The organism is Streptomyces sp. NPDC047014 (assembly GCF_040644195.1).
Classification (GTDB): Bacteria; Actinomycetota; Actinomycetes; order Streptomycetales; family Streptomycetaceae; genus Streptomyces.
This window is the reverse complement of sequence record NZ_JBEYVX010000016.1, coordinates 1-109885: the sequence shown is the minus strand read 5'-3', so window position 1 is coordinate 109885 and position 109885 is coordinate 1. Positions and strand designations below refer to the sequence as shown.

Annotated in this window: 96 protein-coding genes, 4 tRNA genes and 1 pseudogene; 49 read left to right on the top strand and 52 right to left on the bottom strand. The window is 72.7% G+C overall.

Annotation, left to right across the window (positions count from 1 at the left end; translation table 11 throughout):
- Window positions 1-104: 104 nt before the first annotated feature.
- Entirely contained in the window at window positions 105-1265 is a 1161-nt protein-coding gene (locus ABZ873_RS13090; protein ID WP_360869615.1) for an alkaline phosphatase PhoX, read from the bottom strand.
- Window positions 1266-1842: 577 nt separating this feature from the next.
- Between ABZ873_RS13090 and ABZ873_RS13085 the strand changes: the two genes are divergently transcribed.
- On the top strand, window positions 1843-2256 hold the full coding sequence (locus tag ABZ873_RS13085; RefSeq protein ID WP_360869612.1) for a VOC family protein: 414 nt from the start codon (window positions 1843-1845) through the stop codon (window positions 2254-2256).
- Between the two features lie 13 nt (window positions 2257-2269).
- Here the strand turns inward: ABZ873_RS13085 and nirD are convergent, their stop codons facing one another.
- From nirD to ABZ873_RS13070, 3 genes are read right to left on the bottom strand one after another with little or no spacing between them, the layout of a single operon-like run.
- Window positions 2270-2632, bottom strand: coding sequence for a nitrite reductase small subunit NirD (gene nirD / locus ABZ873_RS13080; RefSeq protein WP_360869609.1), 363 nt, complete (start codon window positions 2630-2632; stop codon window positions 2270-2272).
- Window positions 2629-5154, bottom strand: coding sequence for a nitrite reductase large subunit NirB (gene nirB / locus ABZ873_RS13075; protein WP_360869606.1), 2526 nt, complete (start codon window positions 5152-5154; stop codon window positions 2629-2631). Before nirB ends, nirD begins: the two co-directional genes overlap by 4 nt.
- A gap of 1 nt (window position 5155) precedes the next feature.
- Entirely contained in the window at window positions 5156-5287 is a 132-nt protein-coding gene (locus ABZ873_RS13070) for a hypothetical protein (protein WP_360869603.1), read from the bottom strand.
- A 200-nt stretch (window positions 5288-5487) separates the two neighbouring features.
- On the opposite strand from ABZ873_RS13070, the gene ABZ873_RS13065 reads away from it, so the two are divergent.
- From ABZ873_RS13065 to ABZ873_RS13055, 3 genes are all read left to right on the top strand, one after another.
- On the top strand, window positions 5488-6810 hold the full coding sequence (locus ABZ873_RS13065) for a ferredoxin reductase family protein (RefSeq protein ID WP_360869601.1): 1323 nt from the start codon (window positions 5488-5490) through the stop codon (window positions 6808-6810).
- Between the two features lie 91 nt (window positions 6811-6901).
- The gene (locus tag ABZ873_RS13060) at window positions 6902-7198 is read left to right on the top strand and encodes a hypothetical protein (RefSeq protein WP_360869598.1); all 297 of its coding nucleotides are present in this window, start codon (window positions 6902-6904) and stop codon (window positions 7196-7198) included.
- A gap of 36 nt (window positions 7199-7234) precedes the next feature.
- Window positions 7235-8011 carry a TSUP family transporter gene (locus tag ABZ873_RS13055; protein WP_360869595.1) on the top strand — a complete coding sequence of 259 codons (777 nt, stop codon included), beginning with the start codon at window positions 7235-7237 and terminating at the stop codon, window positions 8009-8011.
- A gap of 22 nt (window positions 8012-8033) precedes the next feature.
- On the opposite strand, the gene ABZ873_RS13050 is transcribed toward ABZ873_RS13055, so the two are convergent.
- Both ABZ873_RS13050 and ABZ873_RS13045 read right to left on the bottom strand, forming a co-directional pair.
- Window positions 8034-8663, bottom strand: coding sequence for a class F sortase (locus ABZ873_RS13050; RefSeq protein WP_360869591.1), 630 nt, complete (start codon window positions 8661-8663; stop codon window positions 8034-8036).
- Window positions 8664-8792: 129 nt separating this feature from the next.
- Window positions 8793-9335: a hypothetical protein gene (locus ABZ873_RS13045; RefSeq protein ID WP_360869588.1), complete on the bottom strand. Its 543-nt coding sequence runs from the start codon at window positions 9333-9335 to the stop codon at window positions 8793-8795.
- 294 nt (window positions 9336-9629) lie between these two features.
- On the opposite strand from ABZ873_RS13045, the gene ABZ873_RS13040 reads away from it, so the two are divergent.
- The gene (locus ABZ873_RS13040) at window positions 9630-10112 is read left to right on the top strand and encodes a gamma-glutamylcyclotransferase family protein (RefSeq protein WP_360869585.1); all 483 of its coding nucleotides are present in this window, start codon (window positions 9630-9632) and stop codon (window positions 10110-10112) included.
- 10 nt (window positions 10113-10122) lie between these two features.
- Here ABZ873_RS13040 and dnaG read toward each other — a convergent pair whose 3' ends face one another.
- The 4 genes and pseudogenes from dnaG to ABZ873_RS13020 form a co-directional block, all read right to left on the bottom strand.
- Window positions 10123-12021: a DNA primase gene (gene dnaG, locus ABZ873_RS13035; RefSeq protein ID WP_360869582.1), complete on the bottom strand. Its 1899-nt coding sequence runs from the start codon at window positions 12019-12021 to the stop codon at window positions 10123-10125.
- A gap of 34 nt (window positions 12022-12055) precedes the next feature.
- Window positions 12056-13330: an FAD-dependent oxidoreductase gene (locus tag ABZ873_RS13030; protein WP_360869579.1), complete on the bottom strand. Its 1275-nt coding sequence runs from the start codon at window positions 13328-13330 to the stop codon at window positions 12056-12058.
- Between the two features lie 93 nt (window positions 13331-13423).
- Window positions 13424-14752 (bottom strand): deoxyguanosinetriphosphate triphosphohydrolase, encoded by a 1329-nt coding sequence (locus ABZ873_RS13025; RefSeq protein WP_360869576.1) that lies wholly within the window; start codon window positions 14750-14752, stop codon window positions 13424-13426.
- A gap of 36 nt (window positions 14753-14788) precedes the next feature.
- Window positions 14789-15681 (bottom strand): annotated as a pseudogene (locus ABZ873_RS13020) (sirohydrochlorin chelatase).
- A gap of 309 nt (window positions 15682-15990) precedes the next feature.
- On the opposite strand from ABZ873_RS13020, the gene ABZ873_RS13015 reads away from it, so the two are divergent.
- Entirely contained in the window at window positions 15991-16602 is a 612-nt protein-coding gene (locus ABZ873_RS13015) for an ElyC/SanA/YdcF family protein (RefSeq protein WP_360869643.1), read from the top strand.
- Window positions 16603-16816: 214 nt separating this feature from the next.
- On the opposite strand, the gene ABZ873_RS13010 is transcribed toward ABZ873_RS13015, so the two are convergent.
- Complete coding sequence (locus ABZ873_RS13010; RefSeq protein WP_360869573.1) at window positions 16817-17119, bottom strand: hypothetical protein; 303 nt, start codon at window positions 17117-17119, stop codon at window positions 16817-16819.
- A gap of 172 nt (window positions 17120-17291) precedes the next feature.
- Here ABZ873_RS13010 and ABZ873_RS13005 point away from each other — a divergent pair, with 172 nt between their 5' ends.
- The gene (locus ABZ873_RS13005) at window positions 17292-18350 is read left to right on the top strand and encodes an RNA polymerase sigma factor (RefSeq protein ID WP_360869570.1); all 1059 of its coding nucleotides are present in this window, start codon (window positions 17292-17294) and stop codon (window positions 18348-18350) included.
- 70 nt (window positions 18351-18420) lie between these two features.
- Here ABZ873_RS13005 and ABZ873_RS13000 read toward each other — a convergent pair whose 3' ends face one another.
- The 4 genes from ABZ873_RS13000 to ABZ873_RS12985 form a co-directional block, all read right to left on the bottom strand.
- Window positions 18421-20343 (bottom strand): ABC transporter ATP-binding protein, encoded by a 1923-nt coding sequence (locus ABZ873_RS13000; protein ID WP_360869567.1) that lies wholly within the window; start codon window positions 20341-20343, stop codon window positions 18421-18423.
- Complete coding sequence (locus tag ABZ873_RS12995; protein WP_360869564.1) at window positions 20340-22073, bottom strand: ABC transporter ATP-binding protein; 1734 nt, start codon at window positions 22071-22073, stop codon at window positions 20340-20342. The genes ABZ873_RS13000 and ABZ873_RS12995 overlap by 4 nt, the downstream gene beginning before the upstream one ends.
- Before the next feature lie 151 nt (window positions 22074-22224).
- Entirely contained in the window at window positions 22225-23673 is a 1449-nt protein-coding gene (locus tag ABZ873_RS12990; RefSeq protein ID WP_360869561.1) for an FGGY family carbohydrate kinase, read from the bottom strand.
- A gap of 120 nt (window positions 23674-23793) precedes the next feature.
- Window positions 23794-24096 (bottom strand): YtxH domain-containing protein, encoded by a 303-nt coding sequence (locus tag ABZ873_RS12985; RefSeq protein ID WP_360869559.1) that lies wholly within the window; start codon window positions 24094-24096, stop codon window positions 23794-23796.
- Between the two features lie 145 nt (window positions 24097-24241).
- On the opposite strand from ABZ873_RS12985, the gene ABZ873_RS12980 reads away from it, so the two are divergent.
- The 3 genes from ABZ873_RS12980 to ABZ873_RS12970 all read left to right on the top strand — a co-directional run bounded on the left by ABZ873_RS12980 (window position 24242) and on the right by ABZ873_RS12970 (window position 24667).
- Window positions 24242-24314, top strand: a tRNA-Asn gene (locus tag ABZ873_RS12980).
- A gap of 5 nt (window positions 24315-24319) precedes the next feature.
- Window positions 24320-24392, top strand: a tRNA-Asn gene (locus ABZ873_RS12975).
- Window positions 24393-24593: 201 nt separating this feature from the next.
- Window positions 24594-24667: transfer RNA gene (locus tag ABZ873_RS12970), tRNA-Ile, on the top strand.
- Window positions 24668-24731: 64 nt separating this feature from the next.
- Here ABZ873_RS12970 and ABZ873_RS12965 read toward each other — a convergent pair.
- Window positions 24732-25997 (bottom strand): glutamate--cysteine ligase, encoded by a 1266-nt coding sequence (locus ABZ873_RS12965; protein WP_360869556.1) that lies wholly within the window; start codon window positions 25995-25997, stop codon window positions 24732-24734.
- A gap of 215 nt (window positions 25998-26212) precedes the next feature.
- Between ABZ873_RS12965 and ABZ873_RS12960 the strand changes: the two genes are divergently transcribed.
- Window positions 26213-27493 (top strand): MFS transporter, encoded by a 1281-nt coding sequence (locus ABZ873_RS12960; RefSeq protein ID WP_360869553.1) that lies wholly within the window; start codon window positions 26213-26215, stop codon window positions 27491-27493.
- A 1488-nt stretch (window positions 27494-28981) separates the two neighbouring features.
- Here the strand turns inward: ABZ873_RS12960 and ABZ873_RS12955 are convergent.
- Window positions 28982-30337 carry a carboxyl transferase domain-containing protein gene (locus tag ABZ873_RS12955; RefSeq protein ID WP_360869550.1) on the bottom strand — a complete coding sequence of 452 codons (1356 nt, stop codon included), beginning with the start codon at window positions 30335-30337 and terminating at the stop codon, window positions 28982-28984.
- Window positions 30338-30549: 212 nt separating this feature from the next.
- Window positions 30550-31185, bottom strand: coding sequence for a LysE family transporter (locus ABZ873_RS12950; protein WP_360869547.1), 636 nt, complete (start codon window positions 31183-31185; stop codon window positions 30550-30552).
- A gap of 70 nt (window positions 31186-31255) precedes the next feature.
- Here ABZ873_RS12950 and ABZ873_RS12945 point away from each other — a divergent pair, with 70 nt between their 5' ends.
- On the top strand, window positions 31256-31690 hold the full coding sequence (locus ABZ873_RS12945; protein WP_360869544.1) for an Lrp/AsnC family transcriptional regulator: 435 nt from the start codon (window positions 31256-31258) through the stop codon (window positions 31688-31690).
- Window positions 31691-32278: 588 nt separating this feature from the next.
- Here ABZ873_RS12945 and ABZ873_RS12940 read toward each other — a convergent pair.
- Together ABZ873_RS12940 and ABZ873_RS12935 are read right to left on the bottom strand one after the other, a co-directional pair.
- Window positions 32279-33796: a GAF domain-containing protein gene (locus tag ABZ873_RS12940; RefSeq protein ID WP_360869541.1), complete on the bottom strand. Its 1518-nt coding sequence runs from the start codon at window positions 33794-33796 to the stop codon at window positions 32279-32281.
- Between the two features lie 74 nt (window positions 33797-33870).
- Window positions 33871-34908, bottom strand: coding sequence for a rod shape-determining protein (locus ABZ873_RS12935; RefSeq protein ID WP_360869538.1), 1038 nt, complete (start codon window positions 34906-34908; stop codon window positions 33871-33873).
- Between the two features lie 211 nt (window positions 34909-35119).
- Here ABZ873_RS12935 and ABZ873_RS12930 point away from each other — a divergent pair, with 211 nt between their 5' ends.
- Both ABZ873_RS12930 and ABZ873_RS12925 read left to right on the top strand, forming a co-directional pair.
- The gene (locus ABZ873_RS12930; RefSeq protein WP_360869535.1) at window positions 35120-35827 is read left to right on the top strand and encodes a triacylglycerol lipase; all 708 of its coding nucleotides are present in this window, start codon (window positions 35120-35122) and stop codon (window positions 35825-35827) included.
- Window positions 35828-35979: 152 nt separating this feature from the next.
- A complete protein-coding gene (locus tag ABZ873_RS12925) occupies window positions 35980-37470 on the top strand; it encodes a hypothetical protein (RefSeq protein WP_360869532.1) in 1491 nt (496 codons plus the stop codon).
- Here the strand turns inward: ABZ873_RS12925 and ABZ873_RS12920 are convergent, their stop codons facing one another.
- Complete coding sequence (locus ABZ873_RS12920) at window positions 37471-38052, bottom strand: hypothetical protein (protein WP_360869529.1); 582 nt, start codon at window positions 38050-38052, stop codon at window positions 37471-37473.
- A 78-nt stretch (window positions 38053-38130) separates the two neighbouring features.
- Between ABZ873_RS12920 and ABZ873_RS12915 the strand changes: the two genes are divergently transcribed.
- The gene (locus ABZ873_RS12915) at window positions 38131-38895 is read left to right on the top strand and encodes a hypothetical protein (protein WP_360869526.1); all 765 of its coding nucleotides are present in this window, start codon (window positions 38131-38133) and stop codon (window positions 38893-38895) included.
- A gap of 58 nt (window positions 38896-38953) precedes the next feature.
- On the opposite strand, the gene ABZ873_RS12910 is transcribed toward ABZ873_RS12915, so the two are convergent.
- Window positions 38954-39376, bottom strand: coding sequence for a MarR family transcriptional regulator (locus ABZ873_RS12910; RefSeq protein WP_360869523.1), 423 nt, complete (start codon window positions 39374-39376; stop codon window positions 38954-38956).
- A 116-nt stretch (window positions 39377-39492) separates the two neighbouring features.
- Here ABZ873_RS12910 and ABZ873_RS12905 point away from each other — a divergent pair, with 116 nt between their 5' ends.
- The 3 genes from ABZ873_RS12905 (at window position 39493) to ABZ873_RS12895 (ending at window position 41899) form a co-directional block, all read left to right on the top strand.
- Window positions 39493-40515: an NADP-dependent oxidoreductase gene (locus tag ABZ873_RS12905; protein WP_360869520.1), complete on the top strand. Its 1023-nt coding sequence runs from the start codon at window positions 39493-39495 to the stop codon at window positions 40513-40515.
- 65 nt (window positions 40516-40580) lie between these two features.
- Window positions 40581-41003: an organic hydroperoxide resistance protein gene (locus ABZ873_RS12900; protein WP_360869517.1), complete on the top strand. Its 423-nt coding sequence runs from the start codon at window positions 40581-40583 to the stop codon at window positions 41001-41003.
- 95 nt (window positions 41004-41098) lie between these two features.
- Window positions 41099-41899, top strand: coding sequence for an EI24 domain-containing protein (locus ABZ873_RS12895; protein WP_360869514.1), 801 nt, complete (start codon window positions 41099-41101; stop codon window positions 41897-41899).
- Between the two features lie 43 nt (window positions 41900-41942).
- Here ABZ873_RS12895 and ABZ873_RS12890 read toward each other — a convergent pair whose 3' ends face one another.
- Window positions 41943-42830: an NAD(P)-binding domain-containing protein gene (locus ABZ873_RS12890; RefSeq protein ID WP_360869511.1), complete on the bottom strand. Its 888-nt coding sequence runs from the start codon at window positions 42828-42830 to the stop codon at window positions 41943-41945.
- A gap of 97 nt (window positions 42831-42927) precedes the next feature.
- Here ABZ873_RS12890 and ABZ873_RS12885 point away from each other — a divergent pair, with 97 nt between their 5' ends.
- The 3 genes from ABZ873_RS12885 (at window position 42928) to ABZ873_RS12875 (ending at window position 46734) form a co-directional block, all read left to right on the top strand.
- Window positions 42928-43263 carry a helix-turn-helix domain-containing protein gene (locus ABZ873_RS12885; protein WP_360869509.1) on the top strand — a complete coding sequence of 112 codons (336 nt, stop codon included), beginning with the start codon at window positions 42928-42930 and terminating at the stop codon, window positions 43261-43263.
- A 206-nt stretch (window positions 43264-43469) separates the two neighbouring features.
- Window positions 43470-45125: a hypothetical protein gene (locus ABZ873_RS12880; protein WP_360869506.1), complete on the top strand. Its 1656-nt coding sequence runs from the start codon at window positions 43470-43472 to the stop codon at window positions 45123-45125.
- Window positions 45126-45138: 13 nt separating this feature from the next.
- Window positions 45139-46734 (top strand): DUF2142 domain-containing protein, encoded by a 1596-nt coding sequence (locus ABZ873_RS12875; RefSeq protein ID WP_360869503.1) that lies wholly within the window; start codon window positions 45139-45141, stop codon window positions 46732-46734.
- A gap of 20 nt (window positions 46735-46754) precedes the next feature.
- Here ABZ873_RS12875 and ABZ873_RS12870 read toward each other — a convergent pair whose 3' ends face one another.
- Together ABZ873_RS12870 and ABZ873_RS12865 are read right to left on the bottom strand one after the other, a co-directional pair.
- Complete coding sequence (locus ABZ873_RS12870; protein WP_360869500.1) at window positions 46755-47471, bottom strand: carbon-nitrogen hydrolase family protein; 717 nt, start codon at window positions 47469-47471, stop codon at window positions 46755-46757.
- 29 nt (window positions 47472-47500) lie between these two features.
- Window positions 47501-48076, bottom strand: a complete 576-nt coding sequence (locus ABZ873_RS12865) for a TetR/AcrR family transcriptional regulator (RefSeq protein ID WP_360869640.1) — start codon at window positions 48074-48076, stop codon at window positions 47501-47503.
- Between the two features lie 164 nt (window positions 48077-48240).
- On the opposite strand from ABZ873_RS12865, the gene ABZ873_RS12860 reads away from it, so the two are divergent.
- Window positions 48241-50733 carry a glycoside hydrolase family 3 C-terminal domain-containing protein gene (locus ABZ873_RS12860; protein WP_360869497.1) on the top strand — a complete coding sequence of 831 codons (2493 nt, stop codon included), beginning with the start codon at window positions 48241-48243 and terminating at the stop codon, window positions 50731-50733.
- A gap of 87 nt (window positions 50734-50820) precedes the next feature.
- Here the strand turns inward: ABZ873_RS12860 and ABZ873_RS12855 are convergent, their stop codons facing one another.
- Entirely contained in the window at window positions 50821-51717 is an 897-nt protein-coding gene (locus ABZ873_RS12855) for an SGNH/GDSL hydrolase family protein (RefSeq protein ID WP_360869493.1), read from the bottom strand.
- A 247-nt stretch (window positions 51718-51964) separates the two neighbouring features.
- On the opposite strand from ABZ873_RS12855, the gene ABZ873_RS12850 reads away from it, so the two are divergent.
- Entirely contained in the window at window positions 51965-52459 is a 495-nt protein-coding gene (locus ABZ873_RS12850) for a DUF3145 domain-containing protein (protein ID WP_360869490.1), read from the top strand.
- Window positions 52460-52541: 82 nt separating this feature from the next.
- Here ABZ873_RS12850 and fabF read toward each other — a convergent pair whose 3' ends face one another.
- The 5 genes from fabF to ABZ873_RS12825 all read right to left on the bottom strand — a co-directional run bounded on the left by fabF (window position 52542) and on the right by ABZ873_RS12825 (window position 57442).
- Window positions 52542-53807, bottom strand: a complete 1266-nt coding sequence (fabF, locus tag ABZ873_RS12845; protein ID WP_360869488.1) for a beta-ketoacyl-ACP synthase II — start codon at window positions 53805-53807, stop codon at window positions 52542-52544.
- A gap of 79 nt (window positions 53808-53886) precedes the next feature.
- A complete protein-coding gene (locus tag ABZ873_RS12840; RefSeq protein WP_360869485.1) occupies window positions 53887-54135 on the bottom strand; it encodes an acyl carrier protein in 249 nt (82 codons plus the stop codon).
- 58 nt (window positions 54136-54193) lie between these two features.
- A complete protein-coding gene (locus tag ABZ873_RS12835) occupies window positions 54194-55198 on the bottom strand; it encodes a ketoacyl-ACP synthase III (RefSeq protein WP_360869482.1) in 1005 nt (334 codons plus the stop codon).
- A gap of 19 nt (window positions 55199-55217) precedes the next feature.
- The gene (locus tag ABZ873_RS12830; protein ID WP_360869479.1) at window positions 55218-56135 is read right to left on the bottom strand and encodes an ACP S-malonyltransferase; all 918 of its coding nucleotides are present in this window, start codon (window positions 56133-56135) and stop codon (window positions 55218-55220) included.
- A gap of 89 nt (window positions 56136-56224) precedes the next feature.
- Window positions 56225-57442 carry a helix-turn-helix domain-containing protein gene (locus ABZ873_RS12825; protein WP_360869476.1) on the bottom strand — a complete coding sequence of 406 codons (1218 nt, stop codon included), beginning with the start codon at window positions 57440-57442 and terminating at the stop codon, window positions 56225-56227.
- 80 nt (window positions 57443-57522) lie between these two features.
- Between ABZ873_RS12825 and ABZ873_RS12820 the strand changes: the two genes are divergently transcribed.
- On the top strand, window positions 57523-58179 hold the full coding sequence (locus ABZ873_RS12820; RefSeq protein ID WP_360869473.1) for a pirin family protein: 657 nt from the start codon (window positions 57523-57525) through the stop codon (window positions 58177-58179).
- Between the two features lie 22 nt (window positions 58180-58201).
- Here the strand turns inward: ABZ873_RS12820 and ABZ873_RS12815 are convergent, their stop codons facing one another.
- A complete protein-coding gene (locus ABZ873_RS12815) occupies window positions 58202-59020 on the bottom strand; it encodes a serine hydrolase domain-containing protein (RefSeq protein ID WP_360869637.1) in 819 nt (272 codons plus the stop codon).
- A 78-nt stretch (window positions 59021-59098) separates the two neighbouring features.
- On the opposite strand from ABZ873_RS12815, the gene ABZ873_RS12810 reads away from it, so the two are divergent.
- Both ABZ873_RS12810 and ABZ873_RS12805 read left to right on the top strand, forming a co-directional pair.
- Window positions 59099-59503: a MerR family transcriptional regulator gene (locus ABZ873_RS12810; RefSeq protein WP_360869470.1), complete on the top strand. Its 405-nt coding sequence runs from the start codon at window positions 59099-59101 to the stop codon at window positions 59501-59503.
- Window positions 59500-60522, top strand: a complete 1023-nt coding sequence (locus ABZ873_RS12805) for an aldo/keto reductase (RefSeq protein ID WP_360869467.1) — start codon at window positions 59500-59502, stop codon at window positions 60520-60522. Before ABZ873_RS12810 ends, ABZ873_RS12805 begins: the two co-directional genes overlap by 4 nt.
- A gap of 28 nt (window positions 60523-60550) precedes the next feature.
- Here ABZ873_RS12805 and ABZ873_RS12800 read toward each other — a convergent pair whose 3' ends face one another.
- The 3 genes from ABZ873_RS12800 to ABZ873_RS12790 form a co-directional block, all read right to left on the bottom strand.
- Entirely contained in the window at window positions 60551-61408 is an 858-nt protein-coding gene (locus ABZ873_RS12800; RefSeq protein WP_360869634.1) for a DUF4429 domain-containing protein, read from the bottom strand.
- A gap of 66 nt (window positions 61409-61474) precedes the next feature.
- The gene (locus ABZ873_RS12795) at window positions 61475-62614 is read right to left on the bottom strand and encodes an alpha/beta hydrolase (protein WP_360869632.1); all 1140 of its coding nucleotides are present in this window, start codon (window positions 62612-62614) and stop codon (window positions 61475-61477) included.
- A gap of 209 nt (window positions 62615-62823) precedes the next feature.
- On the bottom strand, window positions 62824-63495 hold the full coding sequence (locus tag ABZ873_RS12790) for a TetR family transcriptional regulator (protein ID WP_360869465.1): 672 nt from the start codon (window positions 63493-63495) through the stop codon (window positions 62824-62826).
- A gap of 416 nt (window positions 63496-63911) precedes the next feature.
- Here ABZ873_RS12790 and ABZ873_RS12785 point away from each other — a divergent pair, with 416 nt between their 5' ends.
- Complete coding sequence (locus tag ABZ873_RS12785) at window positions 63912-64274, top strand: peptidase inhibitor family I36 protein (RefSeq protein WP_360869629.1); 363 nt, start codon at window positions 63912-63914, stop codon at window positions 64272-64274.
- Here the strand turns inward: ABZ873_RS12785 and ABZ873_RS12780 are convergent.
- Together ABZ873_RS12780 and aceE are read right to left on the bottom strand one after the other, a co-directional pair.
- On the bottom strand, window positions 64255-65046 hold the full coding sequence (locus tag ABZ873_RS12780; RefSeq protein WP_360869462.1) for a potassium channel family protein: 792 nt from the start codon (window positions 65044-65046) through the stop codon (window positions 64255-64257). The two genes, ABZ873_RS12785 and ABZ873_RS12780, sit on opposite strands and share 20 nt — an antisense overlap.
- Before the next feature lie 75 nt (window positions 65047-65121).
- Window positions 65122-67854 (bottom strand): pyruvate dehydrogenase (acetyl-transferring), homodimeric type, encoded by a 2733-nt coding sequence (gene aceE, locus ABZ873_RS12775; RefSeq protein WP_360869459.1) that lies wholly within the window; start codon window positions 67852-67854, stop codon window positions 65122-65124.
- A 504-nt stretch (window positions 67855-68358) separates the two neighbouring features.
- On the opposite strand from aceE, the gene ABZ873_RS12770 reads away from it, so the two are divergent.
- The 6 genes from ABZ873_RS12770 to ABZ873_RS12745 all read left to right on the top strand — a co-directional run bounded on the left by ABZ873_RS12770 (window position 68359) and on the right by ABZ873_RS12745 (window position 72901).
- Entirely contained in the window at window positions 68359-68784 is a 426-nt protein-coding gene (locus ABZ873_RS12770; RefSeq protein ID WP_360869456.1) for a DUF3052 domain-containing protein, read from the top strand.
- Window positions 68785-68949: 165 nt separating this feature from the next.
- Complete coding sequence (locus ABZ873_RS12765; protein WP_360869454.1) at window positions 68950-69408, top strand: peroxiredoxin; 459 nt, start codon at window positions 68950-68952, stop codon at window positions 69406-69408.
- 138 nt (window positions 69409-69546) lie between these two features.
- Window positions 69547-70122 (top strand): TerD family protein, encoded by a 576-nt coding sequence (locus ABZ873_RS12760; RefSeq protein ID WP_030657021.1) that lies wholly within the window; start codon window positions 69547-69549, stop codon window positions 70120-70122.
- A 182-nt stretch (window positions 70123-70304) separates the two neighbouring features.
- The gene (locus ABZ873_RS12755) at window positions 70305-70880 is read left to right on the top strand and encodes a TerD family protein (protein WP_360869451.1); all 576 of its coding nucleotides are present in this window, start codon (window positions 70305-70307) and stop codon (window positions 70878-70880) included.
- Window positions 70881-70913: 33 nt separating this feature from the next.
- Window positions 70914-72041, top strand: coding sequence for a DUF475 domain-containing protein (locus tag ABZ873_RS12750; protein ID WP_360869626.1), 1128 nt, complete (start codon window positions 70914-70916; stop codon window positions 72039-72041).
- A gap of 119 nt (window positions 72042-72160) precedes the next feature.
- Window positions 72161-72901, top strand: coding sequence for a Tellurium resistance (locus ABZ873_RS12745; RefSeq protein WP_360869448.1), 741 nt, complete (start codon window positions 72161-72163; stop codon window positions 72899-72901).
- Window positions 72902-73001: 100 nt separating this feature from the next.
- Here the strand turns inward: ABZ873_RS12745 and ABZ873_RS12740 are convergent, their stop codons facing one another.
- Window positions 73002-73772, bottom strand: coding sequence for a TerD family protein (locus tag ABZ873_RS12740; protein WP_360869445.1), 771 nt, complete (start codon window positions 73770-73772; stop codon window positions 73002-73004).
- A gap of 194 nt (window positions 73773-73966) precedes the next feature.
- On the opposite strand from ABZ873_RS12740, the gene ABZ873_RS12735 reads away from it, so the two are divergent.
- Genes ABZ873_RS12735 through ABZ873_RS12720 form a run of 4 tightly spaced genes read left to right on the top strand, consistent with a single transcriptional unit; the run spans window position 73967 to window position 79105 of the window.
- Window positions 73967-75133 carry an HpcH/HpaI aldolase/citrate lyase family protein gene (locus ABZ873_RS12735; protein WP_360869442.1) on the top strand — a complete coding sequence of 389 codons (1167 nt, stop codon included), beginning with the start codon at window positions 73967-73969 and terminating at the stop codon, window positions 75131-75133.
- Window positions 75134-75147: 14 nt separating this feature from the next.
- Entirely contained in the window at window positions 75148-77622 is a 2475-nt protein-coding gene (locus tag ABZ873_RS12730) for a phosphoribosyltransferase (protein WP_360869439.1), read from the top strand.
- Window positions 77619-78449: an HAD family hydrolase gene (locus ABZ873_RS12725; protein ID WP_360869436.1), complete on the top strand. Its 831-nt coding sequence runs from the start codon at window positions 77619-77621 to the stop codon at window positions 78447-78449. Before ABZ873_RS12730 ends, ABZ873_RS12725 begins: the two co-directional genes overlap by 4 nt.
- The gene (locus tag ABZ873_RS12720) at window positions 78446-79105 is read left to right on the top strand and encodes an O-methyltransferase (protein ID WP_360869433.1); all 660 of its coding nucleotides are present in this window, start codon (window positions 78446-78448) and stop codon (window positions 79103-79105) included. Before ABZ873_RS12725 ends, ABZ873_RS12720 begins: the two co-directional genes overlap by 4 nt.
- 64 nt (window positions 79106-79169) lie before the next feature.
- Here ABZ873_RS12720 and ABZ873_RS12715 read toward each other — a convergent pair whose 3' ends face one another.
- The 3 genes from ABZ873_RS12715 to ABZ873_RS12705 all read right to left on the bottom strand — a co-directional run bounded on the left by ABZ873_RS12715 (window position 79170) and on the right by ABZ873_RS12705 (window position 82399).
- Window positions 79170-79385: a zinc ribbon domain-containing protein gene (locus ABZ873_RS12715; protein WP_360869431.1), complete on the bottom strand. Its 216-nt coding sequence runs from the start codon at window positions 79383-79385 to the stop codon at window positions 79170-79172.
- A gap of 56 nt (window positions 79386-79441) precedes the next feature.
- Entirely contained in the window at window positions 79442-79972 is a 531-nt protein-coding gene (locus tag ABZ873_RS12710; protein ID WP_360869624.1) for a DUF4383 domain-containing protein, read from the bottom strand.
- Between the two features lie 1182 nt (window positions 79973-81154).
- A complete protein-coding gene (locus ABZ873_RS12705) occupies window positions 81155-82399 on the bottom strand; it encodes a hypothetical protein (RefSeq protein WP_360869429.1) in 1245 nt (414 codons plus the stop codon).
- A gap of 105 nt (window positions 82400-82504) precedes the next feature.
- On the opposite strand from ABZ873_RS12705, the gene ABZ873_RS12700 reads away from it, so the two are divergent.
- The 3 genes from ABZ873_RS12700 (at window position 82505) to ABZ873_RS12690 (ending at window position 83763) form a co-directional block, all read left to right on the top strand.
- A tRNA-Val gene (locus ABZ873_RS12700) sits at window positions 82505-82576 on the top strand.
- A gap of 225 nt (window positions 82577-82801) precedes the next feature.
- Entirely contained in the window at window positions 82802-83056 is a 255-nt protein-coding gene (locus ABZ873_RS12695; protein ID WP_360869426.1) for a UTRA domain-containing protein, read from the top strand.
- A gap of 350 nt (window positions 83057-83406) precedes the next feature.
- Window positions 83407-83763 carry a hypothetical protein gene (locus ABZ873_RS12690; protein ID WP_360869423.1) on the top strand — a complete coding sequence of 119 codons (357 nt, stop codon included), beginning with the start codon at window positions 83407-83409 and terminating at the stop codon, window positions 83761-83763.
- A 689-nt stretch (window positions 83764-84452) separates the two neighbouring features.
- Here the strand turns inward: ABZ873_RS12690 and ABZ873_RS12685 are convergent.
- Window positions 84453-85448, bottom strand: coding sequence for a hypothetical protein (locus ABZ873_RS12685; protein WP_360869419.1), 996 nt, complete (start codon window positions 85446-85448; stop codon window positions 84453-84455).
- A 639-nt stretch (window positions 85449-86087) separates the two neighbouring features.
- Window positions 86088-86897 carry a TIGR04255 family protein gene (locus ABZ873_RS12680; RefSeq protein ID WP_360869416.1) on the bottom strand — a complete coding sequence of 270 codons (810 nt, stop codon included), beginning with the start codon at window positions 86895-86897 and terminating at the stop codon, window positions 86088-86090.
- Between the two features lie 1268 nt (window positions 86898-88165).
- Here ABZ873_RS12680 and ABZ873_RS12675 point away from each other — a divergent pair.
- Window positions 88166-88834: a hypothetical protein gene (locus ABZ873_RS12675; protein ID WP_360869413.1), complete on the top strand. Its 669-nt coding sequence runs from the start codon at window positions 88166-88168 to the stop codon at window positions 88832-88834.
- A 15-nt stretch (window positions 88835-88849) separates the two neighbouring features.
- A complete protein-coding gene (locus tag ABZ873_RS12670) occupies window positions 88850-89080 on the top strand; it encodes a DUF2277 domain-containing protein (protein WP_360869411.1) in 231 nt (76 codons plus the stop codon).
- A gap of 59 nt (window positions 89081-89139) precedes the next feature.
- Here ABZ873_RS12670 and ABZ873_RS12665 read toward each other — a convergent pair whose 3' ends face one another.
- From ABZ873_RS12665 to ABZ873_RS12650, 4 genes are all read right to left on the bottom strand, one after another.
- The gene (locus tag ABZ873_RS12665; protein WP_360869408.1) at window positions 89140-89658 is read right to left on the bottom strand and encodes a hypothetical protein; all 519 of its coding nucleotides are present in this window, start codon (window positions 89656-89658) and stop codon (window positions 89140-89142) included.
- Between the two features lie 624 nt (window positions 89659-90282).
- Window positions 90283-90906 (bottom strand): VTT domain-containing protein, encoded by a 624-nt coding sequence (locus ABZ873_RS12660; RefSeq protein ID WP_360869405.1) that lies wholly within the window; start codon window positions 90904-90906, stop codon window positions 90283-90285.
- Between the two features lie 187 nt (window positions 90907-91093).
- Complete coding sequence (locus tag ABZ873_RS12655) at window positions 91094-92749, bottom strand: alkaline phosphatase D family protein (protein ID WP_360869403.1); 1656 nt, start codon at window positions 92747-92749, stop codon at window positions 91094-91096.
- Between the two features lie 246 nt (window positions 92750-92995).
- The gene (locus ABZ873_RS12650; RefSeq protein WP_360869621.1) at window positions 92996-93640 is read right to left on the bottom strand and encodes an HNH endonuclease family protein; all 645 of its coding nucleotides are present in this window, start codon (window positions 93638-93640) and stop codon (window positions 92996-92998) included.
- Between the two features lie 576 nt (window positions 93641-94216).
- On the opposite strand from ABZ873_RS12650, the gene ABZ873_RS12645 reads away from it, so the two are divergent.
- On the top strand, window positions 94217-94798 hold the full coding sequence (locus ABZ873_RS12645) for a TMEM165/GDT1 family protein (RefSeq protein WP_360869400.1): 582 nt from the start codon (window positions 94217-94219) through the stop codon (window positions 94796-94798).
- Window positions 94799-95100: 302 nt separating this feature from the next.
- Complete coding sequence (locus ABZ873_RS12640; RefSeq protein WP_360869618.1) at window positions 95101-95622, top strand: DinB family protein; 522 nt, start codon at window positions 95101-95103, stop codon at window positions 95620-95622.
- A 1105-nt stretch (window positions 95623-96727) separates the two neighbouring features.
- Here the strand turns inward: ABZ873_RS12640 and ABZ873_RS12635 are convergent.
- Window positions 96728-97408 carry an HAD-IA family hydrolase gene (locus ABZ873_RS12635; RefSeq protein ID WP_360869398.1) on the bottom strand — a complete coding sequence of 227 codons (681 nt, stop codon included), beginning with the start codon at window positions 97406-97408 and terminating at the stop codon, window positions 96728-96730.
- A 172-nt stretch (window positions 97409-97580) separates the two neighbouring features.
- Window positions 97581-97799 (bottom strand): peptidoglycan-binding domain-containing protein, encoded by a 219-nt coding sequence (locus ABZ873_RS12630; protein ID WP_360869395.1) that lies wholly within the window; start codon window positions 97797-97799, stop codon window positions 97581-97583.
- A gap of 1976 nt (window positions 97800-99775) precedes the next feature.
- Here ABZ873_RS12630 and ABZ873_RS12625 point away from each other — a divergent pair.
- Complete coding sequence (locus ABZ873_RS12625; RefSeq protein ID WP_360869393.1) at window positions 99776-101845, top strand: MDR family MFS transporter; 2070 nt, start codon at window positions 99776-99778, stop codon at window positions 101843-101845.
- Window positions 101846-102048: 203 nt separating this feature from the next.
- Entirely contained in the window at window positions 102049-102456 is a 408-nt protein-coding gene (locus ABZ873_RS12620) for a nuclear transport factor 2 family protein (RefSeq protein ID WP_360869391.1), read from the top strand.
- Window positions 102457-102556: 100 nt separating this feature from the next.
- On the opposite strand, the gene ABZ873_RS12615 is transcribed toward ABZ873_RS12620, so the two are convergent.
- Window positions 102557-102943 carry an antibiotic biosynthesis monooxygenase gene (locus ABZ873_RS12615; protein ID WP_360869388.1) on the bottom strand — a complete coding sequence of 129 codons (387 nt, stop codon included), beginning with the start codon at window positions 102941-102943 and terminating at the stop codon, window positions 102557-102559.
- A 299-nt stretch (window positions 102944-103242) separates the two neighbouring features.
- Here ABZ873_RS12615 and ABZ873_RS12610 point away from each other — a divergent pair, with 299 nt between their 5' ends.
- Window positions 103243-105297 carry a bifunctional glycosyltransferase 87/phosphatase PAP2 family protein gene (locus ABZ873_RS12610; protein WP_360869386.1) on the top strand — a complete coding sequence of 685 codons (2055 nt, stop codon included), beginning with the start codon at window positions 103243-103245 and terminating at the stop codon, window positions 105295-105297.
- 30 nt (window positions 105298-105327) lie between these two features.
- On the opposite strand, the gene ABZ873_RS12605 is transcribed toward ABZ873_RS12610, so the two are convergent.
- Window positions 105328-106266, bottom strand: a complete 939-nt coding sequence (locus ABZ873_RS12605; RefSeq protein WP_360869383.1) for a helix-turn-helix domain-containing protein — start codon at window positions 106264-106266, stop codon at window positions 105328-105330.
- A 110-nt stretch (window positions 106267-106376) separates the two neighbouring features.
- Between ABZ873_RS12605 and ABZ873_RS12600 the strand changes: the two genes are divergently transcribed.
- Window positions 106377-106952: a PaaI family thioesterase gene (locus ABZ873_RS12600; protein WP_360869380.1), complete on the top strand. Its 576-nt coding sequence runs from the start codon at window positions 106377-106379 to the stop codon at window positions 106950-106952.
- Between the two features lie 172 nt (window positions 106953-107124).
- On the opposite strand, the gene ABZ873_RS12595 is transcribed toward ABZ873_RS12600, so the two are convergent.
- Window positions 107125-108369, bottom strand: coding sequence for a cytochrome P450 (locus tag ABZ873_RS12595; protein ID WP_360869377.1), 1245 nt, complete (start codon window positions 108367-108369; stop codon window positions 107125-107127).
- A 240-nt stretch (window positions 108370-108609) separates the two neighbouring features.
- Here ABZ873_RS12595 and ABZ873_RS12590 point away from each other — a divergent pair, with 240 nt between their 5' ends.
- Window positions 108610-109779, top strand: a complete 1170-nt coding sequence (locus tag ABZ873_RS12590) for a steroid 3-ketoacyl-CoA thiolase (RefSeq protein ID WP_360869374.1) — start codon at window positions 108610-108612, stop codon at window positions 109777-109779.
- The last annotated feature ends 106 nt before the right edge of the window (window positions 109780-109885 follow it).

Below are 109885 nucleotides of genomic sequence, written 5' to 3'. Positions count from 1 at the left end.
GCGCTGCCCCCGGACCCCCGCGCCTCAAACGCCGGCGGGGCTGCATTCGGCGCCGCCCCGGGCCGGATTCGGGGCCGGCGGGGCTGGATTCGGCGCCGGCGGTGTCAGACGCGGAAGGGGCCCGTCACCTCGTACGTGATGCCGCCGGACGAGCTGCCGCTCGTACCGCGCTGGCTGGAGAAGTACAGGCGGTTGCCCGCCGGGGAGAAGGCCGGGCCCGTGATCTCCGAGGAGGACTGGCCGGTGATCCGCAGGAAGGGGGCCACCACGTCGTCCGGGGTGATCACGCAGATCTCCATGCTGCCGCCGTCCTCCGCGACGTACAGGTCGCCGTAGGAGGAGCCCGTGACATTGTCGACGCCGGTCAGCGGGGCCGCGCCGCCGGGGACGAGCGAGTCGTCGTAGGCCAGCTCGTACGTGTTGTTCGCGAGGTTGAGCTGCCAGACCCGGTTGTCGCCCTTGGTGGTGAACCAGACGGTGTCGTTGGCGTAGTGGCAGCCCTCGCCGCCGTTGAACTTCTTCGCGCCGGAGACCTGGCTGCGGGTGACGGTGGGCGAGCCGTCCGGGTCCGGGACGGTGGCCCAGGTGAAGGAGCCGGAGGTGCCCGTTCCGGCCTTGAGGACCTGGAGGGTGCCTGCGGAGAGGTTCCCCCAGGTGGACGGGACGAAGCGGTAGAAGCAGCCGCTGGTCTCGTCCTCGGTCAGGTAGACGACCTTGCGCACCGGGTCGGCCGCGGCCGCCTCGTGCTTGAAGCGGCCCATCGCCGGGCGCTGCACGGCGGCGTTCACCCCGAAGGGGTCGGTCTCGTAGACGAAGCCGCGGTCCACCTCCTCGCAGGACAGCCAGGTGTTCCACGGGGTCCGGCCGCCCGCGCAGTTCTGCCGGGTGCCGGAGAGGATCCGGTAGGCGCCGGTGACGGTGCCGGAGGAGTTGAACCGCACCGCGCTCGCGCCGCCCGAGGGGTTGATCTCCGAGTTCGACACGTAGATCCAGCCCGAGCCGTCGGCGAAGCAGGCGCCGCCGTCGGGGGCGCTGTGCCAGGTGTACGAGGTACCGCCGACGGTCTGGCCCGAGCGGGCGATCACCCTGCTGGTGAAGCCGCCCGGGAGCATGATCCCGTTCGCGTCGGCCGCGCCGAGCGCCCCGTACGGGCCGGCGCCGGGCTGGGCGGGGGCCGCGTAGGCCGCCCCGCGCATCAGGGTGCCGCCGAAGGCGGCCGCCGACGAACCGATCACCGCGCCGCGCAGGAAGGTACGACGTTCCACGGTCACTCCAGTGGGAGGAAGGCCCCGCGGCCGGTCGGACGCGGGGTCGCACGCGTCGAGGAACCTAGGAGGCGCCCGTGGCCGCGGCGCCAATTCCTCATTACGCCCGGGCGACCGGCCGGGGTTCAATGCGGCGGCGGCGATTAGCCGTTCCGGGGAGCGTTTTCCGGAAGGCCGCGCGGGCGTTCCCGGCGCCCGCTCCGGCCAGTTCCGTACGGCAACAGTTCCCGCCGTTCCGGCCGATTCCCCGGGCGGTCCGTGCGTACGGTGAAACCCGCCCGGCCGCCGTTGCCGACCGTGACCGGGCCCGGGGGGTCCGGCAGGCGGCACCGGCCCGCCGGGAGGTCATTTTCGGCCTGTCTCGGCTGGCGGGGTTTCGACCGGAAACAGCCGGGTCCGCCCGCGGGCCGGCCACCGCCCCCGCGCCCGGCTCGCCGTCCTGACCTGCGGCTTCCCTGGCCCTGCGGAAACCTCGGAAAAACTTTCTGGCGGAGCGATGAGTTCTGCGGGGGGCCGCGGTCTACCCCTCGAACAGCACGGAGCAGCGAGCACCGCACACGAGAGATGAGGGACCCCGATGTCCGCCACGATGATCTTCGTCAACCTGCCGGTCAAGGACCTGGAGGCCAGCAAGAGCTTCTGGAGCAAGCTGGGCTACAGCTTCAACGCCCAGTTCAGCGACGAGAACTGCGCCTCGATGGTCATCAGCGACACCATCGTCGCCATGCTCCTGACCGAGGCCCGCTACAAGGACTTCACCCACAAGGAGATCGCGGACGCCACGAAGACCTCCGAGGTGCTGCTGTGTCTGAGCGCCCCGGGCCGCGAAGCCGTCGACGAGCTGGTGGACGGCGCCGTGGCGGCCGGGGCCACCGAGCCCCGCCCGGCCCAGGACCACGGCTTCATGTACGGCCGCGCCTTCGACGACCTCGACGGCCACACCTGGGAGATCATGTGGATGGACCCGGCCGTGGTCCAGTCGCAGGACTGACCGCCGCCGCCGGTCAGGAGGCCGCGGCGGTCCGTACCGGATGGATCCGCACCGGACAGGTCCGCACCGGATAGGTCCGGACCGCCACCTCCTCGTCGTCCAGGCAGCGCCCCGACTCCAGGTCGAAGCGCTGCTTGAGCAGCGGCGAGGCCACGAAGGGCCGCCCCGCCACCGTCCCCACCAGCCCGCGCGAGAGCACGTGCGCCCCGGTGAAGGGATCCTGGTTGCCGATGGCGTACGGGCGCCCCGCGCGGTCGACGAACACCGCGGCCTGGCTCCCGTCGGGCAGCAGGGCCGCCACCCCGCGCCCCGGGGTCAGCGCGGACAGCTCGCACACCGTCAGCCAGCCCTGCGCCACCTGCAGTTCCACGGTCATCGGACGGCACCTCCAATGGTCAGGACGGCCAGGTCGGGCTTGACCTGGTCGCGCTCGGGGACGAACTTCACCGTCGGGTCGGGGGCGCCCGGCGCGTTCACGAAGGACACGAACCGGCTCAGCCGCTCCGGGTCCTGGAGGGTCTCGGCCCATTCGTCGCGGTAGTGCGCCACGTGGTCGGCCATCAGGGACTCCAGCTCCGCGCACAGCCCCAGCGAGTCGTGGACGACCACGTCCCGCAGGTGGTCCAGGCCGCCCTCCAGCCGCTCCAGCCAGGTGGAGGTCCGCTCCAGCCGGTCGGCGGTGCGGATGTAGAACATCAGGAAGCGGTCGATCAGCCGGACCAGTTCCGCGTCCGAGAGGTCCTGGGCGAGCAGGTCGGCGTGGCGGGGAGTGGCGCCGCCGTTGCCGCCCACGTAGAGGTTCCAGCCGCTCGCCGTGGCGATCACCCCGAAGTCCTTGCTCTGTGCCTCCGCGCATTCGCGGGCGCAGCCCGACACCGCCGACTTGAGCTTGTGCGGGGCGCGCAGTCCCCGGTAGCGCAGCTCCAGGTCGATGGCCATCCGCACGCTGTCCTGGACCCCGTAGCGGCACCAGGTCTGCCCCACGCAGGACTTCACCGTGCGCAGGGCCTTGCCGTAGGCGTGCCCGGATTCGAAGCCGGCGTCGACCAGGCGTGCCCAGATCCGCGGGAGCTGGTCCACGCTCGCGCCGAACAGGTCGATCCGCTGACCGCCGGTGATCTTCGTGTAGAGGCCGAAGTCCCGGGCCACCTCGCCGATCACGATCAGCTTGTCGGGGGTGATCTCCCCGCCGGGGATGCGCGGGACCACCGAATAGGAGCCGTTGCGCTGCAGGTTGGCGAGGAAGTGGTCGTTCGTGTCCTGGAGGGCGGCCTGCTCCCCGTCCAGCACATAGCCGCTGGCCCCGAGGGTGGCCGCGAGCGAGGCGATGACCGAGCCGACGGCGGGCTTGCAGACCTCGCAGCCGTCTCCGCCGCGGGCCTCCGGGCGGCCGTGGCCGTCGAGGACCTGCTCGTAGGAGGTGAGCCGGCGGGTGCGGACGATCTCGTACAGCTCGGCCCGGGTGTGCGGGAAGCAGCCGCACAGCCCCTTCTCGGCGGGGGCCGGCAGCAGCTGCCCGATCACCTTGACGCAGCTGCCGCAGCCGGTGCCCGCCTTGGTGCACTTCTTGACCTCGGGCAGGGTGGAGCAGGCGGTGATGGCCTTCTTGGTGACGTTGTGGCAGGAGCAGATCACCGCGTCGTCGGGGAGGGCGGACGGCCCGAGCGCGACGGGCGCGCCCACGCCCGCGGGCAGCACCAGCTGCTCGGGCGCGACGGGCGGGACGCTGCCGGTGAGCGGGCGCAGCAGGCCGTAGGCGTCGGCGTCCCCGACGAGGACCCCGCCGAGCAGGACCCCGTCGGGGGAGACCACCAGCTTCTTGTAGACGCCGGTACGGGAGTCGGACCAGACGACGTCCAGGCTGCCGGGGGCCCTGCCGTGGGCGTCCCCGAAGGAGGCCACGTCCACGCCGAGCAGCTTCAGCTTGGTGGAGAGGTCGGCTCCGGTGAACTCCTTCTCCCGGCCCAGCAGGTCCTCGGCGGCCGTCTCCGCCATCTCGTAGCCGGGCGCGACCAGTCCGTAGACGCGGCCGTCGACGGCGAGGGCGCACTCCCCGACGGCGTAGACGTACGGGTCGGAGGTGCGGCAGCGGGCATCGACGGCGATGCCGCCGCGCTCCCCGACCTCCAGTCCCGCCGCGCGGGCCAGCTGGTCGCGGGGGCGGACGCCGGCGGAGAAGACGACGAGCTCGGTGTCGACGACGGAGCCGTCGGAGAGCCGCATTCCGCTGACCCGGCCGTCCTCGCCGGTGACCACCTCCTGGGTGCCCACGCCGGTGTGGACGGTCAGGCCCATGGACTCGATGGTGCGCAGCAGGGCGGCGCCTCCGCCCTCGTCGACCTGTACGGGCATCAGCCGCGGGGCGAACTCGACGACGCGGGTGGCCAGTCCGAGCCCCTGGAGGGCGCCCGCCGCCTCCAGCCCGAGGAGCCCGCCGCCGACGACCGCGCCCGCGGTCCTGCCCTTCGCGTACTCCTCGATCGCGAGCAGGTCCTCGATGGTGCGGTAGACGAAGCAGCCGGGCGCGTCCTTGCCGGGCACGGGCGGCACGAAGGGATAGCTGCCGGTGGCCAGGACCAGCACGTCGTACGGGAAGACCCGGCCCGAGCGGGAGGTGACGGTGCGGGCGGCCCGGTCGATGTGCTCGGCGGGGTCGTCCAGGTGCAGGGAGATGCCGTTGCGCTCCATGAACCCGGCGGGCGTCAGGGACAGGTCCTCGGCGGTGCTGCCGGAGAAGTACGAGGTCAGGTGCACGCGGTCGTAGGCGGGCCGGGGCTCCTCGCAGAGCACGGTGATCCGGTGCGTGGCGGTGGCCCCGCGCTCGGCGAGTGCTTCGAGGTAGCGCTGGCCGACCATGCCGTGCCCGATGAGCACGATGGCGGGCGAGGGCTCGGTCATGTCAGTGGCCTCCGTCGTCGGTGAGCAGGTGGAACAGGTCGTGCGGGGGCTCCCCGCCCTCCCGGGCGCGGGCGAGGGCGCCCACGGTGGAGAGCCCGCCCGAACAGCACCCCGCCGACGGTCCGGCCGTCACGGAGGACGGCCTTCCGGCAGGTGCGGGCCAGGACGACAGGTCATGCCACGAGGGTGCGGGCCCGCTGTTTCCCCTCCGCATCGCTCCTGTTACCCGGACGGAACGCCCGCCTCAGCGCCCGGTTTAAGGGTCGGTGAGGCGTCCCTCAAGGCGGCCTTAAAGACCCTCGGCGGCGCCCGCCGGGCCCTTAGCGTGCTCGCATGCGAGATGCGGCGGCGCTGGTCAGGGGCGGGATTCTGGGCGGGGCGGGGGTGGTGGCCCTGCTCTGGGCGGTGCAGGTGCGGCCCTCCGCCCGGCCCGACGCGCTGTTCGCGACCGCCGCGCACCTGACGGGTCTGCTCGCCGGGTACGGGGTCCTCGTGCTGCTGTTCCTGATGGCCCGGGTACCCGCCCTGGAGCACGGGGTCGGCGCCGACCGGCTGGCCCGCTGGCACGCGCTCGGCGGCCGCCATGTGCTGCTCCTCTGCCTGGGGCACGGCCTGTTCGCCCTCCTCGGCTACGCCGTGCACGAGGGGGTCGACCTGATCCGCGCCGTCCGGGACCTGCTCGGCTACCCGGCGATAGCCGCCGCCGCGGCCGGTACCGCCCTGCTGGCCGTGGTGGGCGCGACCTCCGCCCGCGCGGTACGCCGCCGGGTCTCGCACGAAACCTGGCGCGGGGTGCACCTCCTCGTCTATCTGGCCGCCGCCCTCGGCTTCGGGCACCAGCTGGCCGGGCCGGACCTCACCGCCGTGGCCTGGTTCTGGGCGCTGGCCCATGCCGTGGTTGCCGTCCTGCTGGTCTGGTACCGGGCCGTGGTCCCCGTACGGCAGGCCCTGCGGCACGCGCTGCGCGTGGCCGAGGTCCGCTCCGAGGGGCCCGGGGTGGTCTCCGTCGTGGTCCGCGGGGAGCGGCTGGCGGAGCTGCGCGCGGAGCCCGGCCAGTTCCTGCGCTGGCGCTTCCTCCAGCGCGGGCTGTGGTCCACCGCCCTGCCGTTCTCGCTGTCCGCGCCCGTCCACGCGGACACCCTGCGCATCACCGTGAAGGGGCTCGGCGGGCACTCCCGCCGGATCCGCCGGCTGCGCCCCGGCACCCGGGTGCTGGCCACCGGGCCCTTCGGCGCGCTGACCGCGGCCCGCCGGACGCGGCCCAAGGTGCTGCTGATCGCGGGCGGGGTCGGCATCACCCCGATGCGCGCCCTGTTCGAGACCCTGCCGGGCGGGCCGGGGGACCTCACCCTGCTCTACCGGGCCGGAGCCGAGGAGCAGCTGGTGCTGCGGGCCGAGCTGGAGGCCATCGCCGCCGGGCGGCAGGCCGCGCTGCACTATCTGCTCGGGCCCTCGGGCGGTACCGCCGGGCGGCTCCCGGTGCCGGGCTGGGGCGATCCGCTGGCCCCGCAGGCGCTGGCCGCGCTGGTGCCGGACCTGGCGGAGCACGACGTGTACCTGTGCGGGCCGCCGGGGATGGCCGAGGCGACCCGGGCCGCGCTGCTGTGCGCGGGGGTGCCGGCCGGCCGGATCCACGCGGAGTGCTTCAGCTTCTGACAGGCCCGCGCCCGGCCTTCCCCTTCCCCCCCTTCCCCCTTTCGGCCCTTCCCCCTTCCCCCCTTTCGTCCCCTGAGGAGTCACCGCCCCCATGCGTCACCCCCTGCACGTCGCCGTGCCCATTCCGGTGTCCGCCGCCGTGGGAGCGGCAGCCGTGCCCGTGCCGGCCGCCCGGCACCGCAAGCCGCGCGGGCCCTCGCCCGTACGGACCGCCCTGGCCGCGCTGGCCCTCGTACCCCCGCCCGTGCGGCTCGCGGCGGGGCTGGGGGCGGCCAGTGTGCTGCTCGCGAGCGGGCTGACGGCGGTGGTGGAACCGGCGGCTCCGGTGGCTCCCGACCGGGTGGCGTCCGGGGAAAGCTCAACCTTTGCGCAACTTTCCGGAGATTGATGTCCACTGCACGCGTCAGCTCCATAGGGTCATGACGTGCCTGACATATCAACGACCATGATCATCGTGCTGTGCGTGGCGGCCGCGGCCGCCGGGTGGATCGACGCGGTGGTGGGCGGCGGCGGCCTGCTGCTCCTGCCCGCCCTGCTGCTGGGTCTGCCGAACGCCCATCCCGCCACCGTCCTCGGCACCAACAAGGCCGTGGCCATCGTCGGCACCGCCGGTGCGGCCGTGACGTACGTCCGCAAGGCGCCGGTGAATGTGAAGCTGGCCGTCCGCATCGGCCTGGCCGCCCTCGCCGGATCCATGGGCGGCGCCGCGCTCGCGGGCGGCATCAGCAAGGACGCCCTCCGCCCGATGATCATGGTGGTACTCGTCCTCGTCGCCGGATTCGTGATCTTCCGGCCGGGCTTCGGCACCGCCCCCGCCACCTCGCCGGTCAGCCGGAAGCGGGTGCTGCTCACCATCGGGCTCGCCGGTCTCGGCATCGGCTTCTACGACGGCCTCATCGGGCCGGGCACCGGCACCTTCCTGGTGCTCGCGCTCACCGCCCTGCTCCACCTGGACCTGGTCACCGCCTCCGCGACCGCCAAGATCGTCAACTGCTGCACCAACGCGGGCGCGCTCGCGATGTTCGCCTACCAGGGCATGGTGCTGTGGCAGCTGGCCGCCCTGATGGCGGTGTTCAACCTGGCCGGCGGCATGATCGGTGCCCGGATGGCGCTCAAGAAGGGGAGCGGCTTCGTCCGCGCCGTGCTGCTGACCGTGGTGAGCGCGCTGGTGATCAAGCTCGGCTTCGAGCAGTGGGGCTGACCGGACCGCGCGCCACCGCGGCTCAGTACGTCCCGGTCAGGTGCGCGAAGACCACCACATTGCCCCGGTAGCCCGTGCGCGGCGAGAAGCCGCCGCCGCAGGTGATCACCCGGAGCTCGGCCCGCCGCGAGGGCCCGTACACCCGGCTGTCGGGGAAGCCCTTGGCGTCGAGCACCTCGACGGCGTGCACCGTGAACACCGCGGTACGCCCGTCCGCGCGCGGGATCTCGACCGTCGCGCCCCGGCGCAGCGCGCCCAGGTGGTAGAACACCCCCGGCCCGACCGCGTCGTCCACGTGCCCCGCGACGACGGCGGTCCCGGTGGCGCCGGGCGTGGTGCCCTCGCGGTACCAGCCGGCCAGGTCGCGCCGGTTCGGCGGGGGCACCTGGAGGTGGCCGCCGCGCTCCAGGCCCAGCCCGATCAGCGGGGCGTCGACCCGGATGGAGGGGATCCGGATCCGGGCGGGCGGGGACCCGGGCAGGGGCGCGATGGCGGGGCCGAGGGTGCCGGCGGCGGTCAGGGCCTCGGCGGGGGAGGGCAGCGGCGGCCCGGCCGGCTCACGGGAGCCGCTGGTCACGAGCCAGATGCCGACGCAGGCGGCGAGGGCGACGAGCCCGCCGTGCCGGGCGGTCGGAGTGAAGGCGCGGCCCATGCGTACCCCCTCGACTGGCCGTTCGGGGTGACTGGCCGTCGCCCGGCCCCGCGAACGGGGGGACCTCGCGGGGCGGGCGACGGGGGACGGTACCGGTCGGACCGCGGCCGGAGCCGCGGTGGGCGTCCGTCAGCTCCGCGTGCCGCTCGCCCGGCGACGCAGGAGCCAGGTACCGCCGACGGCGGTCACGGCCAGGAGGGCCGCTCCCGCCGCGAACCTGGCGGGGTCGGCGGTGGTGGTCGTACCACCGCCCACCCCGGTGTTGACGTGGCCCTGCGGGCCGCGTTCGGTGACCACCAGGTCGCCGGTGGCGAACTTGCCGTTCGCGCAGGTGGCGCCGATGGCGTAGGTCCCGGGCCGGGTGGCGCGGGCCACCTGGAACTGCCCCACGACCACCTCCTTGTGGGTGCCCGGCACCAGCTTGAACCGGCCGCCGCCGACCGTCGTGCCGTCTCCGTCGGCGTGGCCGCCGGTGCCGCACGCGGTGGTGTTCACGGTGACGGTCGCGCCGGGGGCGGCGGACCTCGGCCACACCTCCAGCGCGGAGAAGTCCCCGGGGGCGAAGGACGGTACGCCCAGGTGCCCGGCCGCCACGGCGCCCGCGACCGGGACGGTGAACGCGGCGGCGGTCAGCGCGGCCGCGGTCAGCGCGTGGGCGGTACGTCGGCGCATGGGAATCTCCCTGGAGGCACGGGGTCGTGGCTCCGAGCAAACCCGGCCCGCCCGCGGCCCGCCTGCTGATGCCCCGTCAGGTACTCGCCCGCTTGCTTCGGCGGAACCTGTTCGCGCAGGTCGGCGGGGTGGTGCGGCCATCCGGGGCGGCCGGGCCGTCCGGGTGATCCAGCCGCTGCGCACGGGCCCCGGAGGGCGGCGCGGGAGCGGTGCGTACGGTGGTGGGGCGCGGCCCGGCCCGGGAGGTCCGGACCGGCCGGCGCACCGCCGCGCGCCACCCGAGGGAGGGGCCCCGTGACATCGCTCGAACAGCCGGTCGGCCGGCCGCTGGAGGCCGCCGCTCCGCTTCCGTTCTTCGTCTACGGGACCCTGCGCCCGGGCGAGCCCAACCACGCGCTGTTCCTGCGCGGCCGCACCCTCGCCGAGGAGCCCGCGACCCTCCCGGACGCGGTCCTCTACGACGGCCCCGGCTACCCCTTCGCCGTCCACCGCCCCGGCGGCACGGTCGTCGGGGAGCTGGTCACGGCGGTGCCGGAGGCGTACCGGGAGCTGCTGGCCGGGCTGGACCGGCTGGAGGAGTACGAGGGCCCCGGCCGCCCCGGGAACGTCTACGACCGCCTCGCCCGCCCGGCCCTGCGCCCCGACGGCACCGAGGTCCGCGCCTGGGTCTACCTGGCCGCCCCGCTGATCGCCCGCGACCTGCGGGAGAGCGGTACGGAGATACCCGGCGGCGACTGGCTCGGCCGGGCGGCCCCGCCTGAGAGCCGGGCCGGCTGACGGAGGCTTCCTACAGGCCCTCGGCGCCCCGGTTGCGCAGCCGCTGGCCGTACTGCTGGAGGACCCACAGCTCCTCCTGCACCGCCGCGTGCTGCTCCGGCGGGGCCTGCGGGCCCAGTCGGGTCATGGTCCCCTGGACCTCCAGGACCCGGCGGTCGACGGCGCGCAGCCGGACCTGGACGAGCTGGACGCCCGCGTAGATCTCGTCCACCGTCTTGGCGTGGATGGCCTCCACCGCCAGCTCCGTGACCATCGCGCGCACGGTGTCGTTGGGCGCGGCCTCGCGCACCCGGGCCAGATAGCCCTCGTCGGCCTGCGCGGCGCCGCCCGCGTCCTGGATGGCCTGGCGGACGGCGGCGTAGGGCGGGGCGGTGAACTCGTCCACCCCGTACGCGTCGAAGGCGGGGGAGACCAGCGCGGGGCGCTGGAGGGCGAGCTTGAGCAGTTCGCGCTCGGTGCGGTGGGCGGGGCTGCGCAGGTTCAGCGCGGGGCCGCCGCCGACCGGCGGGGGTGTCGGGGCGGGGGGCGGCTGGGGGCGGCCCCGGCCCTGCTGCTGCGGCTGGTTGCCGCGCTCGCGCGCCCAGCGCGCCAGCTGCGCCACCCGCTTGACCACGAAGGGCTCGTCGAGGATGCCGAGCATGCCCGCCAGCTGCACCGCCGACTCGTGCTGGATGGAGAGGTCCTTGATGCTCGCGACCACCGGCGCGGCCTCGGCCAGCGCGGCCGCCCGGCCGGCCGGGTTCTCCAGGTTGTGCCGGGAGACGATGTGCCGCAGCGCGAACTCGAACAGCGGGGTACGGGCCTCCACCAGGTTGAGCACGGCCGCGTCGCCCTCGGCGAGCCGCAGGTCGCAGGGGTCCATGCCGTTCGGCGCGATGGTGATCGAGGTCTCGGCGGCGAACTTCTGGTCGTCCTCGAAGGCCCGCAGGGCCGCCTTCTGGCCGGCCGCGTCCCCGTCGAAGGTGAAGATCACCTCGGCGGTGGCGTTGTCCATCAGCAGCCGGCGCAGGATCTTGATGTGGTCCCCGCCGAAGGCGGTGCCGCAGGTCGCGATGGCGGTGGTGACCCCGGCCAGGTGGCAGGCCATGACATCGGTGTAGCCCTCGACGACCACGGCCCGGGAGGTCTTGGCGATCTCCTTCTTGGCCAGGTCGATGCCGTACAGCACCTGCGACTTCTTGTAGATCGCCGTCTCGGGGGTGTTCAGGTACTTGGGGCCGTTGTCGTCCTCGCGCAGCTTGCGCGCGCCGAAGCCGACCACCTCGCCGCTGGTGTCGCGGATCGGCCACATCAGCCGGCCGCGGAAGCGGTCGATCGGCTTCCCGCTGCGGCTGTCCTGGGCGAGCCCGGAGGTGATCAGCTCCTTGTCGGTGAAGCCCTTGCCGCGCAGGAAGCGGGTCAGGTGGTCCCATCCGGCCGGGCTGTAGCCGACCCCGAAGTGGGCCGCGGCGGCCTGGTCGAAGCCGCGCTCCGCGAGGAACTTGCGGCCGATCTCCGCCTCGGGGCCGTCCAGCTGGTCGATGTAGAACTGGGCGGCCGCCCGGTGCGCCTCGACCAGCCGGATGCGCTCACCGCGGCCGCTCGTACCGGCGGTGTAGCCGCCCTCCTCGTACCGCAGGGTGATGCCGGCCAGGCCGGCCAGGCGCTCGACCGCCTCCGAGAAGGAGAGGTGGTCGATCTTCATGACGAAGTCGAGGGTGTCCCCGCCCGCCTGGCAGCCGAAGCAGTGGTAGAGCCCCTTGCTGGGGCTGACCTGGAAGGAGGGGGACTTCTCGTCGTGGAAGGGGCACAGGCCCTTGAGGTTGCCGCCGCCCGCGTTGCGCAGCTGGAGGTAGTCGGAGACCACGGCGTCGATCGGGACCGCGTCCCGTACCGCCTTCACGTCGTCGTCGTTGATCCGTCCTGCCACCCGTGAAGTCTACGGCCGGGCGGGGGCGAATCCGTCAGGCACCCTCCGCCGGGACCAGCGAGGCGAGCGGAACCGACGGGTCCGCCAGGGCCTCGCGGTCCACGGGCGCCTTCGACCTGATCAGGGCCTGGATGTGCTCGGTCACATCCCACACATTCACGTTCATTCCGGCGAGCACCCGGCCCTCCGAGAGCCAGAAGGCGATGAACTCCCGCTTGCCGGCGTCGCCGCGGATCAGCACCTGGTCGTAGCCGCCGGGCGGGGCGTAGCCGGAGTACTCCAGACCCACGTCGTACTGGTCGGAGAAGAAGTACGGCACCCGGTCGTAGACCACCGGCCGCCCCAGCATGGCCCGCGCGGCGGCCGGGCCGCCGTTCAGCGCGTTCGCCCAGTGCTCGACCCGCAGCCGGGTCCCGAGCACCGGATGGTGGGCGGCGGCCACGTCCCCGACCGCGTAGACGTCGGGGTCGGAGGTGCGCAGCGACTCGTCCACGGCGATCCCGCCGCCGTGCTCCCGGTCCACGAGGGCCAGGCCGGAGGTCTCGGCCAGAGCGGTGCGCGGGGCCGCGCCGATCGCGGCGAGCACCGCGTGCGCGGGGTGCTCCTCGCCGTCGTCGGTACGGGCGGCCAGCACCATGCCGTCCTGCCCGACGATCTCGGTCAGCCGGGCGCCGAAGTGGAAGCGGACGCCGTGGTCGGCGTGCAGGTCGCCGAAGAGCCGGCCGATCTCGGGGCCGAGCACGGAGTGCAGCGCGGTGGCCTCCGGTTCGACGACGGTCACCTCGGCGCCGTAGCCGCGGGCCGCGGCGGCCACCTCCAGGCCGATCCAGCCGGCCCCCGCGATCAGCAGGTGGCCGTTGTCCCGGCCCAGCCCGGACAGCACCTGCCGCAGCCGCTCGGCGTGCGCGAGGCGCCGCAGGTGGTGGACCCCGGCCAGACCGGTGCCGGGGATGTCCAGGCGGCGCGGCTCGGCACCGGTGGCCAGCAGCAGCTTGTCGTAGTGCAGGGCCGTGCCGTCCCCGAGGACCACGCGCTTGGCGTCGCGGTCGAGGTGGACCGCGGGCTGGCCGAGGTGCAGCTCGATGTCGGAGGCCGCGTACCAGGACGGCTCGTGGACGAAGACGCTCTCCCGCTCCTCCTTGCCCGTCAGGTACCCCTTGGAGAGCGGAGGGCGTTCGTACGGGTGGTCGCGTTCGTCGCCGATCAGGATCACCCGCCCCGTGAACCCCTCGGACCTCAGCGCCTCAGCCGCCTTGGCTCCGGCGAGCCCTGCGCCGACGATGACGAACGTCTGGTGTGCGTCGACCACCTGATGCCTCCTCATAACCTCTCCGCCACATGCGAGCACATGCGAGCGTCCCGCACCGAGCCTGCCGCGTGAAGGGGGAGTGGCGCGATCGGCTCACCCTTCGGCGCGTCGGGTGCGCCGGGTGAGACGGGCGTGCAGGGAGCGCGCCGACGCGTCGGTCAGGCACGCGATCTGGTCGATGACCGCCCGTTTCCTGGCCCGGTCGTCCGGCGCCGCGTCGAAGATGGCGCGGAACTGCGGGTCCAGCCCCTCGGGGGCGCGGGCGCTCAGCGCCTCCGCCAGTTCGGCCAGGACGACGCGCTGGTCGGCGCGCAGGCGCTCCTGCTCGTCGCGCTGCATCACGTACAGGTCGGCCACCGCCTTGAGCACCGCGCACTCGTTGCGCGCCTCGCGCGGAACCACCAGCTCCGCGCCGTAGCGGGTCAGCCGGCCCGAACCGTACGCGTTGCGGGTGGCGCCCTCCGCGGCCAGGCAGAACCGGCCGATCAGCTGGCTCGTCGCGTCCTTGAGCCGGGCCTGGGCGACGGCCGAGCCGTCGTACCCGTGCGGCCACCACTCTTGCTCCATCAGCCGGTCCAGGGCGGCCCGCAGCTCCTCGGGCGAGGTGTCGGCCGGGACGTAACGGCCGATGGCCACGTTCCAGATGGCGGCGCGCTCGGGCTCGGCGAAGAGCAGGTTCGGGTCGAGATGGCCGGCGTGCAGGCCGTCCTCGAAGTCGTGCACGGAGTACGCGACATCGTCCGCCCAGTCCATGACCTGCGCCTCGAAGCACTTGCGGTCGGCGGGCGCGCCGAGGCGCAGCCACTCGAAGACCGGCAGGTCGTCCTCGTACGCCCCGAACTTCACCGAATCGGGGTCGGTGGGGTGGTCGCCGCGCGCCCAGGGGTACTTGGTGGCGGCGTCCAGGCAGGCCCGGGTGAGATTCAGGCCGACGCTGACGGGCGGGCCGCCGGACGGGCCGGGCACGAAGCGCTTGGGCTCCAGGCGGGTCAGCAGGCGCAGCGACTGGGCGTTGCCCTCGAAACCACCGCAGTCCTTGGCGAATTCGTTCAGCGCCTCCTCGCCGTTGTGGCCGAAAGGCGGGTGTCCCATGTCGTGCGAGAGGCAGGCGGCCTCCACGAGATCCGGGTCGCAGCCGAGCGCCGCGCCCAGCTCCCGGCCGACCTGGGCGCACTCCAGGGAGTGCGTGAGCCGGGTACGGGGGCTGGCGTCCCAGTCGTAGGAACGCGTGCCGGGGGTGACCACCTGGGTCTTCCCGGCGAGCCGGCGCAGGGCGGCGGAATGCAGGACGCGCGCGCGGTCGCGCTGGAAGGCCGTGCGCCCCGGGCGTTTGTCGGGCTCGGCGGCCCAGCGTTCGGTGTCGCCCTCGGCGTAGCTGCCGGGGGCGGGGTGGTCTGCGGGGGCGTGCGCGGTGCCTTCCATGACATGACGGTAACCGGAAGGACTGACAAACCGGGATCAGGCGGAGACGAGTTCCGGCCGCGCGAGGGCGGTGGGGCGGGCCAGGGCCTCGTCGTAGCGGTGCAGCAGCAGCCGGGCCAGCGCGGGGTGGTCGCCCAGCGGCGCGGCCGCGAGGGAGGGGGCCGCGGCGGCGCTCTGCGCGGCGAACCGGCCGGGGGCGGCGAAGTACGAGGCCACGGCCGCGTGGTGGTGGCCGCGCGCGGCCAGGGCCCGCAGGGCCTCGGGCACGGTCGGCGCGGCGGCGGAGGCGTAGGCGGGGACGACGGGCACCCCGTCGAGGCGCTCGGAGAGCAGCCGGGCCGTGCGGCGGGTGTCGGCGGCGGAGTCGGGGTCGCGGGAGCCTGCGGCGGCGAGCACGATCGCGGTGCCGGGGGTCCAGCCGGCCTCCAGCAGCCGCTCGTACAGGGCCTCGACGAGCAGCGGGTGCGGGCCGAGCGGGGCGGCGACCCGGACGCGCAGGTGGGCGGCCCGGGCGGCGGCCGCGGGCAGGTCGCGCTTGACGTGGTGGCCCCGTCCGAGCAGCAGCGGGACGAGCACGGCCGCGCCGGAGGTGGCGCCCAGGGTGTCGTCGAGCAGCGGCGCGTTCAGCTCGATGTGGCCGAGCCGGACGTCGAGGCGCGGGCGGAGCTCGCGGACGCGGTCGAGGAGGGCGAGGGCGGTGTGCCGGGCGCGGGGGTCGCGGCTGCCGTGGGCCACGGCGACGAGGGCGGGCTGCTGCGGGGGCTGCTGCATGGGCGGTCTCCGTGGGCGCGGGTGCGGGGCGGGCGCAGTCCGCCGAGCTGGGTGCCGAGTTGGGCGGTGATCCGGGTGAGCAGCTCGGCGGCGCTGTCGAAGGGGAGGGCGAGGAGGGAGGGGCTGAGACTGTCGGGAGGGTGCACCGGCTCCGTCATGAACCGATCCTGCGGGCCGCAGATTGCCGGTGCGTTGCGGGGGCGTGACGGGTCTTTGCCGCGTGCTCACGCGCGGGCTCGCTCACTCGTGCGAGTGAAAGGGGGCGTCGGCGGAACTCGGGGACCGGCGGTGATCGTCAATGTGTGCGAGCGGTGTGCGCGAGGCGCGCGATCGATGCGGGTGAGGGGAGCGGGGCCATGGGGATCAAGGGCTGGGCGGGAGCGGGGACGGGAGCGGTGGCAGCGGCGGTGCGGGGCCTGCGGTGGCCGCGGGGTGTGCGGGGCCGGCGGCTGCTGGTGCAGTCCGTCATGGCGGGCTGCGTGCTGGCGCTGCTGCCCTCGGCGTGGACGCACGCGACGGCCGCGGACCGGCTGCGCACCACCGCGGACGCCCCCGCGGCGGACGTGGCCGTGGTCTTCGGGGCCGGGCTGTGGCGGGGGAGACCCACGCCCTATCTCGCCGACCGGCTGGACGCGGCGGCGGAGCTGTACCGGACCGGCAAGGTCCGGGTGGTGCTGGTCACCGGGGACAACAGCCGCGAGGAGTACGACGAGCCCGACGCGATGCGCCGGTACCTGACGGAGCACGGCGTCCCGGACACGCGGATCGTCAGCGACTACGCGGGCTTCGACACCTGGGACTCCTGCGTACGGGCCCGGGAGATCTTCGGGGTGGAGCGGGCGGTCCTGGTCACCCAGGGCTTCCACATACGCAGGGCCGTCGCCCTCTGCCAGGCGGCGGGCCTGGACACGTACGGCGTCGGCGTGGCCGACGTCCACGACGCCACCTGGTACTACGGCCAGACCCGCGAGTTCTTCGCCGCGGGCAAGGCGGCCCTGGACGCGACCCTCCAGCCCGCCCCCCGCTTCCTCGGCCCGAAGGAGCAGGGCATCCACCACGCCCTGGCCCTGTCGGACTGACGCGCGGGCGACCGGGCCGGGCGGTCCCCGCCCTCACCGCCGGCCGCTCTGAGGCAGAAGCACGAGGGGCGCAACCGGTCACGGACCGCGGCGCGCACGCGCACCTCCAACCCGCTCACCACCACGCACGGCCCCTACGACGCCCCGCAGCGCGGGACGCATCCCCGGGCCGCCGCGGATGGCGCGACCACGGAGAAACGCGCCGGGGCGCCCGTCAACCAGTGGGCGCTCCGCGGTGCTCGAAGTAGCCGCCGCCCGGCCCCGGGCGGTCCGTGGTCCAGGGGACCGTCTCCACCTTCACCCGCACCGGCTCGAAGCCCGCCTCCCGCAGCCGCGGCACCAGCCGCTCGTGCCCCGTGCGGTCCCGCAGGGTCAGCATCGGCTGGGACACCATCCGGCCCCGGGCCAGCAGGATGTGGGTGACCTTCAGATCGCGCGCTCCGGCCCAGGCGTCGAGCCGGGCCAGCTCCTCCGCGTCCGCGCAGCGCACGGTCACGTGGGTTTCGTACTCGGACATGGAGCTGATCTTCTCGGACATCCGTCCGATCCGCATCGGGGTTCCCGCCCAGGGGTAACCATCGGTCACGCGCCGGACTCAGAAAGTGCTCGCACGCCCCTCGTGGCCGCGATGTGTCGTACCCCACACTGAGTGAGGTGCCCCCGCCCTCGGAGCCCTGGAGGTCGCCCCCGTGCAGACCCGGACCCTGACCGTGAACGAGAGCGAGTCCTCGGAGGCCAAGGCCGTGGAGGAAGAGCCCGAGGTACTGGAGCTCATCGAGCCGGTGCCCGCGCGCAGCCGTCGCGACCACGGCGACAGCGGGAGCGGGAGCGGATCAGGACCCTCCGCGGATCTCTTCCGGCAGTACCTCCGCGAGATAGGCAGGATCCCGCTGCTCACCGCCGCCGAGGAGGTCGACCTCGCCCGGCGCGTGGAAGCGGGCCTGTTCGCCGAGGAGAAGCTCGGCACCACCCCCGACCTGGACACTCAGCTCGCGCACGACCTCGACCGGCTCGTCGTCATGGGCCGCATGGCCAAGCGCCGCCTCATCGAGTCGAACCTGCGGCTGGTCGTCTCCGTCGCCAAGCGGTACGTGGGCCGCGGGCTCACCATGCTCGACCTCGTCCAGGAGGGGAACCTCGGCCTCATCCGGGCCGTCGAGAAGTTCGACTACGCCCGCGGCTACAAGTTCTCCACCTACGCCACCTGGTGGATCCGCCAGGCGATGTCCCGGGCCCTCGCGGACCAGGCCCGCACCATCCGCGTCCCCGTGCACGTGGTCGAGCTCATCAACCGCGTGGTCCGCGTCCAGCGCCGCATGCTCCAGGAGCGCGGCTACGAGCCCACCGCCGAAGAGGTCGCCGTCCACCTGGAACTGACCCCCGAACGGGTCCTGGAGGTGCTGCGCCTCGCCCAGGAACCGGTCTCCCTGCACGCCCCCGTCGGCGAGGAGGACGACGTCGCCCTCGGGGACCTCATCGAGGACGGGGACGCCGCCTCCCCCGTGGAGTCCGCCGCCTTCTTCCTGCTGCGCGAGCACCTGGAAGCGGTCCTGTCGACCCTCGGTGAACGCGAGCGCAAGGTGGTGCAGTTGCGGTACGGGCTCGCCGACGGGCGCCCGCGCACCCTGGAGGAGATCGGCCAGATCTTCGGCGTGACGCGCGAGCGGATCCGCCAGATCGAGTCCAAGACCCTCAACAAGCTGCGCGACCACGCCTTCGCCGACCAGCTGCGCGGCTACCTGGACTGAGGAGACGACGGAGGAGACGACAGAGGGGGCGCCCCGAAGGACGCCCCCACCCGCCGAACCGCCCGCCGGGTCAGTCCACTTCCGCGACCGCCTGCGCGAACTGCGCCGAATACAGCCGCGCATACGCGCCACCGGCCGCCAGCAGCTCCTCGTGCGTGCCCTGTTCCACGATCGCGCCGCTCTCCATCACCAGGATCACGTCCGCGTCCCGGATCGTGGAGAGCCGGTGCGCGATCACGAACGAGGTCCGCCCGTGCGCCAGCCGCGCCATCGCCTTCTGGATCAGCACCTCGGTACGGGTGTCCACCGAGCTCGTCGCCTCGTCCAGCACCAGGATCACCGGGTCCGACAGGAACGCCCGCGCGATCGTGATCAGCTGCTTCTCGCCCGCGCTGACCCCCGCGCCCTCGTCGTCCAGCACGGTGTCGTAGCCGTCCGGCAGGGTCCGTACGAAGCGGTCGGCGTGGGCCGCCCGCGCCGCCTCCTCGATCTCGGCGCGCGTGACCTCGCGCGAAGCACCGTAGGCGATGTTCTCCGCGATGGTGCCGCCGAACAGCCAGGTGTCCTGGAGCACCATGCCGATGGAGCCGCGCAGGTCCTCGCGGGTCATCTTCGCGATGTCCACCCCGTCCAGGGCGATCTCCCCGCCCGTGACCTCGTAGAACCGCATCAGCAGGTTGACCAGCGTGGTCTTTCCGGCACCCGTCGGGCCGACGATCGCGACCGTGTGGCCGGGCTCGACCGACAGCGACAGGTTCTCGATGAGCGGCCGGTCCGGCTCGTAGCGGAACGCCACCTTCTCGAAGGTGACCCGCCCGCGCACCTCCTCCGGACGCTCCGGCACCACCGCGTCCGGCTCCTGCTCCGGCGCGTCCAGCAGCTCGTACACCCGCTCCGCCGAGGCGACACCGGACTGCACCAGATTCGCCATCGACGCGACCTGCGTCAGCGGCATCGAGAACTGCCGCGAGTACTGGATGAACGCCTGCACATCACCGATCGACAGGCTGCCGGAGGCCACCCGCAGCCCGCCGACGACCGCGATCAGCACGTAGTTGATGTTCGAGATGAAGAACATCACCGGCTGCATCAGCCCGCTGACCAGCTGCGCCTTGAACGAGGCCCGGTACAGCTCCTCGTTCTGCTCGGCGAAGACCGCCGCGGACTCCTTCTGCCGGCCGAAGACCTTCACCAGGGTGTGCCCCGAGTACATCTCCTCGATGTGCGCGTTCAGCGCACCGGTCGTCTTCCACTGCGCCACGAACTGCGGCTGCGACTTCTTGCCGATGCGCGCCGCGACGAACACCGACAGCGGCACGGTCAGCAGCGCCACCAGTGCCAGCAGCGGCGATATCCAGAACATCATCGCGAGCACGCCGACGATCGTCAGCAGCGAGTTGAGCAGCTGCCCCATCGTCTGCTGGAGCGTCTGCCCGATGTTGTCGATGTCGTTCGTGGCCCGGCTCAGCACCTCGCCGCGCTTCTGCTGGTCGAAGTACGACAGCGGCAGCCGCGACAGCTTCGCCTGGAGCTCCTCGCGCATCCGGTACAGGGTGCCGTTCATGACGTGGTTCGACAGCCGCGTCGCGACCAGCATCAGCAGCCCGGCCAGCACGAACACCACCAGCGCCCACACCGCCACGGCCCCGACGGCGCCGAAGTCGATGCCCTGGCCGGGCGTGAAGTCGGTGCCGGAGAGCATGTCCGCCATGCCGCCGCGGCCGTCCGCCCGCATCCCGTCCAGGACCTGCTGCTTGGTCAGGCCCGCCGGCATCTCGCGGCCGACGATCCCCGCGAACACCAGGTCGGTGGCCTCACCGAGGATCTTCGGCCCGACGACCGCGCAGCCCACGCTGCCGACGACCGCCAGCACCATGCCCCACAGCTTGGCCCGGTCGTGCGCGAGCTGGCCCAGCAGCCGCTTGCCCGATCCCTTGAAATCCAGGGACCGCTGGGCCGGCCCCATCATCATCCGTCCTCCGGGCCCGCTCATGCGGCCTCCGCCTCCGTCAGCTGGGAGAGCACGATCTCCCGGTAGGTCTCGTTGTCCGCCATCAGCTCGTGATGGCGGCCCTCGCCCACGACCTGGCCCTCGTCCAGCACGATGATCCGGTCGGCGTCGCGGATCGTCGCGACCCGCTGGGCGACGATGACCACCGTCGCGTCCTCGGTCTCGCGGGCGAGCGCCGCGCGCAGGGCCGCGTCCGTCGCGTAGTCCAGGGCCGAGAAGGAGTCGTCGAAGAGGTAGATCTCCGGGCGCTGCACCAGGGTCCGGGCGATGGCCAGACGCTGGCGCTGGCCACCGGAGACATTGGTTCCGCCCTGCGTGACAGGAGCCTCCAGGCCACCCTCCAGCGCGGCGACGAACTCCCGCGCCTGCGCCACCTCCAGGGCCTGCCACAGCTCCTCGTCGCTCGCGTCCGGGCGGCCGTAGCGCAGGTTGGAGGCGACGGTCCCGGAGAACAGGTAGGGCTTCTGCGGCACCATGCCGACCGTCCGGGCCAGCAGCTCCGGGTCGAGACCGCGTACGTCCTCGCCGTCGACCAGCACCTCACCGCCGGTGGCGTCGAACAGCCGCGGGACCAGGCCCAGCAGCGTGGACTTCCCGCTGCCCGTGGAGCCGATCACCGCCGTGGTCTCACCGGGCCGGGCCACCAGGTCCACACCCCGCAGTACGGGGGCCTCCGCGCCCGGGTAGCGGAAGTCGGCGGCGCGCAGCTCCAGCAGCCCTCGGCGGCTCAGCTCGCGCACCGGCGCGGCCGGCGGGACCACGCTGGACTCGGTGTCCAGGACCTCCTGGATGCGCTCGGCGCAGACCTCGGCGCGCGGCACCATCATGAACATGAAGGTGGCCATCATGACCGCCATGACGATCTGCATCAGGTAGGCGAGGAAGGCCGTCAGCTGGCCGATCTCCATGCCGCCGCTGTCGACGCGCATCGCGCCGAACCAGATCACGGCCACGCTGGAGACGTTCACCACCAGGATCACGGTCGGGAACATCAGCGCGAGCAGCCGCCCCGAGGCCAGCGAGACCCCGGTGAGGTCGGCGTTGGCGGAGCGGAATCGGTCCTTCTCGTAGTCGTCGCGCACGAAGGCGCGGATCACGCGGTTGCCGGTGATCTGCTCGCGCAGCACCCGGTTCACGGTGTCCAGCCGCTCCTGCAGCTGCCGGAACAGCGGCCGCGTACGGAAGACGATGGCGCCGACGGAGATCCCGAGCACCGGGACCACGGCCAGCAGCACACCGGACAGCGGCACGTCCACGGACAGCGCCATCACGATGCCGCCGACGCACATGATCGGCGCCGAGACCATCAGCGTGAAGGTCATCAGCACCAGCATCTGGACCTGCTGGACGTCGTTCGTCGTACGGGTGATCAGCGACGGGGCGCCGAAATGGCCCAGCTCCCGCGAGGAGAAGCTCTGCACCCGGTCGAAGACCGCGGCGCGCAGGTCGCGGCCGACGGCGGCGGCGGTGCGGGCGCCGTAGTAGACGGCCCCGACGTTGCAGACGAGCTGGACGAGGGAGACGCCCAGCATCAGGGCGCCGAAGGTCAGGATGTAGCCGGTGTCCCCGTTGACGACACCCTTGTCGATGATGTCGGCGTTGAGGGTGGGCAGGTAGAGGCTGGCGCTGGTCTGCAGCAGTTGCAGCAGGACCAGCGCCCCGATGGGTTTGCGGTACGGACCCAGATGGGTCCGCAGAAGTCGTATGAGCACGCGCAGGCTCCGGTCGGCACGATCGAGGGGTTCGACCCATCTTCGGCCAATCGGACCGGCGATCCCCACCGGATTTCGCAAAGCCCGGTCAAAAGGAGTAGGCCCCGGGGCGGTGGCCTACGACCTCCGGCCGCCCGCCGCGGCCCCGGGCTCAGAACGCCCCGGGGTGGATCTGCTCCCGCGTCGCGACGTACTGCTGGCGCACTCCCCGCCAGGCCGCGAACTCCTCGTCCGGCTCGAAGACCTGCGCCGCGGGGGCCGGCCAGACCGGCGGGGTGTGCGGGGCGAGTGTGCCCTGCGCCACACCGAGGGCCCAGGCGGCCTGCCGCGCCGCGCCCAGCGCCGCGTAGTCCGCCGGCTCCGGGACGACGACCTGCGTCCCGAACAGCCCGGGGGCCGCCGCCTGCACCGCGGGCAGATCCGCCGCCGCGCCCAGCAGGAACACCCGGCGGATCTCCACCCCGCGCGAACGCAGCACGTCGAGGGCGTCCACCAGGGAGCACAGCATGCCCTCGAAGGCGGCCCGGGCCAGGTGCTCGGGCTTCATCGAGTCCCGGCGCAGCCCGGACAGGGTCCCGGCGGCATGCGGCAGGTTCGGGGTCCGCTCACCCTCCAGATACGGCAGGAGTACGAGGCCGTGCGCGCCCGGCGTGGACTTCAGCGCGAGCTCCGACAGGCCCTCCAGATCGGTGCCGAGCAGTTCGGCGGTGCCGCGCAGGGCCCGTACCGCGTTGGAGGTGTTCACCACGGGCAGGTGCATGCCGCTGGCGTCGGCGAGCGAGGTGATCAGCCCGCCGGGCTCCGACAGGGCCTCGTGGTGCACGGCCATCACCGAACCGGAGGCACCGAGCGAGACCACGGCGTCGCCGGGGCCGAGCCCCAGCCCGAGCGCCGCCGCCATGGTCTCGCCGGTCCCGGCGGAGATCAGCAGGCCCTCGGGGGTGGTCCCGGCCGCGTCGGCGGGGCCCAGCACCTCGGGCAGCAGCGCCCGGTGGCCCAGCGCCAGCTCGACCAGATCGGGCCGCCAGGTGCCGGTGGCGGCCGACCAGTAGCCCGTACCGGAAGCACCACCGCGGTCGGTGGTCCGCCGGGCGGGGCGGCCCAGCAGCTGCCAGACCAGCCAGTCGTGCGGGGACATCAGCACGGCCACCCGGCGGGCCGCCTCGGGCTCGGTCCGGGCCAGCCAGGCCAGCTTCGCCAGGGGCTGCGCCGCGTGCGGGACGGTGCCCACGGCCTCGGCCCACGCCTGGCGGCCGCCCAGGGCCTCGGTCAGCTCGGCGGCGGCGGCCTGCCCGCGCTTGTCGTTGCCGACCAGGGCGGCCCGTACCAGCCCGCCCTGCGGGTCCAGCGCCAGCAGGCCGTGCTGCTGGGCGGAGACGCCGATGGCCTGGACCCCTTCGAGGAGCCCGCCCCCGGCGGCCTCGCCGAGCGAGAGCAGCCATGCCTGGGGGTCGGTCTCGTGGGGATGCGCGCCGTCGGGTTCGCCCGCGGGCTGCGGATGCGGGGCGTACCCCTGGCGCAGCACCGCGCCGGTCTCGGTGTCACAGACGACGATGCGAGTGAAGGTGGAAGAGCTGTCCAGCCCGGCGACTATCCCCATGCGGGAGATTGTGCCGCACGTGGCCCCCGTGGCGACCGCCCCGGGGCCCCCGGAACCTCATCGGTTCCGGGGGCCCCGGGGGACGCGCATTCGTACGCGGCTATTGGCTCAGGTGCCGGCTCAGGTGTTGCTGGTGCCCCAGTCGTCGTCGGCGCCCGCCCCGGCCCGGTCGCGCAGCCCGCGCACCCGCCCGGCGACCGACTCCGGCACGACGTCGCCGACCTTCTCGCTCACCACGGCGTACGCCTTGCCTGCGTACTCGCGTCCGGTCCGGCCGGCCGTCTCGGCCGCGTTGCGCACCGCCGGGTTCTGCGCGACCTGCCGCGCGGACTTCCTCAGCTGCTCGTAGCGCTCGCGTCCGGCCCGGCTCCCGAGCACGTACCCGAGGGTCAGTCCGACCACGAACGTGACCTTGTACCGCATGCCTGTCACCCTTCGTCGTGTGGTGCCCGGCCTGCTGTCGATACCGATTGGCGGAGCACCCCCCTGCTTGCGCTAATCTATGACTCGCAACGGGCGCTCGCCCCCCGGCAAGGCCGGAGGTGGGCCGTTCGGTGCACCGCAGCAATCCCCTGTAGCTCAATTGGCAGAGCAGCCGGCTGTTAACCGGCAGGTTACTGGTTCGAGTCCAGTCGGGGGAGCGCGGTCCCCTGTAGCTCAATTGGCAGAGCATTCGGCTGTTAACCGGAGGGTTGCTGGTTCGAGTCCAGCCGGGGGAGCAAGGAAGCGAAGAGGGCCCTCCGGGGTCCTCTTTCTTTCTTTGCCGCCGGTTCCCGCGCACTTCCGGGAACCGGACAGCACCCGCAGGCGGTCTCTCCGGGCAGGCGAAGCCGATCATGCGAGGCATCCGAGGCAGGAGATCGTATGAGCGGCTATGCTGCGGCAGACGGCGCGCACACGTGTACGCGCCACGCCGTGAAGGGGCGGTAGCTCAGCCGGTTAGAGCAGCGGACTCATAATCCGTCGGCCGTGGGTTCGAGTCCCACCCGCCCCACTGCGAGCCGCAGGTGCAGAAACGATCGCACCTGCGGCTTCGGCGTTTTCTGGGGGTGGCGTGGCTAGAAATTCTCCGTCTCGTCCGTGAGGTGGCGGAGGACGTCTGTGAGGTTTTGGCGGCGGGCGTAGGTGGTGCGTTGGCGGTGGGCGCCTGAGCCGTCGCGGAGGAGGGTGGCCAGGGTTTTGGCCGCGTGGTCCAGGTCGCCCGAGGCAGCCAGTTCCGGGGCTACCAGGTCCAGCAGGGCCTCCGCGAGGTCGGCCGCCGGGAGTTCCGTGCCCGTGTACGGGTCCAGGCCGAAGCCCTCCAGGCCGTCGTGGGCCGCGCGCCAGCGGGCGAGGCGGAGGACGTCGTCCCGTATCGCCGGTTCCGGGCGGCGTTCGCGGATCTCGCGCAGGGCCGTGGAGACCAGCGCGCGGGCCAGTTCGGCCTGCAGGACGGCCGTGTCGATGGACGGGGACATGTCCGGAGCGCGGAATTCCAGGGTCGGCCAGTGGCCGGACGGGCGGAGGTCCCAGTAGACCATCTTGGTGTCCAGCGCGGCCCCCGAGCCGAGCAGGGTCTGTACGGAGCGCCGGAAGTGGGCCGTCGACGTGAAGTGCGGGGGCGGGCCCGCGGAGGGCCAGCCCGACCAGGCCATCGCGCGCCAACTGGCGTGGCCGGTGTCGCGGCCGCCCCAGAAGGGGGAGTTGGCGGCCAGCGCGATCAGCGTGGGCAGCCAGGGCCTGATCCGGTTGGACACCGCGACGGCCGTGTCCACGTCGAGGGTGCCGATGTGGATGTGGCGGCCGCAGCTGACGAGGGTGTCGGTGAGGGCGCCGAAGCGGCGGTGCTGCTCGCGCTGGCGCGGCTCGTCGTCCGTGAGGTGCAGCGGGCCGGTCATGGCGACCACCGGCGAGGGCGCGGCCAGCAGGCGGCAGCCGTGGGCGCGCGCCGCGCCGGCGAGGGTGCGGCGCAGGGCGGCCAGCTCGGCGCGCAGCGTGGCGGCCGACTCGGCGACGGGCGTGGAGATCTCCACCTGGTAGCGGGTGCCCTCGGGGTGCATCTCGCCGGGCAGCCCGCCGGCCGTCGCGAGGACCAGCGGGGCGGCGGGGACCACCCGGAGGGTGCGGGCGTCGACGAGCAGGAACTCCTCCTCGACGCCGACGGTGAGCGGCACGGTGGGCCTGCCGGGCGAGGCGGACGGGCCGCCCTGTGCGCCGGGCCTGAGCCGCACCGTGTTCTGCGTGTGCTGCGTGCTCTGCGTGCTCTGCGCGTTCTGCGTGCTCTGCGGGCTGTGCGGGTTCTGCGTCGTGCCGGTGCTCGCGGTCTTGTTGCCAGGTTCGATCACTGCGCCTCCCTGGACATACGAGTCTTTTCATCATGAGCTGAACACCGGGCGGGGAGCGTACGCCGATTCGGTCAAATGTCCGGTGATAGTGGCGGGTTACCGGCAAACGGGCGGCCGCGCCGGGAGCCCGGGGCCGGGTGGGGCGACTGTTGCCGGTGTGTGAAAGGGCCGGAAATCCCCACGGGCCGGGCGGCGAGGGTTGGTTATCATCCGATGTGACTCGGACGACTGATCGGACCGACCGGAACACCCCGACCGCGCCGAGGCGGCGCATCCTCGCCGACCTCACCCCTCTGCGTACCTCCGCCGACTACCGGCGGCTGTGGGTCGGCGGCACCATCTCCTGGGTCGGCCAGGCCATGACCGCCCTCGCGATCTCGCTCCAGGTCTACGACATCACCGGCTCCAGCTTCTCGGTCGGCCTCGTCGGGCTCTTCTCGCTCGTCCCGCTCGTCGTCTTCGGCCTGTACGGCGGGGCCATCGCCGACACCGTCGACCGGCGGGCGCTCGGCCTCTACAGCTCCCTCGGCGCCACCGTGCTCTCCGTCGCGCTCGCCGCGGCCGCGCTGCTCGGCTTCCACCGGGTCTGGTTCCTGTACGCCGTCGTCGCGCTTCAGGCGGTCTGCGCGGCGCTGACCGGACCGGCGCGGTCCGCCATGATCCCGAGGCTGCTGCCGGCGGAGCAGTTGCCGGCCGCGAACGCCCTGAACTCCGTCACCATGACCTTCGGGACGATGGTCGGGCCGGCGCTGGGCGGCCTGGTGGTGGCGGTCGGCGGCTACCAGTGGGCGTACCTGATCGACGCCGTGACCTTCAGCGCCGCGCTGTACGCGATGTGGCGGCTGCCGGCGATGAAGCCCGACCGGGGCGAGGGGGTGCGGGGGCGGGCCTCCGTCGCCGACGGGCTGCGGTTCCTCGGCACCCGGCCGAACATCCGGATGACCTTCTTCACCGACATGGCCGCCATGGTGCTGGCGCAGCCGAAGGCGCTGTTCCCGGCCATCGCCCTGCTCTGGTACGGGGACGACGCGAAGACGGTCGGCCTGATGGTGGCCGCGGTCGCCGCGGGGGCGCTGCTGGGCGGGCTGTTCTCCGGCTGGCAGGCGCGGATCCGGCGGCACGGGCTGGCGATCCTGCTGGCGGTGGCGGGGTGGGGGCTGGCCATCGCCGTCTTCGGCCTGACGCGGAACCTGTGGCTCGGGCTGTTCTTCCTGGCGCTGGCGGGGGCCGCGGACACGGTCTCGATGGTGTTCCGTACGACGATGCTCCAGGCGGCTACGCCGGACGACATGCGGGGGCGGCTCCAGGGGGTCTTCATCGTGGTCGTCGCGGGCGGGCCCCGGCTGGGGGATTTCCTCGCGGGGACCGCCGCCGACCTGACGTCTCCCGCTGTCGCGGTGACGGGGGGCGGGCTGGCGTGCGTGGTGGTGGTGGGGCTGCTGGCGCTGAGGTGGCGGGAGTTCGGGCGGTACGACGCGCGGTCGCCGAAGGCGTAGCGCGGCGCTGGGCCGCTGGGCTGGGCGGGGTTGGCCGACCCCGGCTCGGGTGGGGTTTCGGCTGGCGCCGGCCGGGGGTGGGTGCGCCGCCGTGCCCGGTACGTGGTGCGGATCCGGCGGGGGTTGGAGCCGCGGGCCGTCGTGGTGGTGGTGGCTGGCCGCCGCGTGTGGGGCGTGTGCCGCCTGTGCCGTGTGTGCCGTGTGTGCGACGGCTGGGTGCGGGTGGGTTTCGGCCTCGGCCCCGGGCCGGGTGGCGGCTATGCCGGGATAGGGCAGCGCACGTTGGTGCCGCCGCTGGCGGATGCGGTGCTGGGGGTACGTGATCGCCTCCGGCGGGCGCGGGTTGGGACGTGCGGCTCGCGCTGGTGGAGCCTCGGCGCGCGGGCGGGCGCGTCCCACGCCACGGAGCGCGTTTCCGGCGTCCGGGCTGCCGCCGCGCGTACCTGACGGGACGGAAGGTGGCGCCGCCTGCGGCTGCCGGTGCCACGAACCGGTCCCCACCGCGGGCCGGAGCGGGGCCGTCCGGTGCCGCCTCCTTGTGGCCGTACCTCTCCCCGGGCGCAGCCCGGTGTGGCCGACCGGTGGTCGAGTGGACTCGGCGTGGCTGGTGCAGCTGACGCGTGCTCGTGGGATTTCCGGGTGTGGCTGGGCAGCTGACGTGGTCGGGCTGGTGTGGGGGACGCGTACTCCGGGGTGTTCCGGGTGCGGCTGATGTGTGCTCGGGTGTGCCGACGCGTGGCTGGTGTGGCGGGTGGGTGCCCGGAGGTGCCTCCGGGCGCGGCTCGCGCGGCCGACGTGTGCCCGAGGGTGCTCCCGGTGTGGCTGGTGTGGCTGGGCAGCTGACGTGGTCGGGCTGGTGTGGGGGACGCGTACTCCGGGGTGTGGCTGGTGCGGCTGATGCGTGCTCGGGGGTGCTTCGGGTGCGGCGGGCGTGCCGAGGCGTGGCTGGTGTGGTGGATGGTGTGGCTGGCGAGCGCCCGGAGATGCCTCCGGGCGCGGCTCGCGCGGCCGACATGTGCCCGAGGGCGCTCCGGTTGTGGCTGGTGTGCCGACGGGTGGCTGGTGGGGCTGGCAGGTGTTCGGAGGTGCCTTCAGGTGTGGTTGGTGTGGCGGAGGCGTGGCTGGGATGCTCCGGGTGCGGCTGGTGCGCCGACGCGTGGCTGGTGTGGCTGATGCGTGCTCGGGGTGTTCCGGGTGTGGCTGGGCAGCCGATGTGGTCCGGATGGTGTGTGGCGGACGCGTGCTCCGGAGTGTGGCCGATGTGTGCTTGGGGGTGCTTCGGGTGTGGCTGGTGTGTCGGCCCGTGGGTGGTGGGGCTGGCAGCGGCTCGGAGGTGCCTCCGGGCGCGGCTCGCGTGGCCGACGTGTGCCTGAGGGTGTTCCAGGTGTGGCTGGTGTGTCGGTGGGTGGGTGGTGGGCTGGTAGGGGTTCGGAGGTGGCTTTGGGGGTGGCTGGTGCTCAGGGGGCGGCTGCGGTGTGGGCGGGTGGGTCAGGGAGTTGGGGGTGGTGGGGGGACGATGCCGCGGGCTATGCCCAGGGACACCAGGTCCTGCGGGCGGATGTGGAGTTCGGACGCGGTGGTGGGGGCCGAGGACGTGGGGCGTTTCAGGATGGCCGCCGCCAGTTCCGGGGCGATGACCGAGAAGTAGCTGTCCGGGGTGACCCACATGTTGTGCGGGGCGGCCAGGGCCAGGGCGCCGCCCGAGCCGCCCTCGCCGATCAGCAGCGTGGTGACGGGCACGGTGGCGGCGGCCACCGCCGCGAAGGTGTCCGCGATGGCCGGGCCCGCGCCCGCGTGCTCGGCGGCGGCGTCGTTGGCCGCGCCCGGGGTGTCGACCAGGGTGAGGACGGGAACGCCGAGCCGGTCCGCGAGGCGGATCACGCGGGCCGCCGTACGGTAGCCCGCCGGACGGGTCGCCGTGCCGCACTGGGCGGCGTACGCGACGGCCCGCCCCTCCCGCAGCCCGAATCCGCACAGCATGCCCGGGTCCGTGCCGCCCGCGCGGTCGCCGGACAGGGGCAGGCGGAGGTCGAAGTACGCGTCCAGGTACGCCGCGGCGCGCGGCCGGCCCGGATCGCGGGCCTGGCGTACGGCGTCCCAGCCGGTGGCGGGCGGTCGTACGTCGGCCAGCACGGCCGGGGGCTCGACCGGCTCGGCCGAGCGGGGCGCGGCCAGGACGCGCAGCCAGGCGGCGAGGGTGCCGGGCAGGTCGGCGGGGTCGACGACGGCGTCCACGTGCCCGGCGGCGTACTGGCCCTCGGCGCAGTACGCCGCCGGATCCGCGTCCGCCGGCCGCACCCGGGAGCCGGCGAAGCCGACCTGGGCGCCGGGCAGGGCCAGGACCACGTCGGCCCCCGCCCCGAGGGTGGCCCAGCCGCCGCCGGTGGTGGGATCGCGCAGCACGGCCAGCTGGGGGAGGCCCGCGGCCCGTGTCAGCACGCACTGCCGGGCCACCCGCTGGAGCTGCGTCAGCGCGAGCATGCCCTCCTGCATGCGGGAGCCGCCGGTGGCGATGAGCGAGACGAGCGGGAGCCGGCGCGCGCGGGCGTGCTCGTACGCGGCTTCGAGCCGGTCGCCGGTGCGCTGCCCGAGCGAGCCGCCGAGGAAGCCGAACTCGAAGGAGACGAGCACGGCTTCGGCGCCGCCGACGCGGGCGGAGCCGACGACGACGGACTCCTCCTCGCCGGTACGGGCGCTCGCGCGGGCGCGGGAGTCGTCGTAACCGGCCCAGGCCAGCGGGCCGTCGGCGGGGGAGTCCCGGCGGGGGACGGACAGCTCGGCGAAGCTGTCCGGGTCGGCCACGGCGGCGATGGCCGCGCGGGCGGAGAGGCGGGTCGTCGTCACCGGTTCACCCCAGGTCGTGAGAGTCGAAGTGCTGTCCGGGTGACAGTACTTCGGCGGGGTGGCGGCGGGCAGCGCGGGAACGGGACGACGGCGTACGAGGCGCCGGCCGGCGGGGGCGGGTGCGGGGGCGGGTGCGGGTGCGGTGGCGAGGGGGGCCGAGGAGACCGGTTGCTGCACCGACCTGGGGCCGGGCCCCGCCGTGCCACGCCCCGTCAGGGGAGCGGGAGGGCGATCTTGACCGCGTAAGCGGCGACCAGGCCGTAGCCCAGGCGGAAGGTCCAGACGCGGAGCGCGGGGGAGACGCGGGCGCCCGCGAGGGAGCCGAGCGTGACGAGGGACTGCTGCCAGAGGAGCGAGGCGAGGCCGACCCCGAACAGGAAGGCGGCGCCCGCCGGGCCGGAGTGGAGGGTGGCGGCCTGGGCGGTGGTGAGGGCGGCGAAGTAGAGGGCGGTGGTGGGATTGACGGCGGTCAGAGCCGCGTAGCGTGCGAAGGCCCGGGCGGGGCGGGGGCGGGTGGTGCCCGCGCCGCCCTCGCCGCTGTCCGGGGGCGTCGGCGAAGCGCGGGCGCGCCAGAGGCCGTGGGCCGCGATGCTCAGCAGGATCGTGGCCGAGGTGAGGCGGATCCATGCCTCCACGGGGGAGACGTAGGAAGCCACCCAGGGGCCGAGGGCGGTGGCGAGGGCGGCGTAGCCGAGGTCTGTCGCGGCCACGCCTGCGGCGGCGGCCGCTGCCGTGCGGCGGTCGCGCAGGGCCTCCTGGAGGAGCAGTACGCTCATCGCCCCCATCGGCATGGCCACGCCCAGGCCCGCGACCGCGCCCGCCAGGGCCGGTGTCGTCAGTTCGTTCATGAGGGGGAGGGTGGGGCGCCGTGCCCGTGGTTCGCGCACGTATATCGGGCCCGGCTGCGACAATCGCGGTGTGGACGGCATCGACAGGGAAATCCTCGGGATCCTCCAGCAGGATGCGCGGATGTCGTACCGCGACCTCGGCGCCCGCGTCGGCCTCAGCGCCAACGCCACGGCGGACCGGGTGCGGCGGATGCGGCGCGACGGGGTGATCCGCGGGTTCACGGTTGTCGTGGATCCCGCCGCCGACACCGCGGGCGGGCTCGTCGTCTTCATCGACCTCACGCTGCGGCAGGACACCACGAACGAGGAGTTCGAGCGGAAGGTCGTCACGCTCCCCGGCATCACCGAGGTGGTCCATGTGACCGGCGGCCACGACTACCTCGTACGGGCGAGAGCCGCCGACCCGTCCGCCCTCGACACGCTGCTCCGCCGCCTCAAGCGGGAGGCGGGCGTGGCCCAGTCCCACACCCGAATCGCCCTACGCGCGGCCCCCCGCCCCCTCTGACCCCGGCTCAGCCCACGGCACGCGCCGACCTGCGCCCACCGCCGGCTCCACCCCGCGCACCGCGCCTGCTCCCGCCCGCGCACTCCGCGCCGCCTGCCCTCACCGCCCGCGCCCGGCGGGCCGGACCTCGCCCGCTCCGGTCCGCGTGCAGCGCGCCGCGTGCGCCGACCCGTACCTGTCGCTCTGCCCCTGGCGTACCGGGCTTGCCCGCTGGGCACCGCTCGTACGATCCGCCGCTCCGCCCGGCGCGTGCAGCCACCGCGGGCTCGGGCCGCCGGCATCGCGCGGCCTACTCGGAGCTGCGCCCAACAGCCCGCGCCCGGCGGGCCGTACCTCGCCCGCTCCGGTCCGTGCGCAGTGCGCCGCGTGCGCCGGCCCGCGCCTCTCGCTCTGCGCCCTGCCTACCGGGCCTGCCCGCTCGGCACCGCTCGTACGATCCGCCCGGCCCGCCCAGCCCACGGCCGACTCCGGCCCCGGCATCGCATGGCCCGCTCCGTACCGCTCACGCCGATGCGCGCTCCGGACCCGGCTCGGCCCGCCGCTCGCGCAGGGCCGCGTACACCTGCCATGCCGCCTCCAGCGGCCCCCTCACACCGCCGACTCCCACCTCACCGTCGTGCCCCGGGCGCCCGAGTCCGTGTGGCCGTTGTCCGTTACCGTCAGGTGGACCTTTGCCGGGGTGGCGTCCACCGTTACCTCGATCTTGGTGACCTCGCTGCGGCGGTGCGCCGCCGCCAGGGCGCCGCGGAGGGTCGTGAGGAGGGAGGCGGCCACCGGGTCCGGGATCAGGGTGTCCACCGCGCCCGCGAAGTGGACCGACGGGGGGAAGCCCAGGAGGACCGCCGCGCCGCCCGTTTCGCGCAGGACGCGGCCGCGGAAGGTCGACGGGGCGTCGGCCGGGGGCTGCTGGAGGGCGAAGATGGCCGTGCGGACCTCCTGGATGGTGGAGTCCAGCTCGTCCACGGCGCGGGCCAGTTCCTCGCCGACCGTGTCCCCCGAGGGGGCGTTCGCGGCGCGGCGGCGGGTGCTCTCCAGCATCATCTCCGTGGCGAACAGCCGCTGCACCACCAGGTCGTGGAGGTCGCGGGCGATCCGGTCGCGGTCCTCGTACACCGCCAGCTGCTCCCGGTCGTGCTGCGCGTCCGCCAGGACGAGCGCCAGCGCCGCCTGGGAGGCGAACTGCGAGGCGAGCAGCCGGTCCACCGCGTCGTACGCCGGCCCCCCGCGGGCCCGCGGCAGCGCCAGGGTGCCGATCAGCTGGCCCCCGCTCTGGAGCGGGAGCATCATGCTCGGCCCGAAGCGCTCGCGGACGTGCGTGGTCATGCGCGGGTCGGTGGCCGAGTCCTCGATGAAGACGGGCTCGCCCCCGAGCAGTTGCTCCAGCACCGGCGAACCGGGCGCGATGGCCGTGCCCACCAGGTCCCCGGGATCCCCCTGCGTGGAGGCGGCCACGATCTCCATCCCGCCCTCGGCGGTCGGCTGGAGCACCACCCCGGCGGCCGCGTCGGCCAGCAGCCGGGCCCGTTCGGCCACGCACCGCAGGGCGTCCGCCGCCGGGCGGCCGGCCAGCAGGGTGGTGGTGACGGCGGCGGCGCCGTCGATCCAGCGCTCCCGGCGGCGCGCGGTCTCGTACAGCCGGGCGTTGCCGATCGCTATGCCCGCCTGCGAGGCGAGGACGCGGAGCAGGGCCAGGTCCTCCTCGGTGAAGGGGCCGCCGCCGCGCTTCTCGGTGAGGTAGAGGTTCCCGAAGACCTCGGTGTGCACCCGGATCGGGACGCCGAGGAAGCTGCGCATGGGCGGATGGCCGGGCGGGAAACCGGCGGCCCGCGGATCCGCGGCGAGGTCGTCCAGGAGCAGCGGACGCGGGTCGTCCAGCATGACGCCGAGCAGACCGGAGCGGCCGTCCGGCAGGTGGGGGACGGCGGCCCGCTGCTCCTCGGTGAGGCCCGCCGTGAACAGGCCGGTCAGCACGACGCGCTCGGGGTCGACCACCCCGAGCGCGGCGTACCGGGCCGAGCACAGCTCGGCCGCCGAGTCCACGATGTGCTGGAGGGTGGCCCGTAGTTCGAGCTCGGAGCCGACGTTGAGGACGGCCTCCAGCAGCACCGGAAGGCTGGCTTCCTCAGCCGCTTCTCCCTCGGGCGTCCCGTCCGTTCCCTCCGGTCGCGGTGCGTTCCGCGTCATCCGGCCAGCGGGTTGAGGACCATCGGGGCGATCTTCCCTTCGAGCATCGCGCCGAGACCGAGTACGGCGCACACGTCCGGCCGTTCCGCGATGGCGACGGGCATACCGGTGGCGTCCCGCAGCATCTGGTCCAGGCCCGGCAGCAGGGCGCTGCCGCCCACCATCATGATCCCCCGGTCCGTCAGGTCGGCGACCAGGTCCGGCGGGCAGTCCCGCAGCACCTTGCCGATGCCGTCGAGCACGGCGGTCAGCGGGGTGTAGATGGCGTCCCGTACGGCGGCCGTGTCGACCTGCACGGAGCGGGCCAGTCCGGTCGCCACGTCGCGGCCGTGGATCAGGGTGGAGGCCGGGCCGCCGACGGTGAGGCCGTTGCCGTGCAGGGCGAGCTGGAGCGGGCGGACCGCCTGGCTCGGCAGCATCAGCTCGTGCGCGTGGCGCAGGTGCTGGACGACCGCGTGGTCGATGGCCTCGCCGCCCACGGGGATCCGCTGGGCGGTGACGATGGAGCCGAGGGAGAGGACGGCGACCTGGGTGGCGGCGGCCCCGCACACCATGATCATCGTCGCGGTCGGCTGCTCCACGGGCAGTCCGCAGCCGACGGCCGCCGCGATCAGGGTGTCGACGAGCTCGACACGCCGGGCACCGAGCCCGACCAGGGTCTCCACGGTCGCCCGCTGGGCCAGCGGGTCCGCGTCGTGCGGGGTGCAGGCCGCCGCCCGCAGCCGCGGCTTGCGGCGCAGGGCGCGGCGCAGCTTCTCGCCGAGGAGGTGACGCAGCATCCGCTGGGCCATCTCGATGTCCACGACGGTGCCGCCGGAGACGGGGCGGACCACCCTGATGTAGTCCGGGGTGCGGCCCGTCATCCGTTCGGCGAAGGTGCCGACGGCGATGAGCGCGCCGGTGCGGGTGTTGACCGCGGCGACGCTGGGCTCGTCGACCACGAGGCCGGCGCCCTTGACGTACACACGGGTCCTGGCGGCCCCCAGGTCGACGGCGACGTGGCAGCGGCGCAACTGCTCAAGACTGACGGTCACGGCAGAACCTCCCGAGAGCGCTGACGCAAGAGGACCGGCGGAAGTGCCGGTCGCTTGTCATATCATCTCGGGCATTTAGGGCTATCCGCCCGTTGGAATGCTCCGGCCGTGGGTGTGTCGCGGCTGCATGGGGGTGGATTTCTGTACCGACAGGCAGCACCATGCCCGCACCGCACGCGCTACTCGCGCGTAACAAGGTAAGGGGGACGCGATGCTGACGGTCCGGCAGGCGATGGCCGCTCTTCTGACGCTCTGCCTGGCGTCCCTCACGGCGCCGGCCGCCGCCCGGGCCTCCGAAGGGGCCCCGTCCTCCGGCCGGGCGGCGCCCCGCAATCCCGTGGTCCTCGTGCACGGCTACAACGCCGACCCGGGCGTCTGGGGCTCCCTGCGCGCGGACCTGCGCGCCGATGGGTACACCGACGCCCAGCTCTTCTCCTGGGGCTACGACACCCACCAGTCCGTCAACGAGGTCCTGGCCGGACGGCTCGCCGCCTACGTGGAACAGGTCCGCCGCGAGACCGGCGCCGCCCGCGTCGACCTCGTGGCGCACTCGTACGGCTCCCTGGTCAGCCGCTGGTACGTGAAGTTCGGCGGCGGCACCGCCACCGTCGGCCACTGGGTCTCGCTGGCCGGCCCCAACCGCGGCACCTCCACCGCCTGGGCCTGCGCCCTGTGGGACCAGGCGTGCCGGGACATGACCCCGGGCTCCTATGTCGTACGGAACCTCAACAGCGGGGACGCGACCCCGGGCGAGGTGAAGTACGGGACCTTCTGGTCCGGCTGCGACGAGGTGGTCAACCCGGACGACAGCGTTCCGCTGGCCGGCGCCCTCAACACGCCCGTCGGCTGCCTCGGCCACAACGACCTGCTCGGCGACGACGCCACCTCGGCGGGGGTCCGCGCCTTCCTCGCCTCGTAGGCCGCGGGACGTACGGGAGACCGCCTCCCGAAGGCATCACCCCGCGGATGCGACCCCAGAGGTAGCCCGCCTACCTCCCTGGTCGCAGAGCGGCCCTCCACCTGCGGTATTCGATTGCGACTCCGGTTGCATGCGGGGGCCACCCGGGACTGATGTGGCACCGCGTGCCCCGCCCGGAGGATGGCCCGGTGACCGAAACCATCACCGGGCTGTACCTGTCCCCGCTGGAACTCCTCGCCTTACTGGCCGCCCTCGCGCTGGTGGTCGCGCGCTGGCTTCCCCCCGTCGCCCGCCCGCGCGTCACGCTCGCCGCCGCGGGGGTCCTCGTACTGTCCGCCCTGGTCCTGGCCGTGACGGGGATCCGCTGGCAGCTGCTGCCGGTGCTGGCGGGCGCCGCCCTCGTGCTGCCCTTCGCCCTCGCCCCGCTGCTGCGCCGCCGAGGCGGCCGTACGGCGTGGCGCGCCCGGTGGTGGCTGGCGCTCCCGGGATCGCTGGCCTGCGCCGGGCTCGTCGCCATGGGGCCGCTGGCCGCCTGGGCCTTTCCCGTACCCGCCTTCCCCGAGCCGTCGGGCGGGTTCGCGGTCGGGACCCGCGTGATGCAGTGGACCGACACCCAGCGCCCCGAGACCTTCACCCCTGAGCCGGAGGACCGGCGCACGGTGGTGACCCAGCTCTGGTACCCCGCGCGGAAGAGCCCCGCGGGTACGCCGCGCGCCCCCTACCTGGGACGTACGGAACAGGAGGCACGCACCGTCGCCGACACCCTCGCCGGCTACGTCGGCCTCCCCGGCTTCCTCGTCGACGGCCTTCCGCAGGCCCGCTCCCACGCGGTGTTCGATGCCCCGGTGGCCGGTGAGGGCGGGCGGTTCCCGGTGGTCCTCTTCTCGCCCGGCTCCGGCGGGACGCGCGCGCAGAACACGGCCTGGGCGGAGGAACTGGCCAGTCACGGCTATGTCGTCGCCGCCCTCGACCACCCGTACGACTCCGCCGTCGTCCTCCTGACCGACGGCCGCACCCTCCGCAGCAGGACCACCTCCTCCGGCGACCGCGACCAGGACGCCGTACTGGCGGCCGACTGGACCGCCGTCCGCGCCGCCGACCTCAGCTTCGTCCTCACCCAGCTCGACCGCCTGGACCGGGGCGAGATCTCCGACCCGCTGACCGGGCGCCTGGACACCGCCCGCGCCGCCGCCACCGGTCATTCCATGGGCGGTGCGGCCGCCCTGCAAGCGGCCCGGCAGGACCACCGGTTCGGCGCCGTCATCGACCTGGACGGCTTCCCCCACGGCCCCGCCGCCCCCGCCCTCGACCGGCCGGCCCTGGTTCTCACCCAGGCCATCACTCCCGCGACCGACCCGGACTACCTCCCCCGTCTGGAGACGGTCCTCCGGTCCACGACCGCGACGAGCTACCGGCTCACCGTCCCCGGCTCCGCCCATCTCACCTTCACGGACGGCCCCCTCTACCTGCCGCCCGTGCCCTCGGTCGTCGGTTCCCTGGGCCGCACCAAGAGCCCCGGCCTGGTCGCCTCCACCACCCTCGCCTTCCTGGACACCACCCTGCGCCAGAAGCCGGTCGACCTGCCCGGAGCCCTGTCCTCCTACGGCGCCCTCACCACCTACACCCCGGGCGGCGGCCCCTGATCAGCCGCCCGGCGACACCCGCTGGAGCAGCCCGTACGTGAACTCCGCCACGCACGGCACCCCCTGCGCGGCGAAGGCCAGCCGCCAGCGGGTCGGGGCCGTGCCCTCCATCGGACGGACCGGCGCGAAGGCCCGCGCCACCTCGTCCACCGTCGCCGACCAGGGCAGCAGATCGTCCGCCGAGCGCAGTGCGGGCCCCCGCGCGCCCGGGGCCCGTACCAGCCACTCGTTCCACACCGCCCCGTCCGGCGCGGCCAGCACCTCGAAGCGCAGATCCGGCCAGAGCGGCAGCCGCCACAGCAGGGCCTCGCACTCCAGATCCCCGATGGTGCGGGCGGCGGTGGACTCGGGCGGGCCGAGCACCGAGCGGTAGCGGGCCAGGGCGCCGCGGGAGCGGGACCGGGGGCCCGTCGCGGACGAAGTCCGGGAACGGACCATCGCCTGCCAGCGTTTGTTGGCCTCGCGCTGGTCGGCGAGCGAGGCGCCCAGCCGGTGGCGGGCCTCCTCGGCGAGATCCGGCTGGAAATCCGCCATCCGCCGCAGCAATACCAACTGGAAGGCGGCCGGGCCGAAGGAAGTCATGGAGGGAACGATTCCACACAGGATCCTTACGTTCTCGGGATACGGATGTTGCCGCGGACCACGTAGCCTGCGGGCGCCATGAACTACTGCCACGCATGCCGGAGGCACCTCAACGGCGCGCTGGCGTGCGCCGGATGCGGGACCGCCGCCGAGTACCTGATTCCCGCCGCGCCCGACCCCCGGCCGGCCGGCCCCGGGCCGTCCGGCCCGCCGCGGATGCCCGCGCACTCCGCGTCCGCCCCGCAGGCCCCGCCCCCACCCCCGGACGGGTACCCCGACTCCCTCGTGGTGCTGTCCGCCCCGGACGGGCGCCGGGCGGGGGCCCGCCGCCGGGTCACCCACCGGCGCCGCCGCCGGACCGTGCTCACCCTCGCGCTCGGTGTGCTGATCGCGGCCGGTGGCGCCCTCTCGGTGGCCCACCTCACCGCCGACGGGCAGCGCACCGACCGCGCCTCGAACGTGGTGCTGACGGACGACGGCCCGCAGCAGCCCGCCCCGGTGCCGGACCTGCCGACCGCCGGCGCGCCCACGGGCTCCGCCCAGGGCACCGCGAAGACGGCCTCGGTGACGCGGAAGGCGGGCACGGGATCCCCCTCCGCCGGGACCGGGCAGCCCGGAGCCACCGGCTCCGCCGACGCTCCCGCCCCGACGCGCTCGGGCCCGGCCTCCGCCTCGGCCTCCGTCCCGCCCGGGCGCGGCCCGTCCGTGCAGGTGTCCGGCTCGGGCACCCCCTCGCAGGGCGCGACCGGCACCACTCAGGCGCCGCCGCCCCCGCCCCCGCCCACGCAGTCCCCGACGCCGAAGCCCAGCAAGAGCTGCGTGCTCTGGATCTTCTGCTCCTGACCCGGCCCGGTCAGCCCAGCATCCGTGCCGCCCGGCATCCGGTCAGCCCGGCATCCGGTCAGCCCAGCATCCGTTTCAGCAGGTCCCGTAGCACCGCCCGCTCCGCCGCGGACAGCCCGGCCAGGGGCTCGCGCGCGAAGTCCAGCGACTCGCGCAGCCGCTCCGCCGTCTGGAGGCCCTCCTCGGTGGGGGCGGCCAGCTTCACCCGCCGGTCGGCCGGGTCCGGGCGGCGCTCGACCAGGCCGCGGCTCTCCAGCCGGTCGATGATGCCCGTCACGTTCGACGGCTCGCACCGCAGCTTCTGCGCGATGTGCCGCATGGGCATCGGCTCCAGGGCCAGCAGGTTCAGCACCTTGGCCTGGGCACCGGTGAGCTGGTGGCTGGAGGCCGCGTGCTCGTACTCCATGTGGTACCGGGACACGACATCACCGATGAGCTCGACGACCTCGACGGTCACTGGGTCTACGCGACGACTGGGCATGGCTCCAGCGTACCCATTTACTTGACAACATGAAATATCCAGGCGCATGGTTGTTTCAGGTAGTGAAGCAATCTGCTCGCTTCCCGTTCGCCTTCCGTTCGCACCAGGAGCGCCGCATGTCTGAGATTCCCGCCGTGAGCCGCGAGTGGCACCTCGTCCGTCGCCCGCAGGGCTGGCCCGTCGCGGAGGACTTCGCCCTGCGCGAGGTGCCCGTGTCCGCCGAGCCCGCGGCCGGCCGGATCCTCGTGCGCAATCTGCACATGTCCGTCGACCCGTACATGCGCGGCCGGATGAACGACGTGAAGTCCTACGTCCCGCCCTTCCAGCTCGACCGCCCCATGGACGGCGGCGCGGTCGGCGAGGTCGTCGCCTCCAACGCCGAGGGCTTCGCCGTCGGCGACCACGTCCTGCACGGCCTCGGCTGGCGCGAGTACGCGGAGCTCGATGCCAAGCACGCCGTCGCGGTGGACGCCTCGCTCGCCCCGCTCTCCGCCTACCTCGGTGTGCTCGGCATGCCGGGCCTGACCGCCTACGCCGGCCTCTTCGAGGTGGCCTCCTTCAAGGAGGGCGACGCCGTGTTCGTCTCCGGCGCCGCCGGTGCGGTCGGCGGTCTCGTCGGCCAGTTCGCGAGGATCAAGGGCGCGTCCCGGGTGATCGGCTCCGCCGGCTCGGACGAGAAGGTCACGCTCCTCACCGAGAAGTACGGCTTCGACGCCGCCTTCAACTACAAGAACGGCCCCGTCGCCGAGCAGCTGGGCGCCGCCGCCCCCGAGGGCATCGACGTCTACTTCGACAACGTCGGCGGCGACCACCTGGAAGCGGCCATCTCCGCCATGAAGGTGCACGGCCGGGCCACCCTCTGCGGCGCGATCGCCCACTACAACGACACCGAGGCCGCCCCCGGCCCGCGCAACCTGATGCAGGTCATCGGCAAGCGCCTGCGCCTCCAGGGCATCCTCGTCGGCGACCACTCGGGCCTGCAGCAGCAGTTCGTCCAGGACGTCGCCGGATGGCTGCGTTCCGGTGAGCTGCACTACGACGAGACGGTCGTCGAGGGCGTGGAGAACGCGACCTCCGCCTTCCTCGGCATGCTGCGCGGCGAGAACACCGGAAAGATGATCGTTTCTTTCACCGGTTAGGCTCACCCCACAACCGTCGTGACCGTGGGCGCGAGTCGCGGCGATTACCAGGAGGAACATTCTTCATGTCCATCCAGCAGTCCGACGTCGCGTACACCGCCGTGGCCACCGCCGAGAACGGCCGTGACGGCCGCGTCGCCACCAACGACGGCAAGCTCGACGTCGTGGTGAACCCCCCGAAGGAGCTCGGCGGCAGCGGTGCCGGCACCAACCCGGAGCAGCTGTTCGCCGCCGGCTACAGCGCCTGCTTCCAGGGCGCCCTGGGTGTCGTCGCCAAGAACGCGAACGCCGACATCTCCGGCTCCACCGTCACCGCCGAGGTCGGCATCGGCAAGAACGACGAGGGCTTCGGCCTGATCGTCAAGATCTCCGCCGTGATCCCGAACGTGGACGCCGCCACCGCCAAGGAGCTCATCGAGAAGGCCCACGAGGTCTGCCCGTACTCCAAGGCCACCCGCGGCAACATCACCGTGGAGCTCGCCGTCTGATCAGGCAGCGTTGTGAAGGCATCCCAGTGAAGGCAGCCGCAGCGCAGTGAAGGCCGCACCCCGACCGGGTGCGGCCTTCGCCGTAAACTGACCCCATGCATGATCTTGCGGGGGGCTTCCGGTACCTGTTGGCCGGCCAGCGATGGGTACTCGGGCACGGCCGCTGGCTCGGCTTCGGGCTCCTCCCGGGCCTGGTCTCCTTCGTCCTCTACACCGGGGCGCTGATCGCGTTCGGCTACACCGCCGACGACCTGACCGTCTGGGCCACCCCCTTCGCCGACGACTGGTCGGCGCCGTGGCTCGGTGTCTTCCGCGGCTTCCTGACCGCCCTCTTCTTCGGCCTGGGCCTCTTCCTCGCGGTCATCACCTTCACCGCCGTGACCCTGCTGATCGGCCAGCCCTTCTACGAATCCCTCTCCGAGCAGGTCGACCGCAGCGAGGGCGGCGAGGTCCCGCAGTCCGGGCTGCCGCTCTGGCTGGAGCTGTGGATCTCGGCCCGGGACAGCATCCGGATCCTCGCCCGGGTCCTGCTCTACGGGATCGTCCTCTTCGCCCTCGGCTTCATCCCGGTGGTCGGGCAGACGGTGATCCCCGTGCTCGGCTTCTGCGTCTCCGGCTACTTCCTCACGCAGGAGCTCACCTCGGTGGCCCTCCAGCGCCGCAAGGTGGAGCTGCCCGACCGGCTCGCGCTGCTGCGGTCCCGGCGGCTGCTCGTCCTCGGCTTCGGCGTGCCGCTGGTGCTGGCCTTCCTGGTTCCGCTGGTCGCGGTGTTCCTGATGCCGGGCGCGGTGGCCGGGGCCACGCTGATGGCCCGGGACCTGACGCGCGCCGACGAGACCCCGGCCGCCGAGACCACCCCCGCGGGCTTCGGACCGCCGCCGCCTGCCTTCCCGTAGAACGCCGGAACGCCGGAACGCCGCGCTTGCACCGCTGAGCCGGTCAGCGCTTCAGCAGCAGGACGGCTCCCGCCGTGTCCTCCCCGCCGTGCGCGGCCGGGTCCGACTCCAGCCGCCGCCGCATCAGGTCCAGGTAGGGGGAGATCAGCCCGGCGTCCACGCCCTGCTCCGCCGCCGTGCGCAGCAGGGTGCCGCTGGCCGCGACCTGCATGGCCAGGCTGGACACCACCCCGGTGGTGAAGTCCCGGGAGGTCAGCCGCTCGGCCGTGTTGCCGACGAAGAAGCCCATCGCGCCCAGCCACTCGGACAGCAGCGGAGCCAGGTCCTTCGGCGCGATGTCCTCGCCCTCGGTCAGCGCGTAGGCGTGCGAGATCCCGGCGAACAGCCCGTACATCGCGCTCAGCAGCGCCACGTCGTGCAGGGCGGCGTGCCCCGGGTCCTCCCCGACGAAGCGCACCCCGGCGGGGACCTCCAGGACCGCCCGGTGGGTGTCGAGGGCCGCGCGGGAGCCGCTGTAGAAGACGTAGCCCCCGGCCTCCGGGACGCCGATCATCGTCGGGGTGGCCATGATCCCGCCGTCCACGTACCGCGCCCCGCGCTCCTCGGCCCAGGCGGCGCGGGCGCGGGCGTCGGCGGGGGTGCTGGTGGTGAGGTTCACCAGGTCCTTGCCGGTGAGGTCGACGCCCTCCAGTACGGAGCCGACGCTCGCGTCGTCCAGCAGGCAGACCACGACCAGCGGGTGCGCGGCGACGGCCTCGGCCGCGCTCGGCGCGGCCACGGCGCCCCCGGCGGCCAGGGCCTCCGCCTTGGCGGGGGTGCGGTTCCAGACGGTGGGGGAGTGCCCGGCGGTGAGCCAGGTGCGGGTGAGGGCGGTGCCCATGTCGCCGAGTCCGAGCAGGGAGAAGGTGTTCCGGGATGTGGTGTCGGTCATGCCGTCTAGCCTGGAACGGGGCGCCGGAGCCCTCAAGTACGCACTTCGGAGTGGGTGGTTACCCCGAGGTGAGCGAACAGGTGGGGAGGGGTGCGCGATGGCGCTGACACGAAGGCCCGGTGCGGAGCACTGCGGGATCGCCGCGGCGATGTCGGTGATCGACGGCAAATGGAAGGTCTCGCTCCTGTGGGAGCTGGACCAGCGGCCCCGCCGCTTCGGGGAGCTGCGCCGGCTGGTCCCCGGCGTCTCCGAGAAGGTCCTCGCGGCCCAGCTGCGCGAGCTGGAGACGGACGGGATCGTGCACCGCGAGGTCTACGAGGAGGTCCCGCCGCGCGTCGAGTACTCCCTGACCCCCCTCGGCCAGGACCTCAACGCCGCCCTCGAACCGCTCGGCGCCTGGGGTACGAAGCACCTCCTGCCGGATCCGGCCTAGGCGGGCGGCCGGTCTCCGGCGGCGGCCGCCGGGCGCCGGGAGGGGGCCCGTAGTATGCAGGGCAGCAAGTGCCAAGGCTGTCTCCCACCGCCCTTGAGTCCGCCGCGGCCCCGCCCCCGGCGCCGGGGCCCGGAGGCCGGACAGCGGCTTGCGCACGACGACCGGCCGCCGCGCCGAGGACCGACCAAGCAGTAGGGGACACCGCAGTGACTGTCAGTACCGAGGGCACGGTGGCCGTGCTGCCCCCGGGCGGGCCGGCCGCGTCCGACCGCCCGATACCCGCCGTCCGGCGGGCTCCGGGGTCCCGCGCCGCGCTCCTCCTCCTCGAAGGTGCCGTCGCCTTCGCCGCCGCACTGCTGCTCCCGCTGCTCGCCAGCGGATTCCGTCTGAACCCGCTGGACCGGATCGCCCAGGTCAGCGGGCTCGCCGCGATCCAGCTGCGGTTCGCGCTCGTCGGCCTGCTGTTCGTCGCCGCGGTGGTCGTGGCCCTGCGGATCCGCAAGGGCCGGCACTTCGACCTCGCGGCCCGGCTGGCCTCCGCCGGTATCGCCGGTCTGGCCAGCGGTTTTGTCGCCGCCGGCGCGGTCGTCGCGCTGCACGGCACGCCCTGGCCGATGTTCGGCCTCAACGGCGACAGCGGACGCATCGTCGAATGGGCCCAGGCCGTGGCCAACGGCCGCCCCTCCGGTTCCCCGGTCTACCCGCCGGCCCCCCTGTACACCCTCGGGTACTACGCCGAGTGGTTCCGCGGGGGTAATACCGCCTACGCCTTCAAGGACCTCCAGATCCTCGGCGCGGCCGCCTTCGGCCCGCTCGTATACCTCTGCTGGCGGATGCTGCTCAGCCCCGTACGGGCCCTGGCCTTCGGTGTCGCGCCGGCCTTCGCGCTGATCGACGCGTACAAGCCCTACAGCCAGACCGTGCTCGTCCTGCTGGTGCCCGTCCTGGTGGCGCTGGTGGTCTCCCTCGGGCGCAGCGCGAGCCAGGCGTGGCGGCCGCTGCTGCTCAAGGGCGCCGGCTTCGGTGCCCTGCTCGGCCTGCTGTTCCTCACCTACTCCGGCTGGTTCCTGTGGAGCGCGGCGGGCGTGTTCTTCGCCGCGGCCCTGTACTTCCCGTGGCGGTCCGGCCGCGGCGGCCGGCTGCGGGGCGCGGGCTTCCTCGGCGCCACCTTCGCGGCGTTCCTGGTGATGGCCGGGCGCTACCTGATGGTCATGCTGACCGAGGGGCAGACCACCAAGGACTACAACTTCCGGTTCGACAACTTCACCGACCCGGCCTACTACCTCATGTGGCGCACGGACATGCCCGGCAAGGTCGGCGACTGGCCGCCGCCCGGCGAGTACGGCGGGGTGGGTCTGTTCGCCCTCGTCACCTTCGTCTGCCTCGGCGCCGCGATCTGGCTGGGCCTGCGCAAGCCGATGGTCGTCACCATCGCCGCCATGTTCATCAGCGCGTGGGTGATGCGCATGTACATCGCCTCGCACATGTACGAGACGCAGACCGTCCAGCTCTACACCCGCACCAACAACCAGCTGCTCTACTGCGGGCTGGTGCTGTGCGCGCTCGTCGCCCACCTGGTCGCGGAGCGCCTGGCCGCCCGCAAGGCCGAGGACGCCGCCACGACCGGCTTCCCGGGCCGGGAGGGAGCGGTGATCGGGGCCCTGTGCGCGTTGCTGCTGCTCCTGGGTACCGTCTCCTCCGCGATGTCCGACCGCTACATGCCGGCCAAGGAGAACACGTACAAGATCCTTCCGTGGGTGTCCCACACCATCACGGAGAAGGACGGCAGCTGCCCGAAGTACGCACCCGGCGGCACCTGCTCCAAGGACGGCGACCAGAGCTGGCTGACGTTCATCCGATGACCCGAGGGAACCGATGACCTCCGCACTGACGCGGCTGACGCGGCTGGCCGACTGGTCGGCCCGAACCCCGAAGCGGCTCTGGCTGATCTCGTTCGCGCTGTTCTTCGCGCTCGCGGGCTCCTGGTCGGCCGCCAGCCCCCTGGCCGGCTCACCCGACGAGCACGCGCACTTCATCCGCGCCGCGGCGGTGGCCCGGGGCCAGATCGGCGGCCCCGAGGTGATGGTCCCGCACACGGTGGCGGGCATCGAGGGCCGGTTCGCCGAGGCGGGCGTACAGCTCCCGGAGTGGTACCGGAACCTGCCTCTGCTGCACGAGTGCTACTCCTGGGAACAGTCCGAGCCGGCCTCCTGTGCGCCCTCCCTCGGGGGATCCGAGAAGATCGCGCAGGCCACCACCGCCGCCGGCCGCTACCACCCGGGCTACTACCTGGTGACCGGCTGGCCGAGCCTGCTCGTGGACGGTCCCGAGGGGCTGTACCTGATGCGCTTCGCCTCCGCGCTGTTCTGCGCGGCCCTGCTCGCCAGCGCCGTGGTCACCGCCGCCGAATGGCGGCGGCGCTCCCTCGCGATGCTCGGCGTGCTCACCGCGGCCACGCCGATGGCCCTGTACATGGCCGGCATGGTCAACCCCAGCGGCGGCGAGATCGCCGCGGGGATCCTGGTGTGGACGGCCCTGCTGTCGGTCGTCCTCTCGCCCGATCCGCGGCTGCAGAACCGCCGCCTCGCCCGGCTCGGCGTCGGCGGCCTGGTGCTGATCAACATCCGGCCGCTCGGGCTGATCTGGTTCGGCGGGGCGGTGTTCTTCTGTCTGCTGCTGGGGCATCGGCGCGGGATCCTCCGACAGGTGCTCCGCCGCAAGGCCCTGTGGATGTGGACGGGCCTGCTGGCCGCCGCGACCGGCGGCCAGCTGCTCTGGGCGGCCGCGCACCCGGACAACTCGGTGATCGACATCCCGGACAACCTGACCCCCGGCGCCGCCGCGCGCCTGACCTTCGGCAACACCGACATCTACGTCAAGCAGATGCTCGGCTACTTCGGCTGGCTCGACACCCCCGCGCCCGCCTTCACCTGGCTGGTCTGGTCGGGCGTGCTCGCCACCCTGATCGCGCTCGCCCTCGTCCACGGCCGCAGATTCGACGTACCGGCCATCGGCGCCATGCTCGTCGCCATCGTCATCGTCCCCGTCGTCGGCCAGGCTTCGCAGGCCGAGCGGATCGGGATGGTGTGGCAGGGGCGCTACCTGCTGCCCTTCGCCGTCGGGCTGCCGCTGATGGCCGTACTGATCTGCGCCACGCGCAGCCCCGCGACCGGATTCCCCTGGCGCCGCCTGGCCGGCTTCGCCGTGGGCGGCCTCGCGCTGGCCCACGCGGCCGCCTTCTACTGGACGCTGCGCCGCTTCGCCGTCGGCACCGACGGCCCGTGGCTGGCCGTCCACGCCCACTGGGCCCCGCCCGGCGGCTGGGTGCTGTGGACCGGCGTGTACACCATGGCCGCCCTCGCCCTCGTGGTCTTCGCCCTGCTCCCGGACCGCGAGCCCGCCCCCGCGCACCCCCGTGACCTGGACCTTCCGCGCGCGGAGGGCCAGCGGCGGATACCCGAGCCGGCCTGAGGCCGGGGGGTCGGGGGCCGTCAGGTGGTGGGGCCGATCGTGGCCGTCACCACCGACGGCGTACGGTCGTCCGCCTCCGCCAGCAGCGCGCCGCCCGGGGCCCACACCGCCGACCGGCCGCAGCCGGTCCACGGCCCCGCCGGGCCGACGTGGTTGGCGAGGAGCACGTACAGGCCGTGCGCCCGCGCGATCCCCGGGTACACGGCCGCGCGCTGGCCGATGCCGTCGCCCGTCCCGTACAGGGAGCTCGCCAGGTGGACGCGGCAGCCGTCGGCCGCCCCGCGCCCCGGCAGCTCCCCGAAGTGGTTGTCGTAGCAGATGCCCAGCGAGAAACGGATCCCGCCGAGAGTGAAGCGCCCGTCGGACGCGCCCGGCTCGAAGACCTCCCGCTCCTGCCCGTGGAGGTGCCGCTTGGTGTACGTCGTCACGTGCGCGCCGTCCGCCCCGTACACCAGCGTCGCGATGGCGGGCCGGGGCCCGGTCCCCGGCAGGGCGACCCCGACCGCGGTGGCGATGCCCGCCGCGCGCAGCGGATCCAGCCGGGGGTCGTCCGCGCCGGTCCACAGCCCCGGGTCGGCCGCGAGCGCGGCGGGCTCGTAGCCGGTGAGCGCCAGCTCCGGGAAGACCACCAGCTCCGCGCCCTGCTCCCGGGCCGAGACGGCGAGTACGGCGGCCCGCGCGGCATTGGCGCGGACATCGGCGGGGGCGGAGGTCAGCTGCGCTGCGGCGATCTTCACCCGGCCAGGATGCCAGCGGAACGGGGCATTCAGGCCCCCGGACCCCGCAGCAGGGTCAGGAAGGAGCGGAAGGCGGCCGGCATGTCCACCGACTCCGGGGCCAGCAGCCACTGGAACTGCAGGCCGTCCATGACCGCCGTCAGCAGCGGCGCCGCCTGCTCCGGGGTGAGCCCGGAGGGCAGCCGCTCGCCGAACTCGGCGCGCAGTACGGCCGCCATCTCCCCGCGCACCTGGGCGTAGCGCTCGGTGAAGAACGCGCGCGCCGGATGCCCGTCGGTGACGCTCTCGCCGAGCAGCGCCGAGAAGGTCTGCACGATGCCCGGCCGCATGGCGTTGTACTCCACCAGCGAATCGAGCAGGTCCAGCCGCCAGGTGCCCGCCGCGGCGCGCGAGCCGCCGCCGGTGTCCCAGCGGTCGCGCTCCTCCAGCACCGCGACGAGCAGGGCCTCCTTGGTCGGGAAGTAGTGCAGCAGCCCCTGCTGGGTCAGGCCCACGCGTTCGGCGACGGCGCCCAGCGACGCCCCCCGGTAGCCGCGCTCCGCGATCACCTCGACGGCCGCGCGGACGATCTCCCCGCGGCGCTCCTCGCTCCTCGCCCTGGCCATCGCCATGGCACCCCTTCCGTCCGGGCCCCGCCGCAGGGCCGTAGAGGGACCGTACGCCATCCGAAAGTCACGAAAAGATAACAAACCCTACCGCTCTACAGGGAACAGGTCCACGATGGGGGCACCGACCCCGCGCACCCACTTCCCGATGAGGAGGCACGGCCGTGACCGATGCCGATCAGGCCCGCGAGCAGGCAAGCGACCAGGACCCGGAGCAGGCCCGCGAGCGGCTCCGCGAAGACGCCGTCGAGGCGGCGCTCGCCGCGCTCGACCTCGACACCAAGACCCGCCTCCTGTCCGGCCAGGACATGTGGTCCCTGCCCGCCGTGCCCGCGATCGGGCTGGAGTCCCTGGTGTTCTCCGACGGCCCCGTCGGCGTGCGCGGCGTGCGCTGGACCGCCGACGACCCGTCCGTGGCCCTGCCCTCCCCGACCGCGCTCGCCGCCGCCTGGGACCCGGAGCTGGCCCGCCGCGCCGGCCGTCTGCTCGCCCAGGAGGCCCGCCGCAAGGGTGTCCACGTCCTCCTCGCGCCCACCGTCAACCTGCACCGCTCCCCGCTCGGCGGCCGGCACTTCGAGTGCTACTCCGAGGACCCGTACCTCACCGGAGCCGTCGGCACCGGCTATGTGGCGGGCGTCCAGGACGGCGGGGTCGGCACCACCGTCAAGCACTTCGTCGGCAACGACGCCGAGACCGACCGCTTCACCGTCGACAGCGTCATCGCCCCGCGCCCGCTGCGCGAGCTCTACCTCGCGCCCTTCGAGGCCATCGTCTCCGGCGCCCGCCCCTGGGGCGTCATGACCGCCTACAACCGGGTCAACGGCACCACCATGACCGAGCACCGCCACCTGGTGAACGAGGTGCTGCGCGGCCAGTGGGGCTTCGACGGCGCCAATGTCTCCGACTGGATGGCCGCCCGCTCCACCACCGGGGACATCCTCGGCGGCATGGACGTGGCCATGCCCGGCCCCGCCACCGTCTACGGCCCGGCCCTCGCCGCCGCCGTCCGCTCCGGCGAGGTCCCCGGCTCCGCCGTCGACGACGCCGTGCGCAACGTCCTGCGCCTCGCCGCCCGCGCCGGTGCCCTCAAGGGCGCCCCCGCCGCAGCCTCCGACCCGACTCCGGCGCCGGTCGACGGGCAGGCGCTGGCCCGCGAGCTGGCCGCCCGCGGCTTCGTCCTCGTCCGCAACGAGAGCGCCGCCCTGCCGCTCGACGCCTCCGCCGGGCGCACCGTCGCCCTGCTCGGGGCCGCCGCCCGGGACGCCCGCGTGCTCGGCGGGGGCTCCGCCACCGTCTTCCCCGAGCGGATCGTCTCCCCGCTCGACGGGCTCACCGCGGCCCTCCCCGACGGCGCCCTCGTCTACGCCGTCGGCGCCGACCCCTCCGACGAACCGACCCCCGCCGACCAGGGCTTCACCCTGCGCGCGGTCTGCCGCGACGCCTCCGGCGCCCTCCTCGGCGAGGGCGCCCTGCCCACCGGCCAGGTCCAGTGGATCGGGGACGACCTGCCCGCGGGTGCCTCGTACGAGACCATGGCCACCATCGAGGTCCGGGGCACCTTCGTGCCGCGCGAGAGCGGCGAGCACACCTTCGGCACCCGCGGGCTCGGTGCCTTCGCGCTCGCCGTCGGCGGCCGGACCCTGTGGAGCGGGGTCCAGGAGATGGGCGACGAGGCCGATCCCTTCGAGGCGTTCTTCGGCGCCCCCAGCGAGCGCGCCCGTGTCGCCCTCGCCGCCGGGGAGCCCGTCGAGGTGTCCCTGACCTACCAGGTCCCCGACCTGACCGGGCTGCCGCTGCGGGCCGTCATGTTCTCGCTGCTGCACCTCGGCCCGCGCCGGGACCCCGACGAGCTGATCGCCGAGGCCGTGGCCGCCGCCCGGGAGGCCGATACCGCCGTGGTGGTCGTCGCCACCACCGAGCGCGTGGAGTCCGAGGGCTTCGACCGCCGCGACCTGGGGCTCCCGGGCCGCCAGGACGACCTGGTGCGGGCCGTCGCCGCCGTCAACCCGAACACCGTGGTCGTCGTCAACGCGGGCTCCCCGGTGGAGCTCCCCTGGCGCGAGGAGGTGGCCGCCGTGCTGCTGACCTGGTTCCCCGGGCAGGAGGGCGGGGCCGCGCTGGCCGACGTACTCCTGGGAGCGGCGGAGCCGGGCGGGCGGCTGCCCACCACCTGGCCCGCCCGGCTCGCGGACGCGCCCGTCACCGAGGTCGTGCCCACCGGGGGGCGGCTGGAGTACGGCGAGGGCCTGTTCATCGGCTACCGCGCCTACGAGAAGCACGGCGTGGCCCCCGCCTACCCCTTCGGGCACGGCCTCGGCTACACCGCGTGGGCGTACGAGTCCCTGGAGGCCGCCGCCGGGTCGGTACGGGTCCGCCTCACCAACACCGGCGCCCGGCCCGGCCGCGAGGTGGTCCAGGTCTACCTGGCGCCCGTGGACGACACCGTGGAGCGTCCCGCGAGCTGGCTGGCCGCCTTCGCGGGCGTCGAGGCGGGCCCCGGCGAGAGCGTCGAGGCCGAGATCGCCCTGCCGCCGCGGGCCTTCGAGATCTGGGACGAGGAGGCCGGCGGCTGGCGGCGTATCGCCGGGACCTACGAGGTCCGCGTCAGCCACGCGCACGGCGACACGCGGCTGACGGCCGCGCTCGACCTGGCCTGACACGCCGTATGGCCGGAAATCACCCCTGAAACCGGGCCGGGAGCGGGCCCTGACACCCGCTCCCGGACCCCTTCGCGCGTCTGTGCGTCAACGCGGCGGTTCGGCCGCCGTCACCTGGCGGTGCGCCAGTTCCGCGAGCCGCGCCTGGCCGTCCCGGCCCGGATGGAACCAGTCCCAGCGGCTCAACTGATCCGCCGCGAAGGGGTACTGGAACACCGCGCCGCCGTCGTAGCGGCACAGCTTGTCCTTCCCGCAGACCTCGCGCAGCACCTCGTTGTACTCGACCACCCGCGCCCGCACCTGCTCCCGCCGGGCCGTGGCCCCGGTGGCCGCGGAGAGCGGATCGGCGAGCATCGACTGGCAGATGCCGAGGCTCCAGATCTTGCGCACCATCGGGCTGTCCTTGCCCTGCTCCCACAGCCGTTGCAGGTCCGGCACGCTGGAGACGTACACCTGGGAGCCCGGGGAGGCGGCCCGCAGATCCGTCAGCGCCTTCTCGAAGGCGGCCCGGAAATCCGCCACCGGGGTCATCGACGAAGCCGTGGGCCGGCAGGCGTCGTTCGAGCCCACCATGACCGTGACCAGGTCGGGCTTGTGCGCGGCGGCCCCCGCAAGCTGCGCCGGGAGGTCCGCCATCCGCGAGCCCGTCACCGCGTAGTTCCAGCTGCGCGAGGGCGCTCCGGCGGCTCCGAGCAGCCGGGTGGCGAGGGACTGCACGGCCGGGTCGTCCCCGGTGGCCCAGGACACCTCGGGGCAGTCGGCCAGCACCGAACAGGCGTCGAAACCGCGGGTGATGGAATCGCCGACGGCGGCGATCGATGCGGGCGCCGTGTTCCACCGCGGGCCGGGCAGTGCCTCGTGCCCGCCGCGCTCGGGCGACGCGCCCGAGTCGCACCCCGTCAGCGCCCCCGCCAGCAGCACGGCCGCCGCTCCCGCGCCCGCGAGGATCCGGTGGGCGCGGGGGCGCGGGGCGGTGGTGCGCATCGGGGGGAATCCTCCTTGTGGCCCCGCTCGTCCGGGGGGTCCTGCTGAGTGAAAGCTCTGTGTCGACCGGTCCTGGACCGACCGTACGTCACACCAGGACCCCCGGCGCACGGTAGCTTTTTCCCGTGGCGTTTCGGCCGCAGGTCCCGTAGCGCAATGTCAAATAATTTCCGTTACATTACATCACGTCACATACTGTCCGTTTTCTGGAGTTTATTCCCGACCTCGTCCCACACTGGAGGTCCCGGTGACGACACGTGGAGTTCTGTACGTGCACTCCGCACCGCGCGCGCTCTGCCCGCACGTGGAATGGGCGGTTGCGGGCGTGCTCGGGGTGCGGGTGAACCTCGACTGGATCAGGCAGCCCGCCTCCCCCGGCACCTGGAGAGCCGAGTTCTCCTGGCAGGCCGAAGCGGGCACCGCGTCGAAACTCGCCTCCGCCCTGCGCGGCTGGCACCTGCTGCGCTTCGAAGTGACGGCGGAACCCTGCCAGAACGCCGAGGGGGAGCGCTACAGCTCCACCCCGGAGCTCGGCATCTTCCACGCCGTCACGGGCCTGCACGGCGACATCCTCATTCCCGAGGACCGGCTGCGCGCGGCGCTCGCCCGCGCCGCGCACGGCGAGACCGACCTGGAGGCGGAGATCTCCGAACTGCTCGGCAAGCCCTGGGACGACGAACTGGAGCCCTTCCGCCACGCGGGCGAGGGCGCCCCGGTGCGCTGGCTCCACCAGGTCGTCTGAGCGGTACGTGAAGGGCCCCGCACGGCGACTGCCGTGCGGGGCCCTTCACGTATCACGTACAGCAGGCTCGGTCAGGACCGGATCAGACGCTGCGGAAGGCGAGCGTCACGTTGTGGCCGCCGAAGCCGAAGGAGTTGTTGATCGCGGAGATCGGGCCGTCGGCCGGCAGCTTGCGCGGCTCGCCCTGCACGATGTCCGCGTCGATCTCGTCGTCCAGCGCGTCGACGTTGATCGTCGGCGGGGCCAGCCGGTGGTACAGCGCCAGCACGGTCGCGACGGTCTCGATACCGCCCGCGCCGCCCAGCAGGTGACCGGTCATCGACTTGGTCGCGGAGATCGCGATGTGGTCGAGGTGGTCGCCCAGGACCTTGCGCAGCGCCTTGAGCTCGGCCGTGTCACCCTGCGGGGTGGACGTAGCGTGCGCGTTGACGTGGACCAGCTCGGCCGGGTCCAGGCCCGTGTTGTCGAGCAGGTTCTGCACGGCGGCGGCCACACCGCGGCCGGTCGGCTCGGGCTGCGCGATGTGGTGGCTGTCCGCGGACAGGCCCTGGCCCAGCACCTCGCAGTAGACCCGGGCGCCGCGCCGGGCGGCGTGCTCGGCGGACTCCAGGACGACGACGCCCGCGCCCTCGCCCAGGACGAAGCCGTCACGGGCCTTGTCGTACGGGCGGGAAGCCTGCTCGGGGTTCTCGTTGTTCTTGGACATCGCCATCATGTTGGCGAACGCGGCGATCGGCAGCGGGTGGATCGCCGCCTCGGTGCCGCCGGCGACGACCACGTCGGCACGGCCGGTACGGATCATCTCGACGGCGTAGCCGATGGCCTCGGCACCGGAGGCGCAGGCGCTGACCGGGGTGTGCACACCGGCCTGGGCGTTGATCTCCAGGCCGACGTTGGCCGACGGGCCGTTCGGCATGAGCATGGGGACGGTGTGCGGGGAGACCCGGCGCACACCCTTTTCCTTCAGTACGTCGTACTGGTCGAGCAGCGTGGTGACACCGCCGATGCCGGAGGCGATCACGGTGCCCAGGCGGTCGGCCGCGATGGACTCGTCCTCGCCCGCGGGGGCGGTGTAGCCGGCGTCGGCCCACGCCTCACGTGCGGCGATGACGGCGAACTGCGCCGAGCGGTCGAGCTTGCGGGCCAGCGGGCGGGGCAGGACCTCGCCGGGGTCCACGGCGACCGGGGCGGCGATGCGTACCGGGAGTTCGGCGAAGCGCTCGCCCTCCAGGGGCTTGACGCCGGACCGGCCGGCGAGCAGACCTTCCCAGGTCGAAGCGCTGTCGCCACCCAGCGGAGTGGTTGCGCCGATACCGGTGACGACCACGGTGCGATTGGTCGGGCTCACAGGAATTCTTTCTCCACGTCTCAGAGGGTGCTGAATTGTCACGGCGCCACCGCCGGGTGGCGACAAACGCTCGGCAGGGTCAGCCCTGGTGCTTGAGGATGTAGTCCGCGGCGTCGCCGACCGTCTTGAGGTTCTTGACGTCCTCGTCCGGGATCTTGACGTCGAAACGCTCTTCGGCGGCGACGACGACCTCGACCATGGACAGCGAGTCGACGTCCAGGTCGTCGGTGAAGGACTTGTCGATCTCGACGTCCTCGACCGGGATGCCCGCGATCTCGTTGACGATCTCGGCGAGGCCCTCGACGATCTCCTGCTGCGTGGCGGCCATGTGGCGCTCCTTCTTCTGGGTAACTGGGTGGTGCAGGACCGGGATGCGGATCCCGGCCCTAGGGGAGGGTAACGACCGTCGCGGCGTAGACGAGCCCCGCCCCGAAGCCGATGACGAGCGCGGTGTCGCCGCTCTTCGCCGCTCCGGTCGCCAGGAGCCGCTCCATGGCGAGCGGGATCGAGGCGGCCGAGGTGTTGCCGGTGGTCTCCACGTCCCGGGCGACCGTGACGTGCTCCGGCAGTTTCAGAGTCTTCACCATCGAGTCGATGATCCGCATGTTCGCCTGGTGCGGGATGAAGACGTCCAGGTCGGCCGCGGTGATCCCGGCCGCGTCGAGCGCCTGCTGGGCGACCTTGGCCATCTCGAAGACGGCCCAGCGGAAGACCGCCTGACCCTCCTGCGTGATGGCCGGGAACTTCTCGCCGCCGTCCTTGCCGAGGTACTGGTCCCACGGCACGGTCTGCTTGATCGTCTCGGACTTGTCGCCCTCCGAACCCCACACCGTGGGGCCGATGGCCGGCTCGTCAGAGGGACCGACGACCACGGCGCCGGCGCCGTCACCGAAGAGGAAGGCCGTCGCGCGGTCCTCCAGGTCCGTGAGGTCCGACAGCCGCTCCACGCCGATGACGAGGACGTACTCCGCCGAGCCCTCCACGACCATGCCCTTGGCCAGGGTCAGGCCGTAGCCGAACCCGGCGCAGCCGGCCGAGATGTCGAAGGCGGCGGGCTTGACCGCGCCGATCCGGTGCGCGATCTCGGTCGCGACGGCCGGGGTCTGCTTGAAGTGCGAGACCGTCGAGACGATCACGGCACCGATCTGCTCGGGGGCCACACCGGCGTCGGCCAGTGCCTTGCCCGAGGCTTCCACCGACATCGCGGCGACGGTCTCCTGGGGCGAGGCCCAGTGCCGCGTCGCGATGCCCGAACGGGAGCGGATCCACTCGTCCGAGGAGTCGATGGTCTCGAGGATGACCTCGTTGGGCACCACCCGGGTCGGACGGTAGCCGCCGACCCCGAGGATGCGGGCGTAGGGGGAGCCCTTGGCCGGCTTGATCTTGGACATGCTGTCTGGGCTCCTTCTCTCAGGCCGTCAGTTCGGCGATGAGCGCCGCGGCCTTGTCGAGATCGTCCGGGGTCTTCAGCGCCACGCTCGGTACGCCCTTGAGCGCGCGCTTGGCCAGACCCGTCAGGGTGCCGCCGGGGGACAGCTCGATGATCCCCGTGACACCCAGCTCGGCGAACGTCTCCATGCACAGGTCCCAGCGGACCGGGTTCGCGACCTGGCCGACCAGGCGGGCGACGACATCGGCGCCCGTGGTGACGACGAGGCCGTCACGGTTCGACACGTATGCCACCGACGGGTCCGCCGGCGCCAGGGCCTCGGCGGCCTTCTGCAGCGTGGCGACCGCCGGGGTCATGTGGTGCGTGTGGAAGGCGCCCGCGACCTTGAGGGCGACGACCTTCATGGCACCCTCGGGCTTCTCGGCCACCAGGGCCTCGATCTGCTCCGTGGTGCCGGCGGCCACGATCTGGCCCGCGCCGTTGATGTTGGCGGGGGTCAGGCCGAGCTTCTCCAGGTGGGCGAGGACCACGGCGGTGTCGCCGCCGAGGACCGCGGCCATACCGGTCTCCGTGACGGCGGCGGCTTCGGCCATGCCGAGCCCGCGGGTCCGGACGAAGGACAGCGCGTCCTCCTCGGACAGCACGCCGGCGACGGCGGCGGCGGTGATCTCACCGACGCTGTGGCCGGCGACCGCGCCGAAGGAGGCGGGCGAACCCAGCGCGGAGGCGGACAGCAGACCCGCGGCGACCAGCAGCGGCTGGGCGACCGCGGTGTCGCGGATCTCCTCGGCGTCGGCCTGCGTGCCGTAGTGGGCGAGGTCCAGCCCGATGGCGTCGGACCAGGCGGCGACGCGGTCGGCGGCGCCGGGGAGGTCGAGCCAGGGAGTCAGGAAGCCGGGCGTCTGAGCGCCTTGGCCGGGAGCGACGAGTACGAGCACCCTCACACTCTCTCTTGTGGAGGGTCCCTGCCGCCCGTGGGGACAGGGACCAAGAACCGTCGGGGTAATTGTTGATGTCCAACAAAAGCCTAGGGCTGGAGATCGCCGTCGGCCAGACGCCCCAGAATCAGGGCGATCCGCAGGGTGAACGCCGAGCGCACATCGGAAGGAGACCAGCCGGTGACGTCGGTCACACGTCGCAGCCGGTAGCGCACCGTGTTCGGGTGCACGAACAGCATCCGGGCGGCACCTTCGAGACTGCTCGCCTGCTCCAGGTAGACGCTCAGCGTCTCCAGCAGCGCCGAGCCCGCCTCCTCCAGCGGTCTGTAGATCTCCTCCACCAGCTGTTCCCTGGCAGCGGGATCGGAGGCGATCGCGCGTTCCGGCAGGAGATCGTCCGCGAGGACCGGCCGCGGGGCGTCCTGCCAGGCCGTGCACGCCTTGAGGCCGGCCGCCGCCGCCTGCGCCGAGCGGGTCGCGTTCAGCAGGTCGGAGACCACCGGCCCGGCCACCACCGGGCCCGCGGCGAACGGCCCGATGAGGGACTTCGCCACCTGCATCGGGTTGTCGCTGCCGCCCGCGATGACCACGAGGCGGTCGCCCAGCACCCCGGTGAGGACCTGGAGCTTGTGGTGGCGGGCCGCGCGCCGGATCGCCTCCACCGTCAGCTCGCTGTCGCCCTCCGGGGCCGTGCCGAGCACCACGCACACGTGCTCCGGGGAGTTCCAGCCCAGGGCCGCCGCCCGGGACAGGGCGCCCTCGTCGGCCTCGCCGGACAGCACCGCGTTGACCACCAGGGACTCCAGCCGGGCGTCCCAGGCCCCGCGTGCCTCGGCGGCCTGCGCGTACACCTGGGCCGTCGCGAAGGCGATCTCCCGTGCGTACACGAGCAGCGCCTCGCGCAGGATGGACTCGTCGCCGGGGGCCGCCACCTCCTCGATCGCGGCCTCCATGACCTCGATCGTGGTGCGGACCATCTCGACGGTCTGGCGCAGGGTGATGGCCCGGGTCAGCTCGCGCGGAGCGGTCCCGAAGACATCGGTGGAGATCGCCTGCGGGGTCTCCGGATGCCGGAACCACTCGGTGAACGCGGCGATGCCCGCCTGGGCGACCAGGCCGATCCAGGACCGGTTCTCGGGTGGCATCGCCCGGTACCACGGCAGGGTCTCGTCCATACGCGCGATCGCGTTGGCGGCGAGCCGTCCGGAGGACTTCTCCAGGCGGCGCAGCGTCGCGGTGTGCGGATGCGCGGGGGCGGGATGCGCGGCGTGTGTGGCGGGCGAATGCTCACGTTCGGGTTGAGGCACGGGACAAGACTGCCTTATCGGGACGGCCGCGCGGAGTCCGGTCCCGTGCCGGGCCGCGCCCGGCGGCTACCGTGGCCCCCATGATTGATGTTCGCCGCGGCGCAGACCGGTACGAGGGAGGGGACCCGGCCGCCGGGATCGCCACCCGGCACGCCTTCTCCTTCGGGTCCTTCTACGACCCGGACAATCTGCGCTTCGGCCCCGTCCTGGCCTGCAACGAGGAGACCCTGGCCCCCGGAGCCGGCTTCGACGAGCACCCGCACAGCCACACCGAGATCGTCACCTGGGTGGTCGAGGGCGAGCTGACCCATCAGGACAGCACCGGCGAGCGGAGCACCGTACGGCCCGGGGACGTCCAGCGGCTCGGGGCCGGTTCCGGCGCCCGGCATGTGGAGCGCAACGACGGGGAGGGCCGGCTCCGCTTCGTGCAGATGTGGCTCTCGCCGCTCGCCGCGGGCGGGGAGCCGACGTACGAGGTGGTCCGCGCCCTGCCCGACGGCACGCCCTACGAGGTCCCCGCGGCCGGCGCCGTGCTGCACGTGCGGCGGCCCGGCGCGGGCGAGCGGGTGGCCGTGCCGGCGGCGGAGCGGGTGTACCTGCACGTGGTCCACGGGGACCTGCGCCTGGACGGCGAGGAGCTGGGCCCCGGGGACTCGGCGCGGATCACCGCGGAGAAGGACCTGGAGGTCACCGCGGGGTCCCCGGGGGAGCTGCTGATCTGGGAGCTTCCCGGCTAGCGGCGATACCGGGCGGCCGTGCTCAGCGGCCGGACAGCTCGGCCAGGACCGCGTCGGTGAACGGGGTCCACGCCTCCACCGCCCACGGCCCGAAGGGGCGGTCCGTCAGCGCCACGCACGCGGCGCGCGCGTCCGGGTCCACCCACAGGAAGGTGCCCGCCTGGCCGAAGTGGCCGAAGGTGCGCGGCGAGGAGTTCAGGCCCGTCCAGTGCGGGGACTTGCCGTCGCGGATCTCCAGGCCGAGGCCCCAGTCGTTGGGGGACTGGCTGCCGTAGCCGGGCAGGACGCCCTTGAGCCCCGGGTGGACCACCGAGGTGGCCCCGGCCACCGTACGGACGTCGAGCAGCCGGGGCGCCTGGAGTTCGGCGGCGAAGCGCAGCAGGTCGGAGACGGTGGAGACGCCGTCCTTGGCGGGGGAGCCGTCCAGGGTGGTCGCGGTCATGCCCAGCGGCTCGAAGACGGCCTGGTGCACGTACTCCGCGAAGGGGATGCCGGTGGCCTTGGCGATGTGGTCGCCGAGCACCTCGAAGCCGGCGTTCGAATACAGCCGGCGCTGTCCGGGCGGGGCCGCGGCGCGGTGCTCGTCGAAGGCCAGGCCGCTGGTGTGGGCGAGCAGGTGACGGACCGTCGAGCCCTCGGGCCCAGCCGGTTCGTCCAGCTCGACCGCCCCTTCCTCGTGGGCGACGAGGGCGGCGTACGCGGCGAGCGGCTTGGTGACCGAGGCCAGGGCGAAGCGGTGATCGAGCGGGCCGTGCGCGCCGGCCAGGGTCCCGTCGGCGCGGACGACGGCCGCGGCGGCGGTCTCCGCGGGCCAGGTGTCGATGATCCGCAGGCTTTCCATGCCGTTGCCGGCCTCCATGCTCTCCATGCGGCCGAGCCTACTTGCTTGGAGTGCACTCAAGGGTTTTAGCGTGGGGCCATGAGCCAGAGCCCGAGCCTGACGCAGACCCGCTACACGATCAGCGAGGTGGAGGCCCGGACCGGCCTGAGCCAGCACACCCTGCGCTGGTACGAGCGGATCGGCCTGATGCCGCACGTGGACCGTTCGCATTCGGGCCAGCGGCGCTTCACCGACCGCGACCTCGACTGGCTGGCCTTCGTGGGGAAGCTGCGGGCCACGGGGATGTCCGTGGCGGACATGGTCCGCTACGCGGAACTGGTCCGCGAGGGCGAGCACACCTTCGCCGAGCGGCGCGAGCTGCTGGAGCGGACCCGGCGCGAGGTGCGGGCGCGGATCACGGAGCTGACGGACGCGCTCGGCGTACTGGACTACAAGATCAACATGTATACGGCGCACACGGTCTCGGGGAAGGGACAGCAATGACGGAGCACGGCACGCCCCTGGAGCAGGTCGGACTGGGCAGGGGCGGCCCCCGGGTCGGGGTGCAGGGCCTCGGCTGCATGGGCATGAGCGAGTTCTACGGGGGCACCGACGAGGCGGCCGCGCGGCGGACCCTGGACGCGGCGCTGGAGGAGGGGGTCACCCTCTTCGACACCGCCGACGTCTACGGACGCGGCCGGAACGAGGAGTTCCTGGCCCCCTTCGTGGCCGCGCACCGGGACCGGATCACCCTGGCGACGAAGTTCGCGATGGAGCGCTCCGACGACCCCGCCCACCGGGGCATCCGCAACGACCCGGCCTACGTACGCGAGGCCGTCGAGGGCAGCCTGCGCCGGCTCGGCGTGGACGTCATCGACCTCTACTACATGCACCGGCGCGACCCGGCCGTACCGCTCGCCGAGTCGGTGGGGGCCATGGCGGAGCTGGTGCGCGAGGGGAAGGTGCGCCACCTGGGGCTCAGCGAGGTCACGGGCGCGGAGCTGCGCGAGGCGCACGCCGTGCACCCGATCGCGGCGGTCCAGTCGGAGTGGTCGCTGTTCAGCCGGGACGTGGAGCGCAGCGCGGTGGCCGCGGCGGCGGAGCTGGGGATCGCCTTCGTGCCGTACTCGCCGCTCGGCCGGGGCTTCCTGACCGGGGCCTTCGCGGACGCCTCGAAGGACCTGGAGCAGGACGACTTCCGGCGCCACCAGCCGCGCTTCACCGGGGACAACGCGCGGACCAACGCGGCGCTGCTGGACCCGGTGCGCGCGATCGCGGCGGAGCTGGGGGCCACCCCGGCGCAGATCGCCCTGGCCTGGGTGCAGCAGCGGGCGGCGGTGCACGGCCTGACCGTGGTGCCGATCCCCGGCACGCGCCGGCCCGAGCGGCTGCGGGAGAACACGGCGGCGACCCGGATCACCCTGTCGCCGGAGCGGCTGGCACTGCTGGAGCCGATCGCCGCGCGGGTGGCGGGGGACCGCTACCCGGACATGAACTTCACCTCGGTGGCGCGCGAGGTCTGAGGCGGCGGCGTCCGGTCCTCGGGCCGCGCTACAGCGGTTCGGCGGCGAAGCGGTCGCGCAGGGCCGCGTACTCCCCGTCGGTGAGCAGCCCGGCCGAGTGCAGTTCGCTGAGGTGGCGCAGCCGGTCGTCGCCGGAGCGGGCGCGGGCGGCGGCGCCGACGGGGGTGCGGCCGCGCAGCGCGGCGAGTACGGCGGCGGCGAACGGCAGGGACTCGTGCACGGCCCCGCAGCCCACGCCGAAGACGGCGGCGGCGAGGTCGTGGTCCGGGCGCGGATCGGCCGGGGCGTCCCCGTTCTCGTGCAGCAGCAGCCGCAGATGGCCGCCGGGGCCCTCGGGGGAGCTCCACGCGAGACCGGAGAGCGCGGTCAGCGGGTAGTGCTGGTCGCCGGCCTTCCATTTGGTGCTGGTGGCGCCCGTACGCGACCAGTGGAAGCTGACCGTCGAGCCGTCGAAGCCGACACGCGCGTCGTACGCCTTGAGCTGGAGCGGGGGCTGCGGTGCCTCGACCAGGAAACGGGAGGCCGGCTCGTCCGCGTCCGGGGCGAGCCGGGAGCGTATCTCCTCCGCGAAGGCGGCGGCGAGCGGCGCCCGGTCGCCGGGCAGCACCAGCCGGTAGGGGTCGCAGGTCTCCTTGAGCTGCCCGGCGGCGGCCTCCATCAGCGGATCCGCGCCCGGCCGCGGCAGGGCACGCAGAACCACCGTGTCCCGCTTTCCTGCGGTCACGGTCGCGGCGGACACCGCTTCGAGGGGGATCCTGCGCGAGCCCAGCGCCTGGAAGAGCCGCGGCGTCCGCATCCCCCGTGCGAAGCGGATGAGCACCGAGTCCGAGTCGTCGAACTCCCAGACGGCATGGTTTCCGGCCAGTACGTCACCCATGCGCCACATCGTAGAGGGAGCCACCCCCGTGCGTCCCCCTCGCTGCGGTGGCCGATTTCCGTGCCTCTACGCGCGTCAGTCCCGCTCTGTCCCGGAAATGCCGCGCCGGCACACGTCGTCGCCGGTCGCGCACACAACGGAACCGAACGCACCGGTTCCGATCCGGGCGAAGTTCTCCAGGGAATCCGTACCTGGCGCGAAATAGCCGGTGTGGCTCCGGGCCCGCGCCGAGGACAGCAGCCGCGCGCCGAAGTCCGGGGAGACCGGATCGGCGCCGTGCCCGACGCCGCCGACCTCCAGGTGCGGCACGTCCGCGATCCAGTCGCCCTCGTCGCGCGTGGCCCAGACCCGCGCCGAGGTGTGCAGACCCGCGACGTTCGCCGTGCGCATGCCGGGGCTGCCCGCCACCGCCACGTCCGTCACCCGGCGGGGCAGGTCGCGCGCGGCGACCCCGCAGACCACCGAGCCGTAGCTGTGGCAGAAGAGGGCCACCTTCGCGTCCCCCGGCAGGGCCATGGTCAGCGAGGTGAGCCGGACCGCGCCGTCGAAGGCCATCCGGCCGGTGGCGGCGTCCATGCCCAGCCCGGTGGGGGCGGCGTACCCGGCCCACGCGATGACCGCCGTACGGCTGTCCGGCGCGGCCGAACGCTCCGCCTCGTACAGGGACTCGGCCATGCCGACCGGCGAGGTCAGCCGGCGCTGGGTGCGCTCGAAGGTGACCAGGTCGGTGTCCACACCGGGGACGACCACCGAGACCCGGTCGGCGCGGTCGAGATCGCCGAAGACCTCCGCGACCAGACCGCCGCCGGTGGGGTCGAAGGCGAGGATCTGCCGGCCGGGCGCCGCGAGCGAGGCCAGGCGGTGGGAGCGGCGGGTGGCCACGGCCCGGTCGGCCGGGGTCAGCGCCACATCGTGGCTGCGGGCCTCCTCGACCAGGCGCGCCTTCTCCAGCCCCCGCTGGTTGGCCCGGTAGCGGACGGCCGCCGGGGCGCCGTCGAGGTTGCCGACGACGAGCGGGTAGCCGTCCGCGATCCGGGCCCGCTGGGAGCCGTCGAGGCCCGCGAAGAAGCGCGCCACGGTCCGTACGGGGGAATCCGCCGCCGGGACCGGGCGGCCGTCGATCCGCGCCTTCGCCCAGGCGTCGAGGGCGGCGGCCCGCAGCGGGGTGCCTCCCTCGGGGCGGTGCACCGCGGTCCAGCCGGTGGTGGCCAGCATGACGAGGACGACCGCCAGCGCGAGCAGGGTGCGCAGGGCGGTGAGGCGCACATCTGCGCCGGGAGCGGTGGGGTGGGCGAGGCCGGGCGGTTTCACTGGGACCAGCGTAGGAGACCGATTCCTCCCGTGGCGCGCCGGGTGACCGGGTTCACGCCCGACCGTGGGACCTCCGTACGCAGCCTGGCGCAGGGGCCGTCGGTGCCGGACGGTCAGCCCGCGGAGCTGACCGGGCGCCAGCTCCCGGCCAGGGCCGGGCCGATCCGGTCGAGGTAGCTGTCCGTCAGCCGCCGGATCGCCTCCACGCTGGTGTCCTCGCCGCGCCCCCAGAGCCGGCCCGTGACACGCATCACGCCGAAGACGGCGGCGACGGCCACCCGGGGGCGGGGGTCCACGTCCACGTCCAGGCCCTCGCGTTCGGCGATCAGCCGGGAGATCCGCTCCTCCAGCCCGGTCGAGCGGCGCAGGTGCACCGCGAGCAGGGCCGGGGTGGACTCGATCAGCCGGTAGCTGCGCATGTAGAGGTCGACGGGCACCACCCCGCCCAGGGCCTCGTCCACGGTGTCCCAGACGCTGAGCACGGCCCCGCGCAGCGCTTCGAGGGGGCCCTCGGCGGCGGGCCGGGCGTGCAGGGCGGTGATCAGGTGCGACTCGACCAGGTCCTGGACGGCGAAGACCACCTCCTCCTTGTTGGCGAAGTAGCGGAAGAAGGTGCGCTGGGACACGGCCACCGCATCGGTGATCTCGTCGACGGTGGTGCGCTCGTACCCCTGCACGACGAAGAGCGTGAGGGCGGCGCGCAGCAGCGCGCTCCGGGTGCGCCGCTTCCTGCGCTCGCGCAGTCCGGCCACCGGCGCGGCAGGCGCGGACCGCTCGTCGGTCATCACCGCTGGGCTCCTTTCTGACGCCGGGTGGCGGTCAGCGTATCCGGGCCCGCCGGCGGGGCCGGGACCCCCGCGCGCGTGACACGTTCGGGTCGGCGGGCCGCCGGGCGGGAGCCCCCGGACTGCTGCCGGAGGCGTCAACTCCGTACAGCGGGACGGGGTTCCGGGTGGTTCCCGGGGAGCTGTCGCCTATCCGGGTGGACCCGTCCGCGGCCTCTTCCGCTCGCCCGTCTCCGCAGGTCAGCGTGGTCTCGGCGGAGCTCCGGAAGCGGTCCGGCGGCCCGCCGTCAGCGAGGAGTTGACCCGTCATGCGTACGTGTGGAGCCATCCGTTTCACCCCTGCCCGCCTCACCACCGGCCGCCTCACCCCTGCCCGCCTCACCCCCGGCCGTCGCACCACCACCCGCGTCACCACGGTGCTGGCCGCGACCTTCCTGGCCCTGACCGCCCTGCTGCCGAGTGCGGCGACCACGGCCCACGCCGCGGGCCCGCCGGCCCTCGCCGCCTGCGCGGCCGGGCAGTTGTGCCTGTGGGCGAAACCGGAGTTCAAGGGGAACCGGCAGACCCATGAGCTGAGCACCCTGGACATCAACAGCTGCACCGCGCTGCCCGCCGGGACCAGCGCCCAGTCGCTCGTCAACCGCACCGGACGCCCCGTCACCACTTACCAGTCGGCGGAGTGCGGGGAGACCGGGGAGTTCCAGACCTATCCCGGAGACGGGGTCTGGCTGCCCCAGTCGCCCTACCAGGTGCGGGCGTTCAAGGTGTGGGAGCGCTAGCGCCGCGCTGTGCCGGGGTGCCCGGCCCGGCGGACGGGGCCCCGTCCGCCCCGCCGCCCAGCCGGGCCACCTCGCCGCGCAGCGCCCGTACCTCTGCCTGGAGTTCGCGGATGGCCGCCAGCTGGAGCCGTTCCACCTGGTCGTCGCGTTCGAAGCGGGAGATGAACCAGGCGGCGATGTTCGCCGTCACCACACCGAGCAGGGCGATCCCGGACAGCATCAGGCCCACGGCGAGGACCCGGCCCAGACCGGTGGTGGGGGAGTGGTCGCCGTAGCCGACGGTGGTCATCGTGGTGAAGGACCACCACACGGCGTCGCCGAGGTTCTTGATGTTGCCCTCGGGCGCGTCCCGCTCCACGCTCAGCACCGCCAGCGAGCCGAACATCAGCAGCCCGACCACCGAGCCCGCCACGTACGTCGTCAGCTGGATCTGCGGAGCCATCCGGGCCCGCCGGCCCACCAGCATCAGGGTGGCGACCAGGCGCAGCAGCCGCAGCGGCTGCACCAGCGGCAGGACCACGGCCGCCAGGTCCAGCCAGTGCGTCCGCACGAAGTGCCGGCGGTCCTCGGTGAGGCCGAGGCGCACCAGGTAGTCGACGGCGAAGGCCCCCCACACCGTCCACTCCACGTACGCGCAGAGCCCGTGGAGCCGCTCGCTCGCGTCCGGGGCGACGATCGGCACGGCGTACGCGACGGCGAAGGCCACGGCGAGCACGAGCAGCGGGGTCTGGCTCCGCCGCTCCCAGAGCAGCCGGCGGGAGGGTTCTTTCATGCGGAGCATCGTAGGGAACGCGTGAAGGGGCGCGGGCCCGGCCGGTGCCGGACCCGCGCCCCGCCCGCGCCGGGGTTACGCGTCGCCGCCCGCGGGGCCGGGGTCGGCGGCGGCCACGTCCAGCAGCTGGTAGCGGTCGACGGCCTGCTTGAGCACCGAGCGGTCGATCCTGCCCGCCTTGGCCAGCTCGGTCAGCGTGGCCAGGACCACCGACTGCGCGTCGATGTGGAAGTAGCGCCGGGCCGCGCCGCGGGTGTCCGCGAAGCCGAAGCCGTCCGCGCCCAGCGAGGTGTACGGGCCGGGGACCCAGCGCGAGATCTGGTCCGGCACGGAGCGCATCCAGTCCGAGACCGCCACGAACGGCCCCTCCGCGCCCGACAGCTTCCGCGTCACGTACGGGACGCGCTGCTCCTCCTCGGGGTGCAGCAGGTTGTGCTCCTCCACCTCCACGGCCTCGCGCCGCAGCTCGTTCCAGGAGGTCGCCGACCAGACGTCCGCCCGGACGTTCCACTCCTCGGCGAGGATCCGCTGCGCCTCCAGGGCCCACGGCACGGCCACACCCGAGGCCATCAGCTGCGCCGGGATGCTGCCCGCGGTGCCCTGCGCCACCCGGTGGATGCCCTGGAGGATGCCCTCCACGTCGACGTCCGCCGGCTCGGCCGGGTGCTGGATCGGCTCGTTGTAGACGGTCAGGTAGTAGAAGACGTCCTCGGCCTCGGGGCCGTACATCCGCCGCAGGCCGTCCCGCACGATGTGCGCGATCTCGTAGCCGTAGGCCGGGTCGTACGCCACGCAGCCCGGGTTCGTCGAGGCCAGCAGCTGGGAGTGGCCGTCGGCGTGCTGGAGGCCCTCACCCGTCAGGGTGGTCCGGCCGGCGGTCGCGCCGAGGACAAAACCGCGCGCCAGCTGGTCGGCCATCTGCCAGAACTGGTCACCCGTGCGCTGGAAACCGAACATCGAGTAGAAGACGTAGACCGGGATCAGCGGCTCGCCGTGCGTCGCGTACGCCGAACCGGCGGCGATCAGCGAGGCCGTGCAGCCCGCCTCCGAGATGCCGTCGTGCAGCATCTGGCCGGTCGGGGACTCCTTGTACGCGAGCAGCAGCTCGCGGTCGACCGCCTCGTACTGCTGGCCCAGCGGGTTGTAGATCTTGGCGCTCGGGAAGAAGGCGTCCATACCGAAGGTGCGGTACTCGTCGGGCGCGATCAGCACGAAGCGCTTGCCGATCTCCTTGTCCCGCATCAGGTCCTTGAGGATGCGGACGAAGGCCATCGTGGTCGCGATCGACTGCTGGCCGGAGCCCTTCTTGGCCGCCGCGTAGGCGCTGTCGCCCGGCAGCTCCAGGGGCTTGGCGCGGACCACGCGGGTGGGCACGTAGCCGCCGTGCGCCGTGCGCTGGTCGTGCATGTACTGGATCTCGGGCGAGTCGCGGCCCGGGTGGTAGTACGGCGGAGCCCCGCCCTCCAGCTGCTGGTCGGTGATCGGGATGTGCAGCCGGTCGCGGAAGCGCTTGAGGTCGTCGACCGTCAGCTTCTTCATCTGGTGCGTGGCGTTGCGGCCCTCGAAGTTCGGGCCGAGGGTCCAGCCCTTGACCGTCTTGGCGAGGATCACCGTCGGCTGGCCCTTGTGGGCCTTGGCCGCCGCGTACGCCGCGTAGATCTTCTTGTGGTCGTGGCCGCCGCGCCCCAGGTGCAGGATCTGGTCGTCGGTCATGTTCTCGACCATGGCGCGCAGCCGCTGGTCGTCGCCGAAGAAGTGGTCCCGGATGTAGCCGCCGGTCTCGGTGGCGTAGGTCTGGAACTGGCCGTCCGGGGTGGAGTTCATCCGGTTGACCAGCAGGCCGTCACGGTCCTGGGCCAGCAGCGGGTCCCAGGAGCGGTCCCAGATCAGCTTGATGACGTTCCAGCCGGCACCCCGGAAGATCGACTCCAGCTCCTGGATGATCTTGCCGTTGCCGCGGACCGGGCCGTCGAGCCGCTGGAGGTTGCAGTTCACGACGAAGGTCAGGTTGTCCAGGCCCTCGCGGGCCGCGAGCGACAGCTGGCCCAGCGACTCGGGCTCGTCCATCTCGCCGTCGCCGAGGTACGCCCACACGTGCGACTTGGAGGTGTCCGCGATGCCGCGCGCCTCCATGTAGCGGTTCATCCGTGCCTGGTAGATCGCGCCGAGCGGGCCGAGGCCCATCGAGACGGTCGGGAACTCCCAGAAGTCCGGCATCAGCCGCGGGTGCGGGTAGCTGGACAGGCCGTACGGGGCCTTCGACTTCTCCTGCCGGAAGGCGTCGAGCTGCTGCTCGCTGAGCCGGTCCAGGAGGTAGGCGCGGGCGTAGATGCCGGGGGAGGCGTGGCCCTGGAAGAAGATCTGGTCGCCGCCGTCGCCCTCGTCCTTGCCCCGGAAGAAGTGGTTGAAGCCCACGTCGTAGAGGGAGGCGGAGGAGGCGAAGGTGGCGATGTGGCCGCCGACGCCGATGCCCGGGCGCTGGGCGCGCGAGACCATGACGGCCGCGTTCCACCGGGTGGCGTTGAGGACCTTGCGCTCGATCTCCTCGTTGCCGGGGAAGAAGGGCTCGTCCTTGGTGGCGATCGTGTTGACGTAGTCCGTGCTGCGCATCTCGGGCACGGCCACGCGCTTCTCGCGCGCCCGCTCGATGAGGCGCAGCATCAGGTAGCGGGCGCGTTCACGGCCCCGCTCGTCGACCGCTGCGTCCAGGGAGTCGAGCCACTCCTGGGTCTCCTCCGGATCGAAGTCCGGGACCTGACTCGGGAGGCCGCCAATGATGATCGGATTGCGATCGGATGCGGAAGCCACGCTGTTCCTTCGCTGTCGGGGGCGCTGTCGGGGCGCTGTCGGTGAGATCGTGCCGGTGCCGTGCCTGGGGGCGCCGCTCCCATGGTCCACCGCCCGGCGGGAATCGTCATCCGTACCACTGGGTAATCCTCGCGGTGGACAGGGAAAACCCGGCGTGAGGGACCGGTCCGGTCCCCGCGCGGCGGGCGGGAGTGTACCCCCGAATCGCGACTTTACGCCCAAAGCGGTCAGCGGCTTCGCAAGGCCGTTCGCCTCCCGAACGGACATAAAGGCCCCATGCGCCGACCGATGATGCCGAATGAGCTGCAATGGTGTGGGATGAATCACCAGAGGTGCACACGGGCAGGCTGAAAGTTGCGGCGAGACGGCCGCAATCGTCACCGTTTCGACGGTCTCGGCCGTCGGGTACTTGCGCGATCCGCCGCGCCCGTGTGGACTACGCCCAATGCTGCGCGTACGCGCGCCGCCGGAAGACATTCACCGAACATGAGCAGGAGGCACCCCGTGAGCGCGACCGCGGACCACGCGGAGAGCCTGGCCGCCCGGCTGGGTTTCCAGTCCGAACAGGTGGTCCAGGAGATCGGCTACGACGAGGACGTCGATCAGGAATTCCGTGACGCCGTCGAGAAGCTCGTGAGCGAGCTCGCCGACGAGGAATACGACGAGGGCGCCGACGCGGTGCTGCTCTGGTTCCGCGACGAGGACGGCGACCTGACGGACGCCCTGGTCGACGCGACCGAGCTGGTCGAGGACGGCGCACTGATCCTGCTGCTGACCCCCAAGACGGGCCGCGACGGCTACGTCGAGGCCAGCGACATCAGCGAGGCCGCCGAGACCGCGGGCCTCTCCCTGGCCAAGGGACTGCCCGTCGGCAAGGAGTGGACCTCCACCAAGCTGGTGACGCCCAAGGCGGCCAAGTCCAAGCGCTGAGCCGCGCCCCGCAGACATGCGGAACCCACGCCCCGCCGCACCGGACGACCCGGGTGGTGGGGCGTGCGCGTACCCGGCCCGTAGGCTCGGCACGCAGGCCAGGCCCTAGGGTGGGGATCACCTGAACGGCTCAACGCAGGGATGCGGGACGAAGGGATGCGAAAGATGGCGATCCAGGTCGGCGACAAGGCGCCCGACTTCGAACTCAAGGACAACCACGGTGCCACCGTGCGGCTCTCCGACTTCCGGGGGGAGAAGGCCGTCGTCCTGCTCTTCTACCCGTTCGCCTTCACCGGTGTCTGCACCGGTGAGCTCTGCGAGCTGCGCGACCACCTGCCGCGGTTCCAGAACGACGAGGTGCAGCTCCTCGCCGTCTCCAACGACTCCGTGCCGACCCTGCGGGTCTTCGGGGAGCAGGAGGGCCTGGAGTACCCGCTGCTGTCGGACTTCTGGCCGCACGGCGAGGTCTCCCGCGCCTACGGGGTACTCGACGAGGAGAAGGGCTGCGCGGTCCGCGGCACCTTCGTCATCGACAAGGAGGGCGTCGTCCGCTGGACGGTCGTCAACGGGCTGCCCGACGCGCGTGACCTGAACGAGTACATCAAGGCGCTCGACAGCCTCTGACAGCGCTTCGGTGGACCGCACCCGCGGTTCCCTGCGAAAACCGGCATCGGGCGGGAACCCGTCACTAGGATCGAAACGTTGATCCGGTAGCAACCGCACGACGGGGCCCCGCCCCACACAGAACCCAATGGAGGACCCGTGGGAGTCAGCCTCAGCAAGGGCGGCAACGTCTCGCTGACCAAGGCCGCGCCTAACCTGACGGCGGTCATCGTCGGTCTGGGCTGGGACGCTCGCACCACCACCGGTGTCGACTTCGACCTCGACGCCAGCGCGATCCTGACCAACGACCAGGGCAAGGTCGCCAGCGACGCCAACTTCGTCTTCTTCAACAACCTCAAGAGCCCCGACGGCTCGGTCGAGCACACCGGTGACAACACCACCGGTGAGGGCGAGGGCGACGACGAGGCCATCAAGGTCAACCTGGCCGGCGTCCCGGGCGATGTGGCGAAGATCGTCTTCCCCGTCTCGATCTACGAGGCCGAGACCCGCCAGCAGAGCTTCGGCCAGGTCCGCAACGCGTACATCCGCGTGGTGAACCAGGCCGACAACACCGAGCTCGCCCGCTACGACCTCTCCGAGGACGCCTCGACCGAGACCGCCATGGTCTTCGGCGAGCTCTACCGCAACGGCGCGGAGTGGAAGTTCCGCGCCATCGGCCAGGGGTACGCCTCCGGCCTGCGCGGCATCGCGCAGGACTTCGGCGTCAACGTCTGAGCCTGAGAGCAGTTCATCCGTCCGGCGTCGTGCACTGTGTGTACGGCGCCGGACCTGCTTCGCCCGCACCGCCGCAGCCGTAGCACCGCACCGCCGCAGTACCGCACCGCCGCAGCACCGCGCCACAGCGGCAGCGCACCACCGCCGCACCGTTCACACCGTCGTCCGGGGAGGACCACAGCATGGGCGTCACACTCGCCAAGGGGGGCAACGTCTCACTGTCCAAGGCCGCGCCGAACCTCACCAGGGTTCTGATCGGCCTCGGATGGGACGCGCGCTCGACCACCGGAGCCGACTTCGACCTCGACGCCAGCGCGCTGCTCTGCAACGGCGGCCGGGTGCTGGGGGACGAGTACTTCGTCTTCTACAACAACCTCAAGAGCCCCGAGGGCTCCGTCGAACACACGGGTGACAACCTCACGGGCGAGGGCGAGGGCGACGACGAGTCCATCCTCATCGACCTCACCAAGGTGCCGGCCGTGGTGGACAAGATCGTCTTCCCGGTCTCCATCCACGAGGCCGACACCCGACGGCAGAGCTTCGGCCAGGTCAACAACGCCTTCATCCGCGTGGTCAACCAGGCCGACGGGCAGGAACTCGCCCGCTACGACCTCTCCGAGGACGCCTCCGACGAAACCGCGATGATCTTCGGCGAGGTCTACCGGTACGGCGGCGAATGGAAGTTCCGTGCGGTGGGACAGGGGTACGCGTCGGGCCTGAGGGGCATCGCTCTAGACTTCGGGGTCAACGTTTCGTAAAGCCTTACAACACGCATGGGGTGCCAGGTGCCAGTGGTTCTGAAAACCTTCGGCTGGTCGTTCGCCATCACGGCGCTCGGCCTTGCCTTCGCCGCGTGGCAGTGGGGGTGGGAGGCGTTCGGGATCGTACTGATCCTGTCGATCCTCGAAATCTCCCTGTCGTTCGACAACGCGGTCGTCAACGCCGGAGTCCTGAAGAAGATGAATGCCTTCTGGCAGAAGATCTTCCTCACCGTCGGCATCCTGATCGCCGTGTTCGGTATGCGGCTGGTCTTCCCGGTGGCGATTGTCGCCATCAGCGCCAAGGTCGGGCCCATCGAGGCCATCGAGCTGGCCATGGACCAGCCCGAGCAGTACGAGGCCCTGGTCACCGACGCGCACCCGGCCATCGCGGCCTTCGGTGGCATGTTCCTGCTGATGATCTTCCTCGACTTCATCTTCGAGGAGCGCGAGTACACCTGGCTCAGCTGGCTGGAGCGCCCGCTGGCCAAGCTCGGCAAGGTCGACATGCTGTCGGTCTGCATCGCCCTGATCGCGCTGCTGGTCTCCGCCATGACCTTCGCGGTCAACGCCCACACCAGCACCGGCCACGCGGACAAGTCCGCCACCGTGCTGCTCGCCGGCGTCGCCGGCCTGATCACCTATCTGATCGTCGGCGGCCTGTCCTCCTACTTCGAGGACAAGCTGGAGGAGGAAGAGGAGCGCGAGCACGAGGAGGAGGAGAAGGCCAAGGCCGAGGGCAAGCCCGTCTCCGCCGTCGGCCTCGCCGGCAAGGCCGCGTTCTTCCTCTTCCTCTACCTGGAAGTCCTCGACGCCTCCTTCTCCTTCGACGGGGTCATCGGCGCCTTCGCCATCACGAACCACATCTTCTGGATGGCGCTGGGCCTGGGCATCGGCGCCATGTACGTCCGTTCGCTCACGGTCTACCTGGTCCGCCAGGGCACCCTGGACGACTACGTCTACCTGGAGCACGGCGCGCACTACGCGATCGGCGCGCTCGCCGTCATCCTGCTCGTCACCATCCAGCACGAGATCAGCGAGATCATCACCGGCCTCATCGGCGTGGTACTGATCGCCGCCTCCTTCTGGTCCTCGGTGCGCCGCAACAAGCGCCTGGAACGCGAGGGTTCCGAACCGGAGGGTTCCACCGTCGACGCATGACGGCGGCGGTAATGCGGAACGCTCACTGCGGGGCGGTCCACCGGGTCCACGGACCTGGCGGGCCGCCCCGCTCTCCGTAGGCATCGAAGGGGTCCAGGGGGACCAGGGGGGACAAGGGAATGGGGTTCTTCGACGGCATCATGGGCAGCCGCGCCGCGCAGTTCCAGTCGGGCAGCGCCTCGTCGAACGCGATCGAACTGACCAAGCGGCACGCGACGGTCTCGCTCAGCCGGCAGGAGGCCGTGCACGGCAACCTGCGCGTCAATCTGTCCTGGCGCATGCGCACCTCGGACATCGGCGGCCGCTCCGGCCAGAGCGGCCAGCTCTTCCGACATCCGTTCAAGCTCTTCAAACCGGACATGGTGCAGGCCCACACCCAGGGCATGGTCAACGTCGACCTGGACATGGGCTGCCTCTACGAGCTGACCGACGGCACCCGGGGCGCGGTGCAGCCGCTGGGCAACCTGCTGGGCGACCTCAACGACCCGCCGTACGTCAAGCTCAGCGGCGACGACCGGTTCGGCTCCGGCTCGGGCGAGACCCTGTACATCAATCTCGACCACGCCGACGACATCAAGCGGCTGCTGGTCTTCGTCTACATCTACGACCAGACCCCGGCCTTCGACCGCACGCACGCCATGGTCACCCTCTTCCCGGTGACCGGGCCGCGCATCGAGATCCCGCTGGACGAGCGGCACCCGGAGGCCCGCTCCTGCGCCGTCGTCTCCCTGGAGAAGGTCAAGGGCGAGCTGGTCGTGCGGCGCGAGGTGAAGTTCGTGTACGGGTTCCAGGCCGAGCTGGACCGGCTGTACGGCTGGGGGCTCCAGTGGGGCCGGGGCTACAAGAGCACCAAGCACTGACCGGAGCCCCGGCGCGGGGAGCCCGGCCCGGGGGAGCCCAGGCCCGGCGGAACCGCGGCCCGGAGGAACCGCGGCCGGGGCGCCACCCCGGCCGCCCTCCTCAGCGGCGGATGAACTGCGGGCCCTGCGCCGGCAGCCGGAAGGACGGGTCGCCGCCCGGCCCGGGCACCGGGGACACCGGCTGCGGGTAGCCGTAGGCGGGCGGGGTGGCCGGCGGGGCCTGCGTGGGCGGGGCCATCGCGGTGGTCTCCTGACCGACGGCGCCGCTCCCGGCCCCGGCCCCGCTCCCGGCGGCCGGGCCCGGGCCCGCCTCCGGCTCGGCGGCGTTCTCGTCCACCGAGATCCCGTGGTCGGTGGCCAGGCCCACCAGGCCGTCCGAGTAGCCCTCGCCGAGCGCCCGGAACTTCCAGCCGTCGCCCCGGCGGTACAGCTCCCCGCAGATCAGCGCCGTCTCGGCGCCGGTCTCGGGCCGTACGTCGAAGTGGGCGAGCGGTTCGGAGCCGCCGGGCGCGGTGGCGTCGTAGAGGAGGATCCGCAGGTCGCGGACCCGCTGGAAGGGGACGTCCTCGGCGGAGGCGACCACCAGGATCCGGTCCACCGACGGGGGCACCGTGCGCAGGTCCGCCTGGACCGCGTCGGTGACCGCGTCGCCGATCTGCTTCTTGCCGAGCCGCCAGACGGCGCCCGAGGGGTGGCGGGGCTGGTTGTAGAAGACGAAGTCCTCGTCCGAACGCACCCGCCCGTCAGGGCCCACGAGCAGCGCCGACGCGTCCACGTCCGGCACCTCGGGGCCGCCGGTCCAGCGCAGCACCGCCCGGACGGCCACGGGGGCCACCGGGATGTTCGAGCCCTTCTGCATCGCGTGCGTCATGCACGTCATCCTGCCCTCCCGGGGTGGAGCGGGACAATGCGGCCCCCCGTAGGGCCTTGTACCGATCACGCGAGCTGGGCATGGTGCAAGAGGGTTACCTGAACTTCATGTGCTTGAGGAACTCTTGACTCACGTTCGTACGTACTATTACCGGCCATGCCAGTTGGGCCGCCGAGGCAGTACGGGGAGAGAACATGCGTCACTTTGGGCACATATCGCCCCCGGTCCGTCGGGACCTCTTCCACCAGGAACCGGCGGAATTCACCGCGGAATCACCCGCCCGCGTCCTCGCCGCGGCCCTGGGCGCCACCCTGTACAGCCCCGCCACCCGCCCCGCCCTGGCCGCGGACATCCGCAAGCAGTCCGCCCGCGGGGTGGTCTCCATGGTCCTCTGCCTGGAGGATTCCATCAGCGACGCCGATGTGGCCCTGGCCGAGGACAACCTCGTCCGGCAGTTCGCCGACCTCGCCGCCGATGCCGCGGAGCTGCCGCTGCTCTTCATCCGCGTCCGCACCCCCGAGCAGATCCCCGACCTGGTGCGCCGCCTCGGCGGCTCCGTCCGGCTGCTGGCCGGATTCGTACTCCCCAAGTTCGACGAGAAGCACGGCCTGCCCTTCCTGGAGGCCCTCGCCGAGGCCGAGGCGACGAGCGGACGGGCCCGGCTGTATGCCATGCCCGTCCTGGAGACCCCCGGCCTGCTGCACCTCGAAACCCGCGTCGAGACCCTCGCCGGCATCTCCCGCACGGTCAACGACCACCGCGAGCGGGTCCTCGCCCTGCGGCTCGGCGTCACCGACTTCTGCTCCGCCTACGGACTGCGCCGCACTCCCGACATGACCGCCTACGACGTGCAGATCGTCGCCGGCGTCATCGCGGACGTCGTCAACGTCCTGAGCAGGGCCGACGGCACCGGCTTCACCGTCACCGGCCCCGTCTGGGAGTACTTCCGCAGCCAGCAGCGCCTCTTCAAGCCGCAGCTGCGCCGCAGCCCCTTCCTGGAGGAGGGCGTGGAGGAGCTGCGCACCGCCCTGATCGAGCACGACCTCGACGGACTGCTGCGCGAGATCGAACTCGACCGGGCCAACGGCCTGCTCGGCAAGACCTGCATCCACCCCGCGCACGTCACCCCCGTGCACGCGCTGTCGGTGGTCTCCCACGAGGAGTTCTGCGACGCCCAGGACATCCTGCGGCCCGAGCGCGGCGGCGGCGGAGTGCTGCGCAGCGCCTACACGAACAAGATGAACGAGGTGAAGCCCCACCGGGCCTGGGCCGAGCGCACCATGCTGCGCGCCGAGGTCTTCGGTGTGGCGAAGGAACAGGTCGGCTTCGTCGACCTGCTCACGGCCGGACTCCGGGTGTGAGCGGGCCGGAACCGATGGCAACGACGAGGAAGGGCGAGACGATCGAAGCGGTGTGGTCGGGTACCTGGGTCGCGGACCGGCTGGGCGTGTCCCTGGAGGACTCCGGAGGCGGGCCGCCGCTGACGGAGCTGCTGGGGCTGGCCCTGCGGCGCAACCCCAAGCGGGCGCACCTGCTGGTCTCGCGGGTGCTGGGCAAGCACGTGCCGCGCTCCCCGCGCACGGTGTACGAGGCCGGGTACAGGCTCGGCGAGCGCGTACGGGCCCTGCTCGGGGAGGAGGCCGCCGCCTCGGCCGTGGTCCTCGGCTACGCCGAGACCGCCACCGGGCTCGGCCACTGCGTGGCCGACGGCCTGGGCCCCGCCCCCTACCTGCACTCCACCCGCCGGCCGGTACCGGGCGTCACCCCGGCGGGCGGTTTCGAGGAGGCGCACTCGCACGCCACCTCGCACCTGCTGCTGCCCGAGGACCCGCGGCTGCTCGCGGGCAGCGGGCCGCTGGTCCTCGTCGACGACGAGTTCTCCACCGGCAACACGGTCCTCAACACCATCCGCGACCTGCACGCCCGCCATCCGCGCACGCACTACGTGGTCGTGGCCCTGGTCGACATGCGCTCCCCGGCCGACCGCACCCGCCTCACGGCGTTCGCGGCCGAACTGGGCGCCAGGGTGGACCTGATCGCCCTGGCCTCGGGCACGGCCACCCTCCCGGAGGGGGTCCTGGCGAAGGGCCAGGCGCTGGTGGACCGGTACGAGGCCGATGCGGCGGGTCAGCAGGCACTTCCCCAGGCCGGCCTCGTCCGCGTCGGGCTGGAGTGGCCCGAGGGGCTGCCCGACGGCGGGCGGCACGGGTTCACCGCCGCCCACCGGGCCCGGCTGGAGGAGGCGCTGCCCGGGATGGCCGGGCGGATCGGGGCCGCGCTGGGCGAGGGGGCCGGGCGGGTGCTCGTACTCGGCAACGAAGAGCTGATGTACGCGCCGCTGCGCCTCGCGAAGGCGCTGGAGGAGGCGGGCGCCGCGGCCGAGGTCCGGTTCTCCACCACCACCCGCTCGCCCGTGCTCGCCGTCGACGACCCCGGCTACGCCATCCGCACCCGGCTGGTCTTCCCCGCCCACGACGCCCCCGCCGACGGGCCCGGCGACCGCTACGCCTACAACGTCGCCCCCGGCGCCGGCGAGGCCCGCTTCGACACCGTCGTCGCCGTCGTGGACTCGGCCGGGGACACCCCCGGGCTGCACACCGGCCTGCTCGCCGCCCTCGCCCCGCACACCGGCCGGATCGTCCTGGCCGTGATCCCGTCGTACATCCCCGCCGCCCCCGGCGGCGCGTCCCCCACCCGGCAGGAGCCGATCATGACCGAGCCCCTGCGCGGCCCCGCCTTCTCCTCCTACGCCCCCGAGGACGTCGGCTGGCTGCTCCAGGACCTCTCGGGTGTGCGGCTGGAGGCCCCGACGGAGGAGCGCGAGGAGGCGATCCAGGCCGGCGGCGCGCACTACGCCGAGTCGCTGCCCGTCGAGTACCAGCCGTCACCGCAGTACCAGGCGCTGTACCGGAGCGCGCTCACGGCCTCCGCCGCCCGCGTGGCGAAGGCCGTCGGCACCGTCACCGAGACCGTGCTCGCCGAGCGCTCCCCGTCGCCCGTGCTGGTCTCGCTGGCCCGCGCCGGCACCCCCGTAGGCGTGCTCATGCGCCGCTGGGCCCGCGCCCGGCACGGGCTGGACCTCCCGCACTACGCCGTCTCCATCGTGCGCGGCCGCGGCATCGACGCCAACGCCCTGCGCTGGCTGGCCGCCCGCCACGACCCGGCCGACATCGTCTTCGTCGACGGCTGGACCGGCAAGGGCGCCATCACCCGCGAGCTGAAGGAGGCCCTGGCGGACTTCCCCGGCTTCGACCCGGAGATCGTCGTCCTCGCGGACCCCGGCTCCTGCGTGCCCACCTACGGCACCCGCGAGGACTTCCTCATCCCCTCCGCCTGCCTCAACTCCACCGTCTCCGGCCTCATCTCGCGTACGGTGCTCAGGGCCGACCTGGTCGGCCCCGGCGACTTCCACGGCGCGAAGTTCTACCGCGAGCTCGCCGCCGCCGATGTCTCCGTGGCCTTCGTCGACGCCGTCGCCGCCCACTTCGACGAGGTGGCCGGTGCCGTGGACGAGCAGGTCAAGGAACTGCTCGCCGCCGACCGCACCCCCACCTGGGAGGGCTGGGCGGCGGTCGAGCGGATCAGCGAGGAGTACGGCATCCACGACGTGAACCTCGTCAAGCCCGGTGTCGGCGAGACCACCCGCGTCCTGCTGCGCCGGGTGCCCTGGAAGATCCTGGCGCAGCGGGGCGCCGGGGCCGACCTGGACCACGTACGGCTGCTGGCCGAGCAGCGCGGGGTCCCGGTCGAGGAGGTCGACGGACTGCCCTACACGTGCGTGGGTCTCATCCACCCCCGCTTCACGCGCGGCGCCACGGGCGCCGACGGAAAGGCTGTGGCCGCCAAGTGACCGTCCTCGTAGCCAGTGACCTCGACCGTACGCTCATCTACTCGACGGCCGCCCTCGGCCTGACCATGCCCGACCCGGAGGCCCCGCGCCTGCTGTGCGTCGAGGTCCACGAGAGCAAGCCGCTGTCCTACATGACGGAGACGGCCGCGGCCCTGCTGGCGCGGCTGACCGAGGACCCGGGCGTCGTCCTCGTCCCCACCACCACCCGCACCCGCAAGCAGTACCAGCGCATCCGCTTCCCCGGCCGCCCGGTCCCGTACGCGATCTGCGCCAACGGCGGCCAGCTCCTCGTCGACGGGGTCCCCGACCGGGACTGGCGGCGGCAGGTCGCGGCGCGGCTGGCGGAGGAGTGCGCTCCGCTGGAGGAGGTCAGCCGGCACCTGGTGGCCGTCGCGGACCCGGTGTGGCTGCGCAAGACCCGGGTGGCGGAGGACCTGTTCGCGTACCTCGTCGTCGAACGCGACCTGGTGCCCGAGGAATGGCTCAAGTCCCTGGCGGAGTGGGCCGAGGCCCGCGGCTGGACGGTCTCCCTCCAGGGCCGCAAGATCTACGCCGTCCCGCGCCCGCTCACCAAGAGCGCGGCCATGCGGGAGGTCGCCCGCCGCACCGGCGCGACCGCCACCCTGGCCGCCGGGGACTCGCTGCTGGACGCCGACCTGCTGCTCGCGGCGGACGCCGCCTGGCGGCCGGGCCACGGCGAACTGGCCGACGTGGGCTGGACGGCGCCCTCCGTGACGGCCCTGCCGGAGGCGGGAGTGCTGGCGGGTGAGGAGATCGTGCGGGCTTTCACCCGCGAAGCCCGGCGGCTCGGCAGACTGGACGCATGACCAAGGGCAACAGCACCAAGATCACAGACGAGCTCTACACCTACATGCTCGACCACAACCCCCCGCTGGACCGGGTCCAGCGGGGGCTGGTCGCGAAGACGTACGCCACGTTCCCCGATGTCGCCGGGATGCAGTCGGCGGAGGAGCAGGGGCCGCTGCTGGCCTTCCTGGTCCGCCTGACCGGCGCCCGCCACATCGTGGAGGTCGGCACCTTCACCGGCTTCTCGGCCCTCTCCATGGCCCAGGCGCTGCCCGCGGACGGCCGCCTGATCACCTGCGACGTCTCGGAGGAGTGGACGGCGCACGCCCGGGACGCGTGGGCGGAGGCGGGCGTCGCGGACCGCATCGAGCTGCGCATCGCCCCGGCGCTGGAGACGCTGGGGGCGATGCCGTCCGAGCCGCACATCGACATGGCGTATGTGGACGCGGACAAGGAGAACCAGGTCGCCTACTGGGAGGAGCTGGTACCGCGGCTCCGCCCGGGCGGCCTGATCGTCACGGACAACACGCTGTTCCACGGCTCGGTCCTGGACGAGTCCGCGACCGGCTCGGCGGCGGGCGTCCGCGCCTTCAACGACCACGTAACGGCGGACGACCGCATGGACTCGGTCCTGCTGGCCATCTCGGACGGGCTGACGCTGTCGCGCAAGCGCTGAGACGGCGGGGGCGGCTGGGGCGGTGGGCGGCTGGTGTCTGTGGCTTTTTCGGCCGCTCAGCCGCTCAGCCGCAGGCGCCACCGCCGCAGCAGCCGCCCCCTCCCATGGGGGCGGCTGGGGCGGGTGCTCCGGCGGCGCCCCCGACGGCGACGGCGGACAGCAGCTTCACGGTGTCGGCGTGCCCGGCGGGGCAGTCGGCGGGGGCGGAGGACTCGGCCATGGGCCGGCTGACCTCAAAGGTGTCGTCGCAGGTCCGGCAGCGGAATTCGTAACGAGGCATGCGCACAGGCTAAGCGGGCCCGGCGGCCGTGCGCTACGGCCGGCGGGGCGGGTCGCTCAGACGGCCTTTCGCGCTCGTGCCCGATCCTCCCGGGCGGCCTGCTCGGGATGACGGGCGCGCCAGTACGGATTGTCGTGCGGCAGCGCGCTGCCCACCCGCCCGTACATCCCGAACCACATCAGCATCACGCCGACGACGAAGCTGAACAGGACGTTCGGGATCCGGAAGGCGAGGAAGTTCAGCCCGGTGTCGAGCAGCGCGAGGTTCACGAACCCGCTGGCGATGAAGAGCACGCCGAGCACGATGTTGAGGGTGGAAGCGAAGGTTCCGCCGATGGCCATCCCGATGATGAGCAGCAGGCCGAAGCAGATCGACAGCACGCTGAGCGCGCCGTTGGTGTTCAGGGCGAGGACGGTGTCGCCGCCGGTGTCGAAGAACCCGATCCGGTGGATGAGCCCGAGCACCCCGAACACGACGAGCAGCACGCCGGTGAGCCCGGCCCCGACGCGGTACACCTGGCTGAGCTTGTGATCGGTGGGCAGATGCTCGTCGAGCCGCGCGTTGACGGGATGCATCACCCGCGCCATCCGCCGCGACACGGTCTCGGAGAACCGCGGCGGCGGGGGCACCGAGGGGTCGGGCTCGCGGGGGATGTAGGGCGCGTAGTGCTCATGCGGCTCGGTACACCCGTAGGCGGCGTGCGGCACGTAGGTCTGCGGGGCCTGCGCGGCCGACCCGGCTGGCGGGGCGGCGGCCCGATGGGCAATACGGAATGTATGGGCCATAACGCCCTCCTCTATCCCATTCACCCCCCGACCCCTCCCAGCATCCGCCGCCGGGGGGCGCGAGACAACTGGCTGGGGGTGTGGTTGGGCTGCGGCTGCGGCTGCGGCTGCGGCTGCGGCTGAGGGGGCGGGGCCTGGCCTGGGCAGGGCTCCGGCCAAGGGCGGGGCGGGGGCAGGCTGGGTGGGTTCGGGCGGCTCGCGCCCGTACGCGTCCTGGCGGCCGGTTCGGCCTGGCCAGCGGCGTCGGGACCTCCCACGCCGGGTGCAGTGACGCCGCGAGCCGCCCGGCCCGCCGCCCGTCGGAGCGCCCGGCCATCTGCCTGACCTCGCCCCCAACCATCTGCCGGGGGCGGGTGCGCGCCCCGCCGCCCACGGTGGCCCGCTTCGGCCGGGCCCGCCGCCTCGCGAGAACCTGACGTCTCTCCCTGCGCCTGCCACCCCCGGCCCGAAGGTCACTGGGGCAGGCTGCTCACGGGGTCGACGGCCGCGCGTGCCGACGCTCGCTCGGCCGGCTCTTGGGGAGTCGTGCTCTCCGTGAGCCAGGGGAGCGCGACCCGCGCCGACGGCGGTCCGGGTCCCGTGTGACAGCTCGGCCAGGGTCGTACGGTGCGCCACCGGCGAGCCCGCGCCAAGCCTCAGGGAGCTGATCCCCCTCCGCGCCAAGGCCCACGGCGACGGCACGACGGTCGGCGGCGGCCGGTTCAAGCTGGTGCCGGGCACCCGTGGCCGCCGGTGCCGCACGCGGTGGTGTTCACGGTGACGGTCGCGCCGGGAGGCGCACCCGCCGGGCCGACGAGGCCGGGGTGCGTGCCCGTGCGGCTGGGGTCGTACGGTGCGCAGTCGGCGGAGCCCGCGCTGATGCGGCCCGGTCTCAGGGGGCTGAGCCCTTTCCGCGCCAGGGCGCACCCGCCGGGCCGACGAACGCCGGTCGGCGTGCCCGCGTACGGTGCGTGGACCGGCGGCCTCGCCCCGTACGTCCGCCCGCTAGCCGTGTCCGAGCTCCGCTCGGATGGCTGTCACCACCGCGTTCACCGCGGCCCGTACCGACTCCATCTCCTGGAGGAACGCCCAGTAGTCCGGGTGGCGGCCCTCCAGGCCCTCCCGGGCGCGGCTCACCCGGGCCACCGCCTCGTCCAGGGGGCCCGCGTGCCGGGGGTCCGGGACGCTGCGGCCCGCCATCGCGAGCCGCTGCGCGTCCCGGACCGCGAAGCGGGTCCGGTCGACCTCCGCCTGTGGATCCCGCGCCACCGCTTCCAGCCGCGTCAGCCGGTCCTGCGCCGCCGACACCGCCTCGTCCGTCGCGTCCAGCGACCCCCGTACCGCCTCGATCAGCGCGCCCACATCCGCCCAGCGCTGCTCGTCCCGGGCCCGCCCGGCCTCCGCGAGGCGTTGCTCGGCCTCCGTGACCTCCCGTACGGCCTCCTCCGGCACGTGCTGGAGGTCCTGCCAGCACGCCGCACTGAACCGCCGCCGCAACTCGCTCAGCACGGGATCCACCCGGTCCGCCCGGTTCCGCAACGCCTGCGCCCGCGTCCGCAGGCTCACCAGCCGCCGGTCGATCTCCGCCGCGCGTTCCGGCAACCGCTCCGCCTCGGCCCGTATCGCCTCGGCGTCCCGCAGGATCCGGTCCGCGCGCTGCACCGTCTCCTGCACGCCGTGCCGCGCCGCCCCCTGGTTCAGCTTCGTCAGCTCCGGCCCCAGCGCCGCCAGCCGCGCCGCCAGCTCATCGGCCCGCATCCCCTTGGCCCGTACGGCATCCAGCGCATCGCTCGCCCCGATCAACGCCGCCCGAGCCCGCTCCCGCGCCGGCGCGACCCGCGCGAGCTGCGTCTCGGCCTTGTCCAGCAGCGGCTGCAGCCCCGCCGCGAACCGGTCCAGCTCCGCCTTGACCCGTACCAGCTCGTCCCGCGCCCCGGTCAGCTGCTCCCGCGCGCGCGTCGCGACCGACGCCTCCAACTCGGCCCGGTCCAGGTCGTACGCGTCCACCGCCTCGATGTACACATGGCTGACCTGGTCGATCCGCTGCCCGAGCGCCACGAACCCCTCGGCGGCCTGCCGCGCCGCGGGCGACCCGTCGGCCGCGGCGATCGTCTCCATGGAGATCCGCAGATCCCGCTGCGCGGTGTCCAGCTCGTAGAACGCGGCCGCGGCGGCATCCTTGGCCGCCTGCGCATCCGCCCGCCGACTCTCGTCCCGCCCACCGAACCACCGCCGGGATGCCGTCGCCACAATCCCTCTCCCGTACCGTGTCCGCCATGCCCCCGTCCATTCTCTCCCACGCGAACGGGTTTGCGTGGGGGGTGCGCGCGGCATGTAGGCTGTCCACTCATCCACGGGTGCGTAGCTCAGGGGTAGAGCGCTGCTCTTACAAAGCAGATGTCGGCGGTTCGAAACCGTCCGCGCCCACCGGCACAAAGGCCCCCAATCGATTATGGTTGGGGGCCTTTGACGGCTAAGGGTGACGGCAACGCCTACTCAGCCGGCGCCCGCCGGCCGATGTCGCCGAGCGTCTTGGCTCGACCCCAAGACCGCGATGACGGTCGTGCGCGAGCGGATCCGTCTGATCGACCACGAGTCGTACACGCTGGCGGACAGCTAGCTCCCGAGGAGCTAGTCCGCGGCACGCCGCTGATGAAGCCCGAGGACGTGTCAGCCCCCGGCGGCGTGTTGGCCCAGTGCGGGCTAGCCCAGGTGCGGTACGAGGACGAGATCATCTTCCGCATGCCGATGCGGGCGGAGTCGGAACGGCTCGACCTCCCGCCGGCCACGCCAGTGGCTGCTCACACCCGGACGGGTTACGACAAGGACCGGAAGCCGCTCCGGGCCATGATCACCATCCTGTCGGGTGACCGGCACGTGATCCGCTACTCCGTGCTGGCGGATTGATGAGCACCCTCGCCCCCACCTTCGAGGAACCGAGCATGGTCGTACACACCGCCACACCCTTGAGTCGGGCGCTGCCCACCCCTGAGCGGGTCTGGTACGCCTCCTACGGCTCCAACATGCACATGGACCGTCTTGCCGCGTACATCGCCGGCGGCACCCCGCCCGGGGCGACGCGTACCTACCCGGGGTGTCGTGACCACCATGCGCCGGAACGATCCATCGCGGTCGAGATGCCAGGACGCCTGTACTTCGCCACGGAATCCCCTGTCTGGACTGGAGGCCGCGGGTTCTACGACCCGACTGCCCCCGGTCGAATGCGGGGACGGGCGCACCTGGTGACCGTGAGTCAGATGTCTGACATCGCCGCACAGGAGATGTACCAGGAGCCAGGGGTGGACCTCGATCTGACGGCCGTTCTCCGGGCTGGACGCGACGAGTTGGGCCCCGGTCGGTACGAGACGCTGATCTGCCCCGGCACCATCGAGGACATCCCCGTTCTGACCTTCACGGCGCCGTGGACCCTTGGTGACATCGACGTGCTGGCGCCCTCGGCGGCGTACCTCCGGTACCTGGCCGGCGGCCTCCTGGAGTCCGGGCCGTGGGAGGAGCAGGACATCGCGGAGTACCTTGCGGCGTGCCCCGGTGCCTCAGGCCGGTGGACGGCCGCGCAGGTGCAGGAGCTGTTGTGCACGGACCTCGGCTTGTGACAATGCGATGGGTGATCAACCTCGGGTCAGCTTGTGGGCTGATCCCTGCCAGCAATTGGCCAGAGGCGTCCTGTGGGCCGTGGGCGGGCCAGCACAGTAGATGAGCGCTGCTGTTTGGAGCCTCACGGGATAAGCGTCCCGGTGGGCGCTTGCCGCCGAGCTCTCGAAACCGCCAAGGGCTGGCGCGGCAGGGTTTCCCTACTCCATCAAGGGCGCTTCCGCCTCCCGAGGCGGCGTCGCACACCCGTCATCCCGGGCCTGCGCTCCTGTCTCCCCCCGCTCCCGTCCGGCCCGCCGGCCGCGCGCCAATGGGCTGAGGGCCTGATGAGGGTGAACGCGGCCTGACCCATAAGCCCTCCGTCACAGACGGATGCCTCCGGCGGGGGCGTGTCCGGCACCGGGATGACCGAGGGCCGGTTCTGCGGCTGCCAGCCGGTTCGTGGTGGGGGTTGTGAGCTGTCATCCCGTCTGCCCTCGACCCCGGCAAGCCATAGCCGACCGGGCTTCTCGGGCCTGGGTCGTTCGTCCAGCAGGGACCTTCACCTGGGCCCCAGAAGCCTGCCCCGCTATCACTCCGTGTGGGTCGACGGCAGACAGGATGACAGCAGCGTTCGTTGATGCTGGCGCCGCGATGCCCCCGCCCGAAGTAAGCACCCAAGCCACACGCTGGCTACCGAAAGCCCTTTATGTCAGATCGGCAGCGGCGATGAGAGGTGGTCCAGATCAATCTCCTCGGAGTGGCGCATCCTCTCAAAGGAAAAATCTTCCGTCGAGATGATATCGGATTCAATCCGCCCCTCCATAACGGCTCCCATGACTCCGGGTTTGGAATCGGGGCGCGGCACGCACAATCCTGCAAGCGCCTCCGCAAAGCCACTCCAGAGCCAGTATCGCGATGCCGCATCAAGCGATTGTGCACCGCTCTTGAGGCGTTCAGCGATCTCGGCCGGCTTCTTCTGAAGGGTGATCCCGTCTCCTTGATAAAGCCAACCATGCAGAGTTTCTGGGCACTCCGGCAGCACGTCAGTAGGCACGGGGGGAAGTACGCCTGGCTCCATAACGATGCACAATGTGAGCGAGTAAGGTTCCACTTCCCATTCGTCGTCGCATTCCAAACGCATGGACGCAACCTTGGCCATCGCCCAACCGATGGGGCTTTCCCCTTTGTCAACCTTGCTTTCAGCGAGAGATTGAAGGGGGCGCAACCAAGGCACGACATTGTCGGGGAAGGCGAACCTACTATACCTACGCCCAACCCTTTGGCCGAACTTGCGAATGTCGTCCATAGATGAGACACCAGCCGCTTTCGCATGCTTCACGAGGAAAGATTTCGGTACGGTGGCAATATAGGTCAGATCGGCAAAATGTTGGGGGCTCAAGTTCGGCAGCGGGACATAGTTCGGACGCTGACCCTTGCTCGAAGATTTTGCTGCATTCGCGTCAAGGATCACAATGGGAACTACTTGCGCCATCGTTCGATCAGTGAGGACCAAATCGCATGTCTGAGGAATGATGGCCACGCCATCAGGGGTTTCAACCCATTGCGTGTCATCGTCACCCACCTGGACCGCAACGCGCTTCGCGCCAACTACGTCACCCTGGCGGTAATCGCCGATGACGCCCTGCCAATCTGCACTCGGTGAGTCCGTATCGCCCGTTGCCTGCAAACCGGAAGATGAGTCCAACGCCACTCCCCCCGGGAAGTCACTCAGTGTCAGCGGACAGCAACTCAATCGGAGTATAGCCGACGCCTACAACTGGCGTTCGCTCCCTGCGATTTCGCGCCTGGAAGGACTCTAGGGGGCTTTGCTCGCCAGGCGCGGATGCATACAACCAGGCTCGCACCTGCATCGGCACGCCAGTCGGTGCGGACCGGACGAGCTGTGCTAGCTGAATGATCATCTCGCCGTGGCGGGCATTGACGCGACCGCCCGACGCCCACAGGTGAGTTGCTCGGCGACTGACCCCCAGAGCTTTACTCAACTGCTCCCACGTGAGGCCGCTCTCGTCGTGGATTACGCGTACCAATTCAGCCTGATCGAAAGGTAGATCAGCGCGAGCAGGCATGTCGATAGGTGGGGGGGGCGTCGCAACAAGTGCGGCGACCACAGGGCTGGAAGTCTGATCTGCAATGGGTCGCCCATAGGCTGGCGGCGCCGCAGCTATGGCCGATGTGGCGAATGCTGTTGCCAGTGCTAGCCCAGCGACCCACACGCGAGGCGACGCGGGGGGGACGCTCACCTTGGAAACTGCCACTTCTTTCACCGCCGGATCGACGACGAAGGAAATGATGGGAGAGTGGCTAGCCGAATACGTAGTCAACTTTACCCCCCGAAGCGAATGAGAAATCTCGGAGTAACTGCCCATCGGAAGAACCGGTAGGCGCGCTTCGAAAGGCGCTCAGATTGAACGCGGATCTCCTCGGGATCCGAGCCGATGCTCACACCTTGTTGGAAGGCGTCTAGGTCTAGGATCCAACTCCTCCCCGGCAGCAAATCCAGTGATGGATCGAATGTGCCGTTGGCCGGCATTTCACCCCACTGGGCAAGGAAGCCGTCCCCATTGGCCAGATCGAAAGCAGCTTGAGAAAGCGAGTGCACGAGGTGAGCGTTGCCATCGAGTCCGGCTGCCGAGATTCCGAGAATTTCAGGTCGGACCAATTCGGAAAGAATCCCCAGGTCATTCGATTCGGAGATTCTGTTCGTGTAGCGATACCCGACTCGCGTGTAAGCTGGCACATACGCTACGTTCTTCAACACGTCGGCGATCTGAGCCAGGTCTTTGCAGAAATCTGTTCGCCCCGCGTACTGAGTCGTCTCCAACGCCAGCGAACCGTTGGTCAGGGATACTGTGGTCAACCTATCTGGCGAGCGGAATCTCCAAACTGGATTTTGGCTGGACTGAGGCGAAACCTGCCCGCTGCCAATTAGCAGATTGAACTCGGATCCTGTTTCAAGGTAAGGGTATTTTTTACTCAGTCGCGCCGCGAATTCGGAAGTGACGTTAGGCGACCCTAGTGCCGAGAGGGGCTCAAAGCGCAGCTGAGCGAGGACGCGAGCCAGCGGAGCGCGGGTCAGGTGCTTGTCCTTGCATGGCTCGTCACCGAAGGGCGTGGGCAACTGGCTACTCGTCATGCTTCACACGTTACTTCACATGCGTAGATGTCGTCACGCACATACGCATCGCCGGGGAGCCAGGCAGGCGACTCCTGCCCGCCGTCCCGGTCGACTTCGGAGCGCAGGCCCGCGGGCACTGTCAGTGCTGCACGCGATCGTGTGGCCATGATTGGTGGTGTGGCCAACGCGCAGGTTGGGTCAGAAGTTCAGTAGTCGCAAGCTCGCAGGTCGGCGCAGTGTCCATCGACCTCTTTAGGTCGGCATCTGTGAAACGAAGAAGAACGGTGCCGAGCCCATCGTCGTCTCTGGGGGGCTGCTGGGATGACAAGGACTATGGTGACGAAGTCATCTATACCGGGCATAGTGGGCAAGACCCCAGAGGCAATCAAGTCGCTGATCAGAGACTGCAGGACGCTGGCAACGCTGCACTAGTGACGTCACGAACGGCCAAGCCGGGGAGCTGAGGACACACCCGAAGCATCAGGTCAGCTTGAAGTGTCTTGAAGTGTGTGGAGCAGCATCGAGTGAGGTGGCGCCGCTAATCCGTCAGCAGGCGGTGTGCCCCTGCGTCTGGCCGGGGCACGGCCTATTCATGGGCGCGGCATCGTCACAGGTCGCACCCAAGGTCTGTGACCTGCTGAAACGCCTGAGGCGCATGGGCCCCTCCGGAGCCGTGTGCGCCGTGACCAGCCGCGGCTCGCAGGCCGTCTCTGACGGCAGCCGCTGACGGCAACGTGGACGCACATCGGCAGATCCGCAGTGACTGTGGCTCCACTATTGCTGCTGTGGAAGCGGCCGTCCGGCCTGGCGCGAGGCGTAGCCAGGTGAGCTTACAAAGCAGATGTCGGCGGTTCGAAACCGTCCGCGCCCACCAGTAGGAACTAGCAGGTGAGAGCCTGTTGTTGGCCCCTCAGCCGATTGTGGCTTAGGGGCCTTTTTCCGCGTCTGACGCCACATCGGTGCCACATCCCCAGCGGGAACGCCTCGGCGTCGTGCATTCATGGGGATCTTGCGCGCCGATCGACGGGTCTGGGCGGCCACGTCGGCGTGCTGAAAGGCCCCCGGCCGGGGTGGGCGGGGGCCTTGGGTCAGGCGTTGGGGCGCTTGCCGTGGTTGGCCTTCTTCTTCTTGCGGGCGCGCTTCTTGTTGCCTCGCTTGGCCATGGTGTCAGTCTCCTTACTGTCGGTGACTTTGTGACGCCCAGTCTAGGTTCGGGGCGGCGTGTTCGCATCAGCGCCGGGTGCGGTGGTCTTGGCGGGTGGGGTGGGGCGTGGGATGGTCGGGGGATGGGCGGCTGGCTCGCGTGGGGTGCGGTGGTTGTGGCGGTCGTTGCGGCCGTGGGGGTCGTGGTGGGGGTGGAGCGGTTTCTGGGGGCCGGGTTCGAGCGGAGGCGGGACGAGGAGCGGGCTCGGTTGGTGGCGGGGCTTTCCGGTTCCGCTGAGGCTGGGGAGGTGGAGCTGCCCGCGGTGTGGGCGCGGCCCGGGAAGTTCGAGGATGTCGGGGGGAGCCGGTCAGGTCGCGCTCGGGCGCGGCTGGGGGATCGGCGGGACGACTTCACGCCGCTGCTGGTGGAGTACTACGCGTACGGGCTGACGCAGGCGCGCAGCAGTTTTGCCACCAGTCAGCGGTTCGCCGGGGTCGGGGCGGCGATCCTGCTCGTCGGGGTCGGGCTCGCGGTGTGGAAGGCCGAGGCGGGCGGCGAGATGTACCTCGGTGTTGTCACCAGCTCCACCGGCCTGGTCACGGCCCTGATCGGGCAGCTTTTCCACCGGCGGGCCGATATCGCGCTGCGGCACATGGCCGCGCAGACGGCCTCGCTGCGCGACGACCGGCGGGCCGCCGAGACGGCGCAGCAGGCCATCGATCTGCTGGAGGCTGTCGAGGACGCCGGGTTGAAGGCGCGGCTCCAGGCTGGGTTGATCATGAAGCTTTCCGGGGCCGAACTGCCGCGGTAGCGGGATAGTGGAGGTATGTGCCGATCGATCAAGACGCTGCGTCCGCCCGCCATCCCTGAGAAGGCCACCGAGGAGGAGATCCGCGCCGCCGCGCTGCAGTACGTACGGAAGGTGTCCGGGTTCCGCGTGCCCGCCGCGCACAACCAGGAGGTGTTCGAGGCGGCGGTGGACGCGGTCGCGGAGGCCACCGCGGCGCTGCTCGACGGGGTGCACGTACGGGGGCAGCAGGCCGCGGCTTCTGTGTGAGGGGTCCGGCCCGGCTTTTGTGCTGTGCCGGTGCTCGGGCGTGCCTTGAGGGCGCGCCTTCAGATGGAGGCTCGGCGGCGGCGGATGGCCCATACGCCGCCGGCGAGGGCGCAGGCGGCGAGGGTGCCGCCGACGGCGGTTTCCACCGTGCTCATCGAGCCGACGCTGCCGCCCGTACCGCCGCGGGCCGCGCCGGGGGTGACCTGGAGGGAGACGGTGACGCGTTCGCCGCCGGGGCCGCCGCATTCGAAGGTGACGCGGTGGGTGCCGGGGTTGGCGTCGCGGTAGACGGTGGCGCTGCCGGAGAGGCCGGTGGTCTGGGCGTTGGCCGTCTCCAGCCGTACCTCGCCGAACGCGGTCGAGGTGACCCGGGCCGTCCGCGCGCCGCAGCCCTGCATGTTCAGCGCGACCCGGCCGCTGGGGGCGACGGTGCTCGGGGAGGCGGTGGCGGAGGAGGCGGCGTGGGCAACGCCGGTGGGCGCGGCGGCGACGAGGGCCGCGGCCGCGAGGGCCGCCAGGCGGCGCGGGACCGCGGAGCGGGTGGCGGCGGTGAGCGGGACGGGAAGCTTGGCGGGCATGGAGACTCCTCGGCTCCTCGGGACGGCGCGGCCGGGCCACGGATGTGACGCGGATTCGGTGACGCGCCGTGCTGTGGACGCTAGGAGCAGGCGCCCGGGGCGGCGATCGGGACCGGGTGAACGGGTGATCCGACTCCGCCGGCCGGGGGATACGGCGGCCAGCCTGGTGGCCTGGATGCCTGGACGTCTGGTCACCCGTTCGCCCGGCGGGCCGGGCCGTCGCGCGCCCGGTCCCGGATGTCCGGCGCCTGGCCTGGACGTCCCGGGTCCGCCCCGCCGGTGCGTGTACGCGCCCCCGCCCCAGTCGCCCCGTACCCGGCCGGGCCGCCCTGTGGCTGCCCGGCGGCCCCTTCCGTCCCGGCTGTTGGTTGCTGCCGGGTGCGTCAGCGGCTTCTGAGTGGCCTGGCCTTGGGACGTGGAGCTGCCTGCCTCGCGTGCCCGGGGCCGCACGGCGCCGCCGCGTTGTCGGGGCAATCGAGTACGGCTCGTACGCGCGAGCCCTTGCGGTGTACGGAACCGGGCACGCGGGCTCACCCGGCACGGTGCGGAAGAGGTGGCCTCGCCGTCTCTGGTACCGCGACCACTCCGGTCGGCTTCGGTGCCCCGGCTGGACCGAGGCCAGGGTCAGGCCGGAGAAGGGGTCGGGGGGCGGCGGAGGAGGTAGGCGGCGGCGGCGCCTGCGGCGAAGAGGGCTACGAGGGAGACGGCCGTGCCGAGCCACTGGGTGCCCAGCCACTGGGTGCCGAAGTAGCCCAGGGCCACGCTGTAGCCCGCCCAGGCCATGCCCGCCAGGACCGACCAGGGCAGGAACTCCGCGGCCTTGCGCTGGGTCTTGCCCGCGCCCAGGGAGACAACCGACCGGCCGGCCGGGGCGAAGCGGGCGATGACGACCAGGGCGCCGCCGCCGCGGGCCAGGGCGGTGCCGAGGCGGTCCTGGGCGCGGCTGAGGCGGCGGGAGCGGGCGATGGCGCGGTCCAGCCGGGCGTTGCCGCGCCGCGCGATGCGAAAGGCCGCCATGTCACCCAGTACCGACGCGGTGGTCGCGATCACCAGCAGCAGGAGGATGTCCGGCACCCGCTGCGGCACCGGTACCGGGCCCGCCGCGCCGGCAGCCGCCGCGGCTGCCGCGGCGGTGATCACGAGCACCCCGCTGGGCAGCACGGGCAGGAAGACGTCGAGCACGATGGACAGCGCCACGACGGCGTAGATCCATGGGCTCGCGGTCAGCGACCCCAGCGTCTCCAACAAAGCGGGACTCCCCAGTCCGGTTGACGTGCTGCGGCATGAAGCGCCGCGACGTCGCGGGGGAGCGGCAGGAGCGGCTGACAGCGACACAGCGTACGCCCGATGCCCTCACGCACGGTGTCCGGGTCGGCCGAACCGTCGGCTGCTCCCGCCCCGGTCGGCTGCCACTGAGCTCCCACTCAGCTTCCGGTCAGCTCTCGGTCAGTTCCCGGTCCAGCACCGTGACCAGCCGGGCCCGGGGGCGTCCCTTGTGCGCCTGGTCCAGGCGCAGCCGCGCCGTGCGTCCCGCCAGCGCCAGCGTCATCAGCTGGTTCCCGAACCACGGGCCGCCCGTACGCCGCCAGTTGACCGGCGGCCGGCCCGTCCGGCCGTGCAGCGAGAAGCCACGCCCCAGCCACCGTCCCGTCCGGGACCAGCCCAGCCGGAAGCCCCACTTCACCACGGTGTGGATGGAATTGTGGACCGGTGAGCAGGTCAGCTGGAATATCCGGGATGTGCTCGGTATTCGGGGTTCCGCGACGTAGGCGTGGTGCACGTCCCCGGACAGGACGCAGATGGTGGAGGGGGCCCGGGGGCCCGTCCCGACCTCCTCGATGAGGTCCGTCAGCGCCGCGAACGAGGCCGGGAACGCCGCCCAGTGCTCCAAGTCGCTGCGACGGCGCAGGTCCTCACCGATCCGGGCCCACCGCGGCCCCCGCTCCCCGCGGCACAGCGCGGCGTTCCACGTCTCCGCGTCATGGATCAGCGGCGGCATCAGCCAGGGCAGGGAGGACCCGATGAGGAGGTGGTCGAAGCCGCCGTGCCCGGCCAGGGCGTTCTCCCGCAGCCAGCGCTGCTCCTCCGGGTCGAGGATCGCCCGGCCGTCCTCGGCCAGTACCCGCGCCGCGCGGGTGTCCACCATCAGCAGCCTGGTCCGGCCGAAGTCCCGCCGGTAGCTCCAGCGCACCGAGGCCGGATCGGCATCCGCGGCTGAGGCGAAGGCCCGTAGCGCGTCGGTGCCGTCCGGGGTGGCGCGTACCTCCGCGTACAGTGCGTCGGCCGCCAGCTCCGCCGGTGAGAGGTTGCCCAGGTGCTGGTACACCCAGTACGACATCAGGCCGCTGAGGATCCGCTCGCGCCACCACGGCGTCGCCCGCATCTCCTCCAGCCAGGCGGCGCTGGTGTTCCAGTCGTCGATGACGTCGTGGTCGTCGAATATATGCAGGCTCGGCACGGTCGAGAGGAGCCAGCGGATCTCCGGGTCGAGCCACGACTCGTCATAGAGCCGGGTGTACTCCTCGTAGTCCGCGACCTGGGCGCCCGGCGCCTCCCGTAGATCCCGTCGGGCCGCGAGCCACGCCCTGGTCTCCCGCGACAGCGCGTCCGCGTACACCTGGTCGCCGAGGAGGAGCAGCAGATCCGGGCGCTCCGCCTCGGGGTCGGCGGCGAGCCGGGCCGCGAGGGTGTCCAGGGCGTCCGCCCCGTGCGGCCCGCGCCGCCCGGCCGGGGGCGCCGCCTGACGGCAGGAGCCGAAGGTGACGCGCAGCCCGGGAGCGGGCCGGCCGGGGCCCTCCACGGTCGGCGTGGTGATCGTGGAGGGAGGGAAGGCGCTGTCCGCGGGCGGCCACACCTGCCGGCCCTCCAGCAGCACCTCGTACGCCGTGGTCGCGCCCGGCGTCAGGCCCGTGACCGGGACGACCGCGTAGTGGTGGCCGGCTATCTGGAAGGTGCGCGCGCTGCCGCCCGCCCCGTCCGCGCACCGCACCTCGGCCGTGCACGGGCGGTCGGTCTCGACCCATATCGTGGCCGCCCCGCCCGTGTCCCAGTCGACGTGGCGCAGCAGCGGCCCCAGGCGCAGTCCGGCCATGTGACTCCCCCTCCTCATGTCCCCTTCGATCACGGTACGACGGGGAGGGGGAGCCACGCCTCCCCCTCATGGGGGAAAGATCGGCCGGCTTGGACGGTGCTCGGTCCGGCGGTGGGTGCGGCGGGTGTTTCGGGAGGCGTTCAGGGGCGGTTTCCGGAGCCGTCTCGGAAGCCGTTCAGGGGCCGCTTCCGCAGGCGCCTCCGAAGCTGTTCGGCAACCGCTTCCGTAGCCGCTTCCGCTCTCGTCTCAGCAGCCGTTGAGGATGCCGACCAGGGCGTTCTTCTCGCCCGAGTCCATGCTCAGGCCCCAGTACTGCTTCACGTCGACCCACATGCGGGCGTAGGTGCAGCGGTAGGCGGTGCGCGGCGGCAGCCACTTGCCGGGGTCGAGGTCGCCCTTGGCCTGGTTGACGTTGTCGGTGACCGCGATGAGCTGGGGGCGGGTGCGGTCGTTGGCGAACTGCTGGCGCTTGCTGGTGGTCCAGGAGTTGGCGCCGGAGCGCCATGCCTCGGCGAGCGGGACGACGTGGTCTATGTCGAGGTCGGAGGCGGCGGTCCAGGTGGCGCCGTCGTACTCGGAGTACCAGCTTCCGCTCACCGCGGCACAGGAGGAGTCCTGGACGACGTTCACGCCGTCGCGCTTGAGGACGGTCTCGCGGGTGTTACAGGTGCCCGAGACGGTGCTCCAGTGGGGGAAGAGGTCGCGGCTGTAACCGCTGGTGGAGCCTTCCGTCCTCGGCGTGACGGTCGCCAGGTAGGCGCGGGCGGCCGAGGCGCTGATGGGGGCGGGCGGGGCGGCCTGGGCGGCGGGGGCGCTGACGAGGGAGGTGAGGGCGGCGAGGGCCGCCGCTGACGCGAGCACGCCAACTCGACGCGCGTAGACAGTGGTCATGAGTGCCATGAGGGGCTCCCTGGGTGCGGGGGGTGTGGCCGTGCGGCCCCGGCGGGGCGTGGCCATGCTGGCGGCGCCGGGTGTCGCAGGGATGGGCGCCAGGTGACAGCGTGGCGACATGGGCACGTCACATCAAGGCACTCAAGGGGCCTGATTTAAATGGAAGTTGAGGTTCCGGGGGTGGGGTGGGGGGTGGTGTGGTGCGGCTGCCGTGTGATTGCCGGGCGGTTCGGGGCGGTCTGCGGCTTTCGGGGGGCGGCGTAGCCGGGGCGCAGCGGGACCAATGACCCATTCCGGCCCGGCGCCGCCATCGCGTACGCTGTTCGGAGCAGAAGGGGAGTAGCTCTTCGCCGGACCGTCGACATACTGCTGGGTCACCCAGCCGGCGCCCGGAGGCAGGCCGCGTACCGCGGTCGGCCAGCGAGACCTTCGGCCGCAGTGTCCTGTCCCGGTGTGGGCGCGTTCCGTACGCGCATACGCCAAGCCAGGGCGCCGCCGAGCCGAAGCGACCCCTGACACATCCCAGGTCTCTCGGTACCGATGGCGTCCTGCCCGACCGATTGAGGTTCCTCCTCCGTGTTCAGCATCACCATCACGGCGATCGCCTTCGGCGTCGTCTTCCTCGCCGAACTCCCCGACAAGACGGCCCTCGCCGGCCTGATGCTCGGCACGCGCTACCGCGCCTCGTACGTCTTCGCGGGTGTCGCCGCCGCCTTCGCCGTGCACGTCGCGCTCGCCATCGCGGCGGGCAGCGTGCTGACGCTGCTGCCGCACCGGCTCGTGCAGGCGGTGGTGGGTGTCCTGTTCCTGCTGGGGGCGGCGATGCTGCTGTTGAAGAAGGACGGCGAGGAGGAGGAGGTCAAGCCGCCGGCGGACCAGTCCTTCTGGAAAGTCTCGGGGGCCGGCTTCATGCTGATCCTGGTGGCGGAGTTCGGTGACCTGACCCAGATCATGACCGCCAACCTCGCGGCGCGGTACGACGACCCGGTCTCGGTCGGCATCGGCGCGGTGCTGGCGCTGTGGGCGGTGGCGGGGATCGGCATCCTGGGCGGGCGCACGCTGATGAAGTACGTGCCGCTGCGGCTGATCACGAAGGTGGCGGCGGGGGTTATGGGGGCGCTGGCCGTGTTCTCGCTGTACGAGGCAATTGCGGGCTGAGGCGGAGGGCTGAGCCGCTGGCTGGGCGGGCGGTGCCGGAAGCGGGGCGCGGTGGGCGGTGGCGGAAATTCCGTTGCGGGTGCCGCGCCTTGTCGATCACGCTCGGGCGCGTGACCGACTCCGCTGACGCTGCCGCCCGCACCGTTTCTGCTGCTTCCGACGCGTCCGGCGCGTGCGCTGCGCCTGCCGAGGGTGAGTCCGCCGGTGCGGGCGTGGCGGCTGGGCCCAATGTGGCCAGCGTGCCCGCCGAACCCGGCGAAGGGGTCATGCCCGCCGAGGGGCGGGGGTTCGGCTGGTCGAACATGTTCGTCCACCCCGACGAGGACCCCCGTACCGACGGGGGATTCCGGGGCGAGCGGGACGTGCTCGTCGGCTACCTCAACGACCAGCGGCTGACCCTGGAGCTCAAGTGCGCGGGCCTCGACGCGGAGGCCCTGGCGCGGCGCTCGGTGGAGCCGTCCGACCTGTCGCTGCTGGGCCTCGTACGGCATCTGGCGGGAGTGGAGCAGTACTGGTTCCGGCAGGTCATGGCGGGCCAGAAGATACGCCGGCACTACCGCTCGGAGGCGGAACCGGCGGGCGAGTTCACGGGGGCATTCGCGGATCCGGCGCTGGTCGCGGACGCGTGGGCCACCTGGCGGGCGGAGGTCGCCTTCGCGGAGGAACTGGTCGCGCGGGCGCCGGGGGTGCACGTCACGGGTACGGGCGGGGACGAGCCGGTGGAGCTCCGGGAGGTCCTGGTCCACATGATCGAGGAATACGCCCGCCACAACGGCCACGCGGATCTCCTGCGGGAGCGGATCGACGGCCGGGTGGGGCAGTAGGGCGGCGCCCCGTGCGGGGTGGGTCCGCGCCGGGCGGGACGTGCCGACGGGCCGGAGCGTGCGGGCGCGGGGAGAGCCGTACGGGATCGGGCGCGCGGCTGGCTGCGGTGGTGGGCCCGTAGTTCCGCGCGGGTGAGCGTGCCCGTGGCCGGGATGACCGCCTGGGAGGCATGCGCTGAGAGGGCCGGAATCCCGAGCCGGGGCCTTGAGGCCCGTACGCGAAAGGTGCTCGCCGGGTGCGGCTGGTCGGCGGGCGTCCTGAGCGCGGGGGGAGCCGTGCGGGATCGGGGCGTGTCGGCTGGGTCCGGTGGTGGGCCTGGAGTTCCGCGCGGGTGAGCGTGCCCGTGGCTGGGATGACCGCCTGGGAGGCATGCGCTGAGAGGGCCGGGATCCCGCGCCGGGGTCTTGAGGCCCGTACGCGAAAGGTGGTCGCCGGGTGCGGCTGGTCGGCGGGCGGGCGTCCTGAGCTCAGGGGGGAGCCGTAGGGGATCGGGCGCGTCGGCTGGGTCCGGTGGTGGGACCGGAGTTGCGCGTGGGTGAGACCCCCACGCCGGAATCCGGCCCTCCCAGCGCATGCCTCCCCAGGCGGCCGCCCCCGCCACGGGCGGTTGGTGGGCGGGCGCCCTCAGCTCAGGGGAGGTCGCGAACGCGAGCCCGAAGGCGTCGTCGGCAGGCTGAGGCGCGCGCGGGCCCGTTGGGTGGAGGTCCATGTGTGAAGGTGCGCCTCGGGCGCGCGTTGGGCGGGCAGGAGTCCTGCACCCGTGGGGAGACCAGGTGCGAGACCGCAAGTCCGAAGGCATCGCCACGGGTGGGTTGCGACACGTGCGAGGGCCCGTAAGTGAAGGCGGGGGGCAGGGGTGCTGCGCCCGTGCGGAGACCAGATTGCGTCCCCGGAAGCGTTGCAGGCGGGCGTGGGCCAGTCCCTCGGGGGCCTTGCGAGAGGCAGTACGACGCTGGGCGCGACCCGCTTCACCAGGCCAGTCCCCGGGAGCCTTACGAGAGGGGCGCGCCGGGCTGCGCTGAGGCTTGTGCGGGAGGTGTGTGCTGGCGGGGGTGGGGAGGCTGGAGGGCCGCGCGCGTGGGTGCCGGACCGGGGGTGGGGTGGTTACGGGGTCGGGGGGAGCGTGAGGTGGATCGAGCCGTCGACGGGGGTGACCGTTAGGGCGGTCAGGTTCGGGATGTGGGCTGTGGGGGAGTGGGAGGCGGCGCGGGGGCCTACTCCTATGACGCGCATGCCTGCTGCCTGGCCTGCGGCTATGCCGGCGGCGGAGTCTTCGAAGACGATGCAGTCGGCCGGGTCCACGCCCAGGGCGGCGGCGCCCTTGAGGAAGCCTTCGGGGTCGGGCTTGCTGGCCTGGACGGATTCGGCCGTGATGCGTACCGCCGGGAGGGGGAGGGCGGCGGCGGTCATGCGGGCCGTGGCCAGGGCGGCGTCGGCAGAGGTGACCAGGGCGTGCGGGAGGCCGTCGAGGGCGGCCATGAAGGCGGGGGCGCCCTCGATGGGGATCACGCCGTCGGTGTCGGCGGTCTCGCGGGCGAGCATGACCGCGTTCTCGGCGTGGTTGATCTCCATCGGGCGGTCCGGGAGGAGGACGGCCATGGTGGCGTAGCCCTGGCGGCCGTGGACCACCTTGAGGGCTTCCTCGGGGTCCAGGCCGTGGGAGACGGCCCATTCGCGCCAGCAGCGTTCGACCACCGCGTCGGAGTTGACGATGGTGCCGTCCATGTCCAGGAGGAGGGCCTTGGCGGTGAGGACGAGGGGCGCGGTCGTGGTGCTGGCCGACATCGGGGGGCTCCAGACGGGCGGGAAAAGAGAACAAGTGGTTCCGCCCACCGGTCAGGGAGTGAAGGCGGAACCACTTTGTTCCTTCACGATACAAAACCGGGGGCGGTCTACGCCACCTGGGGGTGTGTGACCCCCGTCCCGTTTCTTTTGTGGGTGTCTTTTGTGGGTGCTGTCAGCCTTCCAGGGCTTTGCGGGTCAGCGGGCCGTAGTAGCCCCACTCCTTGCCGTCGATGCCGCGGTCGAACTGGAAGGTGGAGACCGCCCGCTCCACGCGCCAGTCGAACTGTCCGTTGAACTTTCCGCGGTACAGACCCTTGCCGGCGAGGAGGCGCTGGAGTTTTTCGACCTCCGGGCCTGTGTCCCCGTAGCGGAGTACGGGGGCCTGGGCCACCGGGGGCGGGGTGGGCGAGCGGGTGGCCGAAGCCGAGGGGGTGGGGGACGGGGAGGTGGTGGCTGAGCGGGAAGGGGTCGGTGAGGCGGAGGGGGAGGCGGACTTTGATGCGCTGGGGGAAGGGGAGGCCGAGGGTGAACGGGAGGGGGTGGCTGAGGGTGAGGTGGTGGTGGGGGCGGCTGGAGCGGGGGTTGTGGGGGTGGGAGGGGTGGGCTCCGCCAGGGCGGCTGTGGTTTCGGTGGAGTCGGGGAGCGCCCAGACGGCCACGGCTGTGCCGCTCAGGGCGACGGCTGCGGCGGCGCCGAGTAGGAGGGCCAGGGGGCGGCGGCGGGTGGAACGGCCGGATCGGGGATCCGCCGGCCCCCAGTTTTCGTCCCGCCCCCCGCCCTTTCCGTTGAGACCGCCGCTGGACGTGGAGCCCATGGCGGGGCCCACCCCGTGGTTCATTGCCGGGCCGGGCGGCGGGACTGCGCGGAGGCGCATGGTTTCGGCCGGGTGCGGGGGCGGCGTGGGCGCGGGCTGCCATGGGTCCTCCGGCCAGGGGCCGGTTGGTGGGCCGACGGGTATGCCGTAGGCCGGGGTGTCGTCATGGGGCGTTGCCGGGCCCGCGCCTGGGGCTGCTCCCGCGCTTGTGTGCGTTGCCGGGGCGTGGCTGGCTGCCGCTCCCGTGGTCATGCCGCCTGCGGCCGTACTCGGCCTTGCTGTGGGGTGACCCGCCGCCGCACCGGATCCCGGGGCGGGGTGGCCCGCCGCCGTGTGCGGGACCGGTGCTGCGCCTCGGCCCGTGGACGTGCCTGAGCCCTGGGGTGGCCCCTGCCATGCACCCGTAGCCGAGCCCGGCCTCGGAGCTGCGCTCCGCCCCGGCGCGGTGCCGTGGCTCGGCGCCGTGCTTGTGTCCCGGCCCGCCGCCGCGTGCTCGTTCGCGTGCGCGCCTGGGCTCGTTGCCGCGCCTCGTCTCGGCGCGGCGTCCTGGTTGGCCGCTGGACGCGGCGCTGCCGAAGCGCCTGTGCCCCGGTCCGGTCTCGGTGCCGAGCCCTGGCCCGTGGCCGCACCCGGCTTCGGGGTGCCGTGACCGGCCGCCGCGTCCCGCGCCGGTGCGCCCGCGTCCGTGCCCGCCGCCCTGCCCGACCCCGGCGCCGCGCTCGACCCCGTATTCGCGTCCCGCCCCGGCGCTGTGCCGTGGGCCGCCGCCGTGCTTGCGGCCCAGCCCGCCGCGGCGGTCGAGTCCGCATGCGGGCCGCGGCTCGTTGCCGAGCCCTGGCTCGTAGGCGCACTCGACGTTGGGGTGCTGTGGCCGGCTGCTGCGTTCCGGCCCGGTGCCGCACCCCCGGCCTGTCCCCGCCCAGCCGCAGCATCCATCGCCTCGCCCGACCACGGTCCGGGTGCCGCGCCCTGGCCCGGGGTTGCGGTCGGGCCCCGGTCCGGGCCGGCCGCAGCATCCGTTGCCGTGCTCGGCCACGGGCCCGGTGCTGTGCCGGTGCCCGGCTCTCCGCTCCTGGCTGCCGACACGTTCGACCCCGGGTTGGCGTGGCGCGCTGCCGCGTCCTGGCCCCGGCTCCGCCCAGCCCCGGCGTCCATTGCCGTGCCCGACCATGGCCCCGGTGGTGTGTCGTGGCTCGGGACGCCGCGTCGGGGTCCTGCCGTGCCCGTGTCGGGACTCGGTGCCGCAGTGCGGTCTGTCGCCGGGTCCGGCCGCGTGCCCTGGTCGCCCGCCCTTGGCTCCGGGTCCGGGGCCGAGGTGGGGAGGTTGAGGTAGGGGCGGATGCGGAGGGGGTTGAAGCCTACTGGGGGCTGGCAGTCGCAGGTTGCGGGGTTGGTGGCGCAATCTGGACAGTGCTCACCGGTCACTGGGCTCCCTCCCTGGGCTTGTTGCCTGCGATTATGCAGACCCGTTCGGGGGCGCCCAACCGCCCGAGAGGCCATAACCGGACACACCGCTCAGGATGGAAATGTTGATCCGGCCTGAGGAGGCGTCGATGGCTCAGGATGTGACCCCGGCGGGTGTGGATCCCGGTCGTGGCCCGCGGAAGGCCGGGCCCGGTGGGGAGCACAGCTCCCGGGAGGTGCTGGTCTCCATCGGCGCCCTGCTGCTGGGGCTGCTGATCGCGGCGCTCGACCAGACCATCGTCTCCACCGCCCTGCCGACCATCGTCAGCGAGCTCGGCGGGATGGCCCATCTGTCCTGGGTCGTCACCGCCTACATGCTCGCCTCCACCGCCGCCACGCCGCTGTGGGGCAAGCTCGGTGACCAGTACGGGCGGAAGAGGCTGTTTCAGTACGCCATCGTGCTTTTCCTGGTCGGGTCCGCCCTGTGCGGGGTGGCTCAGGACATGGCTCAGCTGATCGGTTTCCGGGCTCTGCAGGGGCTCGGGGGTGGTGGGCTGATCGTGCTGTCCATGGCGATCGTCGGGGACATCGTCCCGCCTCGGGAACGCGGCCGGTATCAGGGGCTCTTCGGTGCCGTTTTCGGGGCCACCAGTGTGCTCGGGCCGCTGCTGGGTGGGGTGTTCGTCGATAATTTGTCCTGGCGGTGGGTCTTTTACATCAATCTGCCCATCGGGCTTGTCGCGCTGGTTGTGATCGCTGCCGCGCTGCATATTCCGGCACGTCGCGCCAAGCACACCATTGACTACTTCGGGACGTTTGTCATCGCCTGTGTTGCCACCTGCCTCGTGCTGATTGCCTCCTTGGGCGGTACGTGGGGGTGGGGGTCGGCGCGGATTGTCGGGCTCGCCGTTGTCGGCGTTGTGCTGCTCGGTGTTTTTGTGATGGTGGAGCGTAAAGCCGTCGAACCGGTGTTGCCGCTGGGGCTGTTCCGGATTCGGACCTTCACGCTGTGTTCCGCGATCAGTTTTGTCGTCGGCTTCGCGATGTTCGGGGCGATGGTGTATCTGCCGACCTTCCTCCAGGTCGTCCAGGGCGTCTCGCCGACCATGTCCGGCGTGCACATGCTGCCGATGGTGATCGGCATGCTGATCTCCTCCACCGCCTCCGGCCAGATCGTCAGCCGCACCGGCCGCTGGAAGGTCTTCCCCATCGCCGGGACCGCCGTCACCGCCCTCGGGCTGCTTCTGCTGCACCAGCTGCACCGCACCAGCTCCACCTGGGAGATGAGCGTCTACTTCTTCGTCTTCGGTGCCGGGCTCGGTCTGGTCATGCAGGTGCTCGTGCTGGTGGTGCAGAACGCCGTCAGCTACGCAGACCTCGGCGTCGCCACCTCCGGGGCCACCTTCTTCCGCTCCATCGGCGCCTCCTTCGGCGTCGCGATCTTCGGGACGGTGTTCACCCGGAAACTCGACGGCTCGCTCTCGTCCTCCCTCGCCGGCGCCACCCTGCCGCCCGGCGTGAGCATCGCCGAGCTGGAGGCCGATCCCCGGGCCATCGGTGCGCTGCCCGCCGAGCTCCGTCCGCGGGTGCTCGACGCCTATGCCAGCTCTATCACCGACGTTTTCCTCTATGCCGTGCCCGTGGTTCTGGTGGCCTTCGTGATCGCCTGGTTCCTCAAGGAGGACAAGCTCCGCGCCTCCGTCACCGCGCCCGATGTGACCGAGACCCTGGCATCGAACCCCGTCCACCGCTCCTCGCACGAGGAGGTGGCCCGCGCGCTGTCGGTGCTCGGGACGCGGGAAGGACGTAGGCATGTGTACGAGAAGATCACCGCGAAGGCCGGCTACGACCTGCTGCCCGCCGCCAGCTGGCTGCTGCTGCGGATCAACAAATACGGCTCGGCGGAACCCGCGCTGCTCGCGGAGAGCGCCAAGGTGCCGATCAAGGTGATCACGGATGCCGCCCGTCAGGTCGAGGAGCGCGGTCTCGCCGTACGGGACGGCCTCGCGCTGCTGCTGACCGCGCGGGGGCGCCTGGCCGCCGCGAAGCTCGCCGCCGCCCGGCAGGACTCCCTGGCCGAACTGCTCGGGGACTGGTGGGGGCCGGACCGCCCGACCGATCTGTTCCAGCTCGTCCGCGAACTCAATACGGAGCTCTGCGGATCCGACAGCGAGGAGCCCTATGACGCCTCGCCCAAGCGGGATCACGCCGCCCCTTAGCGGCGGACGTCCCGTCCGTCCCGCGCCGGCCCCGCTGTTCATACGGTCCCGCGTGCTTGTGTGGTTGCCGTGAGTGATGTCCATGCGCTCAGTGTGGAGCGCGCGGGCGAGGTGCCGCGTGGAATATCCACAATGCCGGGCCGATGATAGGAAAACAGGAAAAGAAACAGGAGAACCGCTCACCCCGGAGGGTGTGAACCGCCATGGCAGAGCATCCGGACTGTGCCCTCATCCGCCGCGGCTACGAAGCCTTCGGCAAAGGCGACATGGAGACGCTGGGCACGCTCATGACGGCCGACGTGATCCACCACGTACCCGGCGGCCACCCCATGTCAGGCCACCACAAGGGCCGGGAACACGTCCTCGACCACTACCGCCGCCTCGCCGAGGAGACCGGCGGGACCCTGCGGCTGGACCTGGAATCGGTGCTCGCGGACGGCCGCGGCCATGTGATGACGCTCCACACGGCGCGCGCCGACCGCGGCGACCGCGGCATCGAGATCCGGCAGGGGCTCTTCATCACGGTCGTCGGACACAAGATCACCGACATCGACCAGTGCACCGCCGACATCGACGAGGAGGACACCTTCTGGGGCACCGCCCTCAGCTGAGCGACCACCCGCCGCCGCGCCCTCAGCTGAGCGACCACCCGCCGCCGCGCCCCCCCCGTCACCGCCCCGCCCCCGTCACCGCCCCGCCCCCCGCGCCGACTCAGGCGCCCGGCTCCTCCGCCTTCTTCGGCGCCGCCTGCTGCACGACCTCGAACGACCACACCGTGGACGCGGAGGCCGCTGGCTTCGGCCGCTCGCCGCCGCCGCCCGCACCACCCTCCCCGGCGCCGCCCGGACCGCCCTGTCCGCCCTGGTGAGCCGCCTTCATCGGCCCCTCCATCCACGCCTGGAAGTCCTCCTCCGAGCGCCACCGCGTGTACACCAGGTACTGGTCCGTGCCCTCCACCGGCCGCAGCAGCTCGAACCACTCGAAGCCGTCCGAGCTCTCCACCGCCCCGGCCCGGGAGGCGAACCGCCGCTCCAGGATCTCCCGCTGCTCGGCGGGAACCGTCAGTGCGTTGATCTTGACCACGCTCGGCACTTGCATCTCTCCTCACCCGCGGACCGGGCACTCCGTCCGCCCCGGCCTCGACCACGTTCAGTTCACGCAGTCTCCTACATCCCCCTGTCAACCCTCCGTCAAAGCGCCGGGAGGGCCGCCTTCCCGCACCCCCACCCGCACCCCCACCCGCGCCCCCATCCACACCCCCACCTGCACCCCCACCCACACCCCCTCCCGCACCCCCACCCCCCGCCCCCCACCCGGGATATCGTCATCCGCACAAGGGAGCGCGGCAGCCAGGCGTAGTCGGGGTTGCGGTCAACAGGGCGGGAGGCCGGCGAGGCGTGGCGGACGCGGCGGAGCACAGCGGTGTCAAGGGACATGCCGGGGTCATAGGCGGTGACGGCGACGGCGGCAGACTCGGCGCCGCGCGCCTCCTGCTGTGGGCGCTGGCCGGGGTCCTCGCCGTCAGACAGACCGCCGCCGCGCTGCGCGTGCCGCCCGGCGACTGGCTGAACGCCTTCCACCTGCCCGGCAGCCTCCCCGGCTCGCTCTACGACGCCGGCCAGTTCAGCGGGACCCCCTTCGCCGGGCTGGTCCTCAAGCCGCTCGTCGGCCTCGACGCCCCCTCGCTGGAGGTCGTCTGGACCTGCGTGACCCTGCTGTGCGTCGCCGCCATCGGGCTCGTCGCCGCCCGCGGGCTGCCCGATCCCGTCCCGCGCCGCACCGCGCTGCTCGCCGCGCCCGTCCTGACCGCCCTGATGATGGCCTCGCTGCCCGTCCGCGAGGCCGCCTCGCCCGGCCGGACCGGCGTCCTGCCCGTCCTGCTGGTGCTGCTCGCCGTCCTGCGCGTGCCCGGGGAGCGGCCCGCCGGCTTCCTCGTCGGCCTCGCCGCCGCGCTCCAGCCCGCCCTGCTGCTCTTCGCCCCGCTGCTCTGGCTCACCGGGCGCCGCACCACCGCCCGCAGCGCCGCCGTGAGCTTCGCCGGAGCCACCGCGCTGTCCTGGGCGGCCCTCCCGCGCGACTCCTGGACGTACTGGGTGCAGCACCTGGCCGGCACCGGCCTCGGCGGCGCCCCCGACGGCCTCGCCAACCAGTCCCTGCACGGCGCGCTGCTGCGCCTCGGCCTCACCGGGCCCGCCGAGATCCTGCTCTACGCCGCCCTCGCGGGCACCGTCGTCTGGTTCGGGCTGCGCCGCGCGGTCCGGTACGCGCGGGACGGCCAGCTGCTGCTCGCCGTCGCCGTCACCGGCTGCGTGGCCGTCGCCGTGTCCCCGACCGGCTGGCGCCACCAGCTGCTGTGGGTGCTGCTGGCCGTCGCGGGCCGGGTCGGCAAGCGGGCCGCCGACCGCCGGGTGTGGCCCGTGGCCGTGGTCCTCGCGATGAGCCTGCCGAGCAAGGTGCTGCTGCCGAACATGGCCGCGCTGGCCCCCGTACGGGACAACGTGCTGCTGCTGACCGCGCTGGCCGCGGCCTGCGCCGTACCGTTCCTGCCGCGCACCTCGCCGTACTGGCGCGATCCCGTCCCGACCGCGTACGGGCGGCCCGCCGCCGCCCGCTGGTCGCGCGTGCCGCTGCTGCCGTTCTGGCGGCGCGCGCTGTCCCGCCCGAACCTGCTGCTGGAACTGCTGCTGATACGGGTCGGCTACTCGCTCTACTCCCACATCCGCGCGGCCGCCCCCAGCAGCCGCGCGCTCGCCGAGGGCAACGGCGCGCAGATCCTCGCCGCCGAGCGGGCGCTCGGCATCGACATCGAGCACGCCGTGAACCACGCCGTGGTGAATACGCCCTGGCTGGAGGCGTTCTTCAACTTCTACTACACCTCCTTCCACTTCGTGGTGCCGCTGACGATCCTGGCCGTCCTGTACTGGCGGCGCCCCGCGGACTACCGCTGGGCGCGGGCCTCCCTCGGCCTGGCCACCGTCCTCGCCCTGACCGGCTTCTGGCTGTACCCGCTCGCGCCGCCGCGCCTGATGCCCGGTCTCGGCTTCGTGGACACCGTGCACGGGCCGCAGGACCTCGCGAACCCCTCGTACGGGGCCATGACCGCGATCTCCAACCAGTACGCGGCGATGCCCTCGCTGCATTTCGGCTGGTCGCTGTGGTGCGGGATCGTGATCGTGGTGCTGGCGCCGAAGGGCTGGCAGAAGCTGCTGGGCGCGCTGCACCCGCTGATCACCGTCTGCGCGATCGTGGCCACCGCCAACCACTGGGTGCTCGACGCGGTGGGCGGCGCGGCCGTGGTGACCGCCGGTTTCGGGCTGGTGCACGTCCTGTCCGGGCCGCGCGGGCTGCGGGTGAGCCTCCCGGCGCAGCAGCAGGGCGGGGAGGGGGCGGAGGGCGCGTCGAAGGCATCGGCACCCGCCGCCGCCGAACCCGTGGCCGGATCACGCCCGTAGGACGCCCCGTAGGACGCCCGTCAGCACGGGTCAGCCGTCGCGCCGCCGCCGCAGCAGGGTGCGCAGCGGGCCCGGGCTCTCGTACCCGACGCGCCGGGCCACCGCCGCCAGCGGCAGGTCCGTGGTGCGCAGCAGGTGCTCGGCCTGCTCCACCCGCAGGTCCTGGACCAGCCCGACGGGCGTACGGCCGAGGGTACGGGCCACCGCGCGCTGGAGGGTGCGCTCGCTGACGCCGAGCTCCCGGGCCGCCTCCGCGATGGGCGCGGGCTCCGCGAGCCGGGCCCGCGCCCACTGCTCGAACGCGGCGACGAGCGGGTCGTGGTGGGCGAGGGCGCTGGGGATGGCGTACGCCGCCTGGGAGGCCCGGTCGTCCACGATCAGGTAGCGCCGGACCAGGTCCGCGAGGGCGGGGCTGCGCCCGCCGACCACCGACAGGGCGAGGTCCAGGTGGCCGAAGGCGGCGCCGGCGGTGGTGATCCCGCCGGAGCTGACGACCATCCGGGTCTCCTCGACGGTCACCGCGCGGTAGCGGTCGCGGAAGAGCGGGGCCAGCCACCAGCTGGTGGTCGCCCGCAGCCCGTCCAGTACGCCGGACTCGGCCAGCAGGAACGTTCCCGTACAGGCGGTGGCGAGCGGGGTACGGCGCTCCCGGGCCTCGGTGAGGATCCGCCGGACGGGGCGGTACGCGTCCGAGGCCACGGCCTCGACCAGCAGCTCCGGGCGGCGCTCCATCAGGGCGGGCACCACGAGCAGGTCGGCGTCGCGGGCGGCGGTGACCGGTTCGGTGTCGATGCGGTGGCCGAGCCCGGTGCGGACGCGGCGGCGCACGCCGACGGTACGGATGTCGAAGGCGGGCGGCGCGGCCCCGGTGACGCGGCGGCGCAGGGCGTGGGCGGTGTGCAGGACGTCGAGGACGGCCGAGATGCCCGAGTCGAAGACGCCGTCGACGGCGAGTACGGCGACTTTCACGGCTCCACCGTAGCGGCCTCCGCGGCTGCGCCGGAAGTGTCGGAATCGATGCGCAGGCTGCCGGATCCGACACTCCCGCCGTGCTGTCCCGCGCGCCTAGGGTCGTGGGCATGACCACGTATGACATCGACGCTTCCGAAACCGGAGCTTCCGAAACCGGCGCCTCCGGGTCCGGCGCCTCCGGGCCCGGCGCCCCGCTGCGCAGCCGTACGCACACCTGGCAGCCCCGGCCCGAGACGACCCCGGACATCCTCGGCATGAGCGGGCTGGAGATCCTGCGGGCGAGCCTCAAGGGCGAGCTGCCGGGCGCGTCCATGGCCAGCACCCTGGGCTTCCGGCTCACCGACGCCGCCGAGGGCTTCGCCGCCTTCGAGGGAGATCCGGGCGACCATCTGCTCAACCCGATGGGCACGGTCCACGGCGGATTCCTGGCCACGCTGCTGGACTCGGCGCTCGGCTCGGCCGTGATGACCCTGCTCCCGGCGGGCACGAGCTACACCACCGTGCAGCTCGGCGTGCACATGATCCGGCCGGTGCTGGCCGACACCCCTGCCCTGCGCTGCGAGGGCACCGCCCTGCACGTGGGCCGGACCACCGCCACCGCCGAGGCGCGGGTCACGGGCACGCACGACGGGAAGCTGTACGCGCACGGGACGACCACCTGCGCGATCCTGCGCGCGCCCTGACCGGCGCCGCTCCCCGGAACAGCCCCCGGCTCCCCGCCCGGACCAGCCCCCCGGAACAACCCGCAGGCCGAAGGGGCGCCGGGGCGCACCTCGCCCCGGCGCCCCTTCGGCTGGATCGCCGCTGTCAGTAAGGATCACCCCGTTCGGGTGAGTCCGCCACTCGGACGGCGGATCAGCCGTGGCTGACCCGCAGTTCCTTGATCCCGTTGAGCCACGCCGCGCGCAGCCGCCGCGGTTCCTCGCCGGCGGACCGCAGGCCGGGCAGGGTGTCGGCGAGGGCGTTGAAGATCAGGTCGATCTCCATCACGGCCAGGGACTTGCCGAGGCAGAAGTGCGGGCCGCCGCCGCCGAAGCCCAGGTGGGGGTTGGGGTCGCGGGTGATGTCGAAGACGTCCGGGTTCGCGAAGACCTCGGGGTCGTGGTTGGCGGAGGAGTAGAACATGCCCACCCGGTCGCCCGCCTTGATCTTCTGGCCGCCCAGCTCGGTGTCCTGGGTGGCCGTGCGCTGGAAGGACACCACCGGCGTGGCCCAGCGGACGATCTCCTCCGCGGCGGTGGCGGGCCGCGTGGCCTTGTACAGCTCCCACTGCTCGGGATGGGTGAGGAAGGCGTGCATGCCGTGGCTGATGGCGTTGCGTGTGGTCTCGTTCCCGGCGACCGCCAGGAGCAGCACGAAGAAGCCGAACTCGTCGGAGCCCAGGTTGCCCTGGCCCTCGGCGGCCACGAGCTGGGTGACGATGTCCTGGGCCGGACACTCCTTGCGCTGCGCGGAGAGGTTCATGGCGTAGCCGATGAGCTCCATCGCGGCGTTGGAGCCGACCTCCGCCGTGATCGCGTACTCCGGGTCGTCGTAGGCGATCATCTTGTTCGACCAGTCGAAGATCTTGGACCGGTCCTTCTGCGGTACGCCGATCAGTTCGGCGATGGCTTGCAGCGGAAGCTCGCAGGCCACCTGGGTGACGAAGTCGAAGCTGCCGTCCGCCGCCGTGGCGGCCGCCTCCTCGACGATCCGCCGCGCGCGCTCGCGCAGGGCCGCCTCCAGTCCGCGGATGGCGCGCGGGGTGAAGCCGCGCTGCACGATCTGGCGGACGCGGCTGTGCTCCGGCGGGTCCATGTTGAGCATGATCAGCCGCTGGGCGTCGATGGCGTCGCGCTGGATGTGCTCGTTGAAGCGGATGATCGCGGTGTTGACGGTCGAGGAGAACAGCTCGGGGTGCGTGGAGACGTACTTGACGTCCGCGTGCCGGGTCACGGCCCAGTAGCCCTCGTCGTCGAAACCGGTCACGCCCCGGCGCTGCGGGCACCACCACACGGGCGCGGTCCGCCGCAGCCGCGCGAACTCCGGGTAGGGGATCCGCGCCTGGAGCAGGTCGGGGTCGGTGGCGTCGAAGCCGTCGGGGAGCGCGGGGCATGACATCGGGCGACTCCAGGGTCTGACGGACCATCAGAATTGGCTTGAAGGTAGTAACGAGTTCCACAAGTGACAAGGGTCGGCGCGCCAACTGTTGCGTGTGGAATCCGTGCAGGGCGCGTGCAAGACCCTTGCGTGCCAGGGGTCCAGGTCATAAGACTGCGAGGAGAACTAGAACGCGTACTAGTTCAGGGCGGGGCGCCGGGACGGCCCGCCACGCCGCGTTGTGCAGGAGAGGACGAGCTCATGGCCGCGGAACCCGTCATCGTCGAAGCCGTACGCACCCCCATCGGCAAGCGCGGGGGAGCCCTCGCCAATCTCCATCCCGCCTACCTGCTCGGCGAGACCTACCGCGAACTGCTGGCCCGTACCGGAATCCAGCCCGACTGCGTCGAGCAGATCGTCGGCGGCACCGTCACCCACGCAGGCGAGCAGTCGATGAACCCGGCGCGCACCGCCTGGCTCGCCATGGGCCTGCCCTACGAGACCGCCGCGACCACCGTGGACTGCCAGTGCGGCAGCTCCCAGCAGGCCAGCCATATGGCGGCCAATATGATCTCCGCCGGGGTCATGGACATCGGCATCGCCTGCGGGGTGGAGTCCATGAGCCGCGTCCCGCTGGGCTCGGGCTCCAAGCACGGCCCCGGCAAGCCCTTCCCGGACGAGTGGAACGTCGACCTCCCCAACCAGTTCGAGGCCGCCGAGCGGATCGCCCGCAGGCGGGGCCTGACCCGCGAGGACGTCGACCGGCTCGGGCTGCTCTCCCAGGAGCGGGCGAACGCCGCCTGGGCCGAGGAGCGCTTCAAGCGCGAGACCTTCGCCGTACAGGTGCCCACCACCGAGGAGGAGCAGGCCGCCGGGCAGGGCATGTGGCGGCTGGTCGACCGGGACGAGGGGCTGCGCGACACCAGCATGGAGGCCCTGGCCCGGCTCAAGCCCGTCATGCCCACCGCCGTGCACACCGCCGGGAACTCCTCGCAGATATCCGACGGGGCCGCCGCCGTGATGTGGGCCTCGCGCAAGATGGCGCGCGCCCTCAAGCTCCGGCCGCGCGCCCGGATCGTCGCCCAGACCCTCGTCGGCGCCGACCCCCACTTCCACCTGGACGGGCCGGTGGACGCGACCCGGGCGGTGCTCGGCAAGGCCGGGATGTCCCTCAAGGACATCGACCTCGTCGAGATCAACGAGGCGTTCGCGTCGGTCGTCCTGAGCTGGGCCCAGGTCTTCGGCCAGGACCTGGAGAAGGTCAACGTCAACGGCGGCGGCATCGCCCTCGGACACCCCGTCGGCGCCACCGGCGCCCGGCTGATCACCACCGCGCTGCACGAGCTGGAACGCCGCGACAAGGAGTTCGCGCTGATCACCATGTGCGCGGGCGGCGCGCAGGCCACCGGCACGATCATCCAGCGCCTCTGACCGCGCCCGCGCGCACACCCCCCGCGCGCAGGCGTTCGCGATCCCGTGGGATGGGGATGCGGAAGGCCCCGGTGGCCGGCCTGGGGGGGGGGGGCCCCCGGGCGGG

What these genes read in the sequence shown, in the direction of transcription:
- ABZ873_RS13085 (WP_360869612.1), top strand. Translation starts at nt 1,843, where the DNA reads ATGTCCGCCACGATGATCTTCGTCAACCTGCCGGTCAAGGACCTGGAG.
- nirD (WP_360869609.1), bottom strand. Translation starts at nt 2,632, where the DNA reads ATGACCGTGGAACTGCAGGTGGCGCAGGGCTGGCTGACGGTGTGCGAG.
- nirB (WP_360869606.1), bottom strand. Translation starts at nt 5,154, where the DNA reads ATGACCGAGCCCTCGCCCGCCATCGTGCTCATCGGGCACGGCATGGTC.
- ABZ873_RS13065 (WP_360869601.1), top strand. Translation starts at nt 5,488, where the DNA reads ATGCGAGATGCGGCGGCGCTGGTCAGGGGCGGGATTCTGGGCGGGGCG.
- ABZ873_RS13060 (WP_360869598.1), top strand. Translation starts at nt 6,902, where the DNA reads ATGCGTCACCCCCTGCACGTCGCCGTGCCCATTCCGGTGTCCGCCGCC.
- ABZ873_RS13050 (WP_360869591.1), bottom strand. Translation starts at nt 8,663, where the DNA reads ATGGGCCGCGCCTTCACTCCGACCGCCCGGCACGGCGGGCTCGTCGCC.
- ABZ873_RS13045 (WP_360869588.1), bottom strand. Translation starts at nt 9,335, where the DNA reads ATGCGCCGACGTACCGCCCACGCGCTGACCGCGGCCGCGCTGACCGCC.
- ABZ873_RS13025 (WP_360869576.1), bottom strand. Translation starts at nt 14,752, where the DNA reads ATGGAAGGCACCGCGCACGCCCCCGCAGACCACCCCGCCCCCGGCAGC.
- ABZ873_RS13015 (WP_360869643.1), top strand. Translation starts at nt 15,991, where the DNA reads ATGGCGGGCTGCGTGCTGGCGCTGCTGCCCTCGGCGTGGACGCACGCG.
- ABZ873_RS13010 (WP_360869573.1), bottom strand. Translation starts at nt 17,119, where the DNA reads ATGTCCGAGTACGAAACCCACGTGACCGTGCGCTGCGCGGACGCGGAG.
- ABZ873_RS13000 (WP_360869567.1), bottom strand. Translation starts at nt 20,343, where the DNA reads ATGAGCGGGCCCGGAGGACGGATGATGATGGGGCCGGCCCAGCGGTCC.
- ABZ873_RS12990 (WP_360869561.1), bottom strand. Translation starts at nt 23,673, where the DNA reads ATGGGGATAGTCGCCGGGCTGGACAGCTCTTCCACCTTCACTCGCATC.
- ABZ873_RS12985 (WP_360869559.1), bottom strand. Translation starts at nt 24,096, where the DNA reads ATGCGGTACAAGGTCACGTTCGTGGTCGGACTGACCCTCGGGTACGTG.
- ABZ873_RS12950 (WP_360869547.1), bottom strand. Translation starts at nt 31,185, where the DNA reads ATGAACGAACTGACGACACCGGCCCTGGCGGGCGCGGTCGCGGGCCTG.
- ABZ873_RS12930 (WP_360869535.1), top strand. Translation starts at nt 35,120, where the DNA reads ATGCTGACGGTCCGGCAGGCGATGGCCGCTCTTCTGACGCTCTGCCTG.
- ABZ873_RS12925 (WP_360869532.1), top strand. Translation starts at nt 35,980, where the DNA reads ATGTGGCACCGCGTGCCCCGCCCGGAGGATGGCCCGGTGACCGAAACC.
- ABZ873_RS12920 (WP_360869529.1), bottom strand. Translation starts at nt 38,052, where the DNA reads ATGACTTCCTTCGGCCCGGCCGCCTTCCAGTTGGTATTGCTGCGGCGG.
- ABZ873_RS12915 (WP_360869526.1), top strand. Translation starts at nt 38,131, where the DNA reads ATGAACTACTGCCACGCATGCCGGAGGCACCTCAACGGCGCGCTGGCG.
- ABZ873_RS12910 (WP_360869523.1), bottom strand. Translation starts at nt 39,376, where the DNA reads ATGCCCAGTCGTCGCGTAGACCCAGTGACCGTCGAGGTCGTCGAGCTC.
- ABZ873_RS12905 (WP_360869520.1), top strand. Translation starts at nt 39,493, where the DNA reads ATGTCTGAGATTCCCGCCGTGAGCCGCGAGTGGCACCTCGTCCGTCGC.
- ABZ873_RS12900 (WP_360869517.1), top strand. Translation starts at nt 40,581, where the DNA reads ATGTCCATCCAGCAGTCCGACGTCGCGTACACCGCCGTGGCCACCGCC.
- ABZ873_RS12895 (WP_360869514.1), top strand. Translation starts at nt 41,099, where the DNA reads ATGCATGATCTTGCGGGGGGCTTCCGGTACCTGTTGGCCGGCCAGCGA.
- ABZ873_RS12890 (WP_360869511.1), bottom strand. Translation starts at nt 42,830, where the DNA reads ATGACCGACACCACATCCCGGAACACCTTCTCCCTGCTCGGACTCGGC.
- ABZ873_RS12885 (WP_360869509.1), top strand. Translation starts at nt 42,928, where the DNA reads ATGGCGCTGACACGAAGGCCCGGTGCGGAGCACTGCGGGATCGCCGCG.
- ABZ873_RS12875 (WP_360869503.1), top strand. Translation starts at nt 45,139, where the DNA reads ATGACCTCCGCACTGACGCGGCTGACGCGGCTGGCCGACTGGTCGGCC.
- ABZ873_RS12865 (WP_360869640.1), bottom strand. Translation starts at nt 48,076, where the DNA reads ATGGCCAGGGCGAGGAGCGAGGAGCGCCGCGGGGAGATCGTCCGCGCG.
- ABZ873_RS12855 (WP_360869493.1), bottom strand. Translation starts at nt 51,717, where the DNA reads ATGCGCACCACCGCCCCGCGCCCCCGCGCCCACCGGATCCTCGCGGGC.
- ABZ873_RS12840 (WP_360869485.1), bottom strand. Translation starts at nt 54,135, where the DNA reads ATGGCCGCCACGCAGCAGGAGATCGTCGAGGGCCTCGCCGAGATCGTC.
- ABZ873_RS12835 (WP_360869482.1), bottom strand. Translation starts at nt 55,198, where the DNA reads ATGTCCAAGATCAAGCCGGCCAAGGGCTCCCCCTACGCCCGCATCCTC.
- ABZ873_RS12820 (WP_360869473.1), top strand. Translation starts at nt 57,523, where the DNA reads ATGATTGATGTTCGCCGCGGCGCAGACCGGTACGAGGGAGGGGACCCG.
- ABZ873_RS12815 (WP_360869637.1), bottom strand. Translation starts at nt 59,020, where the DNA reads ATGGAAAGCCTGCGGATCATCGACACCTGGCCCGCGGAGACCGCCGCC.
- ABZ873_RS12810 (WP_360869470.1), top strand. Translation starts at nt 59,099, where the DNA reads ATGAGCCAGAGCCCGAGCCTGACGCAGACCCGCTACACGATCAGCGAG.
- ABZ873_RS12805 (WP_360869467.1), top strand. Translation starts at nt 59,500, where the DNA reads ATGACGGAGCACGGCACGCCCCTGGAGCAGGTCGGACTGGGCAGGGGC.
- ABZ873_RS12800 (WP_360869634.1), bottom strand. Translation starts at nt 61,408, where the DNA reads ATGTGGCGCATGGGTGACGTACTGGCCGGAAACCATGCCGTCTGGGAG.
- ABZ873_RS12795 (WP_360869632.1), bottom strand. Translation starts at nt 62,614, where the DNA reads ATGCTGGCCACCACCGGCTGGACCGCGGTGCACCGCCCCGAGGGAGGC.
- ABZ873_RS12790 (WP_360869465.1), bottom strand. Translation starts at nt 63,495, where the DNA reads ATGACCGACGAGCGGTCCGCGCCTGCCGCGCCGGTGGCCGGACTGCGC.
- ABZ873_RS12780 (WP_360869462.1), bottom strand. Translation starts at nt 65,046, where the DNA reads ATGAAAGAACCCTCCCGCCGGCTGCTCTGGGAGCGGCGGAGCCAGACC.
- ABZ873_RS12765 (WP_360869454.1), top strand. Translation starts at nt 68,950, where the DNA reads ATGGCGATCCAGGTCGGCGACAAGGCGCCCGACTTCGAACTCAAGGAC.
- ABZ873_RS12755 (WP_360869451.1), top strand. Translation starts at nt 70,305, where the DNA reads ATGGGCGTCACACTCGCCAAGGGGGGCAACGTCTCACTGTCCAAGGCC.
- ABZ873_RS12745 (WP_360869448.1), top strand. Translation starts at nt 72,161, where the DNA reads ATGGGGTTCTTCGACGGCATCATGGGCAGCCGCGCCGCGCAGTTCCAG.
- ABZ873_RS12740 (WP_360869445.1), bottom strand. Translation starts at nt 73,772, where the DNA reads ATGACGCACGCGATGCAGAAGGGCTCGAACATCCCGGTGGCCCCCGTG.
- ABZ873_RS12735 (WP_360869442.1), top strand. Translation starts at nt 73,967, where the DNA reads ATGCGTCACTTTGGGCACATATCGCCCCCGGTCCGTCGGGACCTCTTC.
- ABZ873_RS12730 (WP_360869439.1), top strand. Translation starts at nt 75,148, where the DNA reads ATGGCAACGACGAGGAAGGGCGAGACGATCGAAGCGGTGTGGTCGGGT.
- ABZ873_RS12720 (WP_360869433.1), top strand. Translation starts at nt 78,446, where the DNA reads ATGACCAAGGGCAACAGCACCAAGATCACAGACGAGCTCTACACCTAC.
- ABZ873_RS12715 (WP_360869431.1), bottom strand. Translation starts at nt 79,385, where the DNA reads ATGCCTCGTTACGAATTCCGCTGCCGGACCTGCGACGACACCTTTGAG.
- ABZ873_RS12710 (WP_360869624.1), bottom strand. Translation starts at nt 79,972, where the DNA reads ATGGCGCGGGTGATGCATCCCGTCAACGCGCGGCTCGACGAGCATCTG.
- ABZ873_RS12695 (WP_360869426.1), top strand. Translation starts at nt 82,802, where the DNA reads ATGAAGCCCGAGGACGTGTCAGCCCCCGGCGGCGTGTTGGCCCAGTGC.
- ABZ873_RS12690 (WP_360869423.1), top strand. Translation starts at nt 83,407, where the DNA reads ATGTCTGACATCGCCGCACAGGAGATGTACCAGGAGCCAGGGGTGGAC.
- ABZ873_RS12680 (WP_360869416.1), bottom strand. Translation starts at nt 86,897, where the DNA reads ATGACGAGTAGCCAGTTGCCCACGCCCTTCGGTGACGAGCCATGCAAG.
- ABZ873_RS12675 (WP_360869413.1), top strand. Translation starts at nt 88,166, where the DNA reads ATGGGCGGCTGGCTCGCGTGGGGTGCGGTGGTTGTGGCGGTCGTTGCG.
- ABZ873_RS12670 (WP_360869411.1), top strand. Translation starts at nt 88,850, where the DNA reads ATGTGCCGATCGATCAAGACGCTGCGTCCGCCCGCCATCCCTGAGAAG.
- ABZ873_RS12665 (WP_360869408.1), bottom strand. Translation starts at nt 89,658, where the DNA reads ATGCCCGCCAAGCTTCCCGTCCCGCTCACCGCCGCCACCCGCTCCGCG.
- ABZ873_RS12655 (WP_360869403.1), bottom strand. Translation starts at nt 92,749, where the DNA reads ATGGCCGGACTGCGCCTGGGGCCGCTGCTGCGCCACGTCGACTGGGAC.
- ABZ873_RS12650 (WP_360869621.1), bottom strand. Translation starts at nt 93,640, where the DNA reads ATGACCACTGTCTACGCGCGTCGAGTTGGCGTGCTCGCGTCAGCGGCG.
- ABZ873_RS12640 (WP_360869618.1), top strand. Translation starts at nt 95,101, where the DNA reads ATGTTCGTCCACCCCGACGAGGACCCCCGTACCGACGGGGGATTCCGG.
- ABZ873_RS12635 (WP_360869398.1), bottom strand. Translation starts at nt 97,408, where the DNA reads ATGTCGGCCAGCACCACGACCGCGCCCCTCGTCCTCACCGCCAAGGCC.
- ABZ873_RS12625 (WP_360869393.1), top strand. Translation starts at nt 99,776, where the DNA reads ATGGCTCAGGATGTGACCCCGGCGGGTGTGGATCCCGGTCGTGGCCCG.
- ABZ873_RS12620 (WP_360869391.1), top strand. Translation starts at nt 102,049, where the DNA reads ATGGCAGAGCATCCGGACTGTGCCCTCATCCGCCGCGGCTACGAAGCC.
- ABZ873_RS12615 (WP_360869388.1), bottom strand. Translation starts at nt 102,943, where the DNA reads ATGCAAGTGCCGAGCGTGGTCAAGATCAACGCACTGACGGTTCCCGCC.
- ABZ873_RS12600 (WP_360869380.1), top strand. Translation starts at nt 106,377, where the DNA reads ATGACCACGTATGACATCGACGCTTCCGAAACCGGAGCTTCCGAAACC.
- ABZ873_RS12595 (WP_360869377.1), bottom strand. Translation starts at nt 108,369, where the DNA reads ATGTCATGCCCCGCGCTCCCCGACGGCTTCGACGCCACCGACCCCGAC.
- ABZ873_RS12590 (WP_360869374.1), top strand. Translation starts at nt 108,610, where the DNA reads ATGGCCGCGGAACCCGTCATCGTCGAAGCCGTACGCACCCCCATCGGC.